At 51.1% G+C, this 115,343-nt stretch carries 109 protein-coding genes, 2 tRNA genes, 1 other RNA gene and 3 pseudogenes (1 of these 115 cut by a window edge); 49 read left to right on the forward strand and 66 right to left on the reverse strand.

The window, feature by feature from the left end; all coding sequences use genetic code 11:
- Positions 1–63 precede the first annotated feature (63 nt).
- The 14 genes and pseudogenes from cyuA to garP form a co-directional block, all read right to left on the reverse strand.
- The gene (gene cyuA / locus A1SC_RS09165; protein ID WP_000483437.1) at positions 64–1,374 is read right to left on the reverse strand and encodes a cysteine desulfidase; all 1,311 of its coding nucleotides are present in this window, start codon (positions 1,372–1,374) and stop codon (positions 64–66) included.
- A 27-nt stretch (positions 1,375–1,401) separates the two neighbouring features.
- Positions 1,402–2,733, reverse strand: a complete 1,332-nt coding sequence (locus A1SC_RS09160; RefSeq protein WP_000401606.1) for an SLC5/6 family protein — start codon at positions 2,731–2,733, stop codon at positions 1,402–1,404.
- Between the two features lie 278 nt (positions 2,734–3,011).
- On the reverse strand, positions 3,012–4,376 hold the full coding sequence (gene tdcG, locus A1SC_RS09155; protein ID WP_000622150.1) for an L-serine ammonia-lyase: 1,365 nt from the start codon (positions 4,374–4,376) through the stop codon (positions 3,012–3,014).
- A 69-nt stretch (positions 4,377–4,445) separates the two neighbouring features.
- Entirely contained in the window at positions 4,446–4,835 is a 390-nt protein-coding gene (locus A1SC_RS09150; protein ID WP_000719985.1) for an enamine/imine deaminase, read from the reverse strand.
- 13 nt (positions 4,836–4,848) lie between these two features.
- Positions 4,849–7,143 carry a 2-ketobutyrate formate-lyase/pyruvate formate-lyase gene (gene tdcE, locus A1SC_RS09145; RefSeq protein WP_001517141.1) on the reverse strand — a complete coding sequence of 765 codons (2,295 nt, stop codon included), beginning with the start codon at positions 7,141–7,143 and terminating at the stop codon, positions 4,849–4,851.
- A 33-nt stretch (positions 7,144–7,176) separates the two neighbouring features.
- Positions 7,177–8,385 carry a propionate kinase gene (gene tdcD / locus A1SC_RS09140; protein WP_010379154.1) on the reverse strand — a complete coding sequence of 403 codons (1,209 nt, stop codon included), beginning with the start codon at positions 8,383–8,385 and terminating at the stop codon, positions 7,177–7,179.
- 25 nt (positions 8,386–8,410) lie between these two features.
- Positions 8,411–9,742 (reverse strand): threonine/serine transporter TdcC, encoded by a 1,332-nt coding sequence (gene tdcC / locus A1SC_RS09135; protein ID WP_000107717.1) that lies wholly within the window; start codon positions 9,740–9,742, stop codon positions 8,411–8,413.
- Positions 9,743–9,763: 21 nt separating this feature from the next.
- Complete coding sequence (tdcB, locus tag A1SC_RS09130; protein WP_000548354.1) at positions 9,764–10,753, reverse strand: bifunctional threonine ammonia-lyase/L-serine ammonia-lyase TdcB; 990 nt, start codon at positions 10,751–10,753, stop codon at positions 9,764–9,766.
- 98 nt (positions 10,754–10,851) lie between these two features.
- Positions 10,852–11,790, reverse strand: coding sequence for a transcriptional regulator TdcA (gene tdcA, locus A1SC_RS09125; RefSeq protein WP_000104220.1), 939 nt, complete (start codon positions 11,788–11,790; stop codon positions 10,852–10,854).
- A 1,007-nt stretch (positions 11,791–12,797) separates the two neighbouring features.
- Positions 12,798–13,174: RNase P RNA component class A (gene rnpB / locus A1SC_RS22915), an RNA gene on the reverse strand.
- Positions 13,175–13,206: 32 nt separating this feature from the next.
- The gene (gene garK / locus A1SC_RS09120; RefSeq protein ID WP_016249234.1) at positions 13,207–14,352 is read right to left on the reverse strand and encodes a glycerate 2-kinase; all 1,146 of its coding nucleotides are present in this window, start codon (positions 14,350–14,352) and stop codon (positions 13,207–13,209) included.
- A gap of 92 nt (positions 14,353–14,444) precedes the next feature.
- Positions 14,445–15,338: a 2-hydroxy-3-oxopropionate reductase gene (gene garR / locus A1SC_RS09115; RefSeq protein ID WP_016262578.1), complete on the reverse strand. Its 894-nt coding sequence runs from the start codon at positions 15,336–15,338 to the stop codon at positions 14,445–14,447.
- Between the two features lie 29 nt (positions 15,339–15,367).
- Positions 15,368–16,138, reverse strand: a complete 771-nt coding sequence (gene garL, locus A1SC_RS09110) for a 2-dehydro-3-deoxyglucarate aldolase (protein ID WP_001058055.1) — start codon at positions 16,136–16,138, stop codon at positions 15,368–15,370.
- A gap of 15 nt (positions 16,139–16,153) precedes the next feature.
- Positions 16,154–17,489, reverse strand: a pseudogene (garP, locus tag A1SC_RS09105) (galactarate/glucarate/glycerate transporter GarP).
- Positions 17,490–17,861: 372 nt separating this feature from the next.
- On the opposite strand from garP, the gene garD reads away from it, so the two are divergent.
- Positions 17,862–19,433 (forward strand): galactarate dehydratase, encoded by a 1,572-nt coding sequence (garD, locus tag A1SC_RS09100; RefSeq protein ID WP_001273732.1) that lies wholly within the window; start codon positions 17,862–17,864, stop codon positions 19,431–19,433.
- 51 nt (positions 19,434–19,484) lie between these two features.
- Here the strand turns inward: garD and agaR are convergent, their stop codons facing one another.
- Positions 19,485–20,309 carry an aga operon transcriptional regulator AgaR gene (gene agaR, locus A1SC_RS09095; protein ID WP_000072182.1) on the reverse strand — a complete coding sequence of 275 codons (825 nt, stop codon included), beginning with the start codon at positions 20,307–20,309 and terminating at the stop codon, positions 19,485–19,487.
- 248 nt (positions 20,310–20,557) lie between these two features.
- On the opposite strand from agaR, the gene kbaZ reads away from it, so the two are divergent.
- The 11 genes and pseudogenes from kbaZ (at position 20,558) to A1SC_RS09045 (ending at position 30,148) form a co-directional block, all read left to right on the forward strand.
- The gene (gene kbaZ, locus A1SC_RS09090; RefSeq protein ID WP_016262581.1) at positions 20,558–21,838 is read left to right on the forward strand and encodes a tagatose-bisphosphate aldolase subunit KbaZ; all 1,281 of its coding nucleotides are present in this window, start codon (positions 20,558–20,560) and stop codon (positions 21,836–21,838) included.
- Between the two features lie 26 nt (positions 21,839–21,864).
- Entirely contained in the window at positions 21,865–22,338 is a 474-nt protein-coding gene (gene agaV, locus A1SC_RS09085; RefSeq protein ID WP_001132993.1) for a PTS N-acetylgalactosamine transporter subunit IIB, read from the forward strand.
- Positions 22,339–22,348: 10 nt separating this feature from the next.
- Entirely contained in the window at positions 22,349–23,128 is a 780-nt protein-coding gene (gene agaW, locus A1SC_RS09080; RefSeq protein WP_000406200.1) for a PTS N-acetylgalactosamine transporter subunit IIC, read from the forward strand.
- Positions 23,118–23,996 (forward strand): PTS N-acetylgalactosamine transporter subunit IID, encoded by an 879-nt coding sequence (gene agaE, locus A1SC_RS09075; protein WP_010379159.1) that lies wholly within the window; start codon positions 23,118–23,120, stop codon positions 23,994–23,996. Before agaW ends, agaE begins: the two co-directional genes overlap by 11 nt.
- Positions 23,997–24,013: 17 nt before the next feature.
- Positions 24,014–24,447 (forward strand): annotated as a pseudogene (gene agaF, locus A1SC_RS0122115) (PTS galactosamine/N-acetylgalactosamine transporter subunit IIA).
- A gap of 464 nt (positions 24,448–24,911) precedes the next feature.
- Positions 24,912–26,066 carry an AgaS family sugar isomerase gene (locus A1SC_RS09070; protein ID WP_016262584.1) on the forward strand — a complete coding sequence of 385 codons (1,155 nt, stop codon included), beginning with the start codon at positions 24,912–24,914 and terminating at the stop codon, positions 26,064–26,066.
- 12 nt (positions 26,067–26,078) lie between these two features.
- On the forward strand, positions 26,079–26,939 hold the full coding sequence (gene kbaY / locus A1SC_RS09065; RefSeq protein ID WP_001517149.1) for a tagatose-bisphosphate aldolase subunit KbaY: 861 nt from the start codon (positions 26,079–26,081) through the stop codon (positions 26,937–26,939).
- 167 nt (positions 26,940–27,106) lie between these two features.
- Positions 27,107–27,583, forward strand: coding sequence for a PTS galactosamine transporter subunit IIB (gene agaB, locus A1SC_RS09060; protein WP_000098037.1), 477 nt, complete (start codon positions 27,107–27,109; stop codon positions 27,581–27,583).
- 38 nt (positions 27,584–27,621) lie between these two features.
- Positions 27,622–28,425: a PTS galactosamine transporter subunit IIC gene (gene agaC, locus A1SC_RS09055; RefSeq protein ID WP_000544465.1), complete on the forward strand. Its 804-nt coding sequence runs from the start codon at positions 27,622–27,624 to the stop codon at positions 28,423–28,425.
- Entirely contained in the window at positions 28,415–29,206 is a 792-nt protein-coding gene (gene agaD, locus A1SC_RS09050; protein WP_016262585.1) for a PTS galactosamine transporter subunit IID, read from the forward strand. Before agaC ends, agaD begins: the two co-directional genes overlap by 11 nt.
- 228 nt (positions 29,207–29,434) lie before the next feature.
- A complete protein-coding gene (locus A1SC_RS09045; protein WP_001194135.1) occupies positions 29,435–30,148 on the forward strand; it encodes a galactosamine-6-phosphate isomerase in 714 nt (237 codons plus the stop codon).
- 65 nt (positions 30,149–30,213) lie between these two features.
- Here the strand turns inward: A1SC_RS09045 and rsmI are convergent, their stop codons facing one another.
- Positions 30,214–31,077, reverse strand: coding sequence for a 16S rRNA (cytidine(1402)-2'-O)-methyltransferase (rsmI, locus tag A1SC_RS09040; RefSeq protein WP_000809251.1), 864 nt, complete (start codon positions 31,075–31,077; stop codon positions 30,214–30,216).
- 64 nt (positions 31,078–31,141) lie between these two features.
- On the opposite strand from rsmI, the gene lpoA reads away from it, so the two are divergent.
- From lpoA to dolP, 4 genes are read left to right on the forward strand one after another with little or no spacing between them, the layout of a single operon-like run.
- Entirely contained in the window at positions 31,142–33,178 is a 2,037-nt protein-coding gene (lpoA, locus tag A1SC_RS09035) for a penicillin-binding protein activator LpoA (protein ID WP_016249240.1), read from the forward strand.
- Positions 33,136–33,531: a YraN family protein gene (locus A1SC_RS09030; RefSeq protein ID WP_000246845.1), complete on the forward strand. Its 396-nt coding sequence runs from the start codon at positions 33,136–33,138 to the stop codon at positions 33,529–33,531. The genes lpoA and A1SC_RS09030 overlap by 43 nt, the downstream gene beginning before the upstream one ends.
- 19 nt (positions 33,532–33,550) lie before the next feature.
- Complete coding sequence (diaA, locus tag A1SC_RS09025) at positions 33,551–34,141, forward strand: DnaA initiator-associating protein DiaA (RefSeq protein ID WP_000893477.1); 591 nt, start codon at positions 33,551–33,553, stop codon at positions 34,139–34,141.
- A 9-nt stretch (positions 34,142–34,150) separates the two neighbouring features.
- A complete protein-coding gene (gene dolP / locus A1SC_RS09020; protein WP_000646038.1) occupies positions 34,151–34,726 on the forward strand; it encodes a division/outer membrane stress-associated lipid-binding lipoprotein in 576 nt (191 codons plus the stop codon).
- Positions 34,727–34,838: 112 nt separating this feature from the next.
- On the opposite strand, the gene A1SC_RS09015 is transcribed toward dolP, so the two are convergent.
- The 3 genes from A1SC_RS09015 to A1SC_RS09005 all read right to left on the reverse strand — a co-directional run bounded on the left by A1SC_RS09015 (position 34,839) and on the right by A1SC_RS09005 (position 37,052).
- On the reverse strand, positions 34,839–35,879 hold the full coding sequence (locus A1SC_RS09015; protein WP_001517152.1) for a permease: 1,041 nt from the start codon (positions 35,877–35,879) through the stop codon (positions 34,839–34,841).
- A 72-nt stretch (positions 35,880–35,951) separates the two neighbouring features.
- A complete protein-coding gene (locus A1SC_RS09010) occupies positions 35,952–36,587 on the reverse strand; it encodes an NAD(P)H-binding protein (protein WP_001517153.1) in 636 nt (211 codons plus the stop codon).
- A gap of 42 nt (positions 36,588–36,629) precedes the next feature.
- A complete protein-coding gene (locus tag A1SC_RS09005; protein WP_000449448.1) occupies positions 36,630–37,052 on the reverse strand; it encodes a YhbP family protein in 423 nt (140 codons plus the stop codon).
- Between the two features lie 50 nt (positions 37,053–37,102).
- Between A1SC_RS09005 and yhbQ the strand changes: the two genes are divergently transcribed.
- Positions 37,103–37,405, forward strand: coding sequence for a DNA damage response exodeoxyribonuclease YhbQ (yhbQ, locus tag A1SC_RS09000; protein ID WP_000189335.1), 303 nt, complete (start codon positions 37,103–37,105; stop codon positions 37,403–37,405).
- Here yhbQ and A1SC_RS08995 read toward each other — a convergent pair.
- Both A1SC_RS08995 and A1SC_RS08990 read right to left on the reverse strand, forming a co-directional pair.
- The gene (locus A1SC_RS08995) at positions 37,392–37,895 is read right to left on the reverse strand and encodes a GNAT family N-acetyltransferase (protein ID WP_000908549.1); all 504 of its coding nucleotides are present in this window, start codon (positions 37,893–37,895) and stop codon (positions 37,392–37,394) included. The genes yhbQ and A1SC_RS08995 overlap by 14 nt on opposite strands.
- The gene (locus A1SC_RS08990; RefSeq protein WP_001517154.1) at positions 37,889–38,413 is read right to left on the reverse strand and encodes a ubiquinone anaerobic biosynthesis accessory factor UbiT; all 525 of its coding nucleotides are present in this window, start codon (positions 38,411–38,413) and stop codon (positions 37,889–37,891) included. Before A1SC_RS08990 ends, A1SC_RS08995 begins: the two co-directional genes overlap by 7 nt.
- 208 nt (positions 38,414–38,621) lie before the next feature.
- Between A1SC_RS08990 and A1SC_RS08985 the strand changes: the two genes are divergently transcribed.
- From A1SC_RS08985 to A1SC_RS08975, 3 genes are all read left to right on the forward strand, one after another.
- A complete protein-coding gene (locus A1SC_RS08985) occupies positions 38,622–39,617 on the forward strand; it encodes a ubiquinone anaerobic biosynthesis protein UbiU (RefSeq protein WP_001517155.1) in 996 nt (331 codons plus the stop codon).
- An 8-nt stretch (positions 39,618–39,625) separates the two neighbouring features.
- Positions 39,626–40,504, forward strand: a complete 879-nt coding sequence (locus A1SC_RS08980; protein WP_001517156.1) for a U32 family peptidase — start codon at positions 39,626–39,628, stop codon at positions 40,502–40,504.
- 80 nt (positions 40,505–40,584) lie between these two features.
- Positions 40,585–41,592 carry a luciferase-like monooxygenase gene (locus A1SC_RS08975; RefSeq protein WP_016262586.1) on the forward strand — a complete coding sequence of 336 codons (1,008 nt, stop codon included), beginning with the start codon at positions 40,585–40,587 and terminating at the stop codon, positions 41,590–41,592.
- Positions 41,593–41,721: 129 nt separating this feature from the next.
- On the opposite strand, the gene mtr is transcribed toward A1SC_RS08975, so the two are convergent.
- The 12 genes from mtr to A1SC_RS08920 all read right to left on the reverse strand — a co-directional run bounded on the left by mtr (position 41,722) and on the right by A1SC_RS08920 (position 55,433).
- Positions 41,722–42,966: a tryptophan permease gene (mtr, locus tag A1SC_RS08970; protein WP_001517158.1), complete on the reverse strand. Its 1,245-nt coding sequence runs from the start codon at positions 42,964–42,966 to the stop codon at positions 41,722–41,724.
- A gap of 154 nt (positions 42,967–43,120) precedes the next feature.
- Positions 43,121–45,004, reverse strand: coding sequence for an ATP-dependent RNA helicase DeaD (gene deaD, locus A1SC_RS08965; protein WP_010379192.1), 1,884 nt, complete (start codon positions 45,002–45,004; stop codon positions 43,121–43,123).
- Positions 44,997–45,077, reverse strand: a complete 81-nt coding sequence (gene yrbN, locus A1SC_RS24695; RefSeq protein WP_010723222.1) for a protein YrbN — start codon at positions 45,075–45,077, stop codon at positions 44,997–44,999. Before yrbN ends, deaD begins: the two co-directional genes overlap by 8 nt.
- Before the next feature lie 106 nt (positions 45,078–45,183).
- Positions 45,184–46,068, reverse strand: coding sequence for a lipoprotein NlpI (gene nlpI, locus A1SC_RS08960; protein ID WP_000802080.1), 885 nt, complete (start codon positions 46,066–46,068; stop codon positions 45,184–45,186).
- Between the two features lie 108 nt (positions 46,069–46,176).
- Positions 46,177–48,312, reverse strand: a complete 2,136-nt coding sequence (gene pnp / locus A1SC_RS08955; RefSeq protein WP_016262587.1) for a polyribonucleotide nucleotidyltransferase — start codon at positions 48,310–48,312, stop codon at positions 46,177–46,179.
- Between the two features lie 247 nt (positions 48,313–48,559).
- Entirely contained in the window at positions 48,560–48,829 is a 270-nt protein-coding gene (gene rpsO, locus A1SC_RS08950) for a 30S ribosomal protein S15 (RefSeq protein WP_000059469.1), read from the reverse strand.
- A gap of 148 nt (positions 48,830–48,977) precedes the next feature.
- Positions 48,978–49,922 carry a tRNA pseudouridine(55) synthase TruB gene (gene truB, locus A1SC_RS08945; RefSeq protein WP_000089692.1) on the reverse strand — a complete coding sequence of 315 codons (945 nt, stop codon included), beginning with the start codon at positions 49,920–49,922 and terminating at the stop codon, positions 48,978–48,980.
- The gene (rbfA, locus tag A1SC_RS08940; RefSeq protein ID WP_001040205.1) at positions 49,922–50,323 is read right to left on the reverse strand and encodes a 30S ribosome-binding factor RbfA; all 402 of its coding nucleotides are present in this window, start codon (positions 50,321–50,323) and stop codon (positions 49,922–49,924) included. Before rbfA ends, truB begins: the two co-directional genes overlap by 1 nt.
- Positions 50,324–50,485: 162 nt before the next feature.
- On the reverse strand, positions 50,486–53,158 hold the full coding sequence (gene infB / locus A1SC_RS08935; RefSeq protein WP_000133058.1) for a translation initiation factor IF-2: 2,673 nt from the start codon (positions 53,156–53,158) through the stop codon (positions 50,486–50,488).
- Positions 53,159–53,182: 24 nt separating this feature from the next.
- The gene (gene nusA, locus A1SC_RS08930) at positions 53,183–54,670 is read right to left on the reverse strand and encodes a transcription termination factor NusA (protein ID WP_001031045.1); all 1,488 of its coding nucleotides are present in this window, start codon (positions 54,668–54,670) and stop codon (positions 53,183–53,185) included.
- 27 nt (positions 54,671–54,697) lie between these two features.
- Positions 54,698–55,150 (reverse strand): ribosome maturation factor RimP, encoded by a 453-nt coding sequence (gene rimP / locus A1SC_RS08925; RefSeq protein ID WP_001300397.1) that lies wholly within the window; start codon positions 55,148–55,150, stop codon positions 54,698–54,700.
- A 206-nt stretch (positions 55,151–55,356) separates the two neighbouring features.
- Positions 55,357–55,433 (reverse strand) — tRNA-Met (locus A1SC_RS08920).
- 347 nt (positions 55,434–55,780) lie between these two features.
- On the opposite strand from A1SC_RS08920, the gene argG reads away from it, so the two are divergent.
- Positions 55,781–57,124 (forward strand): argininosuccinate synthase, encoded by a 1,344-nt coding sequence (gene argG, locus A1SC_RS08915; protein ID WP_001517161.1) that lies wholly within the window; start codon positions 55,781–55,783, stop codon positions 57,122–57,124.
- Between the two features lie 182 nt (positions 57,125–57,306).
- Positions 57,307–58,259, forward strand: a pseudogene (locus A1SC_RS0122130) (helix-turn-helix domain-containing protein).
- A gap of 65 nt (positions 58,260–58,324) precedes the next feature.
- Here A1SC_RS0122130 and A1SC_RS08910 read toward each other — a convergent pair.
- From A1SC_RS08910 to rlmE, 6 genes are all read right to left on the reverse strand, one after another.
- Positions 58,325–58,411: transfer RNA gene (locus A1SC_RS08910), tRNA-Leu, on the reverse strand.
- 13 nt (positions 58,412–58,424) lie between these two features.
- A complete protein-coding gene (gene secG / locus A1SC_RS08905; protein ID WP_001517162.1) occupies positions 58,425–58,757 on the reverse strand; it encodes a preprotein translocase subunit SecG in 333 nt (110 codons plus the stop codon).
- Between the two features lie 227 nt (positions 58,758–58,984).
- On the reverse strand, positions 58,985–60,322 hold the full coding sequence (gene glmM / locus A1SC_RS08900; RefSeq protein WP_000071146.1) for a phosphoglucosamine mutase: 1,338 nt from the start codon (positions 60,320–60,322) through the stop codon (positions 58,985–58,987).
- A complete protein-coding gene (gene folP, locus A1SC_RS08895) occupies positions 60,315–61,163 on the reverse strand; it encodes a dihydropteroate synthase (protein WP_000764718.1) in 849 nt (282 codons plus the stop codon). Before folP ends, glmM begins: the two co-directional genes overlap by 8 nt.
- Before the next feature lie 89 nt (positions 61,164–61,252).
- Entirely contained in the window at positions 61,253–63,187 is a 1,935-nt protein-coding gene (gene ftsH / locus A1SC_RS08890; protein WP_001107478.1) for an ATP-dependent zinc metalloprotease FtsH, read from the reverse strand.
- Positions 63,188–63,286: 99 nt separating this feature from the next.
- Positions 63,287–63,916 (reverse strand): 23S rRNA (uridine(2552)-2'-O)-methyltransferase RlmE, encoded by a 630-nt coding sequence (gene rlmE / locus A1SC_RS08885; protein ID WP_000145975.1) that lies wholly within the window; start codon positions 63,914–63,916, stop codon positions 63,287–63,289.
- A gap of 126 nt (positions 63,917–64,042) precedes the next feature.
- On the opposite strand from rlmE, the gene yhbY reads away from it, so the two are divergent.
- Entirely contained in the window at positions 64,043–64,336 is a 294-nt protein-coding gene (gene yhbY / locus A1SC_RS08880; RefSeq protein ID WP_001054420.1) for a ribosome assembly RNA-binding protein YhbY, read from the forward strand.
- 155 nt (positions 64,337–64,491) lie between these two features.
- Here yhbY and greA read toward each other — a convergent pair whose 3' ends face one another.
- Complete coding sequence (gene greA / locus A1SC_RS08875; protein WP_001148001.1) at positions 64,492–64,968, reverse strand: transcription elongation factor GreA; 477 nt, start codon at positions 64,966–64,968, stop codon at positions 64,492–64,494.
- 247 nt (positions 64,969–65,215) lie between these two features.
- Between greA and dacB the strand changes: the two genes are divergently transcribed.
- Entirely contained in the window at positions 65,216–66,649 is a 1,434-nt protein-coding gene (dacB, locus tag A1SC_RS08870; protein ID WP_001212669.1) for a serine-type D-Ala-D-Ala carboxypeptidase, read from the forward strand.
- 39 nt (positions 66,650–66,688) lie between these two features.
- Here the strand turns inward: dacB and cgtA are convergent, their stop codons facing one another.
- From cgtA to rplU, 4 genes are all read right to left on the reverse strand, one after another.
- Complete coding sequence (gene cgtA, locus A1SC_RS08865) at positions 66,689–67,861, reverse strand: Obg family GTPase CgtA (RefSeq protein ID WP_000673561.1); 1,173 nt, start codon at positions 67,859–67,861, stop codon at positions 66,689–66,691.
- A gap of 15 nt (positions 67,862–67,876) precedes the next feature.
- Positions 67,877–68,842, reverse strand: coding sequence for a DMT family transporter (locus tag A1SC_RS08860; RefSeq protein WP_000813015.1), 966 nt, complete (start codon positions 68,840–68,842; stop codon positions 67,877–67,879).
- A gap of 126 nt (positions 68,843–68,968) precedes the next feature.
- Entirely contained in the window at positions 68,969–69,226 is a 258-nt protein-coding gene (rpmA, locus tag A1SC_RS08855) for a 50S ribosomal protein L27 (RefSeq protein WP_000940596.1), read from the reverse strand.
- Positions 69,227–69,246: 20 nt separating this feature from the next.
- Positions 69,247–69,558, reverse strand: coding sequence for a 50S ribosomal protein L21 (rplU, locus tag A1SC_RS08850; protein ID WP_000271401.1), 312 nt, complete (start codon positions 69,556–69,558; stop codon positions 69,247–69,249).
- A gap of 258 nt (positions 69,559–69,816) precedes the next feature.
- On the opposite strand from rplU, the gene ispB reads away from it, so the two are divergent.
- Positions 69,817–70,788, forward strand: a complete 972-nt coding sequence (gene ispB / locus A1SC_RS08845; RefSeq protein ID WP_001047349.1) for an octaprenyl diphosphate synthase — start codon at positions 69,817–69,819, stop codon at positions 70,786–70,788.
- 226 nt (positions 70,789–71,014) lie between these two features.
- Entirely contained in the window at positions 71,015–71,293 is a 279-nt protein-coding gene (gene sfsB, locus A1SC_RS08840; RefSeq protein ID WP_000429729.1) for a DNA-binding transcriptional regulator SfsB, read from the forward strand.
- A 47-nt stretch (positions 71,294–71,340) separates the two neighbouring features.
- On the opposite strand, the gene murA is transcribed toward sfsB, so the two are convergent.
- From murA to mlaF, 7 genes are all read right to left on the reverse strand, one after another.
- Entirely contained in the window at positions 71,341–72,600 is a 1,260-nt protein-coding gene (gene murA, locus A1SC_RS08835) for a UDP-N-acetylglucosamine 1-carboxyvinyltransferase (RefSeq protein ID WP_000357277.1), read from the reverse strand.
- A 54-nt stretch (positions 72,601–72,654) separates the two neighbouring features.
- The gene (ibaG, locus tag A1SC_RS08830) at positions 72,655–72,909 is read right to left on the reverse strand and encodes a BolA family iron metabolism protein IbaG (RefSeq protein WP_010379217.1); all 255 of its coding nucleotides are present in this window, start codon (positions 72,907–72,909) and stop codon (positions 72,655–72,657) included.
- Positions 72,910–73,068: 159 nt separating this feature from the next.
- Positions 73,069–73,362 carry a lipid asymmetry maintenance protein MlaB gene (gene mlaB, locus A1SC_RS08825; protein ID WP_000004490.1) on the reverse strand — a complete coding sequence of 98 codons (294 nt, stop codon included), beginning with the start codon at positions 73,360–73,362 and terminating at the stop codon, positions 73,069–73,071.
- Positions 73,362–73,997, reverse strand: coding sequence for a phospholipid-binding protein MlaC (mlaC, locus tag A1SC_RS08820; protein WP_000476484.1), 636 nt, complete (start codon positions 73,995–73,997; stop codon positions 73,362–73,364). The genes mlaB and mlaC overlap by 1 nt, the downstream gene beginning before the upstream one ends.
- A gap of 18 nt (positions 73,998–74,015) precedes the next feature.
- Entirely contained in the window at positions 74,016–74,567 is a 552-nt protein-coding gene (gene mlaD, locus A1SC_RS08815; RefSeq protein ID WP_001517165.1) for an outer membrane lipid asymmetry maintenance protein MlaD, read from the reverse strand.
- Between the two features lie 4 nt (positions 74,568–74,571).
- Positions 74,572–75,354 (reverse strand): lipid asymmetry maintenance ABC transporter permease subunit MlaE, encoded by a 783-nt coding sequence (gene mlaE / locus A1SC_RS08810; protein WP_000925792.1) that lies wholly within the window; start codon positions 75,352–75,354, stop codon positions 74,572–74,574.
- Between the two features lie 7 nt (positions 75,355–75,361).
- Positions 75,362–76,171: a phospholipid ABC transporter ATP-binding protein MlaF gene (gene mlaF / locus A1SC_RS08805; protein ID WP_000438247.1), complete on the reverse strand. Its 810-nt coding sequence runs from the start codon at positions 76,169–76,171 to the stop codon at positions 75,362–75,364.
- A 209-nt stretch (positions 76,172–76,380) separates the two neighbouring features.
- Between mlaF and A1SC_RS08800 the strand changes: the two genes are divergently transcribed.
- The 12 genes from A1SC_RS08800 (at position 76,381) to yrbL (ending at position 85,194) form a co-directional block, all read left to right on the forward strand.
- Complete coding sequence (locus tag A1SC_RS08800; RefSeq protein WP_000922895.1) at positions 76,381–77,358, forward strand: calcium/sodium antiporter; 978 nt, start codon at positions 76,381–76,383, stop codon at positions 77,356–77,358.
- Positions 77,359–77,371: 13 nt separating this feature from the next.
- Positions 77,372–78,358: an arabinose-5-phosphate isomerase KdsD gene (gene kdsD / locus A1SC_RS08795; protein ID WP_001517166.1), complete on the forward strand. Its 987-nt coding sequence runs from the start codon at positions 77,372–77,374 to the stop codon at positions 78,356–78,358.
- 20 nt (positions 78,359–78,378) lie between these two features.
- Positions 78,379–78,945 (forward strand): 3-deoxy-manno-octulosonate-8-phosphatase KdsC, encoded by a 567-nt coding sequence (gene kdsC / locus A1SC_RS08790; RefSeq protein ID WP_000030047.1) that lies wholly within the window; start codon positions 78,379–78,381, stop codon positions 78,943–78,945.
- Positions 78,942–79,517: an LPS export ABC transporter periplasmic protein LptC gene (gene lptC / locus A1SC_RS08785; RefSeq protein ID WP_000030542.1), complete on the forward strand. Its 576-nt coding sequence runs from the start codon at positions 78,942–78,944 to the stop codon at positions 79,515–79,517. Before kdsC ends, lptC begins: the two co-directional genes overlap by 4 nt.
- Positions 79,486–80,043 (forward strand): lipopolysaccharide ABC transporter substrate-binding protein LptA, encoded by a 558-nt coding sequence (gene lptA, locus A1SC_RS08780; RefSeq protein WP_000669775.1) that lies wholly within the window; start codon positions 79,486–79,488, stop codon positions 80,041–80,043. Before lptC ends, lptA begins: the two co-directional genes overlap by 32 nt.
- 6 nt (positions 80,044–80,049) lie before the next feature.
- Positions 80,050–80,775 (forward strand): LPS export ABC transporter ATP-binding protein, encoded by a 726-nt coding sequence (gene lptB, locus A1SC_RS08775; protein WP_000224099.1) that lies wholly within the window; start codon positions 80,050–80,052, stop codon positions 80,773–80,775.
- Between the two features lie 47 nt (positions 80,776–80,822).
- Entirely contained in the window at positions 80,823–82,256 is a 1,434-nt protein-coding gene (gene rpoN / locus A1SC_RS08770; RefSeq protein ID WP_000809027.1) for an RNA polymerase factor sigma-54, read from the forward strand.
- Positions 82,257–82,278: 22 nt separating this feature from the next.
- Positions 82,279–82,566 (forward strand): ribosome hibernation promoting factor, encoded by a 288-nt coding sequence (hpf, locus tag A1SC_RS08765; RefSeq protein WP_001176602.1) that lies wholly within the window; start codon positions 82,279–82,281, stop codon positions 82,564–82,566.
- A gap of 117 nt (positions 82,567–82,683) precedes the next feature.
- Entirely contained in the window at positions 82,684–83,175 is a 492-nt protein-coding gene (gene ptsN / locus A1SC_RS08760) for a PTS IIA-like nitrogen regulatory protein PtsN (RefSeq protein ID WP_000609336.1), read from the forward strand.
- Positions 83,176–83,220: 45 nt separating this feature from the next.
- Complete coding sequence (rapZ, locus tag A1SC_RS08755; protein WP_000243741.1) at positions 83,221–84,075, forward strand: RNase adapter RapZ; 855 nt, start codon at positions 83,221–83,223, stop codon at positions 84,073–84,075.
- The gene (gene npr, locus A1SC_RS08750; RefSeq protein ID WP_000216792.1) at positions 84,072–84,344 is read left to right on the forward strand and encodes a PTS phosphocarrier protein NPr; all 273 of its coding nucleotides are present in this window, start codon (positions 84,072–84,074) and stop codon (positions 84,342–84,344) included. Before rapZ ends, npr begins: the two co-directional genes overlap by 4 nt.
- Before the next feature lie 217 nt (positions 84,345–84,561).
- Entirely contained in the window at positions 84,562–85,194 is a 633-nt protein-coding gene (gene yrbL / locus A1SC_RS08745; protein ID WP_000620415.1) for a PhoP regulatory network protein YrbL, read from the forward strand.
- Here yrbL and mtgA read toward each other — a convergent pair.
- From mtgA to A1SC_RS08725, 4 genes are all read right to left on the reverse strand, one after another.
- Positions 85,191–85,919: a monofunctional biosynthetic peptidoglycan transglycosylase gene (gene mtgA, locus A1SC_RS08740; protein WP_000047056.1), complete on the reverse strand. Its 729-nt coding sequence runs from the start codon at positions 85,917–85,919 to the stop codon at positions 85,191–85,193. The genes yrbL and mtgA overlap by 4 nt on opposite strands.
- On the reverse strand, positions 85,916–86,569 hold the full coding sequence (gene elbB / locus A1SC_RS08735) for an isoprenoid biosynthesis glyoxalase ElbB (protein ID WP_016262590.1): 654 nt from the start codon (positions 86,567–86,569) through the stop codon (positions 85,916–85,918). The genes mtgA and elbB overlap by 4 nt, the downstream gene beginning before the upstream one ends.
- Before the next feature lie 229 nt (positions 86,570–86,798).
- A complete protein-coding gene (arcB, locus tag A1SC_RS08730) occupies positions 86,799–89,135 on the reverse strand; it encodes an aerobic respiration two-component sensor histidine kinase ArcB (protein ID WP_000809746.1) in 2,337 nt (778 codons plus the stop codon).
- A 95-nt stretch (positions 89,136–89,230) separates the two neighbouring features.
- A complete protein-coding gene (locus A1SC_RS08725) occupies positions 89,231–90,160 on the reverse strand; it encodes a tRNA modification radical SAM protein MnmL/YtqA (protein ID WP_001517170.1) in 930 nt (309 codons plus the stop codon).
- A gap of 676 nt (positions 90,161–90,836) precedes the next feature.
- On the opposite strand from A1SC_RS08725, the gene gltB reads away from it, so the two are divergent.
- The 9 genes from gltB (at position 90,837) to A1SC_RS08680 (ending at position 103,912) form a co-directional block, all read left to right on the forward strand.
- A complete protein-coding gene (gene gltB, locus A1SC_RS08720) occupies positions 90,837–95,297 on the forward strand; it encodes a glutamate synthase large subunit (RefSeq protein ID WP_032141514.1) in 4,461 nt (1,486 codons plus the stop codon).
- 12 nt (positions 95,298–95,309) lie between these two features.
- A complete protein-coding gene (gene gltD, locus A1SC_RS08715) occupies positions 95,310–96,728 on the forward strand; it encodes a glutamate synthase subunit GltD (RefSeq protein WP_000081688.1) in 1,419 nt (472 codons plus the stop codon).
- Between the two features lie 711 nt (positions 96,729–97,439).
- On the forward strand, positions 97,440–98,003 hold the full coding sequence (locus tag A1SC_RS08710; protein WP_016262592.1) for a fimbrial protein: 564 nt from the start codon (positions 97,440–97,442) through the stop codon (positions 98,001–98,003).
- A 101-nt stretch (positions 98,004–98,104) separates the two neighbouring features.
- Positions 98,105–100,732 (forward strand): outer membrane usher protein, encoded by a 2,628-nt coding sequence (locus tag A1SC_RS08705; RefSeq protein ID WP_016262593.1) that lies wholly within the window; start codon positions 98,105–98,107, stop codon positions 100,730–100,732.
- Between the two features lie 49 nt (positions 100,733–100,781).
- The gene (locus tag A1SC_RS08700) at positions 100,782–101,525 is read left to right on the forward strand and encodes a fimbria/pilus periplasmic chaperone (protein WP_032141515.1); all 744 of its coding nucleotides are present in this window, start codon (positions 100,782–100,784) and stop codon (positions 101,523–101,525) included.
- 12 nt (positions 101,526–101,537) lie between these two features.
- A complete protein-coding gene (locus A1SC_RS08695; protein ID WP_016262595.1) occupies positions 101,538–102,044 on the forward strand; it encodes a fimbrial protein in 507 nt (168 codons plus the stop codon).
- Positions 102,041–102,514: a fimbrial protein gene (locus A1SC_RS08690; RefSeq protein WP_016262596.1), complete on the forward strand. Its 474-nt coding sequence runs from the start codon at positions 102,041–102,043 to the stop codon at positions 102,512–102,514. The genes A1SC_RS08695 and A1SC_RS08690 overlap by 4 nt, the downstream gene beginning before the upstream one ends.
- 17 nt (positions 102,515–102,531) lie before the next feature.
- On the forward strand, positions 102,532–103,047 hold the full coding sequence (locus A1SC_RS08685; RefSeq protein ID WP_016262597.1) for a fimbrial protein: 516 nt from the start codon (positions 102,532–102,534) through the stop codon (positions 103,045–103,047).
- Between the two features lies 1 nt (position 103,048).
- Positions 103,049–103,912 (forward strand): StfH/YfcO family fimbrial adhesin, encoded by an 864-nt coding sequence (locus tag A1SC_RS08680; RefSeq protein WP_016262598.1) that lies wholly within the window; start codon positions 103,049–103,051, stop codon positions 103,910–103,912.
- Between the two features lie 93 nt (positions 103,913–104,005).
- Here A1SC_RS08680 and nanQ read toward each other — a convergent pair whose 3' ends face one another.
- The 11 genes from nanQ to zapE form a co-directional block, all read right to left on the reverse strand.
- Complete coding sequence (nanQ, locus tag A1SC_RS08675) at positions 104,006–104,467, reverse strand: N-acetylneuraminate anomerase (RefSeq protein ID WP_016262599.1); 462 nt, start codon at positions 104,465–104,467, stop codon at positions 104,006–104,008.
- Positions 104,464–105,339, reverse strand: coding sequence for an N-acetylmannosamine kinase (gene nanK, locus A1SC_RS08670; protein ID WP_016262600.1), 876 nt, complete (start codon positions 105,337–105,339; stop codon positions 104,464–104,466). Before nanK ends, nanQ begins: the two co-directional genes overlap by 4 nt.
- Positions 105,336–106,025 carry an N-acetylmannosamine-6-phosphate 2-epimerase gene (locus A1SC_RS08665; RefSeq protein WP_000054233.1) on the reverse strand — a complete coding sequence of 230 codons (690 nt, stop codon included), beginning with the start codon at positions 106,023–106,025 and terminating at the stop codon, positions 105,336–105,338. The genes nanK and A1SC_RS08665 overlap by 4 nt, the downstream gene beginning before the upstream one ends.
- Positions 106,026–106,071: 46 nt before the next feature.
- Positions 106,072–107,562 carry a sialic acid transporter NanT gene (nanT, locus tag A1SC_RS08660; protein ID WP_000108263.1) on the reverse strand — a complete coding sequence of 497 codons (1,491 nt, stop codon included), beginning with the start codon at positions 107,560–107,562 and terminating at the stop codon, positions 106,072–106,074.
- Between the two features lie 108 nt (positions 107,563–107,670).
- Entirely contained in the window at positions 107,671–108,564 is an 894-nt protein-coding gene (nanA, locus tag A1SC_RS08655) for an N-acetylneuraminate lyase (RefSeq protein WP_000224706.1), read from the reverse strand.
- Positions 108,565–108,687: 123 nt separating this feature from the next.
- Entirely contained in the window at positions 108,688–109,470 is a 783-nt protein-coding gene (nanR, locus tag A1SC_RS08650; protein WP_000990909.1) for a transcriptional regulator NanR, read from the reverse strand.
- Positions 109,471–109,586: 116 nt separating this feature from the next.
- Complete coding sequence (gene sspB / locus A1SC_RS08645) at positions 109,587–110,084, reverse strand: ClpXP protease specificity-enhancing factor (protein WP_000366123.1); 498 nt, start codon at positions 110,082–110,084, stop codon at positions 109,587–109,589.
- 5 nt (positions 110,085–110,089) lie between these two features.
- A complete protein-coding gene (sspA, locus tag A1SC_RS08640) occupies positions 110,090–110,728 on the reverse strand; it encodes a stringent starvation protein SspA (protein ID WP_000257293.1) in 639 nt (212 codons plus the stop codon).
- A gap of 394 nt (positions 110,729–111,122) precedes the next feature.
- Complete coding sequence (gene rpsI, locus A1SC_RS08635) at positions 111,123–111,515, reverse strand: 30S ribosomal protein S9 (protein WP_000829818.1); 393 nt, start codon at positions 111,513–111,515, stop codon at positions 111,123–111,125.
- A gap of 15 nt (positions 111,516–111,530) precedes the next feature.
- Positions 111,531–111,959, reverse strand: a complete 429-nt coding sequence (gene rplM, locus A1SC_RS08630; protein ID WP_001517180.1) for a 50S ribosomal protein L13 — start codon at positions 111,957–111,959, stop codon at positions 111,531–111,533.
- Between the two features lie 274 nt (positions 111,960–112,233).
- On the reverse strand, positions 112,234–113,358 hold the full coding sequence (gene zapE / locus A1SC_RS08625) for a cell division protein ZapE (RefSeq protein WP_001192361.1): 1,125 nt from the start codon (positions 113,356–113,358) through the stop codon (positions 112,234–112,236).
- Between the two features lie 193 nt (positions 113,359–113,551).
- Between zapE and zapG the strand changes: the two genes are divergently transcribed.
- Positions 113,552–113,950, forward strand: a complete 399-nt coding sequence (gene zapG / locus A1SC_RS08620; RefSeq protein ID WP_010345273.1) for a Z-ring associated protein ZapG — start codon at positions 113,552–113,554, stop codon at positions 113,948–113,950.
- 154 nt (positions 113,951–114,104) lie between these two features.
- On the forward strand, positions 114,105–115,343 hold the 5' portion of the coding sequence (gene degQ, locus A1SC_RS08615) for a serine endoprotease DegQ (protein WP_016262601.1). Its footprint extends 129 nt past the window's final position; only the first 1,239 of its 1,368 coding nucleotides appear in the window; its start codon is at positions 114,105–114,107; its stop codon lies beyond the right edge, outside the window.

Genomic DNA, 115,343 nt, shown 5'->3' on the forward strand with positions numbered 1-115,343 from the left:
CAGGCCGGATAAGATGCGCCAGCATCGCATCCGGCATCAGGTATGACATCCGAAATCCGGCGCTTATCTGGCCTTGCTCGCCATAATCTCGATAATCTGCCGATCCGTTTGCTGCATCGAATGGCTTGCCAGCGCACACAGATTGGCAATCGACTGCTCAACATCATGCGCCACAATGCCTTCATTGCCGGTCACGGCAGTATCATCCAGCGCCATTAACACCGCTTTCCATGCTGCCGAAGCACTGGTCGAAACCTTCATAGCACAACTGTTCGATGCGCCATCGCAAATCATACCGCTAACATCACCGATCATACTGCTGATCGCCATTGAGATCGTTTCATAACGCCCATCCACCAGCCATGCCATCCCGGCGGCGGCCCCCATTGCTGCCGTCGTTGCAGCACACAGCGCAGACAATCGCGGCAACTGGTTATGGATGTAAATCGCGCTCAAATGCGAAAGCATCAACGCGCGCGCCAGACGCTCATCATCAGCACCGAAGTGTTCCGCTACCACTACCACAGGCATTGTCGCGGTGATCCCCTGATTACCAGAACCCGAGTTACTCATCGCCGGAAGCGTTGCGCCGCCCATACGCGCATCAGATGCCGCGCTGGTACGAATCACAATTGACGAAGAGAGATCTTTCGCCAGCAAACCGCGTGCACACTGTTTTTCCAGCGTCGCGCCAATATGCAACCCCCAGTTACCGCTTAAACCTTCCTGCGATAATGCGCAATTTAACTTCGCAGAATCGAGAATAAAGCGAATCGCCTCAAACGGCACTTCATTGACGAACTTCAGGATCTCTGCCAGCGTCGTATTAGACAGCACCGCCAGCGGCGACTCTTGCTCGCCCTCGGCCACACACGCCTGTTGAGTAAACACCACGCCATTGTGCGTCTCAATATGCACAATGTTGGTATGTCCGCCGACGATGGTGACACAAGCCCACTTCTCACCACTCCAGACTTTGGCGCGAGAGAAGAGGATTTCATCGCAAGGCTCCTGGATCTTAACCGACACTTTTCCCGCCGCCAGCAACGCTTTGGCATCGGCAATCGCCTGTGCTGTCGCATCTTTCAGCACTTCCAGCCCAGCTTTGGCATTTCCGCCTAACGCTCCCAGCGCCGCTGCAATCGGCAGCCCCACCATTCCCGTACCGGGAACGGTGACCCCCAGACCGTTCTTCATCAGATTTGGCGAAACCCAGGCTTCTACACGTTCAACCGGACCTTCCAGTTCTGCCGCAGCAACCGCCGCTGCCAGCGCCAGTGAAATAGGTTCAGTACATCCCAGCGCCGGTTTTACCTCCTCCTGTACTGCGAGGATGTAACGCTGCCATAACGGATTTAAAGTCGAATTAAACATAATAAAAACCTTAAAATTTCAGGTAAATCAAGAAAATGCCAGGAACGGTGAAACACAGAGCAACAAACCGGTGACGATAATCAGGTACAGAGAGGCACCTTTGTATTTGTGCAATGCCGGTACTTTGTAAACCAGCCACGCCGGGATCAGGCACCCCACCATGCCGAAAATCGGGCTACAGATAGAGGTGAAGCTCAACACCGGCGCGTTCAGTACGATGGCGCTCCAGGCCAGTAAAATAGCGAAAATCATGATGCCGCGCTGGACGAGATTTTCGTTAATCTTCTCGGCTGGTATCTTGCGGCGCAGGATGTTCATTACTATCCCTTGCGTGGCTTCGCGAAAGCCTAAATAGACGCCAAAGAACGCGGTCATTACGGCAAAGATATTGAGAATGACGCTGACCACTTTTACCCACGCTGCGCCATCACCGCTAATAAACTGCGCGGCAATCGCCAGGGCAGAAATATTCTGCTCATAGGCTTTTACCGCTTCGTCATGTCCCATCGCCAGGGTGAACGACACGGCATAGAAAAAGACAGTGACGAACAAAATGCCAAATGCAATGTTCATTGCCCGTAGCGCTTTATGTCGCGCCACTTCAATCGATTTTTCCCGCGAGCGATAGGAAATCACCATCGGGCTTAAAGTCTGAATAAACAGGATTGAGGTCAGAGTAAACGGCAGCGTAATAATCGCGTTTTTCACCAGCAGCCCCAGCGGCGGCAGCGAACCCACGTTATACAGATGCCACATTCCGACCATCGACACGCCTAATGCCGCGACTACCAACAGTTTGGTCAGCACCATGCCGGTTGAAATTTTGAATAACAGTTTCTCGCCGCGTGAGGAGATCGCCACCAGAATACAAATCAGTACCAGTCCATAAAACGGATTGTCTGACAGCACGCTTTCGGTCACGCCAAAAGTATGCAGATAGGAGGCACTATCGTTGGTGATGGCGGTGGAATAGACGAACATCCAGATCACCAGCATCACGAAATAAAGTGCACCTAACAGGATGCCCCAGTTTTTGCCTAAATAGCCACTGATGACGCTCGGATAATCTTTACACTCCGGCGATTCGGCCAGCGTATTAATAAACAACCGCTGAAACAGATACATTGCCGGGTAACCAATCACTGATGAGAGCAAAAATACCCACAATCCCATCAAACCGACCTGCACCGGGAGAAAAACAATCCCCGCGCCAATCGCCATCCCAATACTCATAATCACCCAACCGGTGTCGGTACTGTCGAATTTGATTGCTTCACGCCACTCACTTTCGCTCATTCCGGCACGACCCGCCGGGGTCGAAGCGTCTGCAATAACGCCTTTATTCGATGCAATTTCCATAATTTCTCGCTCAATATTTTGTAGGGCTTATTATTTTTTTCCGAGCCGCATCAAGGCGATATGCGGTCTACGTTTTTTGCAGGCGAGTTATTAGAATAAAGAAATGATACGCGTGAGGTCAGAGAAAATCTTCACAATCAAGACTTTGAAATAACGGTGATGGATAATAATTTTCTACCAAATCGATAAATAGGAAATGGTTATTCTCTATTTGCGGCAGATCACAATAAAAAAGGGTGCACATTTTGTGCATCCAAGGATGAAAGCTGACAACAATGTCAGCCGCAGACCACTTTAATAGCCAGTCCTCCGCGTGAAGTTTCGCGGTATTTATCGTTCATATCTTTGCCAGTCTCATACATCGTCTCGATCACTTTATCGAGCGAAACACGTGGTGCAGAGGTACGCTGCATCGCCATCCGCGCTGCGTTCACCGCTTTCACGGCATTAATCGCATTCCGCTCAATACACGGAATTTGCACCTGCCCGGCTACCGGATCGCAGGTCAGCCCAAGGTTATGCTCCATGGCGATTTCCGCCGCATTACACACCTGAGCCGGGCTACCGCCCAGCAGTTCGGTTAGCCCTGCCGCTGCCATCGAACAGGCCACGCCAATTTCCCCCTGACACCCCACTTCCGCACCGGAAATGGAGGCATTCATTTTATATAGCGCGCCGATAGCACCAGCCGCCAGCAGAAAACGAGCGATAGAGCGCTCATTGAGCGGACGGCGGAATTTATCGTAATAGGCCAGCACCGCCGGAATAATACCGCAAGCGCCGTTAGTGGGTGCCGTCACTACACGTCCACCAGCGGCGTTTTCTTCACTGACCGCCAGAGCAAACATATTGATCCAGTCGATCACATTCATTGGATCGTTAGAGATATTGTCACTAGAAAGCAGCAAGCGGCGCAGCGCCACCGACCGGCGTGGGACATTGAGCGGGCCAGGCAATACGCCTTCGGTGTTCATGCCGCGTTCAATACCGTCAGACATCACCTGCCAGATACGCGCAAAACCAGCGTCAATTTCCGCTTTGCTGCGCAACGCCAGTTCGTTTTGCATCATCAGACCAGAAATAGACAGCCCATTGTAATCACACATTTTCAGCAGTTCGCCTGCCGAATGGAAGTCATAAGGTACTGGCATTTCGACATCATGCGTCAGGCCGAAGTGTTCGTCTTCAACAATAAAACCGCCGCCGACAGAATAATAGGTTTTGCTTAAGAGTTCTTTCTGCCCTTTCCAGGCAGTAATCCGCATTCCGTTCTCATGACGCGGCAACATTTCCGGATGAAAAATAATGTTTTTTGCTACAGGAAAATCAACCACATGTGCGCCTGCCGCCACCGGGAGTCGACTACTGCGCGTCACAAGTTCAATAAATGCAGGGATCTCATCAATAACAACATCCTGCGGACTGTTCCCTGCCAGTCCCATGATGATAGCGATATCCGTGGCATGGCCTTTGCCCGTCAGTGACAACGACCCGTAAAGATCGACCACAATGTGGCTCGTTGCGGTTAATAAACCACTACTTACCAGCCGATCGATAAAACTTTTTCCAGCATTCATTGGCCCCACGGTATGCGAACTGGAGGGACCAATACCAATTTTGAAAATATCGAATGCACTAATCATAACCACACTCTCGGATTGCCACTCTGTGAAGAGGAGTGGGACGACTCTGCGGCCGCCCCACTCCGGGCTTTACACGCTACGTACTGCGATAGCTTCGATTTCCAGCTTCACATCTTTCGGCAAACGCGCGACCTGCACGCAGCTACGGGTCGGGTAGGTCGCCTGATGCTCATCAAAGAACTGCTTATAGACTTCATTGATGGTGGCGAAGTCGTTCAGATCGGTGATAAATACCGTCATCTTGACGATATCGCCCACGGACAAACCGGCAGCGACAACAATCTCTTTGACGTTTTGCAGGCTTAAACGTGCCTGATCTTTCACATCAGCCGGGATCTCGCCGCTCTGCGGGCAAACCGGAATTTGCCCGGAAGTGAAGACCATGCTGCCTAAATCCACACCCTGAACATAAGGGCCGATTGCACCCGGGGCACGTTGCGTTTCGATAATTTTTTTCATACATCCTCCGGCGTCAGAGCGCCTGGGTAAAGGTACGTGAAATCACATCCTGTTGCTGTTCACGGGTCAGCGCGTTGAAGCGCACAGCGTAGCCAGAGACACGGATTGTCAGGTTAGGGTATTTTTCCGGGTGCTCGATGGCATCCAACAACATTTCCCGGTTCATAACGTTGACGTTGAGATGTTGACCGCCTTCGATATCCGCTTCGTGGTGGAAATAGCCATCCAGCAGACCGACAAGGTTGGTTTTGCGTACCGGATCTTCTTTGCCCAACGCCGCAGGGACAATTGAGAAGGTGTACGAAATACCGTCTTTGGCGTAGGTGAACGGCAGTTTCGCCACAGAGGTCAGTGAAGCCACGGCCCCTTTGCGGTCACGACCGTGCATCGGGTTAGCGCCAGGGGCAAACGGAGTACCCGCACGACGACCGTCCGGCGTGTTACCTGTCTTCTGTCCGTACACGACGTTTGAGGTGATCGTCAGAATCGACTGGGTCGGCACGGCGTTACGATAGGTTGGTAGCGCTTTAATTTTCTTCATAAAGCGTTCAACCAGGTCGCAGGCAATACTGTCTACGCGCTCGTCGTTGTTGCCGTACTGCGGATATTCACCGTCAATTTCGAAGTCCACCGCCAGACCGTTTTCGTCACGAATCGGTTTCACGCGAGCATATTTAATTGCGGACAAGGAGTCCGTCGCCACCGACAAGCCAGCAATCCCGCATGCCATCGTGCGATAAACATCACGATCGTGCAGTGCCATCAGCGAGGCTTCGTAGCTGTACTTGTCATGCATGTAGTGGATGAGGTTCAGCGCGCTGATGTACTGCACCGCCAGCCAGTCCATGAAGTGGTCGAGGTTATCCATCACTTTGTCGTAGTCCAGCACGTCGTCCATCAGCGGAGCCATTTTCGGGCCCACCTGAATCTTCAGCTTCTCGTCCATCCCGCCGTTGATTGCATACAGCAATGTTTTCGCCAGGTTAGCGCGTGCGCCGAAGAACTGCATCTGCTTACCAATCACCATTGGGCTGACGCAGCAGGCAATCGCGTAATCATCGCTGTTGAAGTCAGTGCGCATCAGATCGTCGTTTTCATACTGCAAGGAAGAGGTGACGATAGACACTTGCGCCGCATATTTTTTGAAGGCAATCGGCAGCGCTTCCGACCACAGAATAGTCAGGTTAGGTTCCGGTGCTGGCCCCATAGTGTGCAGGGTATGCAGATAACGGAAGGAGTTTTTGGTCACCAGTGTGCGACCATCCAGCCCCATCCCGCCGATCACTTCCGTAGCCCAGATTGGATCGCCGGAGAACAGCGAATCAAATTCTGGTGTACGCAAGAAGCGCACCATGCGGATCTTCATAATGAAGTGGTCGATCAGTTCCTGCGCCTGCTGCTCATTGAGCACACCGGCTTTAAAGTCGCGTTCAATGTAGATATCGAGGAACGACGCGGTACGACCAAGAGACATCGCACCACCGTTTTGCGATTTCACCGCCGCCAGGTAGGCGAAATAGAGCCATTGCACCGCTTCCTGCGCATTTTGCGCCGGACGGGAAATGTCAAAGCCATATTTCGCTGCCATTTCCTGAATCTGTAACAGCGCACGACGATGTTCTGCCAGTTCTTCACGCAGACGGATAGTGGCTTCCAGATCTTCGCCTTTTTCCAGACGAGACTGAAGATCGGCAAATTGCAGTTCGCGTTCACGCACCAGATAGCTGATGCCGTACAACGCCACGCGGCGATAGTCTCCGATAATACGTCCGCGACCATAACCGTCCGGCAAACCGGTCAGTACCCCAGATTTACGGCAGCGCAGCATATCCGGTGAATAAACATCAAATACACCCTGGTTATGGGTTTTACGCAGATCGGTAAAGATGTACTCAAATTCGCTGTCCATTTCACGGCCATACGCGTGGAATGAACTTTTAATCATATTAATGCCACCGAACGGATGCAGCGCGCGTTTTAACGGCGCATCCGTTTGCAGACCCACTATTTTTTCCAGCGGCTGATCAATATATCCCGCATCATGAGCGGTAATGGTGGTGGCAATATTGGTATCGAAATCTAACGGCGCGTGAGTCGCGTTTTCGATACGAATGCCCTCCATTACTTTTTCCCACAACGCCGTGGTTGCAGGCGTTGCTTCGGCAAGGAAAGATTCATCCCCTTCATAAGGTGTATAGTTGTGTTGAATAAAATCGCGGACATTAATTTCGTTTTTCCAGTCCGTACCTTTAAAGCCAAGCCATGCGTCGGCGTACAGCTTATCGCTGGTATCGATATCTACCTTCATGAAAAATAATCTCTCTACAATACTTCAACTAAATTATGCAAATTCTGCGGGGGCGTTTACTTTGCCTAAATGAATCGCATCTAAGGCAATCATTTTTTCTTCGTTGGTCGGAATAACGGCGCAAATTACGCTCGCATTTTCACTGGAAATAATTCGTTCACCGTAAGAGTTAGATCGATTATTCATTTCTGTATCAATCTCTACTCCTAATACAGCTAAATGTTCCATAACCAAACGACGAATTAAACTTGAGTTCTCCCCTATTCCACCGGTGAATATAATTCCATCCAGGCGATGTAATGAGGCAGCGTGTCCGGCAATATGGCGGGCAATTCGGTGAACAAAGGTTTTAATTGCCAGTTGTGCACGCTCATGGCCTTCATGCCAGGCTTTTTCCAGTACGCGCAAGTCGGAAGAAAGACCGGAAATACCTAATAATCCCGACTCTTTATTTACCACGCGTTCCAGGTCGCCCAGGCTCTGGTTGGTTTGACTCGCCACCCAGGACATCGCACCGAAGTCAACATCACCACTGCGCGTGCCCATCATCAACCCTTCCAGCGGCGTCATTCCCATTGAGGTATCCACGCTCTGACCATTGCGAACTGCACAGATAGATGCACCATTGCCAAGATGCGCGACCACCAGACCGGAGTCATCTTCCGCCAGATCCAGCAGCGAATAGGCGCGCTGAGAAACGTAGCGGTGCGAGGTTCCGTGGAAGCCATAACGACGCACGCCAAGCTCTTCGTAATATTTCCACGGCAGGCCATATAAATAAGCCTCTGGAGCCATTGTCTGATGGAAGCTGGTATCAAATACCGCCACCTGAGTTACACCTGGAAATAATTGCTGTGCCGATTCAATACCACTTAAATTGGCGTAATTATGCAGCGGCGCAAGCGGGGAAACACGGCGGATATTATCAATGACCTCATCGGTAATAATGGCGGACTCGGTAAAAATACTGCCGCCGTGGGCGATACGGTGGCCAATTAAGGCCACTCTGTCATTTAAATTCCGTTTTTCCAGTTCAAATGCAATTGCCTTCAATGCACCTTCGTAGCTGTGGTGAGCCAGCGGTGCTGGCTCTCCTCCATTTACGGATAAGAATGCATTTTCCGAGTTAATACCATCGGCAATACCTGACATTAATACTTCACAGTCTGAGGTATCCAGCACAGAAAACTTAATTGAAGACGAACCACAGTTAATAACTAAAACAACCGGATATTCATTCATCTCTTTTCTCATCCTGAGTTACAGATTAAAACAGTTTGTATACGATGTTCAGGATGGTCAGCAGACCAATCACGGTGACAAACACGTTATCCAGACGACCACGGTATTTCGCCAGAGACGGCGCTTTACGAATGGCGTACATCGGCAACAGGCACAGCAGTGAGGCAATAATCGGCGCACCCATCGCTTCAATCAGGTCCAGAATGTTCGGGTTGGCGTAGGCGACAACCCAGGTAGAGCCCATGATGAAGATCATGCTGATAGTATTCAGTTTACCCAGCGACACTTTGGTTTTGTCACCTTTATAACCGAACTTCAGAATCAGACCGTTCAGACCTTCCAGCGTCCCCAAATAGTGACCGAAGAAAGATTTGAAGATAGCCACCAGTGCGATGATGGAAGCCGCATATTCCAGCGTAATAGCGAACGTCGTTTTGGTGCCGGTCATGGACGCAAAGTGGTTAGCCAGATAAGAAAGTACCGGAATATTCTGCGCTTTCGCTTCCGCCATATTCGCCGGAGAAAGTGTAAACAGGCAGCTAAAGGCGAAGAACATCACTACCGCAACCATCAACATGCTGGCGCGAGAGATAATTTGTGAACATTTACGCTCGGTGAAGTCGCGTCCAAAATCTTTCTCATACTCTTCACGTTTAGAAACCACGAAGGAAGAGACGATTGGCGAGAAGTTAAAGGAGAAGACCATAATGGAAATCCCCAACCAGACGGTGATCAGAATGCCATCATGACCCGTTAACGACAGCGCACCGAGATCAACTTGATCGATAACCGCAGAGTTCCAGTAAGGGATCAGCGACAGAGAAATCAGCACCAGGCTGGCGATAAACGGCCATACCAGGTAGCTCATTACTTTAACCATCAGATCCTTACCAAACCAGATGACGAAGGCCATCAACAGCAGCAGGAACAGCGCCACAAAGCCGCGATTCAGTGGCGCAAAGCCGAGCTGGTTTTCCCAGAAAGTCATAAAGGTGTTGGTAATGGTAACGCCATAAATCCACAGCAGTGGGCAAATCGCGAAGAAATACAGGAACGTAATGACCACGCCGCCGGTTTTACCAAAATGCTCTTCCACCGTTTCCGTAATGTTGCCGGAAGGGTTAGAGCCGGAAAGGCACAGACGCGCCAGCGCCCGGTGACAATAAAACGCGATTGGGTATGCCAATACCAACATCAGCAGAATCGGAATTAGTCCGCCAAAACCTGCGCGGATAGGGAAGAACAGCACCCCGGCGCCGATTGCCGTGCCAAACAAACCTAACGTCCATGTGGTATCTGATTTACGCCATGACGATTGTTTTGTCTGGCTGGATACAATGCTATCTGAAGTACTCATATCCTATCCTCAACGAATTAATTAAGCGCCAACGAAACCGGTGATTTGAGAGACGCGGGAAAGATCGATATTACCGCCGGAAATAATACTGACGGTTTTTCTGTTTTGAATATATTGGTCTAATTTACCGCTTAATAATGCAGCACATGCCAGAGCGCCCGCGCCTTCGGTGACGACTTTATTGCGCTGAATTAAGGCAATCATACTGTTTCTGATTTCGTCTTCGCTAACCAGCACGATATCATCGACTAATTCACGAACGATTTCGTAAGTTAAATTACCCGGGCGAGCGACATCACAACCATCCGCCAGGGTGCCGGTAGTTCGGTGCGTGGTTATTTCTCCCGAGTGGAAAGAAGCCGCCATACCGTGAACGTTTTCTGACTGCACACCAATAACACGGATAGTTGGGTTAATAGATTTAATCGCCACTGCAATACCGGCAATTAAACCACCACCGCCAATTGGTACAATTACGTTATCGACATCATAGAGATCTTCCATAATTTCCAGACCAATCGTTCCCTGACCGGCAATGACTTTCGGATCATCATAAGGGGGAATAAAGATGCGACCTTCCGTTTCGACAATTTCACTTACTTTGGCGATGGTATCGTTGAAGTTATCGCCATGCAGTACGACTTCAGCGGAGTAGTCACACGTTGCCGCAACTTTGGATTTTGGCGCGCCTTTCGGCATCACGACTTTACCATCAATCCCCAGCATCGCACAGGAAAGCGAAACCCCTTGTGCATGGTTGCCCGCCGAACAGGCCACTACCCCCTTGCGTTTCTCGGCATCGGTTAAGGAGCTTAATTTATTAAATGCACCTCGAATTTTAAATGAACCAGTACGCTGCATGTTTTCAAACTTCAGGAATATTTCACCTTTGCAACGTTCACTAAAGTAGTTAGAGCGAGGCATGCCTGTTTTATAAATTCGCCCAGCCAGACGTTGTTTTGCTTCAATAATGTCATCAATAGCAACCGGCAGATCGTATGTAATATGCATTATAAAACCTCTTCGCCTGAATTAAATTTGTAGGTAACCGTAACCAACACCTGTAAAAATACAGGTGGATTATTCATGTTTAAATAAAAAACAAATAACTAACCAACTTCTATTAATTGCCTTCGTCGACACCCATTATAAGATGAATACTCTTTAGCTAATTCCACCAAAACTGATGCTGCTTTTTTGATACGATAATTTTTTGACCATACTGCGGCATATCGTGCCACCGGCAACGTTTCCTCAACCGGAATAGTAATAAATTGATTAGAACCAAAAGGTGAAGTCATATCGCAGGGAATAACGGTTAAGAAATCAGCATTGAGAACAAGATTATAAATGGTGACGACCGAGTCGGTTTTAACGATGTTTTCAATACTGATGCCATTTCTTTGTAGCGTGGTGAGTAGCTCGCTGTAGTATCCCATATTCGTTTGTGGCAACACCCACTGTTCGTTCTTCAAAGACTCCAGCGTGGTGGTGCCGGTGCATGTTCGGGACTTACCGGCAACCAGCACGAATTCTGATTCGAACAGCGGCTCAACATGCAAATCCTGAAGCTTCATTTCTGCACTTAACGTACCTATCGCAAAATCCAGGCGCCCATCGCGGATAGCCGGTAAGAACGAAGACAGTTGCGCTTCATACATTGAGACCTGCGCTTTCGGGAACACCTCTTTGAATTTGTTGATCATCCCGGACATAAAGGTAAAGCCAATCAGCGATGGAAAACCAAATGAGACTTCCACTACAGCCTCAGTGGACATACCGCTAATCTCATTAACCATATTTTTCATTTCGCGGGTAATGGATTCGGAACGAGAGAGCAACAATTGACCAGCAGGTGTCAGCGTTACGCCGGTATTTTTCCGAACGACTAATTCAACGCCAAAATAATCTTCAATATCGTTAATGATTTTACTTACCGCTGGTTGAGTTAACCCTAATTCTTTTGCAGCCGATCCAATAGAGCCACTTCTGATGACTTCCTGAAAGACTACCAGGTGTTGCGTTTTAGGAAGAAGAATAGTGCTCATAACAACCTGCGTTAATTACCTCATTGACGGAATGAATTGTATCAAAATGGAATGAACAGGATATGTGCGACCACTCACAAATTAACTTTCAATAGTTTTCCAGGTAAATCCTTAAAGCGATATATCCATTTAGTATCAATGAGTTAGACAATAAAAATCAACACAAAGCCTGACTTTTATCAAAAAAATAAGGGGGGATAACCATATTTTATGGCGATAACAACACGCTTGATTTTTCTTATTAGAAAATGCGCTTAGACGATATTTCAATCAATTACCGTGTATTTCGCAGACGAATTTTAAGTTAAATTTAATGAGCAAGTTATCAAATTTTATTATAAATAAATCGTTTTCATAGATAAATAATGCGGCACATCACATTTTTTTGCGCCATTTGTTGAAGATGAAACATTGATCATAGCAAAGACTTAAAACCCAATAAACATATATTAAACAAATAAAACAATTGATTAACGTCACTTTTCCTCTCAATGGCAGGACGTCATTTTGTGAACGCAATCGTTTCCCATGATTTATTCTTGTTTTACGGTTACCGAATAGCATTTTGTGTTGAGGATCACAAAACTAATAATTGCTATTCGAAGTAAGTTATCAGCATAGACCACAGGATGGCTAAAAAGAGTGTTTATATTAAACCAACAGGCCGCGTTCTTTTGGGTATAGCGTCGTGGACAGTCATTCATCTTCCCGCCCTCCCAAAAAAGCAAAAACCCGCCAGCTTGCACTGACGGGCTTTGTTAAATCAGGTGAAACTGACCGATAAGCCGCGTTCTTTTGGGTATAGCGTCGTGGACAGTCATTCATCTTCCTGCCCGCCCCAAAAAGCAAAAACCCGCCAGCTTGCACTGACGGGCTTTGTTAAATCAGGTGAAACTGACCGATAAGCCGCGTTCTTTTGGGTATAGCGTCGTGGACAGTCATTCATCTTCCTGCCCGCCCCAAAAAGCAAAAACCCGCCAGCTTGCACTGACGGGCTTTGTTAAATCAGGTGAAACTGACCGATAAGCCGGGTTCTGTCGTGGACAGTCATTCATCTAGGCCAGCAATCGCTCACTGGCTCAAGCAGCCTACCCGGGTTCAGTACGGGCCGTACCTTATGAACCCCTATTTGGCCTTGCTCCGGGTGGAGTTTACCGTGCCACGGACTGTTACCAGCCGCGCGGTGCGCTCTTACCGCACCCTTTCACCCTTACCTGATCCCACTTGCGTGGGCCATCGGCGGTTTGCTCTCTGTTGCACTGGTCGTGGGTTTCCCCCCCAGGCGTTACCTGGCACCCTGCCCTATGGAGCCCGGACTTTCCTCCCCTCCGCCCGTCTCCCCCGAAGAGGACGACGACGAAGCGGCGACTGTCTGGTCAGCTTCGGCGCGAAGTATAGAGGGTTTGCACGCCCTTGTCACCCCGCACTGCGCATTCCAATCGCCAGTGTGGCGGCGATATTGCGTGAAGCGCGGTAAATATTGTCATAAGCCCCGCTGAAAGCTTCATCCAGGGTAACAATGCTGTTCAACACGCTGAATACGGCATCGATGCCGTGCTGATGCACAACGCCGACATCCTTCGTCAGACTCCCTGCAATACCAATTACCGGTTTATGATATTTCTTCGCGACATTCGCTACGCCAATCGGTACTTTGCCGTGGATACTCTGGCTATCAATGCGCCCTTCTCCGGTGATCACCAACGTACAATCGTGAATATGTTCTTCCAGATTCAACGCCGTAGTCACAATCTCAATGCCGCTCTTTAGCTCTGCACCAAGAAACGCCATTAGCGCCGCCCCCATACCGCCCGCAGCACCAGATCCGGGGACGTCTTTCACATCAACATACAGCGATTTTTTGATGACATCAGCATAGTGAGAGAGATTCTTGTCCAGCTCAACAATCGTGGCTTCATTAGCCCCTTTCTGCGGGCCAAAGATACGTGACGCGCCGCTGTCGCCCACCAGCGGATTGGTGACATCGCAGGCGACGCGAATCGTACAATCCTTTAAGCGTGGATCAAGGCCAGAGATATCAATGGTATTCAGGGTATTGAGGCTGCCGCCACCAAAGCCGATTTCATTACCACTGGCATCGCTTAACTTCGCTCCCAGCGCCTGCACCATTCCCGCGCCGCCATCATTGGTAGCACTGCCGCCAATGCCGATAATAATAGTGGTTGCGCCGCTCTCCAGCGCCTGCAAGATTAACTCACCCGTACCACGAGAAGTGGTCACCAACGGATCACGCTTTTCCGCTGGAACCAACGCCAGCCCACTGGCCGCCGCCATTTCAATAAACGCGGTTTTACCGTCGCCAGAGATCCCCCAACAGGCATTCACCTTCTCACCCAGCGGCCCCGTAACCCAGGCTTGACGTTCGGTCCCCTGAGTGGCAGCAATCATCGCTTCCACCGTTCCTTCACCGCCATCAGCAACGGGAACAGAAACATAGTGTGCATCAGGAAAAATTTCCCGAAATCCCTTTTCTATCGCCTGCGCAACCTCGCTGGCAGATAAACTTTCTTTGTAAGAGTCTGGGGCGATTACGATTTTCATATCTTTGCCTGTTACCACATGACGCCGGAGGGCGTTTCTCTTATTCGGCCTGGCTCCCAGCCCGGATTGCACCACGCCATCCGGGCACGAAGTCACTCGCGAGTGACTTCGACTTTCGCCAGTTTTTCGTAGTAGCACGCCAGAGCGCTGTGGTCTGCTGTTCCCAGCCCATCGGCACGCAGCGCCTGCATCATCTCCATGACCACTGCGGTCAGCGGCAATTGCGCACCAACGTCATGGGAGGTATCCAGCGCATTTGCCAGATCCTTAATATGCAGATCGATACGGAAGCCCGGCTTGAAATTCCTGTTCATCACCATCGGCGCTTTTGCATCGAGTACAGTACTTCCCGCCAGCCCACCACGAATCGCCTGATAAACCAGATCAGGATTAACGCCCGCTTTGGTTGCCAGCGTTAACGCTTCTGACATCGCCGCAATATTCAGCGCTACAATGACCTGGTTTGCCAGTTTGGTGACGTTGCCTGCACCGATTTCTCCGGTATATACAACGGATCCCGCCATCGCTTTCATCAAGTCATAGTATTTGTCGAAAATAGCTTTGTCGCCACCCACCATCACTGACAGGGTGCCATCGATGGCTTTCGGTTCACCGCCGCTCACCGGGGCGTCCAGCATATCAATACCTTTCGCTTTCAGTGCTTCGCTGATTTCACGGCTTGCCAGCGGAGCGATTGAACTCATATCGATTAATACCGTCCCTGGTTTTGCACCTTCAATGATGCCATTTTCCCCCAGCGCCACTTCTTTCACGTGCGGAGAGTTTGGCAGCATGGTAATGATGACATCGCACTGTTCAGCGATGGCTTTAGCCGTAGACGCGGTTTCTGCGCCTGCGGTAATCACGTCAGCGATAGCTTCTGGATTACGGTCAGAAACCACCAGCGAGTAACCTGCTTTCAGAAGGTTTTTACTCATTGGTTTACCCATAATACCCAGGCCAATAAAACCAACTTTCATAGTCATATCAATCATCTCTCTTGTTGCGGTGGTCGTTATTTTTTAAAGGCATCTGCCAGTTTCTGCGTGGCGGAGCGGAAAATACCGAGGTCGCTGCCGACAGCGACAAATGTGGCACCCCATTCCAGATAACGGCGTGCATCGGCTTCAACTGGCGCGAGGATGCCACTGGGTTTACCGTAAGCGCTGGCGCGGTTGAAAATATGTTGAATCGCTTTTTGTACCTCCGGATGTGACGCATTGCCGAGATGACCTAATGCCGCCGCCAAATCGCTGGGGCCAACGAAAATGCCATCAACGCCTTCGGTCGCAGCGATGGCATCAACGTTATCGACGCCCTGCTGGCTTTCGATTTGCGCCAGAATGGCGATGTTCTTATTCGACCGGGCGAAATAGTCCGGTACGGTGCCAAACATATTGGCGCGGTGAGAAACGGAGACGCCGCGAATACCTTCTGGTGGATAACGCGTTGATGCTACCGCCTGTACCGCGTCTTCTTCCGTTTCGACAAAGGGGATCAGGAAGTTGTAAAAACCGATATCTAACAGGCGCTTAATAATCACCGGTTCGTTGGTCGGCACCCGCACTACTGGCGCACTGGCGCTACCTTTCAACGCCATCAACTGCGGGATGAACGTGGAAATATCGTTTGGCGCATGTTCGCCATCCAGCACCAGCCAGTCAAAGCCAGCCAAACCAAGAACTTCAGTGCTGATCGGGTTAGAAAGTGCTGACCAGCAGCCAATCTGTACCTGTTTCGCAGCCAACGCGGCTTTGAACTTATTGGGGAAAATATCGTTATTCATCGCTTATACCTTTGCTTATTTCTGCAATTCCATACGTTTAATGTCACCAACCACGAAGAGGTAGCAGACCATTGCCATCAGCGCCGAACATCCCACAAATACCAGCGCCGCATTGAAGGAATGCAGTTCACTAACCAGATAACCAATCACCAGTGGAGTGACAATGGAGGCGACATTGCCAAAGACGTTAAAGACGCCGCCGCAGAGGCCAACAATCTCTTTCGGTGCGGTATCGGAAACCACCGGCCAGCCCAGTGCGCCAAATCCTTTGCCAAAGAAGGCTAACGCCATCAGCATGACCACCAGCGTGGTGTTGTTGGTGTAGTTACATAAGATGATGGTGGAAGCCAGCAACATTCCCAGCACAATTGGTAGCTTACGTGCCAGAGTCAGTGACAAACCGCGTTTGATCAGATAATCCGAGAAGACACCCCCAAGCACGCCGCCAGCAAATCCACACAATGCCGGAATCGACGCAACCAGGCCGACTTTCAGAATCGACATCCCCTTTTCCTGTACCAGATAAATCGGGAACCAGGTGAGGAAGAACCAGGTGATGGTGTTGATAAAATATTGCCCGAAAAATACCCCCAGCATCATGCGGTTAGAGAGCAATTGCTTGATGTAATGCAGCTTAGGACCGCTTGCTGTCGCACCGCCTGGCTTTTTGTGATCCATATCGACCACCGCACCATTTTCGGAGATAAACTTCAACTCTTCCGCAGACATGCGCGGATGGTCTGTCGGGTTATGAATCAACTTAATCCACAGCGCCGTTAGTACAAAACCAATCCCCCCCATAACGGTAAAGACGTGCTCCCAGCCCCAGGCGAAAGTCAGCCAGCCAAGCAGCGGCGAAAAGAGCGCCAGCGAGAAATATTGCGCCGAGTTAAAGATGGCGGAAGCTGTTCCACGCTCTTTAGTCGGGAACCAGGCGGCAACAATACGGGCGTTCGCCGGGAATGACGGCGCTTCCGAGAAGCCCAACATAAAGCGCATGAAGAACATGGAGATCCCTGCCCAGGCAATAGGGAACATATCGACAAAGCCTTGCAGGAAGGTAAACAGCGACCAGAAAAAGAGGCTGTAAGTGTAAACTTTCTTCGATCCAAACTTATCCAGCAGCCAGCCGCCAGGGATTTGCATTAGCCAGATAGGCCCAGCCAAAAGCGGAGAAAATGTACCCCATCGAAACCGTGCTTAATTGCAGTTCTTTTGCTACTTCAGTACCGGCAATCGACAGCGTTGCACGGTCGGCATAGTTAACGGCTGTCACAATAAAAATAATAAATAATATTAAATAGCGGGTATGCACGCTTTTCTTTTTTTCTTCAATGGTGTCCAGAATCATTTTTTTTACCTCGGGTACTTATGTTGATTTTTATTATTGGGAAGGTATTATTTATGAGTTCCATTCATATAGTTATGACAATGGCCTCGTGAATTAGTATAAGCAGCGGGGTAATAATAATCATTGTGCAAATGCGAACTTAAATAATGTAATTTAAATATTATTTTGAGCATATGCACATAACATTGCGCGCTAAAGCACAGATTTACGCTTTGCCTTGCTGGGTAGCGTCGCAATCCCTGAAATGATTGACATTGATCACATTTCTACCGTTAAACTCCTGACATTCTTATTTCACCTAATGAAGTTATTTATTTTTAAATGAGATCTAATGCTCATTTTAATATCCCCCTGGCTGGAGAATATTGAACAATGGCCAATATCGAAATAAGACAAGAAACGCCGACTGCGTTTTATATAAAAGTTCATGACACAGATAATGTGGCAATTATTGTTAATGATAATGGCCTGAAAGCAGGAACGCGTTTTCCGGACGGCCTGGAATTAATTGAGCATATTCCCCAGGGGCATAAAGTCGCATTGATCGACATTCCTGCTGATGGCGAAATTATTCGTTATGGCGAAGTGATTGGTTACGCCATGCGCGCCATCCCACGTGGAAGCTGGATCGATGAATCGATGGTGGTTCTGCCTGAAGCGCCCCCCTTACATACTTTGCCTCTGGCAACCAAAGTGCCGGAACCTTTACCGCCGCTGGAAGGTTATACCTTTGAAGGCTATCGCAATGCCGATGGCAGTGTGGGCACCAAGAACCTGCTCGGCATCACGACCAGCGTGCATTGTGTGGCAGGCGTCGTCGATTACGTGGTGAAAATTATTGAGCGCGACCTGCTGCCGAAATACCCGAACGTCGATGGTGTGGTGGGGCTGAATCACCTGTACGGCTGTGGCGTGGCGATTAATGCCCCAGCGGCGGTGGTGCCTATTCGAACCATTCACAACATTTCGCTGAACCCAAACTTTGGCGGCGAGGTGATGGTGATTGGCCTCGGATGCGAGAAATTGCAACCAGAGCGCCTGCTGGTCGGTACGGACGATGTGCAGGCTATTCCACTGGAAAGCGCCAGTATTGTCAGCTTGCAGGATGAAAAGCATGTCGGTTTTCAGTCAATGGTTGAGGATATTTTGCAGGTTGCCGAACGCCATCTGCACAAGCTGAATCAACGTCAGCGAGAAACCTGCCCGGCTTCAGAACTGGTTGTTGGTATGCAGTGCGGCGGCAGCGATGCGTTTTCTGGCGTGACAGCCAATCCGGCGGTTGGCTATGCGTCTGATCTGCTGGTGCGCTGCGGTGCAACGGTGATGTTCTCGGAAGTGACGGAAGTACGCGACGCCATTCATCTGCTGACGCCGCGCGCCGTTAACGAAGAGGTCGGTAAGCGTCTGCTGGAAGAGATGGAATGGTACGACAACTATCTCAATATGGGGAAAACCGACCGCAGCGCCAACCCTTCGCCGGGAAACAAAAAAGGCGGTCTGGCAAACGTCGTGGAGAAGGCTCTCGGCTCCATTGCCAAATCAGGTAAAAGCGCGATTGTAGAAGTGCTGTCGCCAGGGCAGCGTCCGACCAAACGTGGATTAATTTACGCCGCGACGCCAGCCAGCGACTTTGTCTGTGGCACCCAACAGGTGGCTTCAGGAATTACCGTTCAAGTATTTACGACCGGTCGCGGCACACCTTACGGCCTGATGGCAGTGCCGGTCATTAAAATGGCAACCCGCACTGAACTGGCGAACCGTTGGTTTGATTTGATGGATATTAATGCGGGCACCATCGCCACCGGCGAAGAGACGATTGAAGAGGTGGGCTGGAAACTGTTCCACTTTATTCTCGACGTTGCCAGCGGGAAGAAGAAAACCTTCTCAGACCAATGGGGACTGCATAACCAACTGGCGGTGTTTAACCCGGCACCGGTGACTTGATAACTCAATTTGTATTATGCCCGATGGCACACGTTTATCGGGCATAGTAAGTCATAGCGAAGACGCGTTCTCCCCGACCAGAATCACCTCAACCCCGGCCTTTCGTAGCCCTTCCAGACTATCCGCAGGAATGCCTTCATCGACAATGATCATATCGATCCGCTGGGTATCAATGATCTTATGTAAACTGGAGCGATTGAACTTACTGGAATCTGTGACCACGATGATCCGTTCCGCAACTTCGCACATCCGGCGGTTCAAACGGGCTTCATCTTCATTGTGCGTACTGACGCCGCGCTCCAGATCGATAGCATCTACACCGAGAAACAGCATGTCGAAGTGGTAATTTTGCAGCGATTGTTCAGCCTGATCGCCATAAAAAGATTGTGACTGACGGCGCAAATGCCCGCCGGTCATCAGTAGTTCAACGCCCTCAGCTTCCAGCAAAGCATTAGCCACGTTCATACCGTTGGTCATCGCAATCACGTCAGTATGCTTGCGCATCAGACGGGCAATCTCAAAGGTTGTGGTTCCGGAGTCGAGGATCACGCGATGGCCAGGCTTAATCAGCTCAACAGCAGCTTTCGCAACGCTGCGTTTCATCGCAGTGTTGAGCGCACTTTTATCTTCCACCGAAGGTTCGACTGACGGTGTCGTGCTATCGCAGATCAACGCGCCACCATAAGCACGCACGGCGATCCCCTGCTTTTCCAGAAATGCCAGATCGTTACGGATCGTCACCGTAGAAACGCCGTACAATGCCGATAGATCATTAACTTGCACACTTCCTTGCTGCCGCAGGCGCTGAATGATCTGTTCTCGTCTCTCACTGGTGCCTGTTACTCGCTTCTCGCCTGAAGCGTCGGTATTACTCATAGTAAGTCCTTTCGTAAAACTTTCGTTTCATTTCGTTTTGCTTATTAACGCCTTTCTATTAACCAAATGCAAGCCCACATTGCCCATTGACGCAAGCGCCCCTCGTTTCAGAAACTTTCATTATATTTCTTTTGTGAATCAGATCAGAAAACTATTATCTTTCGTTTTATTTTTATCTCACCATGACGCAGTATCAATTGAAACAAAACGAAAGATCAAGGTTGCAGTAATCTAAACTGGAGAGGAAAGTGAAACATCTGACAGAAATGGTGAGGCAGCACAAAGGGGGCAAAACAAATGGGATTTATGCCGTTTGTTCCGCACATCCGCTGGTGCTGGAAGCTGCCATCCGCTACGCCTTCTCAAACCAAACGCCGCTACTGATTGAAGCAACGTCCAATCAGGTGGATCAGTTCGGCGGTTATACCGGAATGACGCCTGCCGATTTTCGCGGCTTTGTTTGTCAGCTTGCCGACTCGCTGAATTTCCCACAAGACATGCTAATTCTCGGTGGCGATCATCTGGGACCTAACCGCTGGCAAAACCTGCCCGCAACCCAGGCGATGGCTAATGCCGATGATTTGATAAAAAGCTACGTCACGGCGGGATTCAAAAAAATTCACCTTGATTGCAGCATGTCCTGTCAGGGCGATCCGATCCCCTTAACCGATGACATCGTTGCTGAACGCGCCGCTCGCCTGGCGAAAGTGGCGGAAGAAACCTGCCGTGAACACTTTGGCGAGGCCGATCTGGTGTATGTCATTGGAACTGAAGTTCCGGTTCCTGGCGGCGCACATGAAACCTTAAGCGAACTGGCAGTGACTACACCGGATGCCGCCCGCACCACGCTGGAAGCCCATCGTCATGCTTTTGAAAAGCAAGGTCTGAATGCCATCTGGCCACGTATTATTGCGCTGGTGGTACAACCCGGCGTCGAATTCGATCACACCAACGTTATTGATTATCAGCCTGCAAAAGCGATCGCCTTAAGTCAGATGGTCGAAAACTACGAAACACTGATTTTCGAAGCTCATTCTACCGATTATCAAACACCGCAATCGCTGCGCCAGTTGGTCATTGACCACTTTGCCATTCTGAAAGTTGGCCCGGCGCTGACCTTCGCCCTACGTGAAGCCCTGTTTTCTCTGGCGGCTATCGAAGAAGAACTGGTGCCAGCAAAAGCCTGTTCTGGTCTGCGTCAGGTACTGGAAAACGTGATGCTCGACCGTCCGGAATACTGGCAAAGCCATTACCACGGGGACGGGAACGCGCGTCGTCTGGCACGCGGCTACAGTTACTCGGATCGCGTGCGTTATTACTGGCCAGACCGGCAGATTGATGATGCTTTCGCCCACCTGGTCCGCAACCTGGCAGATGCGCCAATTCCGCAGCCACTCATCAGCCAGTACCTGCCGCTGCAATACGTAAAAGTTCGCTCCGGTGAGCTACAGCCAACGCCACGGGCACTCATTATTAACCATATTCAGGACATCCTGGCGCAGTACCACGCTGCCTGTGAAGGCCAGTAAGCCATAACAAAAACGAGGAACACGCTATGCCAAATATTGTTTTAAGCCGGATTGATGAACGCTTGATTCACGGTCAGGTCGGCGTTCAGTGGGTTGGATTTGCGGGGGCAAATCTGGTTCTGGTAGCCAATGATGAGGTTGCCGAAGATCCGGTACAACAAAACCTGATGGAAATGGTGCTGGCAGAAGGGATCGCCGTGCGTTTCTGGACACTACAAAAAGTGATCGACAACATCCACCGCGCTGCTGATCGGCAGAAAATCTTGCTGGTTTGTAAAACACCAGCCGATTTCCTGACGCTGGTTAAAGGTGGAGTTCCGGTTAACCGCATTAACGTTGGCAATATGCACTACGCCAATGGCAAGCAGCAAATCGCCAAAACGGTTTCTGTGGATGCGGGCGATATCGCGGCATTTAACGACCTGAAATCCGCAGGGGTGGAATGCTTCGTTCAGGGCGTCCCGACAGAACCTGCTGTGGACCTCTTTAAATTACTTTGAGGGATTCATCATGGAAATCAGTCTGTTGCAGGCATTCGCGTTGGGCATTATCGCCTTTATCGCTGGCCTGGATATGTTTAACGGCTTAACCCATATACACCGCCCGGTGGTTCTCGGGCCGTTGGTCGGGCTGGTACTTGGCGATCTGCATACCGGTATTTTAACTGGCGGTACACTGGAACTGGTGTGGATGGGGCTGGCTCCGCTGGCGGGCGCACAGCCACCTAACGTGATTATCGGCACTATCGTCGGCACGGCATTTGCCATCACTACCGGCGTGAAACCGGATGTCGCGGTCGGCGTCGCTGTACCTTTCGCGGTCGCGGTACAAATGGGGATTACCTTCCTGTTCTCGGTGATGTCTGGTGTGATGTCCCGCTGCGACCGAATGGCGGAGAATGCCGATACGCGCGGTATTGAGCGCGTAAACTATCTGGCGCTACTGGCGCTCGGCACCTTCTATTTTCTCTGCGCTTTCCTGCCAATTTACTTCGGTGCGGAACATGCCAAAACCATCATTGATGTCCTGCCGCAACGGTTAATCGACGGCCTCGGCGTCGCGGGCGGCATCATGCCAGCAATCGGTTTTGCCGTACTACTGAAAATCATGATGAAAAACGTCTATATCCCTTACTTCATCCTGGGGTTCGTTGCCGCCGCCTGGCTCAAGTTACCGGTGTTGGCTATTGCCGCCGCCGCGCTGGCGATGGCGCTGATCGACCTGCTGCGTAAATCTCCTGAACCGACTCAACCTGCGGCACAGAAAGAGGAATTTGAAGATGGCATCTAATCAAACGACCCTGCCGAACGTCAGCGAAAATGAAGAAACACTGCTGAACGGCGTCAATGAAAACGTATATGAAGATCAGAGCATTGGCGCAGAGCTAACGAAAAAAGATATCAATCGCGTCGCATGGCGTTCCATGCTGTTACAGGCTTCTTTCAACTACGAACGTATGCAGGCTTCCGGTTGGCTGTACGGTCTGTTACCTGCACTGAAAAAGATCCACACCAATAAACGCGACCTGGCGCGCGCCATGAAAGGGCATATGGGTTTCTTCAATACTCACCCGTTTCTGGTGACGTTTGTTATTGGCATTATCCTCGCGATGGAGCGTTCCAAGCAGGACGTTAACAGTATTCAGAGCACCAAGATTGCTGTCGGTGCGCCGCTGGGCGGGATTGGCGATGCGATGTTCTGGCTGACGTTGCTACCAATTTGTGGCGGGATTGGTGCCAGTCTGGCGTTGCAAGGATCTATTCTCGGCGCTGTCGTATTTATTGTTCTGTTCAACGTGGTGCATCTCGGTCTGCGTTTTGGCCTTGCGCATTACGCTTATCGCATGGGCGTCGCGGCGATCCCGCTGATTAAAGCGAATACCAAAAAAGTCGGCCATGCGGCGTCTATCGTCGGGATGACGGTAATCGGCGCGCTGGTTGCAACCTATGTCCGTTTAAGCACCACTCTGGAAATCACGGCGGGCGACGCAGTGGTTAAGTTGCAGGCTGACGTTATCGACAAACTGATGCCTGCCTTCTTACCGCTGGCCTATACCCTGACCATGTTCTGGCTGGTACGTCGCGGCTGGAGTCCGTTGCGCCTGATTGCAATCACGGTGGTTCTCGGCATCGTCGGTAAATTTTGCCATTTCCTTTAAATACAATGAGGTAATAGATGTTAAGTATTATTTTGACAGGGCATGGCGGATTTGCCAGCGGCATGGAAAAAGCGATGAAACAAATTCTCGGTGAGCAATCGCAGTTTATCGCCATCGATTTTCCGGAAACCTCAAGCACCGCGCTGCTTACATCGCAGCTTGAAGAAGCCATCGCCCAACTGGATTGTGAAGACGGCATGTTTTTCTAACGGATTTGCTCGGCGGCACGCCGTTTCGCGTGGCTTCAACGCTGGCGATGCAAAAACCGGGCTGTGAAGTGATCACCGGCACCAATTTGCAACTGTTACTGGAGATGGTGCTGGAACGTGAAGGGTTAAGTAGCGAAGAGTTTCGCGTGCAGGCGTTGGAGTGCGGACACCGTGGGCTGACCAGTCTGGTGGACGAGCTGGATCGCTGCCATGAAGAATGTCCGGTCGAGGAAGGGATATAAGGTAAGCGCCCCGCCGCTGTTAGTAAAAGACAGTGGGTGACGTTTTACACTTTCGTTTCTTTTCTGGCTTTCACTTCCCCTGCAAGGTCTTTCTTTTGTTTTGACCTTTGCACCGGTGTCGGATGCGACGCTGACGCGTCTTATCCGACCTACGGAGCGTCGTTGCGGCGTAAATGTCGGATGTCTTATCCGACCTACGGCTGGTGACAGCCAGGCGGATAAGGCGTTTACGCCGCATCCGGCAATCAGTGCTGATATTTACACCATCATGCAATCCCTTTCACTTCCCTTATCTTTTCTTTCAACGATCACAAATTTCGTTTTATTTCTTTTTTTCACCATTGAACTTTCAGTTTCTTTTCTATAAATTTTAATCAACGAAAGAAATAACCAAGTGAAATTAAACGAAAGGCAAGCGAAAGCTACCCGCCTGAAGTCAAGTTCATCAGACTAAGGATTGCGTTATGCCAGAAAATTATACCCCTGCTGCTGCAACCACCGGCACATGGACTGAAGAAGAGATCCGCCATCAGCCTCGCGCATGGATCCGTTCGCTCACCAACATCGACACGTTACGTTCTGCGCTCGATAACTTCCTTGAACCGTTACTGCGCAAAGAGGATCTGCGGATCATCCTGACCGGAGCCGGAACCTCGGCATTTATCGGTGACATCATCGCGCCATGGCTCGCCAGCCAGACTGGAAAAAACTTCAGCGCCGTACCGACCACCGATCTGGTCACTAATCCAATGGATTACCTGAATCCAGCTCATCCTCTGCTGCTGATCTCCTTCGGTCGTTCCGGCAACAGCCCGGAAAGCGTCGCTGCCGTGGAACTGGCGAATCAGTTTGTGCCGGAGTGCTACCACTTGCCGATCACTTGTAACGAAGCGGGCGATCTCTATCAAAACGCGATTAACAGCGACAACGCGTTTGCCCTGCTGATGCCAGCAGAAACGCACGATCGCGGCTTTGCGATGACCAGCAGCATTACCACCATGATGGCCAGTTGCCTCGCGGTTTTCGCGCCAGAGACGATCAACAGCCAGACCTTCCGTGACGTGGCGGATCGTTGCCAGGTAATCCTGACCTCGCTGGGCGATTTCAGCGAAGGTGTGTTTGGTTACGCGCCGTGGAAACGGATCGTTTATCTCGGCAGCGGTGGCTTACAGGGCGCGGCACGCGAGTCGGCGTTGAAGGTACTGGAACTGACTGCGGGTAAGCTGGCGGCCTTTTATGATTCCCCAACCGGATTCCGTCATGGCCCGAAATCGCTGGTCAATGACGAAACGCTGGTGGTGGTGTTTGTCTCCAGCCACCCTTATACCCGTCAGTATGATCTTGATCTGCTGGCAGAATTACGCCGCGATAACCAGGCAATGCGCGTGATCGCCATCGCCTCTGAAAGCAACGACATTATCACCGCGGGTCCGCATATCATCCTGCCGCCGTCCCGTCACTTTATCGACGTTGAGCAGGCATTTTGCTTCCTGATATACACTCAGACGTTTGCACTGATGCAGTCGCTGCATATGGGCAATACGCCGGATACCCCATCAGCCAGCGGCACCGTTAACCGTGTGGTGCAAGGTGTCATTATTCATCCGTGGCAGGCATAAGAGGATCGCATTATGAGCATTATCTCCACCAAATATCTGTTACAGGATGCCCTGGCCAATGGTTACGCAGTGCCTGCCTTTAACATTCATAACGCCGAGACGATCCAGGCGATCCTCGAAGTATGTAGTGAAATGCGATCGCCGGTGATCCTCGCCGGGACGCCGGGCACCTTTAAACATATCGCCCTGGAAGAGATCTACGCCCTGTGTAGCGCCTATTCCACGACCTACAACATGCCGCTGGCGCTGCATCTCGACCACCACGAATCGCTGGATGATATTCGCCGTAAAGTCCACGCCGGCGTGCGCAGTGCGATGATCGACGGCAGTCACTTCCCGTTTGTCGAGAACGTGAAGCTGGTGAAATCGGTTGTCGACTTCTGCCACTCGCAGGATTGCAGCGTGGAAGCGGAACTGGGTCGCCTGGGCGGTGTGGAAGATGATATGAGCGTTGACGCCGAAAGCGCGTTCCTTACCGACCCACAAGAAGCTAAACGCTTTGTCGAACTAACGGGCGTCGACAGCCTGGCGGTGGCGATTGGTACGGCGCACGGGTTATACAGCAAAACGCCGAAGATTGATTTCCAGCGACTGGCGGAAATTCGTGAAGTGGTGGATATTCCACTGGTGCTGCATGGTGCCAGCGATGTCCCGGATGAATTTGTCCGTCGCACTATTGAACTTGGCGTCACAAAAGTGAACGTTGCCACGGAATTAAAAATAGCCTTCGCTGGCGCAGTAAAAGCCTGGTTTGCGGAAAATCCGCAAGGTAATGATCCTCGTTATTATATGCGCGTCGGCATGGATGCAATGAAAGAAGTTGTCAGAAACAAAATTAATGTCTGTGGTTCAGAAAATAGAATTTCCGCGTAATTATTGATTTTTTTACGATTTATTTGAGTGTGCTGCCCGGTTAATATCGGGTAGTGCCTTAATGGCAAAGGAGATTATTAAAATTTAATAAATACACCAATATAATATCGCAACAGTAATATATTTAAATAAATTATATTATTCAACTTTTATGGTGAGGATTAAAAATGAGCAGTCCAAATATTCTCTTAACCCGTATTGATAATCGTCTGGTTCATGGCCAGGTTGGCGTTACCTGGACATCCACCATCGGCGCAAATTTGCTGGTGGTCGTGGATGATGTTGTCGCTAATGATGATATTCAACAGAAATTAATGGGCATTACCGCGGAAACTTACGGTTTTGGCATTCGTTTCTTTACTGTCGAAAAAACCATTAACGTCATCGGCAAAGCTGCACCACATCAGAAGATATTCCTGATTTGCCGTACACCGCAAACAGTACGTAAATTGGTGGAAGGGGGAATAGAACTGAAAGACGTTAACGTCGGCAATATGCATTTCTCGGAAGGGAAAAAGCAAATCAGCAGTAAAGTTTATGTCGATTTTCAGGATCTCGCTGATTTACGTTTTATTAAGCAACGCGGCGTGAATGTTTTTATTCAGGACGTCCCCGGTGATCAAAAAGAACAAATACCTGACTAAATCTAAAATCGCCTTAATATTGGTTTGAGGTAATAAAAATGCATGAAATAACCCTAATTCAGGGGCTATCCCTGGCGGCATTAGTTTTCGTTCTGGGGATTGATTTTTGGCTGGAAGCCTTGTTTTTATTCCGTCCGATAATCGTTTGTACCCTTACTGGAGCAATACTCGGTGATATTCAGACCGGCTTAATTACCGGTGGTCTGACAGAACTGGCGTTCGCCGGATTAACCCCTGCTGGTGGTGTTCAACCGCCCAACCCTATCATGGCGGGTCTGATGACTACCGTCATTGCGTGGTCTACGGGGGTGGATGCCAAAACGGCAATTGGTCTTGGCCTGCCGTTTAGTTTGTTAATGCAGTACGTCATTCTGTTTTTCTATTCCGCTTTCTCATTATTTATGACCAAAGCGGATAAATGCGCGAAAGAGGCGGATACGGCCGCGTTTTCCCGACTTAACTGGATAACGATGCTGATTGTTGCCTCTTCATATGCAGTGATTGCGTTTCTTTGTACCTACCTGGCGCAAGGCGCGATGCAGGCGCTGGTAAAGGCGATGCCAGCCTGGTTGACTCATGGTTTTGAAGTGGCCGGTGGTATTTTACCTGCCGTTGGTTTTGGTCTGCTGCTGCGCGTGATGTTCAAAGCGCAATACATCCCTTACCTGATCGCCGGTTTCCTGTTTGTTTGCTACATCCAGGTCAGCAACCTGTTACCGGTCGCCGTACTGGGGGCAGGTTTTGCGGTGTATGAATTTTTCAATGCGAAATCCCGGCAGCAAGCGCAACCGCAGCCCGTTGCCAGTAAAAATGAAGAAGAGGACTACAGCAATGGGATCTGAAATCAGTAAAAAAGATATCACCCGTCTGGGCTTTCGTTCATCGCTGCTGCAAGCGAGCTTTAACTACGAAAGGATGCAGGCGGGGGGATTTACCTGGGCGATGTTGCCGCTCCTGAAAAAGATTTATAAGGACGACAAACCGGGCTTAAGCGCGGCGATGAAAGATAACCTCGAATTTATTAACACCCACCCGAATCTGGTCGGATTCCTGATGGGATTACTCATTTCGATGGAAGAGAAAGGGGAAAATCGCGACACCATTAAAGGCCTCAAAGTGGCGCTGTTTGGCCCAATCGCCGGGATTGGCGATGCGATTTTCTGGTTTACCTTATTGCCGATTATGGCGGGGATTTGCTCATCGTTTGCCAGCCAGGGAAACCTGTTGGGGCCGATTCTGTTTTTCGCCGTTTACCTGCTTATCTTTTTCCTGCGCGTTGGCTGGACTCACGTTGGTTATTCGGTCGGTGTGAAGGCGATTGATAAAGTGCGAGAGAACTCGCAGATGATCGCCCGTTCGGCAACTATCCTCGGGATCACGGTAATCGGCGGGCTGATCGCTTCGTATGTACATATTAACGTCGTGACGTCGTTTGCTATCGACAGTACTCACAGCGTCGCGCTGCAACAGGATTTCTTCGATAAAGTCTTCCCGAATATTTTGCCGATGGCTTACACCCTGTTGATGTATTACTTATTACGGGTGAAAAAAGCGCATCCGGTGCTGTTAATCGCCGTCACGTTCGTGCTTTCCATCGTTTGTTCCGCATTCGGTATTTTGTAAATGGAATGAGGCACTGCGCCTGACGGTGCCTCAGATTGTTGACAAAGTGCGCTTTGTTCATGCCGGATGCGGCGTGAACGCCTTGTCCGGCCTACAAAAGCACACAAATTCAATATATTGCAGAGATCACGTAGGCCTGATAAGCGTAGCACATCAGGCAATTTAGCGTTTGTCATCGGTCTTCGCATCGCGCCTGACGGTGCCTCTCTACACAAGGAATTTCTCCTCATGCAAACCTTACAGCACTTCGATGACTACACTGCGCTCAGTGAACACGCCAGCGAACATTTGCTGACGTTAATCCGCAACACCCCCAATGCAGTCATCTGCCTCGCGACCGGCGCAACCCCCGTGCTTACCTACAGTTATCTGGTGGAAAAAATCCACCAGCAGCACGTTGATGCCAGCCAACTGACCTTCGTGAAGCTCGACGAATGGGTAGATCTGCCATTAACCGCGCCCGGCACCTGCGAAACCTTCCTTCAGCAACATATCGTGCAGCCGCTAGGGTTACGTGAAGACCAGCTCATCAGCTTTCGTTCCGAAGGGATAAACGAGACAGAGTGCGAGCGGGTAACGGATTTAATTGCGCGCAAAGGTGGTCTCGATTTGTGCGTTCTCGGATTGGGGAAAAACGGTCATCTGGGACTGAACGAACCGGGAGAAAGCCTGCAACCGGCCTGCCATATCAGCCAACTTGATGTGAAAACCCAGCAACATGAGATGTTAAAAACCGCTGGTCACCCCGTGACCCGGGGGATCACCTTAGGCTTGAAGGATATTCTCAATGCCCGCGAAGTTTTGCTACTGGTGACTGGCGAAGGAAAGCAGGATGCGACAGAACGTTTTCTCACAGCCACAGTCTCCACCACTATCCCCGCTTCGTTTTTATGGCTACATAACCATTTCACATGTTTGATTGATGGGATGCGTCATCGTTAACATCCCCCTAAGCCAGGCAAAAGCAAGTGGCCCCTGGATTCTTCAAACGGGGCCCCGGAGATATATCACTCCCCTTGCTGCTCCAGCGCATACTTATACAGCGCGTTTTTCTTCACGCCGTGAATTTCTGCTGCCAGCGCCGCCGCTTTTTTCAGCGGCAGTTCTGCCTGCAACAGCGCCAGCGTGCGCAGCGCATCGGCGGGCAAATCATCCTCCTGTGCTTTATGCCCTTCGACAATCAGCACCATTTCACCTTTGCGGCGATTTTCATCTTCTTTTACCCACGCCAGCAGTTCGCCTACGGGCGCGCCGTGAATGTTTTCCCAGGTTTTGGTCAGTTCGCGAGCCAGCACTACGTAGCGCGATTCGCCCAGCACCGCGACAATATCTTCCAGGCTGTCTAACAGACGGTGGGTGGATTCATAAAAAATCAGCGTGCGCGGTTCCGTTTCAATGGCTTTTAGCGCATCACGGCGACCTTTTGATTTAGCAGGCAGGAAACCTTCATAACAAAAACGATCTGATGGCAAACCCGCGGCGCTTAATGCTGTAATGGCAGCACACGGCCCCGGTAGCGGCACCACGCGAATATCCGCTTCACGGCAGGTGCGCACCAGATGGTAGCCAGGGTCGTTAATCAGCGGCGTTCCGGCATCGGACACCAGCGCAATGTTTTGCCCCTCTTGCAGTTTCGCCAGCAGTGTTTCTGCTTTCTGTTGTTCGTTATGGTCGTGCAAGGCGAACAATCGGGCGTTAATCCCAAAATGTTGCAGCAGTAAACCGGTATGACGCGTATCCTCGGCGGCAATCAGATCAACGGCCTGCAATACCTCCAGCGCACGCTGGGTGATATCTGCCAGATTGCCGATTGGCGTCGGTACAATGTAGAGCTGACCTTGAGAATTATCCGCCGATTGGTGTTGTTTCATTGTGTCGTCCGTATTGCCGATTTAATATTGAGCATTGCGTAAAAAAAATATCACTGGATACATTATGGTACCCTCAACATTTTCTCGTTTGAAAGCCGCGCGTTGTCTGCCTGTTGTTCTGGCAGCCCTGATTTTCGCCGGTTGTGGCACCCATACCCCCGATCAGTCCACTGCCTATATGCAGGGCACGGCGCAGGCTGATTCTGCCTTTTATCTGCAGCAGATGCAGCAAAGCTCTGATGATACCAGGATCAACTGGCAATTACTCGCCATTCGTGCACTGGTGAAAGAAGGTAAAACCGGGCAAGCGGTAGAATTATTTAACCAACTGCCGCAGGAACTGAACGATACCCAGCGTCGCGAGAAAACTCTGCTGGCAGTAGAAATTAAACTGGCACAGAAAGATTTTACTGGCGCGCAAACCTTGCTGGTTAAAATTACTCCGGCAGATTTAGAGCCAAACCAGCAGGCACGTTACTGGCAGGCAAAAATCGATGCCAGCCAGGGGCGTCCTTCCATTGATTTATTGCGCGCTTTAATTGCTCAGGAACCGCTGCTCGGGGCGAAAGAAAAACAGCAAAATATTGACGCTACCTGGCAGGCGCTCTCCTCCATGACTCAGGAGCAGGCGAATACGCTGGTGATCAACGCCGACGAAAATATCCTGCAAGGCTGGCTGGATCTGCAACGCGTCTGGTTTGATAACCGCAACGATCCCGACATGATGAAGGCCGGCATTGCCGACTGGCAGAAACGTTACCCGAACAATCCGGGCGCGAAAATGCTGCCAACGCAGTTGGTAAACGTAAAAGCGTTTAAACCAGCGTCAACCAATAAAATCGCCCTGCTGTTGCCGTTGAATGGTCAGGCCGCGGTGTTTGGTCGCACTATTCAGCAAGGATTTGAAGCGGCGAAAAATATCGGTACTCAACCAGTAGCAGCGCAGGTAGCTGCCGCACCTGCCGCGGACGTCACAGAACAGCCCCAACCGCAAACCGTGGATGGCGTTGCCAGCCCGGCACAGGCCTCTGTTAGCGATCTGACGGGTGAAGAAACCGAGGCACAGCCGGTGCCTGTAAACACCCCAACTGCAACCACCGCAGCAGTAAGCGCACCAGCAAATCCGTCAGCAGAACTGAAAATCTACGATACTTCTTCACAACCGCTTAGCCAGATCCTCAACCAGGTACAGCAGGACGGCGCGAGTATTGTGGTCGGCCCGCTGCTGAAAAATAACGTTGAAGAGTTGCTGAAGAGCAACACCCCGCTGAACGTGCTGGCGCTTAACCAGCCGGAAAATATCGAAAACCGTGCCAACATCTGTTATTTCGCGCTGTCGCCGGAAGATGAAGCGCGCGATGCAGCACGTCATATTCGTGACCAGGGCAAACAAGCGCCGCTGGTGCTGATCCCGCGCAGTTCGCTGGGTGATCGCGTAGCAAATGCGTTTGCGCAAGAGTGGCAGAAACTGGGCGGCGGCACCGTTCTACAACAAAAATTCGGCTCTACCAGCGAATTACGCGCGGGTGTCAACGGCGGTTCAGGTATCGCTTTAACGGGGAGTCCGATTACCCCCAGAACGACAACCGATTCCGGCATGACCACAAACAACCCAACGCTGCAAACCACGCCAACCGATGACCAGTTCACCAATAATGGCGGTCGTGTCGATGCGGTATACATTGTGGCAACGCCAGGCGAAATCGCCTTCATCAAGCCGATGATTACCATGCGTAACGGCAGCCAGAGCGGCGCAACGCTGTACGCCAGCTCCCGCAGCGCACAAGGCTCCGCGGGTCCTGATTTCCGCCTGGAGATGGAAGGTTTACAGTACAGTGAAATCCCAATGCTGGCAGGGAGTAACCTGTCATTAATGCAGCAGGCACTCAGTGCTGTGAACAACGATTATTCGCTGGCGCGAATGTATGCAATGGGTGTCGATGCCTGGTCACTGGCGAATCATTTCTCGCAAATGCGCCAGGTTCAGGGGTTTGAAATCAACGGTAATACCGGAGGTCTGACGGCTAACCCGGATTGCGTGATTAACAGGAAGTTATCATGGCTACAGTACCAACAAGGTCAGGTAGTCCCCGCCAGTTAACCACTAAACAGACCGGCGATGCGTGGGAAAAACAAGCGCGTCGCTGGCTGGAAGGCAAAGGACTGCAGTTTGTCGCCGCCAACGTGAACGAGCGTGGCGGCGAGATCGATTTGATAATGCGTGAAGGCCAGACCACCGTTTTTGTCGAGGTGCGTTACCGCCGCTCTGCACTCTACGGCGGCGCAGCAGCCAGTGTGACCCGTAGCAAACAACACAAATTATTACAGACTGCCCGCTTGTGGCTCGCGCGCCATAATGGGAGTTTTGATACTGTGGATTGCCGGTTCGATGTGGTAGCCTTCACCGGGAATGATGTTGAGTGGATTAAGGATGCCTTTAATGACCACTCATAATTAAGGTTTAAGGATTAGCGTGCTAGAAAGAATAAAAGCTTGCTTCACTGAAAGCATTCAAACTCAAATTGCGGCGGCAGAGGCGCTTCCGGATGCCATCTCCCGTGCAGCCATGACGCTGGTTCAGTCTCTGCTTAATGGCAACAAAATCCTCTGTTGTGGTAATGGGACTTCCGCTGCCAACGCACAGCATTTTGCTGCCAGCATGATCAACCGTTTCGAAACGGAGCGGCCCAGCTTACCTGCCATTGCACTAAATACTGATAATGTTGTCTTAACGGCGATTGCCAATGATCGCTTGCATGATGAAGTATATGCAAAACAGGTACGGGCGCTGGGACATGCGGGAGATGTGCTGTTAGCCATTTCTACTCGCGGTAACAGCCGCGATATCGTTAAAGCTGTTGAAGCCGCCGTTACGCGTGATATGACTATTGTGGCATTAACCGGCTATGACGGCGGTGAACTTGCAGGGTTGTTAGGGCCGCAAGACGTGGAGATCCGTATTCCTTCGCATCGTAGTGCTCGCATTCAAGAAATGCACATGCTGACGGTAAATTGCCTGTGCGATCTGATCGATAACACGCTTTTCCCTCACCAGGATGATTAAGGAGAATACATGAAGGCATTATCGCCAATCGCAGTCCTTATTTCCGCACTGCTGTTGCAAGGTTGTGTTGCTGCTGCCGTAGTGGGTACAGCCGCTGTGGGAACTAAAGCAGCGACCGATCCGCGCAGTGTCGGCACCCAGGTGGACGATGGCACCCTGGAAGTGCGCGTTAACAGCGCATTGTCGAAAGATGAACAAATTAAGAAAGAAGCGCGCATTAATGTAACGGCCTATCAGGGCAAAGTGCTGCTGGTTGGGCAGTCACCAAACACCGAACTTTCGGCTCGTGCAAAACAGATTGCGATGGGCGTAGACGGTGCCAACGAAGTGTATAACGAGATTCGTCAGGGCCAACCAATTGGTCTGGGCGAAGCGTCGAATGATACGTGGATCACCACTAAAGTTCGCTCGCAGTTGCTGGCAAGCGACCTGGTGAAATCGTCTAACGTGAAAGTAACCACCGAAAACGGCGAAGTGTTCCTGATGGGGCTGGTGACTGAGCGTGAGGCGAAAGCGGCGGCAGATATTGCCAGCCGGGTGAGTGGTGTGAAACGTGTGACCACGGCATTTACGTTTATTAAATAACAGCTCTTTGTAAAGCCTGATGCGACGCTGCCGCGTCTTATCAGGCCTACAATGGCACAAACCACAGGTCGGATAAGGCGCTTGCGCCGCATCCGACATGTTTTCCCTCGAATCAGAACAACAGCGCCAGACTGCCGACAATAACACCCGATACCGCCACCATCGCTCCCGTCAGCCATAATGCCTTCGCCGGAAACGCTTTGCGCAGCATAACTAACGACGGCAAACTCACCGCCGGAAGGGTCATCAATAATGCCAGCGCCGGAGCGGTTCCCATCCCTGCCAGCATCATCGTCTGCACAATCGGAATTTCTGCCGCCGTGGGAATGACAAACAAGCATCCCGCTACCGCCATCGCTATCACCCACATCAGGCTATTATCGACAGCGCCATCGGCATGGGGGAACAGCCAGACGCGAGCAGCCCCCAACGCCAGCACTGCCAGGATATAAACCGGGATCGTACTCCAGAAAAGCGTCCACAGCGCCCTGCCCCAGCGGCTAAAAAATCTGCCCTGCACTTCTGGCATGTCGATTTCGACCGGTGCCTGCGTTTGCGGTGTCTCACGCACCCATTTTTGTACCAGTGTTGCAATCAGCAACACCATCACCAGACCCGCCACCAGGCGAATCGCCGCAAAACCCCAGCCGAGAACAAAGCCCATAAACACCAGCGTTGCTGGGTTTAACAACGGATTCCCCATCCAGAATGCCAGCGCCCCTCCCATCGACACTTGTTGGCGGCGCATCCCCGCCGCGACCGGTGCCGCACAGCAGGTACACATCATTCCAGGCAGTGAAAACAGCGTTCCCAGTAACGTCCCGCGAAAGCGCGATTGTCCAAGCGTGCGCAACAACCAGTCACGAGGGATCAATACCTGAATCAACGATCCGAGGAGCACACCCAGCACCGCCGCTTTCCATACTGCAAGAAAGTAGATCATCGCGTAATCCAACGCTGCCTGCCACGGATTGGCATCCGCCTGTGCGAGGATTGATTTACCGATGCTGTGGGTTTCGGCGGCGGTAAAGGCCTTACCGTAGTAGGGTTGCCACTTCACATACCAGAGTCCGGCAATGACAACGAGAAAGAAAAGCGCGGGTTTCCACCACTGAATGGGCGTTGCCGCCTGAGATGAAGACTGACCAGCCATAGCATTCCCCAGGAAAAAGTTATGATAATTGAGCGCGAGAATATTACGCTCACCATCAATTATTGGGAATAATTATTCAGCTCTTTTGCGTAATTCTGAAGAGCTTAAAATGGTCACGCCTTCATGCTCTGGCCGCATCGCTTCTGCCAGCATTACCCGCGCCACGTCTCGCGCATCAATGGATTTCCAGTTCCCTGGTAGCAAACGGAACAGTGGCGCAAAAAGGGTTTCGTTCATCCGCTGTTTGTTACGATCGCCCAGCAACATCGACGGGCGAGCGATGGTCAGTTTCGGCCAGTTCTGAGCAATTAACGCCTCTTCCATCTCCCCTTTGACGCGGTTATAAAAAAATGGTGAATGCGCGTTTGCCCCCATCGCACTGACCACCAGCATATGCTGCGCGCCCAGCCGCCGTCCGGTTAATGCCGTATCCACCACCAGCGTGTAATCAGCGTGAATAAATGCCTCTTTACTGCCCGCCTCCCGCCGCGTGGTGCCAAGGCAACAAAAAACAATGTCTATCGGATCGGTGACCTGCGCCAGCGCGTCGGTCAATTGTGGATCGTGTGGGTTATAGACTCCCGGCATATCTGCTAATGGGCGTCGCGTCGGCGCGGCAATAGCCTGTACTTTCGGTTCATTAATCAACATCCGCAGTAGATGCCCACCCACCAGCCCCGTTGCGCCTGTAATTAAAACCTGACTCATATTGCCTCCGGCCCTGTATATGTACTCATGTTTAACTATAGGTTACCGTTGCCAGACCAGTTTTTTCCCAAAGCCCAGCGTGTTGTCGGTGAATTTTATCTCATCGAGGCGGATTTCCCACACCGGTGCCGACAGCGTCCGGGCAACCGGGAAGCGGCGATTATAGGCCTGACGTGCGAGGTCACTTTCCTCACCTTCCAGTCTGCGGATCTCACCTTTAAACTGCACGCCACGAATTAATGCCACCGTTTTCGGCTGACCATTTACCGTTCCGGCAACCGGAGCCTGCGGCCCGCTCATCTGCGCATGGCGCGTTTTTTCTTCCGTCAAAATGTAAAATGCAACTTTCTGCGCATCAAAAAGATAAAAGGCATTGGCGCACCACAGCTCCCCGTCCTGCTGCACGCACCAGGTGACAACATGTTGTTTTGCCAGCCAACGGCTAATTGCGGTGAGTGTTTCCATTTCTGTTCTCTTTTATACTGTTGGCCAGACCTTAACATGTGACACAGACGATGACACCCTGGTTCCTTTACTTGATTCGTACCGCCGACAATAAGCTTTATACCGGGATCACCACGGACGTCGAACGCCGCTATCAGCAGCATCAAAGCGGTAAAGGGGCGAAAGCACTGCGCGGGAAAGGCAAACTGACATTGGCATTTTCCGCACCGGTTGGCGACCGTTCGCTGGCATTACGGGCGGAATATCGCGTCAAGCAACTGACCAAACGACAGAAAGAATGCCTGGTTGCGGAAGGCGCTGGGTTTGCAGAGTTATTAAGTAGCCTGCAAACCCCGGAGGTTAAAAGCGATTGAAGTGATCGTGGTACTCAACCAGCCCGGTTACACCATTCAGCGCGTCATCCGCTAAACGATGTACCAGGAAGGCACTTTCTGTGCCCGGCCAGCGGCAACGCAGATCGTGATGCGCCGCCAGTTCAAAGCCAAAACGGCTGTACAGCGCCGGATCGCCCAGCGTTACCACTGCGGCATAGCCGAACTCATTAAGCGAATCCAGTCCTTCATAGACCAGTTGGCGTGCCAGCCCTTGCCCGCGATATTTTTCATCTACCGCCAGCGGAGCCATGCCAACCCATTGCAGGTCTTCGCCCTGCACATCTACCGGACTGAATGCCACATAGCCAATGACCTGGCCTTCGTCATCTGTCGCCACCAGTCCCAGCGTCAGAAAGCCATCTTCACGCAGATCGTGAACCAGCTTCGCTTCCGCATCGCTTTCGAATGAACGACGCAGCAGGGCATCAATACCCGGCGCATCAATGGGAATTTCTACTCGAATTAGCATGGTTCACCTACCGATGTCTGTTTGGTTTCAGGCGTGGTTTTCATCCCCGCCTCAACAAAATCCGCCAGTTGCAGCAGCATCATGCGTAAGGCTTTTGGCATTTGCTCCAGTTCAATGGCGTCCATCAGGTTTTTCACATACAGCCCCAGCTCCGTATCACCTTCAATCACTAGCCGACGCTGGAAGAAAAGTGTATCCGGATCCTGTTTACGCGCTGCGATCATCAGCAGATCGCTGGCGTCGGCACTAAAACTCACGTCTGCTTGCGCGTTCTGGCTAACGACCAGTTTGCCATTCACCACCGAGGTAAACCATTGCAGGTCAATATCACGCACATGAATACTTAACCAGCGGCCTTCAAGGAACTCCAGCTCGCCATCGTCCAGCGCCTGGCGGAATTGCCAGCTTAAGACTTGCTCAAGAACCTGGCGTTTTAGCGCAAATGGCGTCAGTTTTACCGGTACACTCAACAGAGATGGCCCCAAATGCACAATACGGGAACGCAGTTTATCCAACACGAGTTTTACTCCCTGTTTCAACAATCATCCTATTTTGCCATATCAGGAAAATAACATAGCGGTATAAATCAACAATTCCATATGAAATTGCTGCTACCACCAATACAACTTTAACTGCCTTAAATCAAAAATTGTCGCAGCAAGGTTAACTAAAATCCCAGTTCGTTAACATTTTTGCGTTTTGATAGCGCAACCTTCAGGAAAAATTATGGAGCTGCTCTGCCCTGCCGGAAATCTCCCGGCGCTTAAGGCGGCCATCGAAAACGGCGCAGATGCTGTTTATATCGGGCTAAAAGATGATACCAATGCCCGTCACTTCGCCGGCCTTAACTTTACCGAGAAAAAATTGCAGGAAGCGGTGAGTTTTGTCCATCAACATCGCCGCAAACTTCACATCGCGATTAATACTTTTGCGCACCCGGACGGCTACGCCCGCTGGCAACGTGCCGTGGATATGGCGGCACAACTGGGTGCCGACGCGCTGATCCTTGCCGATCTTGCCATGCTGGAGTACGCCGCCGAGCGTTACCCACATATTGAGCGTCACGTGTCGGTGCAGGCTTCAGCGACCAATGAAGAGGCAATTAACTTTTATCATCGCCATTTTGATGTCGCCCGCGTGGTGCTACCACGCGTACTGTCGATTCACCAGGTGAAACAACTGGCACGGGTCACGCCAGTTCCGCTGGAGGTCTTTGCTTTCGGCAGCCTGTGCATTATGTCGGAAGGACGTTGCTATCTGTCGTCGTATCTGACCGGTGAGTCGCCCAACACCGTGGGTGCGTGTTCTCCTGCCCGCTTCGTGCGCTGGCAACAAACGCCGCAGGGGCTGGAATCCCGCCTTAACGAGGTGCTGATCGACCGTTATCAGGACGGCGAAAACGCAGGTTACCCGACGCTGTGTAAAGGGCGTTATCTGGTGGACGGCGAGCGCTATCACGCACTGGAAGAACCAACCAGTCTCAATACCCTGGAACTGCTGCCTGAGCTAATGGCGGCGAATATTGCTTCGGTGAAAATCGAAGGCCGCCAGCGTAGCCCGGCGTATGTCAGCCAGGTGGCGAAAGTCTGGCGTCAGGCTATCGACCGTTGTAAGGCCGATCCGCAAAACTTCGTGCCACAAAACGCGTGGATGGAGACGCTCGGGTCGATGTCCGAAGGCACGCAAACCACCCTTGGCGCATATCACCGTAAATGGCAGTGAGAAAAGCAATGAAATATTCCTTAGGGCCAGTGCTGTGGTACTGGCCAAAAGAGACGCTGGAAGAATTTTATCAGCAGGCCGCCACCAGCAGCGCCGACGTGATTTATCTTGGTGAAGCGGTATGCAGCAAGCGTCGGGCAACGAAAGTTGGCGACTGGCTGGAGATGGCAAAATCGCTCGCCGGAAGTGGCAAGCAGATTGTGCTCTCCACGCTGGCGCTGGTACAGGCCTCTTCCGAGCTGGGCGAACTGAAACGCTATGTTGAGAACGGCGAGTTTCTGATTGAAGCCAGCGATCTCGGCGTGGTGAATATGTGCGCCGAACGCAAACTCCCGTTCGTCGCCGGGCATGCGCTGAACTGCTACAACGCAGTGACGCTGAAAATATTGCTCAAACAGGGCATGATGCGCTGGTGTATGCCGGTAGAACTTTCCCGCGACTGGCTGGTGAATCTGCTCAATCAGTGTGATGAACTGGGTATTCGCAACCAGTTTGAAGTGGAAGTCTTGAGCTACGGCCATCTGCCGCTGGCGTACTCAGCCCGCTGCTTCACCGCACGCTCGGAGGATCGCCCGAAAGATGAGTGCGAAACCTGCTGCATTAAATATCCGAACGGGCGCAACGTGCTGTCACAGGAAGATCAGCAGGTGTTTGTGCTCAACGGCATTCAGACCATGAGCGGCTATGTTTACAACCTCGGTAACGAGCTGGCGTCAATGCAGGGGCTGGTCGATGTGGTTCGCCTGTCACCGCAGGGCACAGACACTTTTGCTATGCTCGACGCCTTCCGCGCCAATGAAAATGGCGCTGCGCCGCTGCCGTTAACGGCTAATAGCGACTGCAACGGTTACTGGAAACGGCTGGCAGGGCTGGAACTGCAAGCGTAAGTAAATAGCTCACTTTGTTAACAACTTTAACTACTCTTTAATGCAGTATTAAAGATTAATCGGTAACAAAGTGAGCTGTTATGACTGATAAAACCATTCCGTTTTCGCTACTCGATCTGGCCCCCATCCCCGAAGGTTCAACGGCGCGAGAAGCGTTCTCCCACTCTCTGGACCTGGCTCGTCTGGCTGAAAAGCGCGGCTATCATCGCTACTGGCTGGCGGAACATCACAATATGACCGGCATTGCCAGTGCGGCGACATCGGTGTTGATTGGCTATCTGGCAGCGAATACCACCACGCTGCATCTGGGTTCCGGCGGCGTGATGTTACCTAACCATTCACCGTTGGTAATTGCAGAACAGTTCGGCACACTCAATACGCTCTATCCGGGTCGAATCGATTTGGGGCTGGGTCGTGCTCCAGGTAGCGATCAGCGGACAATGATGGCGCTGCGTCGCCATATGAGTGGTGATATTGATAATTTCCCCCGCGATGTTGCTGAGCTGGTGGACTGGTTTGACGCTCGTGATCCCAATCCACATGTACGCCCGGTGCCAGGCTATGGCGAGAAAATCCCGGTGTGGTTATTAGGCTCCAGCCTTTACAGCGCACAACTGGCGGCGCAGCTCGGCCTGCCGTTTGCCTTTGCCTCACACTTCGCGCCGGATATGCTGTTCCAGGCACTACAACTTTATCGCAGCAACTTCAAACCCTCCGCACGACTGGAGAAACCGTACGTAATGGTGTGTATCAATATCATCGCCGCTGATAGCAACCGCGACGCTGAATTCCTGTTTACCTCGATGCAGCAAGCCTTTGTGAAGCTACGCCGCGGTGAAACCGGGCAACTGCCACCACCGATTCAGAATATGGATCAGTTCTGGTCGCCGTCCGAGCAGTATGGCGTGCAGCAGGCGCTGAGTATGTCGCTGGTGGGCGATAAAGCGAAAGTGCGTCACGGTTTACAGTCGATCCTGCGCGAAACCGACGCTGATGAGATTATGGTTAACGGGCAGATTTTCGACCACCAGGCGAGGCTGCATTCGTTTGAACTGGCGATGGATGTGAAGGAAGATTTACTGGGATAGTGTGTTTTATTTTGTCGGATACGGCGGGAAGCCTTATCCGACCTGGCAACGCCGCCCTACGTAGACCTGATAACCGAAGCGCATCAGACATTGTGCAGGCAGCAGAAATGTCGGATAAGGCACAGATGATTACTGATACACCGGCAGCAAATTAAAGCTCGATAAAATATGGATCAATGCATTGCCAATACCAAATAGCAGAATCAGAACGATCATCGGTTTGCCGCCCCAGACGCGGAATTTCGGGCTGCCAAAGCGTTTACGCGATGCGCGGGCCAGCAGAGCCGGAACAATTGCCGCCCAGATGGTAGCAGCTAAACCAGCATAACCAATGGCGTAGAGAAATCCGTTAGGGAACAGCAGGCCACCAACGACAGGTGGCGCAAAGGTCAACAGTGCCGTTTTAAAGCGCCCCAATGCCGAATCATCAAAGCCAAACAGATCCGCCAGATAATCGAACAGGCCCAGCGTTACGCCGAGGAACGAACTCGCTACCGCAAAGTTTGAGAACACTACCAGCAGCAGATCCAGACTACGACTGTTCAGCACACCGCTTAATGCCTGCACCAGCACATCAATATTTCCGCCCTTCTCTGCAATGCCAATAAACTCCGGACGCGGAATGTTGCCCATCGTCGCCAGCAACCAGATGGTATACAGCGCCAGCGCCATCAACGTACCGTACACCAGACATTTCACAATGGTTTTCGGGTCTTTGCCGTAATACTTCATCAGGCTTGGTACGTTGCCGTGATAACCAAACGACGCCAGACAGAACGGTAGTGTCATCAGCAGATACGGTGCATAAGACGCATTGCTTTCCGCAACGTTGAACAATGTCGCAGGCTGCACATGCCCCAGCAAGCTACCGAAGGTGAGGAAGAATGTAATAACTTTCGCTCCCAACACAATCGCCGTCATACGGCTGACTGCTTTGGTGCTCAACCACACCACAAACGCCACCAACAGTGCAAAACCAAAACCTGCCGCTCTGGCCGGAACATTCAGCGACATCTCCGCGAAGGTGTGATGCAAAATAGAACCGCTGGCAGAAATATAGGCGTAGGTCAGAATGTAGAGCACAAAGGCAATAGAGATACCGTTGACGACATTCCAGCCTTTGCCCAGCAAATCTTTGGTGATGGTATCAAAGCTCGAACCGATTCGATAATTCAGGTTAGCTTCCAAAATCATCAATCCGGAATGCAGCATACAAAACCAGGTGAAGATTAGCGCCGCCATTGACCAGAAAAACCACGCCCCGGACATGACCACGGGCAAGGAGAACATCCCTGCGCCAATAATGGTGCCGCCGATAATCACCACGCCGCCAAGCAGCGACGGTGACGTTTGGGTGGTGGTTAGTGTTGCCATAAGGGCTTCTCTCCAGTGAAAAATAGTGCGACTGCGTTGTTATGTGTTGCAATGTACCAGTACGCGAGTACAAAAGAAATAAAAAAAAGCCCCAATCGATATGATTAGGGCTGTATATATTATTTTACAGAATGTATTCGCTGATCAGCGCGAATTACGCATCGCCACCGAAACGACGACGACCGGTAGACTCTTCACGACGCGGTGCACGGCCTTCGCGACGTTCGCCACTGAAGCGACGACCATCACCACGACCACCTTCACGGCGTTCACCGCTGAAGTTGCGACCGCCTTCACGACGCTCGCCACCGACACCACGACCACCACCACGACGTTCAGTTTGCGGCTGTGCATCGCCCAGCAGTTGCATGTTCATCGGCTTGTTGAGGATGCGGGTACGCGTAAAGTGTTGCAGCACTTCACCCGGCATACCTTTCGGCAATTCGATGGTGGAGTGAGAAGCAAACAGCTTGATGTTACCGATGTAACGGCTGCTGATGTCACCTTCGTTAGCAATTGCGCCAACGATATGACGAACTTCAACGCCATCATCACGCCCCACCTCAATGCGGTACAACTGCATATCGCCAACATCGCGACGTTCACGACGCGGACGATCTTCACGGTCACCACGCGGGCCACGGTCGTTACGATCGCGCGGACCACGATCATCACGGTCACGGAACTCACGTTTCGGACGCATCGGCGCATCTGGCGGCACGATCAGAGTACGTTCGCCCTGTGCCATTTTCAGCAGTGCGGCAGCCAGAGTTTCGAGATCCAGCTCTTCACCTTCTGCAGTCGGCTGAATTTTGCTCAGCAGTGCACGGTATTGATCCAGATCGCTGCTTTCCAGTTGCTGCTGTACTTTAGCAGCAAATTTTTCCAGACGGCGTTTGCCCAGCAGTTCTGCGTTCGGCAGTTCTACTTCTGGAATGGTCAGTTTCATAGTACGTTCAATGTTGCGCAGCAGACGACGCTCGCGGTTCTCAACGAACAGCAGCGCACGACCCGCACGACCCGCACGACCGGTACGACCGATACGGTGAACGTAAGACTCGGAATCCATCGGGATATCGTAGTTAACCACCAGGCTGATACGCTCAACGTCCAGGCCACGGGCCGCAACGTCGGTCGCGATCAGGATATCCAGACGACCATCTTTCAGACGTTCCAGAGTCTGCTCACGCAGTGCCTGGTTCATGTCACCGTTCAGGGCAGCACTATTGTAACCGCTGCGCTCAAGGGCTTCAGCCACTTCCAGAGTCGCGTTTTTGGTACGAACGAAGATAATCGCCGCATCAAAATCTTCCGCTTCCAGGAAACGTACCAGCGCTTCGTTTTTGCGCATACCCCAGACAGTCCAGTAGCTCTGGCTGATGTCAGGGCGGGTAGTCACGCTGGACTGAATGCGCACTTCCTGCGGCTCTTTCATAAAGCGGCGGGTAATGCGACGAATCGCTTCCGGCATGGTTGCAGAGAACAGAGCGGTCTGATGACCTTCCGGGATCTGCGCCATAATGGTTTCAACGTCTTCGATGAAGCCCATGCGCAGCATTTCGTCAGCTTCATCCAGAACCAGACCGCTCAGTTTAGAGAGATCCAGAGTGCCACGTTTCAGGTGGTCCAGCAGACGGCCCGGAGTACCGACAACGATCTGCGGCCCCTGACGCAGGGCACGTAATTGCACGTCATAACGCTGGCCGCCGTAAAGGGCAACCACGTTTACGCCGCGCATGTGTTTAGAGAAATCCGTCATTGCTTCAGCAACCTGTACCGCCAGTTCGCGGGTCGGTGCCAACACCAGAATCTGTGGTGCTTTCAGCTCAGGATCAAGATTTTGCAGCAGAGGTAAAGAGAATGCTGCAGTTTTTCCGCTCCCCGTCTGGGCCATACCCAGAACGTCGCGGCCATTCAGCAGATGTGGGATACACTCTGCCTGAATTGGAGATGGTTTTTCGTAACCCAGATCGTTAAGGGCTTCAAGGATAGGAGCCTTCAGGCCCAGATCTGCAAAAGTGGTTTCGAATTCAGCCATGTAGTACGTGTGCCTCAAAATTAATGGCGGCCAGTCTACATAACTCATCATGAAATTGATCAGCAATTTTCATTGAAAAGTGTGAACCGGCTCAAAGTAGGTGTATTAACGAACAACAACGCCCTCACCCGTTAAGGTGATGGCAATCAAATAAGATTACGGGCTGATGTGTACGTCAGCTATTGCTGGTCCGATTCTGCCAGGTCATCTTGGTCCTGGCCCAGGAGCGATAATTCCAACAATGCGTATCGGTGCTCAACAAAGTTATGAACGTTGTTGGCAACCGCCAGTTTGAACAGTGCCGTGGCGCTGTCCAAATCCCCCAGACTTAGGTAGTACTTACCTAAATAGAAGTTGGTTTCACTGAGATGCTCAGCGAGCGAGGTGTTATCCGTTGCGTCCGCCTTGAGCCTTTCCATTAACGTTTGTTCGCTAATGTTGCCCAGGTAGAACTCGACAATGTTCCATCCCCACTGTTCCTTGTCCGATTTTTCGAAGTGCTGTTTCAACACTTCTTTAGCCTGCTTCTCATCGAGCTTCTGCTCAGCGAGATAAAGCCACAGACTACGGAAAGGATCATTGGGATCGTCTTGATAAAACGCCAGCAGATCATCTTGCGCTAACTTGTCACGACCGCCGTAATATAATGCGATCCCGCGATTCAAGTGCGCGTAGTTGTAAGTTGGATCAAGCTCAAGTACAGAATCAAACGCTTCATAGGCAGCATCAAAATTGCCTGCCTGCGTTAAATATATGCCTAAGTAATTGAATACTTCAGGCATATCCGGTCGGATTGCCAGCGCTTGCGAAAAATCGTTACGCGCTAATGCCCTCAGACCGAGACTATCATACAACACTCCGCGCTCATATAAAAGCTGCGCGCGTTCGTCATCGGTTAAAGCCCGACTGGCAAGGATCTGTTCCATACGTGCCAGAATCACTTCCTGCTGTAAAGTCGGTTGCAATGGTACTGCGAGGACTTCACTTTTACGCCAGGAAGTATTACTGCATCCTGCAAGCGTAAGTGCTGTCGCAACGAAACACCAGCGCAAAAAAGGCTTCATTTCCCACTCCCGAAGACCACGGTTGAATGAACGTCCTGTTCCCGGTTGCTAACAAGGCGTCCTGCCCGGTTAAAAGCCCCCCGTCAACGCGGAGGGCAAATGGCAACCTTACTCGCCCTGTTCAGCAGCCGGAGCTTCCGGTGCTACAGCAGGTTGAGACTGCTCAGTCGCTTCTTTAATGCTCAGACGGATACGGCCCTGGCGATCAACTTCCAGAACTTTTACCGGAACTTCCTGACCCATCTGCAGGTAATCAGTCACTTTCTCAACACGCTTGTCAGCGATTTGAGAGATGTGTACCAGACCTTCTTTACCGCCGCCGATGGCAACAAATGCGCCAAAGTCAACGATACGGGTTACTTTACCATTGTAGACGCGACCCACTTCGATTTCTGCAGTGATCTCTTCGATACGACGAATAGCGTGTTTTGCTTTCTCGCCGTCGGTCGCGGCGATCTTCACAGTACCGTCATCTTCGATTTCGATAGTGGTGCCGGTTTCTTCAGTCAGAGCACGGATTACAGAACCGCCTTTACCGATAACGTCTTTAATCTTGTCCGGGTTAATCTTAATGGTATGGATACGCGGAGCGAACTCAGAGATATCGCCACGCGGCGCGTTGATCGCCTGTTCCATTACGCCCAGGATGTGCAGACGCGCACCTTTAGCCTGGTTCAGCGCAACCTGCATGATCTCTTTGGTAATACCTTCAATTTTGATATCCATCTGCAGTGCAGAGATACCGCCACGGGAACCCGCAACTTTGAAGTCCATATCGCCCAGGTGGTCTTCGTCACCCAGAATGTCAGACAGTACAACGTAGTTGTCGCCTTCTTTCACCAGCCCCATTGCGATACCCGCAACAGCGGCTTTGATTGGCACACCTGCGTCCATCAGCGCCAGAGACGCACCGCACACAGAAGCCATAGAAGAAGAACCGTTGGATTCGGTGATTTCAGACACAACACGTACGGTGTACGGGAATTTGTCCATATCCGGCATTACTGCCAGCACGCCGCGCTTCGCCAGACGACCGTGACCAATTTCACGACGCTTCGGAGAACCGACCATGCCGGTTTCGCCTACGGAGTACGGAGGGAAGTTGTAGTGGAACAGGAAGGTGTCAGTACGTTCGCCCATCAGTTCATCAAGAACCTGTGCGTCACGTGCAGTACCCAGTGTTGCGGTAACCAGCGCCTGAGTTTCACCACGGGTAAACAGCGCAGAACCGTGAGTACGCGGCAGCACGCCTGTGCGCACATCCAGACCACGGATCATATCTTTTTCACGACCGTCGATACGCGGTTCGCCTGCCAGTACGCGGCTACGAACAACGTTTTTCTCGATAGCGTGCAGAATTTCACCCAGTTCGTTTTCGTCCAGGGTTTCGTCTTCAGCAAGCAGCGTAGCGATGGTTTCAGATTTGATGACATCAACCTGTGCATAACGCTCTTGTTTGTCGGTGATGCGGTAAGCATCGCTCAGACGAGCTTCAGCCAGTGCAGCAACGCGCGCGTTCAGCGCTTCGTTTACCGGCTCCGGCTGCCAGTCCCAACGCGGTTTACCGGCTTCTTTCACCAGTTCATTGATGTTCTGAATAACAACCTGCTGCTGTTCATGACCGAACACCACTGCGCCCAACATGACGTCTTCGCTCAGCAGTTCTGCTTCAGATTCAACCATCAGCACAGCGGCTTCAGTACCGGCAACAACCAGATCCAGTTTGCTCTCTTTCAGCTCATCCTGAGTTGGGTTCAGTACATACTGGTCATTGATGTAACCCACGCGAGCAGCACCAATCGGACCATTGAACGGGATACCAGACAGAGACAGTGCTGCGGAAGCACCAATCATCGCAACGATATCCGGGTTAACCTGCGGGTTAACAGAAACCACGGTGGCGATAACCTGAACTTCGTTGACGAAGCCTTCCGGGAACAGCGGGCGAATCGGGCGGTCAATCAGACGCGCGATCAGGGTTTCGCCTTCGCTTGGACGGCCTTCACGACGGAAGAAGCTACCCGGGATACGACCAGCAGCGTAGGTACGCTCCTGATAGTTAACGGTCAGAGGGAAGAAGTCCTGACCTGGTTTGGCTTTTTTCTGGCCAACAACGGTAACGAATACCGCGGTGTCATCCATGCTAACCATAACTGCGGCAGTGGCTTGACGCGCCATCATGCCAGTTTCCAGTGTAACGGTATGTTGGCCGTACTGGAATTTACGAACGATCGGATTAAGCAATGTAATATCCTTTCTCTTTCTTAGACAGCACCTTAACGGCACTGGTGTTAATACCCGATCTTCTGCGCATCCTCGCGACTAATGACAACCCTAACCCAGCCTGATGTGGGTAAAGCCTCTCATTAGCCGCGCGAACCTCTGCAACGGAAGATCATTCATAGCAACAATACATTAGTTTCCAGTGAATTGCTGCCATCAGCTTGAAAAAAGGGGCCACTCAGGCCCCCTTTTCTGAAACTCGCAAGAATTAGCGACGCAGACCCAGGCGCTCGATGAGCTGGGTGTAACGTGCTACGTCTTTACGTTTCAGGTAGTCGAGCAGTTTACGACGCTGAGAAACCATGCGCAGCAGACCACGACGGCTGTGGTGATCTTTTTTGTGCTCTGCAAAGTGGCCCTGCAGGTGGTTAATCTGTGCAGTCAGCAGTGCTACCTGAACTTCGGTAGAACCGGTGTCGTTTGCACCACGACCAAACTCAGAAACGATTTTAGCTGTTGCTTCAGTACTTAGAGACATTTTAAAACTCCAAAGTATATAGAATGAAAGGACGCCGATCTCTAATTCAGCGATCCCAGTGTACGTTACGTAAAGTGTTAAACAATTTACGCGACGTTAAGCGGCAGTATTCTACTCGTAGCGACCTGTTATCGCAAGATGGATAGCATTACGCCGGGTATTCAACCACCAGGCGACGAGGCGCAACGCGGCCTTCATCGTCAATTTCGCCCATACCGATAAACTTACCGTTTTCACCTTCTGTAACACGAACCAGTCCTTCCAGTGGCGCACCGGATGTACGAACCGGGTTACCATTTTTGAAGTAAACAGAAGACGTTAGCGGAAGATTCACCACCGGGTAGTCCGAAGCTGGACTGTCCATTGGCATCAGTAATGGATCAAGTAATTGTGCCGCCGAAATACCCTGCTGTTCGGCTTGCTCGACAAGTTCACGCAGATGTTCCAGAGTCACCATTCGTTCAACCGGATATTTGCTTACAGCCAGACGGCGCAGATAAATCACATGTGCGCCACAGCCAAGTTTTTCACCCAGGTCATCAATGATGGTGCGGATATAGGTGCCTTTTGAGCAATGAATTTCCAGCTCCAGTTCATTGCCTTCGTGACGAATAAACAGCAACTCATAAACGGTAATCGGTCGTGCTTCACGAGGCACTTCAATGCCCTGACGCGCGTACTCGTACAGTTTTTTACCCTGATATTTCAGCGCAGAATACATCGAAGGGATTTGTTCAATATCGCCACGGAATGAATCGAGTGCCGCCGCCAGTTGCTCTGCACTAAAGGTTACCGGGCGCTCCTCAACGATTTGTCCGTCTGCGTCAGAAGTATCAGTACGCTGTCCAAGACGCGCAATCACCCGATAACGTTTATCAGAGTCCAGCAGGTACTGGGAAAACTTCGTCGCTTCCCCGAGACAAATCGGCAACATGCCGGTCGCCAGCGGGTCCAGCGCGCCGGTATGTCCAGCACGATTGGCGTTATAAATGCGTTTCACTTTTTGCAGCGCATCGTTGCTGGACATACCCTGCGGTTTATCCAGCAACAAAACGCCGTTAATGTCGCGGCCGCGACGACGAGGACGACTCATTAGTCCTCCTTGCTGTCGTCCGGATTAACACGACGTTCTTCGTCATGCTTAACCACACTGGTCACCAGGTTTGACATACGCATCCCTTCAACCAGTGAGTTGTCGTAGAAGAAGGTCAGTTCCGGCACGATACGCAGGCGCATCGCTTTACCAAGCAGGCTGCGGATAAAGCCGGAGGCTTCCTGCAACGCTTTGATGCCCGCTTTTACCGCATCTTCATCTTTGTCGTTGAGGAAAGTTACATACACTTTGGCATAGGCCAGGTCACGAGACATCTCGACACCGGAAACGGTGGTCATCATGCCCAGACGAGGATCTTTAATTTCGCGTTGCAGGATGAGAGCGATCTCTTTTTGCATTTCCTGCGCTACGCGCTGCGGGCGACCAAATTCTTTCGCCATAATAAATTCTCCTGACAAAAAAGGGGCCATAAGCCCCTTTTTAAAATTAATTTCAGGTGGAAGGGCTGTTCACGTAGGCCTGATAAGACGCACGAGCGTCGCGTCAGGCAACGGCTGCCGGATGCGGCGCAAACGCCTTATCCGGCCTACACCCAATCAACCTTAGGCAATCGTACGCTGAATCTCGATGATTTCGAACACTTCGATCACATCGCCAGTGCGCACGTCGTTGTAGTTCTTAACGCCGATACCACACTCCATACCGTTACGGACTTCGTTAACGTCATCTTTGAAGCGGCGCAGGGACTCCAGCTCGCCTTCGTAGATAACCACGTTGTCGCGCAGAACGCGGATCGGGTTGTGACGTTTAACCACACCTTCGGTAACCATACAACCTGCGATGGCACCAAATTTCGGTGATTTGAACACATCGCGAACTTCCGCCAGACCGATGATCTGTTGTTTCAGTTCCGGAGAGAGCATACCGCTCATCGCCGCTTTCACTTCATCGATCAGGTTATAGATGACGGAGTAGTAACGCAGATCCAGGCTTTCAGCCTCAATCACTTTACGCGCAGAGGCATCAGCACGGACGTTGAAGCCAACCAGAATCGCGTTGGATGCAGCCGCCAGGGTCGCGTCGGTTTCGGTGATACCACCTACACCAGAACCGATGATCTTCACTTTTACTTCGTCAGTAGACAGTTTCAGCAAGGAGTCGGAAATCGCTTCTACAGAACCCTGTACGTCAGCCTTCAGAACGATGTTCACTTCATGAACTTCGCCTTCAGTCATGTTGGCGAACATGTTCTCCAGTTTAGATTTCTGCTGACGCGCCAGTTTAACTTCACGGAATTTACCCTGACGATACAGTGCAACTTCACGTGCTTTCTTCTCGTCACGTACAACGGTAACTTCATCACCCGCTGCCGGAACACCGGACAAGCCGAGGATTTCCACCGGAATGGACGGACCTGCTTCCAGTACTTCCTGACCCAGTTCGTTACGCATTGCACGAACACGACCGTATTCGAAGCCACACAGAACGATGTCACCCTTGTGCAGAGTACCTTCACGTACCAGTACAGTTGCAACCGGACCACGACCTTTATCGAGGAAAGATTCGATGACCGCACCGCTCGCCATCCCGTTACGTACGGCTTTCAGTTCCAGGACTTCGGCCTGCAGCAGGATCGCATCCAGCAGTTCGTCGATACCCGTACCCGCTTTTGCAGATACGTGTACGAACTGGCTTTCACCGCCCCACTCTTCCGGCAGGATGCCGTACTGAGACAGTTCGTTTTTAACGCGATCCGGATCGGCTTCTGGCTTATCGATTTTGTTCACTGCAACCACCACAGGCACACCTGCCGCTTTCGCGTGCTGGATTGCTTCGATGGTCTGCGGCATTACGCCGTCATCTGCAGCAACAACCAGAACTACGATGTCAGTTGCCTGCGCACCACGTGCACGCATTGAAGTAAACGCGGCGTGCCCCGGGGTGTCCAGGAAGGTGATCATGCCGTTTTCAGTTTCAACGTGGTATGCACCGATGTGCTGGGTAATGCCACCCGCTTCACCAGAAGCCACTTTCGTTGAACGAATATAGTCCAGCAGAGAAGTTTTACCGTGGTCAACGTGTCCCATGATGGTCACAACCGGTGCACGCGGTTCAGCCGCAGCACCTGTATCACGGTCACTCATTACCGCTTCTTCCAGTTCGTTTTCACGACGCAGGATAACTTTGTGGCCCATCTCTTCGGCAACTAACTGTGCGGTTTCCTGGTCAATGACCTGGTTGATGGTTGCCATTGCACCCAGCTTCATCATCGCTTTGATGACCTGAGAGCCTTTAACCGCCATCTTGTTAGCCAGTTCGCCAACAGTGATGGTTTCACCAATCACGACGTCACGGTTAACAGCCTGAGCTGGTTTCTGGAAGCTCTGCTGCAGCGAAGAACCTTTACGTTTTCCGCCTTTACCACCACGTACTGCTGCGCGCGCTTCTTCGCGATCAGCTTTAGATTCAGAATGTTTATTGCCTTTCTTCGGACGTGCTGCTTTCGCGTTACGGCCACGGCCACGACCGCCTTCGACTTCACGATCGCTTTCGTCTTCTGCCTGGCGAGCATGTTGAGAGGTGGTAACGTGATAATCACTGGAATCTTCAGTCGGTTCCGCGTTATCAGTCCATTTGTTTTCTTCCGCCATACGACGTGCTTCTTCAGCAACGCGACGTGCTTCTTCTTCGAGTTTACGACGTGCTTCTTCTTCAGCTTTGCGCTTAAGCTCTGCAGCTTCCTGCTCACGGCGGGCTTTTTCAGCCTGGGCGGTTTTAGTCATATCGTCTTGTTGATTGCTCACTTTGTCTTTTTCCGCAGCTTCACGTTTTGCTTGTTCAGCGGTTTCACGTTTCGCTTGTTCTGCGGCCTCACGTTCAGCTTTTTGTTGCGCCTCGCGTTTGGCCGATTCTTCTGCCTCACGACGGGCTTGCTCTTCCGCTTCACGCTGCGCTTGCTCTTCCGCTGCAAGGCGTTCAGCCTCTTGCGGATCGCGTTTCACAAAGGTGCGTTTCTTGCGGACTTCGATTTGTACCGATTTACTTTTTCCACCGGTACCAGGAATGTTAAGGGTGCTACGTGTTTTACGTTGCAGCGTTAATTTGTCCGGCCCTGAATTTTTCTGATTCAGGTGGTCAATTAAAGCCTGTTTCTCTTGTGCGGTCACAGAGTCGTCAGCAGACTTCCGGATACCTGCATCAGCAAATTGCTGTACCAGGCGTTCCACGGAGGTCTGTCGCTCTGCGGCCAGCGTTTTAATCGTCACATCTGTCATGCTGTTCCTTCCTGCTACAGTTTATTACGCTTCGTCACCGAACCAGCAAATATTACGGGCAGCCATAATCAGTGCTCCGGCTTTTTCGTCGGTCAACCCTTCGATATCAGCCAGATCATCAATGCCCTGTTCGGCGAGATCTTCCAGCGTACAAACGCCACGGGCGGCCAGTTTGAATGCTAAATCACGATCCATCCCTTCAAGATTCAGCAGATCGTCAGCCGGTTTGTTATCACCGAGGCTTTCTTCCTGGGCCTGTGCAATGGTGGCCAGTGCATTTTTAGCACGCTCGCGCAGTGCTTCAACAGTCGGCTCATCAAGGCCTTCAATTTCCAGCAGCTCTTTCATCGGCACGTAGGCCAGTTCTTCCAGAGTCGAGAAGCCTTCTTCTACCAGGACAGTGGCGAAGTCTTCGTCAATGTCGAGATAACGGGTGAAGGTGTCGATCGCTGCGTGCGCTTCCGCCTGATGTTTAGCTTGCAGGTCGTCAACGGTCATTACGTTAAGTTCCCAACCACTCAACTGCGAAGCCAGACGCACGTTCTGACCATTACGCCCAATCGCCTGCGCCAGGTTACCGGCTTCAACAGCGATATCCATGGTGTGTTTATCTTCATCCACCACGATAGAAGCAACGTCTGCCGGTGCCATCGCGTTAATAACGAATTGCGCCGGATTATCATCCCACAGGACGATATCGATACGCTCGCCGCCAAGCTCAGTGGAAACAGCCTGAACACGTGCACCACGCATACCCACGCAAGCACCTACCGGATCGATACGTTTATCGTTGGTTTTCACCGCGATTTTCGCACGAGATCCCGGATCGCGAGCCGCTGCTTTAATTTCAATAACTTCTTCGCCAATTTCCGGCACTTCAATGCGGAACAGTTCGATCAGCATTTCTGGCTTGGAACGGGTAACGAAAAGTTGCGCACCACGCGCTTCCGGGCGAACAGAATAGAGCACGCCACGAACGCGGTCACCTGGGCGGAAGTTCTCACGCGGCAGCATATCTTCACGCAGGATCACAGCTTCAGCATTGTTGCCCAGATCCAGAGAGATATTATCGCGGTTTACTTTTTTCACCACGCCGGTGATGATTTCACCTTCGTGTTCACGGAACTGATCAACAACCATCGCACGTTCGGCTTCACGAACTTTCTGCACGATAACCTGCTTTGCCGTCTGGGTCGTAATACGGTCAAAGGTGACAGACTCAATCTGATCTTCAACGTAATCGCCCAGGTTCAGGCTTTCATCTTCATAACGCGCGGCTTCAAGGGTGATTTCTTTAGTTGGCTGAGTGACTTCATCAACAATCAGCCAACGACGGAAGGTGTCAAAATCACCGCTTTTGCGATCGATCTGTACGCGGACGTCGATCTCTTGTTCATATTTTTTCTTGGTTGCTGTAGCCAGCGCGCTTTCCAACGCTTCGAAAATTTTCTCGCGAGGCAGCGCCTTTTCATTGGAGACGGCTTCAACTACAGCCAAAATTTCTTTGTTCATCGCGGGGTTTTCACCTCATCCAGACTATTAAAAGTGGGGAACCAGGTTCGCCTTCTGGATATTACTCAGCGCGAACACTTCATCTTTACCTTCGACGGTAACTGTGATCATTTCACCGTCTACCGCTTTGATAACGCCCTGCCATTTACGACGGTTTTGTACCGCCATACGGAGTACCAGAGTGACCTCTTCTCCGACAAAACGGGCGTAGTGTTCAGCCGTGAACAGTGGGCGATCGAGACCCGGTGAGGAGACTTCCAGGTTATAAGCAACGGTGATGGGATCTTCAACATCCAACACAGCACTTACCTGGTGGCTCACATCAGCACAATCATCAACATTGATGCCATCTTCACTATCAATATAGATGCGCAGTGTGGATGTGCGACCGCGAATAAACTCGATGCCAACCAGTTCAAAACCCAGGGCCTCAACTGGCGCAGTAATCATCTCTGTTAATTTTTGCTCTAATGTGGACAAGCCCACCCCCAAGACATAAAAAAAGGGCCTAAAGCCCAGTTATTCTGTAGTCAGATAACAAAAAACCCCGATAAATCGGGGCTTTATATAACTGAACCCTATAACCGCAAATGCGGTCTGGAGCACTTTCCAGAAGGATTTTTTCAAATCCCACTACGAAGGCCGAAGTCTTCACAGTATATTTGAAAAAGAACTCTAAGGGAAAGTGGTTGCGGGGGCCGGATTTGAACCGACGACCTTCGGGTTATGAGCCCGACGAGCTACCAGGCTGCTCCACCCCGCGCCTGAAACGTGGCAAATTCTACTTGTTTTGAGTAAAAAATGCAAATACTGCTGGGATTTGGTGTACCGAGACGGGACGTAAAATCTGCGGCCATTATAGTGATCCACGCCACATTTTGTCAACATTTATTGCTAATCATGTGAATGGATATCCAGTTCACTTTCATTTGTTGAATACTTTCATCCTCTCCTTACCTCTCTTAAGCGCATTATTTTACAAAAAACACACTAAACTCTTCCTGTCTCAGATAAAAGATGATTAAATGAAAACTCATTTATTTTGCATAAAAATTCAGTTAGAGCAGAAATACAGGCTCATCATTAGTTAATCAAGCAGGGTGTTATTTTATGACGACGATTCTCAAGCATCTCCCGGTAGGTCAACGTATTGGTATCGCTTTTTCTGGCGGTCTGGACACCAGTGCCGCACTGCTGTGGATGCGACAAAAGGGAGCTGTCCCTTATGCATATACTGCAAATTTGGGCCAGCCAGACGAAGAGGATTATGATGCGATCCCTCGTCGAGCCATGGAATACGGCGCGGAGAACGCTCGTCTGATCGACTGCCGCAAACAACTGGTGGCTGAAGGTATTGCCGCTATTCAGTGTGGTGCTTTCCATAACACCACCGGCGGTCTGACCTATTTTAACACCACGCCACTGGGCCGCGCCGTAACCGGCACCATGCTGGTTGCTGCGATGAAAGAAGATGGCGTTAACATCTGGGGTGATGGCAGCACCTATAAAGGAAACGATATCGAACGTTTCTATCGTTACGGCCTGCTTACCAACGCCGAATTGCAGATTTACAAACCGTGGCTTGATACTGACTTTATTGATGAGTTAGGCGGTCGTCATGAAATGTCTGAATTTATGATTGCCTGCGGTTTCGACTACAAAATGTCGGTTGAAAAAGCCTACTCCACAGACTCCAACATGCTCGGCGCGACGCACGAAGCGAAAGATCTGGAATACCTCAACTCCAGCGTCAAAATCGTCAACCCGATTATGGGTGTGAAATTCTGGGACGAGAGCGTGAAGATCCCGGCAGAAGAAGTCACGGTACGTTTTGAGCTGGGGCATCCGGTAGCGCTAAACGGTAAAACCTTTAGCGACGATGTAGAAATGATGCTTGAAGCCAACCGCATTGGTGGCCGTCACGGCCTGGGCATGAGCGACCAGATCGAAAACCGTATCATCGAAGCGAAAAGCCGTGGTATCTACGAAGCTCCGGGGATGGCTCTGCTGCATATCGCTTATGAACGTCTGCTGACCGGTATTCACAACGAAGACACCATTGAGCAATATCACGCGCATGGTCGCCAGTTGGGACGTCTGCTGTATCAGGGGCGTTGGTTCGACTCCCAGGCGCTGATGCTACGAGACTCCCTGCAACGCTGGGTTGCCAGCCAGATTACAGGTGAAGTTACCCTGGAACTGCGTCGCGGTAACGACTACTCCATCCTCAATACTGTCTCTGACAACCTGACTTATAAGCCAGAGCGTCTGACAATGGAAAAAGGTGACTCAGTGTTCTCACCAGACGATCGTATTGGTCAACTGACCATGCGTAACCTGGATATCACTGACACCCGCGAGAAACTTTTCGGTTATGCCAAAACTGGCCTGCTCTCCTCTTCTGCCGCTTCGGGCGTGCCGCAGGTTGAGAATCTGGAAAACAAAGGTCAGTAATTTCAGAGAGTTCGTGCTAAAGGCCGCCATTGCGGCCTTTTTTTACGGCTAAGAGAATGTGGCCACGCTTGGGATTCACATGTCCGGTTTCGGAGTTAAAGTAAAATTCAAATTAAATAAAGTAAATATCAGTCCATTCTATTTTTACTTTATTCTTTCATGCTCAGTAAAAGGAATGACCAATGAATGGTGAATATTTTGTACGCCTCGCAGTACATACTCTGAAATGTACCCAAAAAGATTTAGCAAACCAGTTAGGTGTTTCCTCAACACAAATTAGCAAGTGGAAAAAAGGGGAACATATGTCTACTGACATGGAAAAAAATTCAGAGATATTACACAAATAGGGCATTACTCTCCTCAACTAGTTGAATGGGCGGGCTCAGTCGAGAATGCTGAGAAATGGGATCGACTTATCCATTTTCTTGCTCAACAAGCTATGGAAGACTCTGAAACGGGTTATATAACACGACCTCTTACTGACGAAGATGGCTTTTTGGTTGAAGAAACAATAGATGTGTTGAACCGCATAGGTTTTCCTTCACCTCTTTCCTTTCCCAAAGAACTTAATATTGACGGCAAAAATGCTGATCATAAAGAGGCTTTTTGGGAGGTCATAGAGAGCAACGCTCATTGTTCCGTAATCAATGATATTTACCATGCTCTGAATGACGTTTATGGATTCTACATAGCATATGTTGATGAGTTAGTTCAGGATGATGATTTAGATGTCTATTCCAACGAAGCCATCAATATTCAGAGTTCATTGATATCACTTGCCGCATGCAAAATTGAAATTGATACTCCTATTGCGTCAAACATTAAACAGTTTCGTTATAAAGTTCAAAAAGACTACGAAAATTGGTTGAATCAACTCAAGATGATGGCATTCAGGGCGGGAATCCCGTTAAGAGCCGAACTTCTGGATATGGTTTATAACACTGCTGACCAACTTAGCGTTGCAGCAGAAGCCGAAAGTTTCGATTTCAATAAATCTCGCATTCATCCTGATATATACATGAACGAGATCCTTACTGGTATGAGAATAATTCACCAGGTGCTTCCGTTAATAATGCAAAAGTTAGAAATTACAGATTTCAAACTGGATGAAACAGACTTACGGGTGGGGAAATAACTATCAGAATGTTTAACTTATAAAAACGAAAAAAGACGCTTTTCAGCGTCTTTCTTTCGGAATATTGGTACTGAGGATGGGACTCGAACCCACAAGCCCGTTAGGGCACTACCACCTCAAGGTAGCGTGTCTACCAATTCCACCACCTCAGCACAGATACTACTCTTAGTTCGGAATATCGCTGGTCGGCTTAGCCGGAGCAGCAGGCTGAGTCTGTTCGGTTTTCGCCGGAGCACTCAGATTTTCCCATTCGCTACCTTTATTGGTTTTATTACTGTTGATGTTACCCAACACCAGACTGATGATGAAGAACAACGTTGCCAGCACAGCCGTCATACGGGTCATGAAGTTACCAGAACCACTTGAACCAAACAGCGTAGCGGAAGCGCCTGCTCCGAAGGAGGCTCCCATATCAGCGCCTTTACCTTGCTGCAGCATGATCAGACCAACAAGGCCAATTGCTACAATAAGGAAAACTACTAAAAGAGCTTCGTACATAATCAACCTGTTCCTTGCGGAGTTGCCGCGTACCAATGCTTCAACCAATAAAGCGGGATAATTTAATCTTTCCCACTGAAGCGGGTGTGAATACTAACCAAAGCGAATGACCTTCGCAAGGGCAATTTTATTGCATTGTATCAACTGCGGAAAAAAACAGCAAAACCGATGTACATAAGTAGAACAAAGGCGACAATCGCCGCCTTTTTAGCCAGTTAGCAATCGCATTAAACCGCTTTTACCGCATCAGCGATACGGTGGGCAAATTCAGTCACCTGTGCTTCGTCTTCACCTTCGACCATCACGCGAATCAACGGCTCGGTGCCAGATTTACGCAGCAGCACGCGTCCACGGCTACCCAGCGCCGCTTCAACTTCCGCTGTCACGGCTTTAACTGATTCATGCTCAAGCGGATCGCCGCTGCCTGCGGTATAACGCACGTTAACCAGAATCTGCGGGAACATTTTCATGCCACTGCAAAGGTCGTGCAGACTCATGTGGTTGCGCGCCATCGCCGCCAGTACCTGCAAACCGGCAACGATTCCGTCACCGGTGGTGGTTTTATCCAGCAGAATCACATGACCGGAGTTCTCCGCGCCGATGCGCCAGCCTTTCTCCTGCATTTTTTCCAGTACATAGCGGTCGCCCACTTTTGCGCGAGCAAATGGAATACCTAGCTGTTTCAGCGCCAATTCCAGCCCCATATTGCTCATTAATGTGCCCACTACGCCACCACGCAACTGCCCCTGACGAAGACCTTCACGCGCGATGATATACATGATCTGATCGCCATCGACTTTATTGCCTTCATGGTCAACCATGATGACGCGGTCGCCGTCGCCGTCAAAGGCAATGCCGAGATCCGCTTTTTCAGCCAGTACACGCGCCTGTAATGCACGAACATCAGTTGCCCCCACTTCGGCATTGATGTTTACACCATTCGGCTCACAACCGATGGCGATTACGTTCGCTCCCAGCTCGCGCAGTACATTTGGAGCGATGTGATAGGTTGCACCATTTGCGCAATCCACCACAATCTTCAGTTCACTGAGGCTAAGTTCGTTCGGGAACGTGGCTTTGCAAAATTCGATATAGCGACCCGCAGCATCAACAATACGGCTGGCTTTACCCAGTTCTGCCGAATCAACGCAGCTAATCTCTTTTTCCATTTCAGCTTCGATGGCTTCTTCGACTGCATCTGGCAGTTTAGTGCCGTCGATGGAAAAGAATTTAATACCATTATCGTAGAACGGGTTATGCGATGCAGAAATCACAATCCCGGCCTCTGCACGAAAGGTGCGTGTCAGATAAGCCACCGCCGGTGTTGGCATCGGGCCGGTGAAGAGCGCGGAAAGGCCCGCTGCCGCCAGGCCGGCTTCCAGCGCCGACTCCAACATATAGCCAGAAATACGGGTATCTTTGCCGATAATGATCTTACGGGAGCCGTGCCGCGCCAGTACTTTACCCGCAGCCCAGCCCAGTTTAAGCACAAAATCAGGTGTGATCGGCGCATCCCCAACACGACCACGAATCCCATCGGTCCCGAAATATTTACGATTACTCATAGCGTTTATTTTCCTTTGCAGACAGAGTGGCTTCCACCACCCGCATCGCTTCTACGGTTTCTTTGACGTCATGAACACGAATAATGTGCGCGCCCTGCATTGCGGCAATTACCGCACAAGCCAGACTGCCGCTCAGACGCTCAGACGGCCCAACATTCAGTAGCTGTCCAATCATCGATTTTCGTGACATACCCACCAACAGCGGCAGATTGAAATGATGAAATTCAGCCAGACGCGCCAGTAATGAATAGTTATGGGAGAGATTTTTACCGAAACCGAATCCGGGGTCGAGCAACAATTTCTCTTTTGCGATACCCGCCTGTTCACAACGTGCTATTTGCTCAATAAAGTAGCGATTCACTTCAGCAAAGACATCATCATATTTCGGTGCTTCCTGCATGGTCTTTGGATTTCCCTGCATATGCATCAGACATACGGGTAAACCGGTTTCCGCAGCCGCTTCCAGAGCACCTGGCTCGGAAAGGGATCGGATATCGTTAATGATGTGAGCGCCCACTCTTGCCGATTCCCGGATGACTTCCGGTTTAGAAGTATCGACCGAGATCCAAACTTCGAATCGTTGCGCAATTGCCTCAACCACCGGAATAACACGCTGCAACTCTTCTTCAACACTCACTTCCGCTGCCCCTGGACGCGTGGACTCTCCACCAACGTCAATGATCGTCGCGCCAGCGTTGATCATCAGGTTCGCATGTTTCACTGCATCAGTCAGTGAGTTATGCGTACCGCCATCAGAGAAAGAATCTGGCGTAACGTTGAGGATCCCCATTACGTGAGGATGGCTAAGATCCAGTGAAGAGCCCTGGGCAAAGAGTTTCATGGTGTTATCCCTGGTATAAATTGATAAGAAAAAACCCCGGAGCACGCCCCGGGGTTTTCGGTACAAATACAGTCATCTGATGCGGGAACTTACTTGTCGCCTAACTGCTCTGACATGGTATTACCCGGATTTGGCGTGCGTGGTTCATCAACCGGACGCGGTGCCTTTGGAGTGCCATTATTGTCAGAATTGTTAGATGCTCCCGACTCTTCCCAACCTGCAGGCGGACGTACATCGCGACGCGCCATCAGGTCATCAATCTGCGGTGCGTCGATGGTCTCATATTTCATGAGTGCATCTTTCATCGCATGCAGGATATCCAGGTTGTCGTTCAACAACTGACGCGCACGATTGTAGTTACGTTCAATCAGTGACTTCACTTCCTGGTCGATGATACGCGCAGTTTCATCGGACATATGTTTAGCTTTGGCCACGCTACGACCGAGGAAAACTTCACCTTCTTCTTCCGCATACAGTAGCGGACCGAGTTTCTCAGAGAAGCCCCACTGGGTCACCATGTTACGCGCCAGGTTGGTCGCAACTTTAATGTCGTTGGACGCCCCGGTAGAAACATGTTCCGGTCCGTAGATGATCTCTTCTGCCAGACGACCGCCGTACAGGGTACTGATCTGGCTTTCCAGTTTCTGACGGCTGGCACTGATAGCATCGCCTTCAGGCAGGAAGAAGGTCACACCCAACGCACGACCGCGCGGGATAATCGTTACTTTGTGTACCGGATCGTGTTCCGGCACCAGGCGACCGATAATCGCATGGCCTGCTTCGTGATACGCGGTGGACTCTTTCTGCGCTTCCGTCATCACCATGGAGCGACGTTCCGCGCCCATCATGATTTTGTCTTTCGCTTTCTCGAACTCAACCATCGAAACAACACGTTTATTGCCACGTGCAGCGAACAGTGCTGCTTCGTTCACCAGGTTAGCCAGATCTGCGCCAGAGAAGCCCGGTGTACCACGGGCGATAATTGCCGCATCAACATCTGGTGCCAGCGGTACGCGACGCATGTGAACTTTCAGGATCTGCTCACGACCACGAACATCTGGCAAACCAACCACAACCTGACGGTCGAAACGACCAGGACGCAGCAGCGCCGGGTCGAGAACGTCCGGGCGGTTAGTCGCAGCGATCACGATGATACCTTCGTTACCTTCGAAGCCGTCCATCTCAACCAGCATCTGGTTAAGTGTCTGTTCACGTTCATCGTGACCACCACCCAGACCCGCGCCACGCTGGCGGCCTACGGCATCGATTTCATCAATAAAGATGATACACGGAGCCGCTTTCTTCGCCTGTTCGAACATGTCACGTACACGAGATGCACCAACACCAACGAACATTTCAACGAAGTCAGAACCAGAAATGGTAAAGAACGGAACTTTCGCTTCGCCTGCAATGGCTTTCGCCAGCAACGTTTTACCAGTACCCGGAGGACCAACCATCAAAACCCCTTTCGGGATCTTACCGCCCAGTTTCTGGAAGCGGCTCGGCTCACGCAGATACTCAACCAGCTCAGCAACTTCTTCTTTTGCTTCGTCGCAACCAGCAACGTCAGCAAAGGTCGTTTTGATCTGATCTTCCGTCAACATACGTGCTTTGCTCTTACCGAACGACATAGCACCTTTGCCACCGCCGCCCTGCATTTGACGCATGAAGAAGATCCAGACACCAATCAGCAACAGCATCGGGAACCAGGAGATGAAGATAGAAGCCAGCAGGCTTGGCTCTTCAGGCGGTTCACCGACAACCTTGACGTTCTTGGTCAACAGGTTATCCAGTAGTTTTGGATCCTGAACCGGAATGTAAGTGGTATAACGGTTACTATCTTTCTTGGTAACGTTGATTTCACGTCCGTTGATACGCGCTTCACGAACCTGGTCGTTATTGACCTCTTGTAGGAAGGTAGAGTAATCCACCTTACGGCCATTAGACTCGCTGGGCCCAAAGCTCTGGAATACTGACATCAGCACAACGGCAATGACCAGCCAGAGTATTAGGTTTTTCGCCATGTCACTCAAGGGATTAACCTCTTATTACAACTGTGTTAAAAACAGCGTCAGGATACTCTATATCCAGCATCTTTCAAACTTTCGTCTGAAATCTCCCGGTTAGGGTTTACGCCCGGTCGCTACAATATACACTTCCCGCGAACGTGCACGAGAAGAGTCCGGCTTACGAACTTTAACCTTCGTAAACAGGGAGCGAATTTCCCTTAGATACTCATCGAAACCTTCGCCCTGGAACACCTTCACTACAAAACTGCCACCCGGCGCTAACACATCACGACACATTTCTAGCGCCAGTTCCACCAGATACATGGCACGGGGGATATCCACCGCCGGTGTTCCGCTCATGTTTGGTGCCATATCTGACATGACAACCTGGACTTTGCTGTCGCCTACACGCTCCAGCAGAGCCTTCATGACCAGTTCATCACGAAAATCGCCCTGAAGAAAGTCCACACCAACGATAGGATCCATAGGTAAAAGATCGCAAGCGATGATACGGCCTTTGCCGCCAATTTGGGTGACTACATATTGTGACCAACCACCCGGCGCGGCGCCAAGGTCGACTACCGTCATTCCCGGTTTAAAGAGTTTGTCACTTTGCTGTATTTCATCAAGTTTAAACCAGGCACGGGAACGTAACCCCTTTTTCTGTGCCTGTTGAACATATTTATCGCTAAAGTGTTCCTGAAGCCAGCGGCTGGAACTGGCAGAACGCTTCTTACCTGTCATTTAACTTTCCCATTGGGATAACTCATCGTAACCAATTGCGTAAATTTTTACGCGCCTATTTGGTGATATATGGGAGATGGCGGTAGAATGACCCGTTTTCAATCCCAACGTAAGCAAAAAAATACGATGAATCTGAGTACTAAACAAAAACAGCACCTGAAAGGTCTGGCACATCCGCTCAAGCCAGTTGTTCTGCTTGGCAGTAATGGTTTGACCGAAGGGGTGCTGGCCGAGATTGAACAAGCGCTAGAGCACCATGAACTCATCAAGGTGAAAATCGCAACAGAAGATCGCGAAACTAAAACCTTGATCGTGGAAGCTATCGTGCGCGAAACCGGCGCCTGTAATGTACAGGTCATCGGTAAAACGCTGGTGCTTTATCGCCCAACTAAAGAACGTAAAATCTCGCTGCCACGCTAAGATTATCCTAAAGTTACACACATTTTCTGTGTAAAACGAGGGATTTTCCGCAGGCAGGAGAGCAAAATGCCACGCTCTGTTCGTTGATAAAAGGCCGCATAGCGGCCTTTTTCCTTTCTTTACAATACATCAACATTTTGAGTATTGGGTAATTCTTACAGGTATTCCACCTTAATTACTTCAAATTCTACTTCGCCGCCCGGCGTTTTGATGACCACAACATCATCTTCTTCTTTGCCGATCAAGCCACGAGCGATAGGCGAGTTTACAGAAATCAGGTTTTGTTTAAAGTCAGCTTCGTCATCACCTACGATGCGATAAGTCTGCTCTTCATCAGAATCCAGATTCAACACCGTTACGGTAGCACCAAAAATAACGCGACCATTGTTCGGCATTTTGGTGACATCGATTACCTGAGCGTTCGACAGCTTGGCTTCGATATCTTTAATACGGCCTTCGCAGAAGCCCTGCTGCTCACGAGCTGCGTGGTATTCGGCGTTCTCTTTCAGATCGCCATGTTCACGCGCTTCAGCAATAGCAGCAATGATTTCAGGACGGCGCACAGATTTCAGAAAATCCAGCTCTTCGCGTAATTTTTCAGCGCCGCGTAAGGTCATCGGAATAGCTTGCATTTGTTATACCTCTTGAATATTCCTGATGGGGCGAGTCTCCACCCACCCCGGCTGTTCGGTCAGCCCGGCATAACTCCTCACCAGGGCCAGAAGCAAAAAAATACCGACCCGGAAACAGGTCCCAGGTCAGCTACAATTCACATTTTGATGGTCATTTTACCCTGAAGTTCCCGAAGGGTCATCGTTTACTTTATAGGGTGTTGCGCCGTAGTATGACGGCTCGATTCCAGGTTGTTAGCGCGAGATTATGCGATTTTCCAGATTTATCATCGGATTGACCAGCGGTATAGCGTTCAGTGTTCAGGCCGCGAATGTTGATGAGTACATTACTCAACTCCCCGCAGGTGCCAACCTTGCCCTGATGGTGCAAAAAGTCGGCGCGTCTGCCCCCACTATTGATTACCACAGTCAGCAGATGGCGCTACCCGCCAGTACGCAAAAAGTCATCACTGCGCTGGCGGCATTGATTCAACTCGGCCCCGACTTTCGTTTTACCACCACGTTGGAAACCAAAGGTAATGTGGAAAACGGTGTGCTTAAAGGTGACTTAGTGGCGCGATTTGGTGCCGATCCGACGCTAAAACGTCAGGATATTCGCAATATGGTAACAACCCTGAAAAAATCTGGCATCACGCAAATCAATGGCAACGTGCTTATAGATACCTCCATTTTTGCCAGTCACGATAAGGCTCCCGGCTGGCCTTGGAACGACATGACACAATGCTTTAGCGCTCCGCCAGCCGCCGCTATCGTTGACCGCAATTGCTTCTCTGTCTCGCTCTACAGCGCACAAAAGCCCGGTGATATGGCTTTTATTCGCGTGGCATCTTATTACCCCGTTACGATGTTCAGTCAGGTACGCACCCTCCCCCGTGGTTCTGCCGAAGCGCAATATTGCGAGCTGGATGTCGTGCCTGGTGACCTTAACCGCTTTACGCTAACTGGATGCCTGCCACAACGTTCTGAGCCTCTTCCATTGGCCTTTGCCGTACAGGATGGTGCCAGCTATGCTGGGGCGATTCTGAAAGATGAGCTTAAACAGGCAGGCATCACCTATACCGGCACACTGCTGCGCCAGACACAGGTTAATGAGCCGGGAACGGTGGTCGCCAGCAAACAGTCGGCCCCTTTGCATGATCTGCTTAAGATTATGCTGAAAAAATCGGACAACATGATCGCAGATACCGTCTTTCGAATGATTGGTCATGCGCGCTTTAATGTGCCTGGTACATGGCGAGCCGGCTCCGATGCCGTGCGCCAGATCCTGCGTCAGCAAGCCGGTGTCGATATTGGCAACACCATTATTGCCGATGGTTCAGGGCTTTCACGACATAACCTGATTGCGCCAGCCACCATGATGCAAGTGCTACAATACATTGCCCAGCATGATAACGAGCTTAACTTTATCTCCATGCTGCCGCTGGCAGGCTATGACGGCTCGTTACAGTACCGTGCCGGTCTGCATCAGGCGGGGGTAGATGGCAAAGTTTCGGCAAAAACAGGATCGTTACAAGGCGTGTATAACCTGGCGGGATTCATTACCACGGCAAGTGGGCAACGGATGGCATTTGTACAATATCTTTCTGGCTATGCGGTAGAACCGGCGGATCAACGTAATCGCCGCATTCCGTTGGTGCGCTTTGAAAGCCGCTTGTACAAAGATATTTATCAGAACAATTAGTTAAAAAGAAACCCCGGCGCAGTGCCGGGGTTTTGCTGATTAACGCTTGTAAATGAACTCAACGCCCTCTTCGTCGTCTTCGTCCCAGTCGTCATCCCAGTCTTCATCATCCTCTTCAGCAATCTCTTCAAGCTGCTGACGGTGATAATCATCCCACATGAATTCGACTTTCTCTGGCTGTTTCGCTTCTTCGGCCTGCACCACTGGGTTTTCGATGATAAAGGTCATCACATCCCAGCAGAGGTCTTTCACGCCCAGCCCGCTCGCTGCAGAGATCAGATAATATTTATCTTCCCAACCCAGCGCCTCAGCGATGGCTTTCGCTTTCTCTTCGGCTTCCGCTTTATCCAGCAGGTCAATCTTGTTGAAGACTAACCAGCGTGGTTTCGCCGCCAGATCCTGGCTGTATTTTTCCAGCTCGCTAATAATAATGCGCGCGTTCTCAACCGGATCGGTGCCGTCAATCGGATCGATATCGATAAGGTGCAGCAATACGCGGCAACGTTCCAGATGCTTCAGGAAGCGGATCCCCAGACCTGCACCTTCAGCAGCACCTTCAATCAGCCCCGGAATATCAGCAACAACGAAGCTCTTCTCATTGTCCATACGAACCACGCCAAGGCTTGGCACCAGAGTGGTAAACGGATAGTCCGCCACTTTCGGTTTAGCCGCAGATACTGCGCGGATAAAGGTCGATTTACCAGCGTTTGGCATCCCCAGCATCCCGACATCAGCCAGCAGCATCAGCTCCAGCAGCAGCTCACGCTTATCACCTGGCGTACCGTTGGTTTTCTGCCGGGGAGTACGGTTAACCGATGATTTGAAGCGGGTGTTGCCCAGGCCGTGCCAGCCGCCCTTAGCAACCAGCAGGCGCTGACCGTGTTTGGTCATATCGCCCATGGTTTCACCAGTGCCCTGATCGATAACACGCGTACCTACTGGCACTTTAATCGTCACGTCTTTACCACGCTTACCGGTACAGTCGCGGCTTGCACCGTTCTGGCCACGCTCTGCACGGAAAGATTTTTCAAAACGGTAATCGATAAGCGTGTTCAGGTTCTCGTCGGCTTCCATCCATACGTCGCCGCCGTCACCACCATCGCCGCCATCCGGGCCGCCTTTCGGAATATATTTTTCGCGGCGGAAGCTCACACAACCATTGCCGCCATCACCTGCAACGACCAGAATCGATGCTTCATCAACAAACTTCATTTTATTCTCCGTAAATCATTCGCCTGCGCGGGGTTGCGATACCACCGTTGTATGCTTACGTAATCCGCCCCAAATACGATGACCAATGGCGGAATACATCGCGCCCGCAACCACGACAAACGCACCGAGATAACCTAAAAGGTTTAACATCGGTCTGGCGAAGAAATCGGGCCAGGCCAGTGATAAAAGATCTGAAAAAAACAGCGTAAACAGTGGAGTAAGCGTGATGATCGCGCTCACCTGCGCTGCCTGCCAGCGTGCCATCGCTTCCGCCAGGGCGCCATATCCTACCAACGTATTCAGCCCGCAAAAAATTAAACATGCGAGTTGCCAGTTGCTAAGCTGCGCTATTACCCCTGGTTTCGCCAGTGGGAAGAGCGCCATTGTACATAAAGTGTACAGCAAAAACAGGATCTGCGGTGATGCCAACCGACGCAATAAAACCTTTTGCGCCACGCCATAACTCACCCAGACCGTTGCAGCACCGACACCAAAGATAACACCCCAGGTGTAATCGGTGAGCTTTGTAAAAATCTCAACCAGACTGGTGTTAAAGAACATCACCAGCCCACTCAGAAGCATCAATGCTCCCACTACCTGAGTGCTACGCATTTTCTCTTTCAGGATAAATACGCTGGCAACCATCATGCCAACCGGCGAGAGTTGCCCTATCACCTGCGAGGCGGTAGGACTCAAGTATTGCAAGGATGAGCTGAACAGGATGAAATTCCCAAACAGTCCGGCAGTCGCCACCGCCAGTAATATCAACCAACGTGGCTTACGAAACACGCGTAATGGCGGCAGCTTTTTCTTCACTGCAAGAATGGCCCCAAGGCCAATACTCGCCATCAAGAAACGGTAAAACACGATTGTCGGAGGTTCCATCACCTCCAGCACCTGCTTCATTGCGATTGGCAACGCCCCCCAGCAAATTGCTGTGGTGAGCGCCAAAAGAATGCCAATGCCTGCCTGCTGCTTCATACCGTATTCCCTGCAAAACGCATTTGCGGATTAACGCCGCACGATGCGCATTTTTACCGGTTGTCGAATGTAAAAAGCCCCGCAACACGTTGCGGGGCTTTCATCCGTTACCGGGACGCGAAAAACTTATTCAGCTTCGATGCTGATAAACTTACGGTTTTTCGGGCCTTTAACTTCGAATTTCACTTTACCGTCTGCTTTAGCAAACAGAGTGTGGTCACGACCGCAACCTACGTTGGTGCCCGCGTGGAATTTAGTACCACGTTGACGAACGATGATGCTACCCGCCAGAACGGATTCGCCACCGAAACGCTTAACGCCCAGGCGTTTAGCTTCTGAATCGCGACCGTTACGTGTGGAGCCGCCAGCCTTTTTATGTGCCATTTGAAATCTCTCCTCAGGTCTTAGGCGCTGATGCCAGTAATTTTCACATCAGTGAACCACTGACGATGGCCCTGCTGCTTACGATAGTGTTTACGACGGCGAAACTTAACGATTTTAACTTTCTCGCCACGACCGTGAGCAACAACTTCAGCTTTGATTACGCCGCCATCAACGAAAGGAACGCCGATTTTGACTTCTTCACCGTTTGCGATCATCAGAACTTCTGCGAACTCAACAGTTTCGCCAGTTGCGATGTCCAGCTTTTCCAGGCGAACGGTCTGACCTTCGCTTACTCGGTGTTGTTTACCACCACTTTGGAAAACCGCGTACATATAAAACTCCGCTTCCGCGCACACCTTTTCAATGATTCAGAGCGCGCTATAAATATTCACAATAGGGCGCGAATATTACGCAAAACGCACGCCTTTGACAAGTGCTACAGTCAATACACGAAGAAAAAAAACACAACTTGTACGGTAACGTTTATCTGTGCCATTTTTTCAGTACAATCACCCTATATTCCTAACCATAAACCCTAAGTTGCCTTTGTTCACAGTAAGGTAATCGGGGCGAAAAGCCCGGCTTTTGCGATGAATTTAGAAAAAATCAATGAGTTAACCGCGCAAGATATGGCGGGTGTTAATGCGGCAATTCTCGAGCAGCTTAATTCCGAAGTCCAACTGATCAATCAGTTAGGCTATTACATCGTCAGCGGCGGGGGTAAACGCATTCGCCCGATGATTGCTGTACTGGCTGCACGAGCTGTTGGCTATGAGGGGAATGCGCATGTCACTATCGCCGCCCTGATCGAGTTTATCCACACGGCGACCCTGCTACACGACGACGTTGTGGATGAATCAGATATGCGCAGGGGTAAAGCTACCGCCAACGCCGCGTTTGGCAATGCTGCCAGCGTGTTGGTTGGTGATTTTATTTATACCCGCGCTTTCCAGATGATGACCAGCCTCGGCTCGCTCAAAGTGCTGGAAGTGATGTCCGAAGCGGTAAACGTCATCGCAGAAGGTGAAGTGCTGCAACTGATGAACGTTAACGACCCGGACATCACCGAAGAAAACTACATGCGCGTTATTTACAGCAAAACCGCGCGCCTGTTTGAGGCTGCTGCTCAGTGTTCCGGAATTCTGGCAGGTTGTACGCCAGAAGAAGAAAAAGGTCTGCAGGATTATGGTCGCTACCTCGGCACCGCTTTCCAGCTAATCGACGATTTGCTCGATTACAATGCCGACGGTGAACAGTTGGGTAAAAACGTCGGGGACGATCTGAACGAAGGTAAACCAACGTTACCGCTGCTGCATGCAATGCATCATGGCACACCGGAACAAGCGCAGATGATCCGTACCGCCATTGAGCAAGGCAACGGGCGTCATCTTCTGGAACCTGTTCTGGAAGCAATGAACGCTTGTGGTTCTCTCGAATGGACGCGTCAGCGTGCCGAGGAAGAAGCAGATAAAGCTATTGAAGCATTACAGGTACTCCCGGACACTCCGTGGCGAGAGGCATTAATCGGCCTCGCGCACATCGCTGTTCAACGCGATCGCTAATCCCTTCCCTGTATCCCGCGCATTGCGCGGGATAATTCCAGTAAGCTCCATAAAAATACTTATTCAGCGCAATACTCTCTGAATAATCAGGTCATTTTCTTTATATATTCTGAATCTTCACGCTATTTACATGAACTTTTTAGAGCAACTCGCCATCAGGAGTATAGTGATGCTCGACAGAACGCATGTTCTGAATGAAAGCGACTAACTTAAGGAGTGAGGAAAGATGGAGAATAATTTCATTGACTGGCATCCTGCCGACATCATTGCTGGTTTGCGGAAAAAAGGAACATCAATGGCTGCGGAGTCTCGCAGAAATGGTTTAAGTTCTTCGACGCTGGCAAATGCATTATCACGTCCCTGGCCGAAGGGAGAGATGATTATTGCGAAAGCATTAGGAACGGAACCCTGGGTAATCTGGCCATCACGCTATCACGATCCGCAGACACATGCGTTTATCGACAGAACACAGTTAATGCGCAGCTACACCAAACCGAAAAAATGAGTTGTCTGGCGGTAGCCCCGCGAACGGGGCTGCCAGCTTTCAGACGATTACTCGCCTTTCACACGCTCGATGTTCGCACCTAAGGCACGCAGTTTGTCTTCAATGCGTTCGTAGCCGCGATCGATGTGATAAATACGATCAACAACCGTAGTTCCTTCTGCAATACAACCAGCCAGCACCAGACTTGCTGAAGCACGCAGATCGGTCGCCATAACCTGTGCGCCGGAAAGTTTTTCGACACCGTGACAAATAACGGTATTGCTTTCAATCTCGGCATGCGCGCCCATACGGCTCAGTTCTGGCACGTGCATAAAGCGGTTTTCAAACACAGTTTCAGTGATGAATCCAGTCCCTTCTGCCACCAGGTTCAGCAACGTGAACTGGGCCTGCATATCGGTCGGAAACGCCGGATGCGGCGCGGTACGCACATTAACAGCCTTCGGACGTTTGCCATGCATATCCAGGCTAATCCAGTCCTCGCCCACTTCAATGTCCGCCCCGGCGTCACGCAACTTCGCCAGCACAGCATCGAGGGTATCTGGCTGGGCGTTACGGCAGATAATTTTACCGCGAGAGATCGCCGCAGCGACCAGGAACGTGCCGGTCTCAATACGATCCGGTAGCACGCGGTAGACGCCACCGCCTAAACGTTCCACACCTTCGATGACTATTCGATCAGTACCCTGACCGCTAATTTTCGCGCCCAGCGTAATGAGGAAGTTGGCGGTATCGACGATTTCCGGTTCACGCGCCGCGTTTTCGATAACGGTAGTGCCTTCTGCCAGAGTTGCGGCACACATGATGGTGACTGTTGCTCCAACGCTGACTTTATCCATCACGATATGCGCGCCTTTCAGACGGCCATCGACGGAAGCCTTAACGTAACCTTCTTCCAGTTTGATGGTCGCGCCTAATTGCTCAAGGCCGGAAATATGTAAATCAACCGGGCGCGCACCAATTGTACAACCGCCAGGCAGCGAAACCTGTCCCTGACCGAAACGCGCTACCAGCGGCCCCAGCGCCCAAATAGAAGCGCGCATGGTTTTCACCAGCTCGTAAGGCGCGCAGAACACATTTACATCGCGGGCATCAATATGCACAGAGCCATTACGTTCCACTTTAGCACCAAGCTGACTCAGCAATTTCATTGACGTATCGACGTCTTTCAGTTTCGGAACGTTCTGGATCTCTACTGGCTCTTCCGCCAGTAGCGCGGCAAAAAGGATAGGCAGAGCAGCATTTTTAGCGCCGGAAATTGTGACTTCGCCCTGGAGCTTTGTTGGCCCCTGAACACGAAATTTATCCATTTAGTTTGTTCTCAGTTAACAATTCATATCTGCTACCGGCAAATCGCCCATAGCTCAAAAGCCGTTCAGTTTGCGATCGCGCGCCCACTCCGCAGGGGTATAAGCTTTGATCGACACAGCATGAATGCGGTTATCCGCAATATATTCCATCAGCGGACCATAAACCGTCTGCTGTTTTTTAACCCGGCTCATGCCGTCAAACATCTCACCCACGGCAATAACCTGAAAGTGGCTGCCATCGCCGGAAACGTGGACTTCCTGGAGGGAGAGAGCGTTCATCAGCACGCTCTGAATTTCATTATTTTCCATGGGATCTTCATTCATCAGTTAATAAGCCAGCGAAACATCTTAGAGCAAAGTTGCGCAGTCATAAATAAGCAAAAAGCCTTGCTGATGTATCAAACAAGGCTCAACTTGCAGGCAGATTTGCTGGACAGACGGTTAACGCCTTATCCAGCCTGAAAAAATTTAACGAGGCAGGACATCAGACGGCAAATTATACAACTTTGCCAGGGTATAGACTTTATCGTTTACCCCCTGAAGCGTCACGCTGTGACCCTGCTTTTTCGCCAGATTGATAAGGTGGAGCAGCAACGCCAACCCACCTGTATCAACGCGGGACACGCGACTGAGATCGATGCAGGTAATTCCCTTCATCGCTTCTTCACGCACTTCCCAAAGCGGTAGCAGTACGTCTTGATCCAACTCTCCAGCTAATGCCAGAGTGTCACCCGTCTGCACCCAGCTCAGTGACTCACTCATTATTTTTTCTCTTCCAGAGTGATTTTCTGTTGAGAAATCGATTTCAGTTGCGCAGTCAGGCCGTCGATACCTTTGGTACGCAGCAGCGTTCCCCACTCGTTTTGTTTGGTGGTGATCATGCTGACGCCTTCGGCAATCATGTCGTAAGCCTGCCAGTTGCCAGTTTGGGAATTTTTGCGCCACTGGAAATCCAGACGTACCGGCGGGCGGCCATTCGGGTCAATAATGGTGACGCGAATAGGCACAATGGTTTTGTCGCCCAGCGGCTGTTCTGGCGCAATCTGGTAAGTCTGACCGTGATACATCGCCAGTGCCTGACCGTAAGCCTGCTTCAGGTACTCACGGAAAGCGGCAAAGTACGCGTCACGTTGGGCCGGGGTAGCACTCTTGTAATACTGACCCAGCACCAGTGCACCAGCGTATTTCACCTGCACATACGGCAGTAGCTCCTGATCAACAATAGTACGCAGATAATCCGGGTTAGCCCGAATTTGCGGTTGCTCATTCTTCAGGCGATCGAACGTTTTCTGCGCCGCCTCGTCCATCAGCTTATACGGATTGGTCTGGTCTGCCGCGGTTGCCGCACTCAACGGTGCAATCACCAGCAAAGCGACCATCATTAAACGTTTAAACATGCGTCGGTTCTCCTGAAATTATTTCGTTGTACCCACAGGTTCAGTGGTTTCATTATTACCTGGCGCAGTAGCTGGCGCATCGCCACTATTCTTATTGTCATCACCTTTACTACCGTAAAGGAACTGACCAATGAGATCTTCCAGCACCATCGCAGACTTGGTGTCCTGAATTGTATCGCCATCCTTCAGGATAGCAGTACCCAGTTCGGGATCTTCAAAACCGACGTTTAACGCCAGATATTGCTCCCCAAGCAGACCGGAAGTACGAATGCTCAGCGAACTGGTGTCAGGAATGTGGTTATAACGTTGTTCAATTTCCAGCGTCACGCGTGGCAAATAGGTTTTTGGATCCAGCGTAATATCTGCCACCCGACCGACTACAACGCCACCAATACTAACCGGAGAGCGCGCTTTCAGACCGCCGATGTTATCGAACGTCGCATAGAGCGTGTAGGTTGGTTCAGTACGTATTGACGTCACGTTTGCCGCCTTCAGGCAAACAAACAGCGCCGCCAGCAGTGCTGCTAATAAAAAGATTCCCACCCAAATTTCATTTTTTTTCGTTTGCATGAACTCAATTCCCAAACATCAATGCGGTCAGCACAAAATCCAGCCCCAGAACAGCCAGAGACGAGTGGACAACGGTGCGAGTGGTTGCCCGGCTAATCCCGGCAGAAGTCGGGATAGCGTCGTAACCGTTAAACAACGAAATCCACGTCACCGTAATGGCGAACACCACGCTCTTAATCAGACAGTTGACCAAATCCATACGCCAGTCGACGGCGTTTTGCATTGCCGACCAGAAGAATCCGCTATCAATACCTTTCCAGCTAACGCCGACCAATGATCCGCCCCAGATCCCCACGGCGACGAAAATAATCGTCAGCAGCGGCAATGAAATAACCCCAGCCCAGAAACGTGGAGAAATAACCCGACGCAGCGGATCGACCGCCATCATCTCCATACTGGAGAGTTGTTCTGTGGCGCGCATCAAACCAATTTCAGCAGTTAACGCCGAACCGGCGCGTCCGGCAAACAGCAACGCGGCAACCACCGGCCCCAGTTCACGCAGCAGCGATAACGCCACCAGCATCCCCAGACTGGTTTCCGCACTATAGGTGGTCAGAACCAGATAACCTTGTAGACCCAGCACCATTCCGATGAATACGCCAGAAACCACAATAATCAGCATCGACAGGACGCCGACATTATAGAGCTGACGCACCAGCAGCGGCGCGTGTTTACGAAATTCCGGTTTGCCGACCAGCGCATTGAATAACATTAACCCGGCCCGCCCGAACGTTCTCAGGGTTTTAATCCCTTTATGTCCAAGCGACGCCAGCGCATTTAACAGCATGAGTGGCTTAACTCCCTGGTAAAAGATCAGCGTGATAATCGCCGGCAGGATAGCGGAACGGAACAGGCCCGTCAGCTATCCCGTCCAGAAACTGACGAACACGCGGATCGGGATTCTCCTGCAACGCCTGAGCGCTACCGTGAGCAACAATCTTTTTGTCCGCCAGAATCCAGGCGTGATCCGCAATACTTAAGACTTCCGGCACATCGTGAGAAACCACCACACAGGTGACGCCCAGCGCGCTGTTCAGCTCAGAAATCAGCTTCACCAGTACGCCCATAGTGATGGGATCTTGCCCAACAAACGGTTCATCAAACATGATGAGATCTGGCTCCAGGGCAATTGCGCGCGCCAGTGCGGCGCGACGAGCCATCCCGCCGGAAAGTTCAGAAGGCATAAGTTTAGCCGCTCCACGCAGCCCCACCGCTTCCAGCTTCATCATTACCGTACTATGCAACAATGGTGCGGGGAGCTGGGTGTGTTCGCGCAGTGGATAGGCAACGTTGTCAAATACGTTCATATCGGTGAACAACGCCCCGGACTGAAACAACATGCTCATGCGTTTACGCACCGTGTACAGGCGCGAACGAGACATCGCCGGAATATTCTCACCATCAAAAAGGATCTCACCGTGATCAGGTGCGATTTGCCCACCAATCAGTCGGAGTAGCGTCGTTTTACCGATGCCCGATGGCCCCATGATTGCCGTGATCTTCCCTCGCGGCACGGTCAGGGAAATATTATCGAAGATGCAGCGATTGCCACGCGTAAAACTGACATCGCGCATATCGACTAAATTCGCCACAGACTGCTCCATAATTCACCCTTCGTCTTGCGTTGATTTTTTAAGCATGACGCTCAATTTAACCTTGAACCCAACATATTTACAGAATATTACCCGCCGTGGTTAGCGAAAGCTGGCATTTGTTTTACTTTTTAGCCGCATAAAGTCAAAATTAAGAATCCATTACGGCTTTCTGAAAATCTTCAGCGGACCGGCGAGTATACCTGAAGAAAGGACGTTAGATGCTTTTAGCTACGGCACTGTTAATTGTTGGTTTACTTTTGGTCGTATACAGTGCCGACCGACTGGTATTTGCCGCTTCCATTCTTTGTCGTACTTTTGGCATTCCACCGCTGATCATTGGTATGACCGTAGTCAGTATTGGTACGTCACTTCCAGAGATTATTGTTTCACTTGCCGCGTCGCTGCACGAACAACGAGATTTAGCTGTCGGTACGGCGCTTGGCTCAAACATTATCAATATCTTGCTGATCCTCGGTCTGACCGCGCTGGTACGCCCTTTTACCGTCCATTCTGATGTTCTGCGCCGTGAATTACCCTTAATGTTATTGGTCAGCGTTGTAGCCGGTTCCGTACTCTATGACGGACAACTTAGCCGCAGCGATGGTATCTTTCTCCTCTTTCTGGCTGTGCTATGGCTGCTGTTCATTGTTAAACTTGCACATCAGGCTGAACGTCAGGGAACTGACAGCCTGACCAGGGAGCAACTTGCAGAACTGCCGCGTGAAGGTGGTTTACCCGTTGCTTTTTTATGGCTCGGCATTGCACTGATCATCATGCCAGTAGCAACGCGGATGGTGATTGATAACGCTACCGTGCTGGCAAATTACTTTGCCATCAGCGAGTTGACTATTGGTCTGACGGCAATCGCTATCGGCACGAGTCTGCCAGAACTGGCAACCGCGATAGCCGGTGTACGCAAAGGTGAGAACGACATCGCCGTCGGTAATATCATCGGCGCGAATATTTTTAATATCGTCATCGTGCTGGGTCTACCGGCGCTGATTACCCCAGGGGAGATTAACCCACTGGCGTATAGCCGTGACTACAGCGTGATGTTGTTGGTAAGCATTATTTTTGCGTTGCTGTGCTGGCGGCGCTCCCCTCAACCTGGCCGTGGCGTAGGGGTATTATTAACAGGCGGATTTATCGTATGGCTGGCGATGTTGTACTGGTTATCGCCAATACTCGTTGAATAACTGGAAACGCATTATGTCGCACGTAGAGTTGCAACCGGGTTTTGACTTTCAGCAAGCAGGTAAAGAAGTCCTGGCGATTGAACGTGAATGCCTGGCGGAGCTTGATCAATACATCAATCAGAATTTCACACTCGCTTGTGAAAAGATGTTTTGGTGTAAAGGTAAAGTCGTAGTTATGGGGATGGGCAAATCGGGACACATCGGGCGCAAAATGGCAGCTACCTTTGCCAGCACCGGTACTCCGTCATTTTTCGTCCATCCTGGCGAAGCCGCGCATGGCGATTTAGGCATGGTTACGCCACAAGACGTGGTGATTGCTATCTCTAATTCGGGTGAATCCAGTGAAATCGCAGCATTGATTCCGGTACTTAAGCGTCTTCACGTGCCGTTAATCTGCATTACCGGTCGTCCGGAGAGTAGCATGGCGCGTGCCGCTGACGTGCATCTGTGTGTTAAAGTAGCGAAAGAAGCCTGTCCGTTGGGGCTGGCACCGACCAGCAGCACCACCGCCACGCTGGTGATGGGCGATGCTCTCGCCGTCGCCCTGTTAAAAGCGCGCGGCTTTACCGCCGAAGATTTTGCGCTCTCACATCCCGGCGGCGCACTGGGTCGTAAACTTCTGCTGCGCGTAAGCGATATTATGCATACGGGTGATGAGATCCCGCATGTCAAAAAAACCGCCAGCCTGCGCGATGCATTACTGGAAATTACCCGCAAAAATCTTGGTATGACTGTCATTTGCGATGACAATATGATGATTGAAGGCATCTTTACCGACGGTGATTTACGCCGTGTCTTCGATATGGGTGTGGATGTCCGTCAATTAAGCATTGCCGATGTGATGACGCCGGGGGGAATCCGCGTGCGCCCTGGCATTCTGGCCGTTGAGGCACTGAACTTAATGCAGTCCCGCCATATCACCTCCGTAATGGTTGCCGATGGCGACCATTTACTCGGTGTGTTACATATGCATGATTTACTGCGTGCAGGCGTAGTGTAAAGATTCAAGGATAAACAACAATGAGCAAAGCAGGTACGTCGCTTGAGACCTGTTACGGCCCTGTCAGCGCCGACGTTATGGCAAAAGCGGAGAACATTCGTCTGCTAATTCTCGACGTCGATGGCGTGCTGTCAGATGGCCTGATTTATATGGGCAACAACGGCGAAGAACTTAAAGCGTTCAATGTTCGGGACGGTTATGGCATTCGTTGTGCGCTCACCTCTGATATTGAAGTCGCCATCATTACCGGGCGAAAGGCTAAACTGGTAGAAGATCGTTGTGCCACATTGGGAATTACCCATTTGTATCAGGGGCAGTCGAACAAACTTATCGCCTTTAGCGATCTGCTGGAAAAACTGGCGATCGCCCCGGAAAACGTGGCTTACGTTGGGGATGATCTCATCGACTGGCCAGTAATGGAAAAAGTAGGCTTAAGCGTGGCTGTGGCCGATGCACATCCGCTGTTGATTCCGCGCGCTGATTACGTGACGCGCATTGCTGGTGGTCGTGGCGCAGTTCGTGAAGTTTGCGACTTATTACTCCTGGCGCAGGGCAAACTGGATGAAGCCAAAGGGCAATCGATATGAGTAAAGCCAGACGTTGGGTTATCATTGTGTTATCACTGGCGGTTCTGGTGATGATCGGCATTAACATGACCGAGAAAGACGATACCGCCCAGGTGGTCGTCAACAACAATGATCCCACCTATAAAAGCGAGCATACGGACACGCTCGTCTATAACCCAGAAGGGGCGCTAAGCTATCGATTGATTGCTCAACACGTTGAATATTATTCCGATCAGGCCGTTTCGTGGTTTACGCAACCGGTACTTACCACGTTTGATAAGGATAAAATCCCGACATGGTCGGTAAAAGCGGATAAAGCCAAGCTGACTAATGATCGGATGCTCTATTTATATGGACACGTTGAAGTCAACGCACTCGTGCCGGACTCTCAACTTCGCAGAATCACGACGGATAACGCGCAGATCAATCTGGTGACGCAGGATGTTACCTCTGAAGACCTCGTCACGTTATACGGAACAACATTTAACTCCAGCGGTCTGAAAATGCGCGGCAACTTACGCAGCAAGAACGCCGAGCTGATTGAAAAGGTTAGAACATCCTATGAAATTCAAAACAAACAAACTCAGCCTTAATCTTGTGCTTGCCAGCTCACTTCTGGCCGCCAGTATTCCGGCATTTGCCGTTACCGGAGACACTGACCAGCCGATTCACATTGAGTCGGATCAGCAATCTCTTGATATGCAAGGCAACGTGGTCACCTTTACCGGTAATGTCATCGTTACCCAGGGCACCATCAAAATTAATGCCGATAAAGTGGTCGTTACTCGTCCGGGCGGCGAACAAGGTAAAGAAGTGATTGACGGCTACGGTAAACCGGCAACGTTCTATCAGATGCAGGACAACGGTAAACCAGTCGAAGGTCACGCTTCCCAGATGCATTACGAACTGGCGAAAGATTTTGTCATCCTGACCGGTAATGCTTATCTGCAGCAGGTCGATAGCAATATAACGGGCGATAAAATTACTTATCTGGTGAAAGAGCAGAAAATGCAGGCTTTCAGCGATAAAGGCAAGCGCGTAACCACCGTTCTGGTGCCGTCGCAGTTGCAGGACAAAAACAACAAAGGCCAGACCCCGGCGCAGAAGAAGGGTAATTAATTCGTTATGGCAACATTAACAGCAAAGAACCTTGCAAAAGCCTACAAGGGTCGCCGCGTGGTGGAAGACGTCAGCCTGACCGTTAACTCCGGGGAAATTGTCGGGCTGCTGGGGCCAAACGGTGCCGGTAAAACCACCACTTTCTATATGGTCGTCGGTATTGTGCCGCGCGATGCGGGCAACATCATTATTGATGATGACGATATCAGCCTGCTGCCACTGCATGCGCGCGCACGTCGCGGTATCGGCTATCTGCCGCAGGAAGCTTCAATTTTCCGCCGTCTTAGCGTTTACGATAACCTGATGGCAGTACTGCAAATTCGTGACGATTTATCCGCTGAACAACGTGAAGATCGTGCGAACGAATTGATGGAAGAGTTTCACATTGAGCATCTTCGCGACAGCATGGGTCAATCGCTCTCCGGTGGTGAACGCCGTCGTGTAGAAATTGCCCGCGCGCTGGCTGCAAATCCGAAATTTATCCTGCTCGATGAACCGTTTGCCGGGGTTGACCCGATCTCAGTCATCGACATTAAACGCATCATTGAGCATTTACGCGACAGCGGCCTGGGTGTACTTATCACCGACCACAACGTGCGTGAAACGCTGGCTGTTTGTGAACGTGCTTATATCGTCAGTCAGGGACATTTAATCGCCCACGGCACGCCGACAGAAATCTTACAAGACGAACATGTTAAGCGTGTATACCTTGGGGAAGACTTCAGACTCTGATAGGGTAGAAGCTCGCGACGTTTTAGCAGGAGAGTACGATTCTGAACATGAAGCAAGGTTTGCAACTCAGGCTTAGCCAGCAACTGGCGATGACGCCTCAGCTACAACAGGCAATTCGTCTGTTGCAGTTGTCCACGCTGGAACTTCAACAGGAGCTGCAGCAGGCGCTGGAAAGTAATCCACTGCTTGAGCAAATCGACACTCATGATGAAATCGACACTCACGAAACGCCAGACAGCGAAACGTTAGACACTGCTGACGCGCTCGAACAAAAAGAGATGCCGGAAGAACTGCCGCTTGATGCCAGTTGGGATACCATCTACACCGCCGGTACGCCATCCGGCACCAGCGGTGACTACATCGACGACGAGCTACCGGTCTATCAGGGCGAAACGACGCAGACCTTGCAGGATTATCTGATGTGGCAGGTTGAGCTGACGCCATTTTCTGACACTGACCGCGCCATCGCCACCTCGATTGTCGATGCCGTTGATGACACGGGATATCTCACCGTTCCACTGGAAGATATTCTCGAAAGTATGGGCGATGAAGAGATCGACATCGATGAAGTTGAAGCTGTCCTCAAACGAATCCAACGCTTTGATCCGGTTGGCGTGGCAGCGAAAGATCTGCGTGACTGTCTGCTGATCCAACTCTCCCAATTCGACAAAACTACGCCGTGGCTGGAAGAGGCCAGACTCATCATTAGCGATCACCTCGATCTGCTGGCAAATCACGACTTCCGCACACTGATGCGCGTAACACGCCTGAAAGAAGATGTGCTGAAAGAAGCCGTCAACTTGATCCAGTCGCTCGATCCACGCCCTGGTCAATCGATCCAGACCGGCGAACCGGAATATGTCATTCCAGATGTGTTGGTACGCAAGCATAACGGTCAATGGACGGTTGAACTCAACAGCGACAGCATTCCACGGCTACAAATTAACCAGCACTACGCCTCAATGTGTAATAACACACGCAATGATGGCGATAGCCAGTTTATCCGCAGCAATCTGCAGGATGCCAAATGGTTGATTAAGAGTCTGGAAAGCCGTAACGATACGCTACTGCGCGTGAGTCGCTGTATCGTTGAACAGCAGCAAGCCTTCTTTGAGCAAGGCGAAGAATATATGAAACCGATGGTACTGGCAGATATCGCTCAGGCTGTCGAAATGCATGAATCGACGATCTCTCGCGTGACCACGCAAAAGTACCTGCATAGTCCACGAGGCATTTTTGAACTGAAGTATTTTTTCTCCAGTCACGTCAATACCGAGGGCGGCGGCGAAGCCTCGTCCACGGCGATTCGCGCGCTGGTGAAAAAATTAATCGCGGCGGAAAACCCAGCGAAACCGTTGAGCGACAGCAAGTTAACTTCTTTGCTGTCGGAACAAGGTATCATGGTGGCACGCCGTACTGTTGCGAAGTACCGAGAGTCTTTATCCATTCCGCCGTCAAACCAGCGTAAACAGCTCGTTTGACCCAACCGATAAGGAAGACACTATGCAGCTCAACATTACCGGAAATAACGTCGAGATCACCGAGGCCCTGCGAGAATTTGTTACCTCAAAATTTGCCAAACTTGAGCAATATTTTGACCGAATCAACCAGGTCTATGTTGTTCTGAAAGTGGAGAAAGTCACCCATACCTCAGATGCAACACTGCATGTAAACGGTGGCGAAATTCATGCCAGCGCGGAAGGTCAGGACATGTACGCTGCCATTGATGGCTTAATCGATAAGTTGGCACGCCAACTGACCAAACATAAAGATAAATTGAAACAACACTAATTGTCCGGGCGATTAGCAAGTGCATGGTGGCCTGTTGTGTGGCACAACGGGCCATTTGTACGGTTAATGCTCCGAGCCTGTTCCACTGTTTGAGTGGACAGGCTCTTAGGTGAAATTATGATAAATAATGATACAACTCTACAGCTTAGCAGTGTTCTTAACAGGGAATGTACGCGAAGCCGCGTCCACTGCCAGAGCAAAAAACGCGCACTGGAAATCATCAGCGAACTGGCGGCGAAACAACTTAGCCTGCCGCCTCAGGTGGTTTTTGAAGCTATCCTGACGCGGGAAAAAATGGGCAGTACCGGTATTGGTAATGGTATTGCAATTCCGCATGGCAAACTGGAAGAAGATACTCTGCGTGCTGTTGGCGTTTTCGTTCAGCTCGAAACGCCTATCGCTTTTGATGCCATCGATAACCAACCGGTTGACTTGCTTTTTGCCCTGCTAGTACCGGCTGACCAAACCAAAACGCATCTGCATACTCTTTCGCTGGTGGCGAAACGTCTGGCGGACAAAACCATCTGCCGCCGTTTACGCGCAGCCCAAAGCGATGAAGAGCTGTATCAAATCATTACGGATACCGAAGGTACTCCGGATGAAGCGTAGTTATTCTGTAATGTCTCTTTTAGACGTTGTGAGGAGAAACAGTACATGGTACTGATGATCGTCAGTGGACGTTCGGGTTCAGGTAAATCTGTCGCCCTGCGTGCGCTGGAAGATATGGGTTTTTACTGCGTGGATAACCTTCCCGTGGTGTTGTTACCCGATCTGGCCCGTACCCTGGCCGATCGCGAGATTTCTGCCGCCGTCAGCATTGATGTTCGTAATATGCCGGAGTCGCCAGAAATATTCGAACAGGCGATGAGCAATCTGCCTGATGCTTTCTCACCGCAACTGCTGTTCCTGGATGCCGACCGTAACACGTTAATACGCCGTTACAGCGATACGCGCCGCCTGCACCCACTTTCCAGCAAAAATCTGTCGCTGGAGAGCGCTATCGACAAAGAAAGCGATCTGCTGGAGCCACTGCGTTCGCGGGCGGATTTGATTGTCGATACGTCAGAAATGTCCGTTCACGAGCTGGCGGAAATGCTGCGTACCCGTCTGCTGGGTAAACGCGAGCGTGAACTGACGATGGTCTTTGAGTCCTTCGGCTTCAAGCACGGCATTCCTATTGATGCGGATTATGTCTTTGACGTGCGTTTCCTGCCGAACCCGCACTGGGACCCGAAACTGCGTCCGATGACCGGCCTTGATAAACCTGTCGCTGCGTTCCTCGATCGTCACACAGAAGTACACAATTTCATCTACCAGACGCGCAGCTATCTTGAGCTATGGTTACCTATGCTGGAAACCAACAACCGTAGCTACCTGACGGTCGCCATTGGTTGTACTGGCGGGAAGCACCGTTCGGTGTATATTGCAGAACAACTGGCAGACTACTTCCGCTCACGCGGTAAAAACGTCCAGTCACGCCATCGCACGCTGGAAAAACGCAAACCATGACCGTCAAGCAAACTGTCGAAATCACTAACAAGCTGGGCATGCATGCCCGGCCTGCTATGAAACTCTTTGAATTAATGCAAGGTTTTGACGCTGAAGTGCTGTTACGTAATGACGAAGGCACCGAGGCTGAAGCCAACAGCGTTATTGCGCTCTTGATGCTGGACTCTGCCAAAGGACGACAGATTGAAGTCGAAGCGACAGGCCCACAGGAAGTCGAAGCGCTGGCTGCGGTTATTGCTCTCTTTAATTCCGGTTTCGATGAAGATTAATCTTCATCCCTCTGACATTTAAATTCCCCCTCCTCAGCCCTTCAGGGCAATAAGAAAAGCGCGTACTGAAATCGTCATCAATGAACGTCATTTGTACATTTCGTGCGCTTTTCCATACACACAAAACCTTAAGAAAACCTTAAAAAGCCTTGTTTAGGTTTCGTTTAAGTTAAGCCCCCATACTGGAGACTGTCAGAAAATATTTCCAGGAGATGGCATGATTCGCTTATCTGAACAAAGTCCCCTGGGCACCGGAAGACATCGGAAATGTTACGCGCATCCGGAAGATGCCCAACGCTGTATCAAGATTGTCTACCACCGTGGCGACGGTGGCGATAAAGAGATCCGCCGCGAGTTAAAGTACTATGCGCACCTTGGTCGTCGTTTGAAAGACTGGAGCGGTATTCCACGCTATCACGGTACAGTTGAGACTGATTGCGGAACCGGTTATGTCTACGATGTCATTGCCGATTTTGATGGCAAGCCGTCTATTACATTGACCGAATTTGCTAAACAATGCCGTTACGAAGAAGATATCGCGCAACTGCGCCAGTTACTGAAACACCTGAAGCGTTATTTGCAGGATAATCGCATCGTGACGATGTCGCTGAAGCCGCAGAATATCCTCTGCCACCGTATCAGCGAGTCAGAAATTATTCCCGTCGTCTGTGACAACATTGGTGAAAGCACGTGGATTCCGCTGGCGACCTGGTCGAAGTGGTGTTGTCTACGTAAGCAAAAGCGATTGTGGCAACGTTTTATCGCGCAACCCGCGCTAGCTGTTGCGCTGCAGAAAGAGACGCTATCTTGTGAGAACAAGAAACTCTCACTCACTTCGCACGAAGCTTAATATAGTTGGTGTTGTCGCATAAACGACTCACCGCCTAATTGATGCATTTGCCGCAAAATCCACGCCTGACGGCTACGCACGTAGCCTGATGGTGCAGAGACTTTGAAACGGAGTGGGTTGGGTAATACTGCAGCCAGTAACGCCGCTTCCGACTGGGTGAGTTTGCTGGCAGGTTTATGGAAATAACGTTGCGCTGCGGCTTCAACACCAAATACCCCTTCACCAAATTCGGCTACATTCAGGTAAACCGTCAGGATACGCTTTTTGCTCCAGACCGTTTCTATCCCCAATGTTAACCCGGCTTCCAGCCCTTTTCGTACCCAACTACGCCCATCCCATAAAAAGAGATTTTTGGCTGTCTGCTGTGAAATTGTTGATGCGCCGCGAACGCGGTTTTCATTGCGTTCATTGTGCGCCAGCGCTTTCTCAATAGAAGCCACATCAAAGCCCCAATGGTCGGGGAATTTCTGATCTTCTGCGGCAATCACCGCCAGCCCCATCCACGGCGAGATTTGATCCAGACTAACCCAATCAGAATGCGCCACGTAACGAAAGTTACCATGCAACCAGGCACTCACCTGACGCTCAGCCATTACCGCCGAGAACGGAACTGGCGCTATGCTAAACAACGCGATACCCCCACCCCAGAACACGGCAAGGGCAACCACTAACCGCAGAAGAAAACGGCGGACGAAACCGAACGCCGTTAAGCGGCTTTTACTCATGCAGCCAGAACCAGCACGCGGGAAACCAGCTTATCAATGCCGCTCGCCGCTTCCGCAATGTTCTGCGCCAGCATATACGCTGGTGTAGTGACAATCTTATTGTCTTCATCAACAACGATATCATCGACCGGGCACGGCACATGCTCTGCGCCCATCTCTTCCAGTACTTCTGCGGTATCGATATCTGTGCCAATGGTCAAACGCAGCGGGAAATCGAAAATTTTAGGCAGCATCGCCGGGGCAATGCACATAAAGCCAAGCGGTTTACCTGCCTGATGCATCGCTTGCGCCAGCGCCTTTAATTCACGGTCAACGGTGCATTCACTGCCAAGGCTGGCAAAATTGCTTAAATTTTTCGCCGCACCAAAACCACCTGGCACAATCAACGCATCCAGTTCGGCGGCATCGGCCTGAGCCAGAGGACGGATCTCACCACGCGTTATACGTGCTGCTTCAATCAACACATTGCGCGTTTCCGCCATCGGCTCGCCAGTTAAATGGTTGATAACATCAACCTGCTGCTTATCCGGCGCAAAGCAGACCGCCTGCGCACCGTTGCGTGAAATTGCTAATAACGTCAAAACCGCTTCATGGATTTCAGAACCGTCATAGACACCGCACCCGCTCAGAACTACGCCAATTTTCTTCATTGTGATCATCCTTTCGCAACTGACTGAAACACATTAATCTTTTTAATAAGAATGCTACGCATCACACATTTAACTGATTCATGTAACAAATCATTTAAGATTTGCTATCTTAACTGCGTGCGGCCTGAAAAACAGTGCTGCGCCCTTGTAACTCATCATAATAATTTACGGCGCAGCCAAGATTTCCCTGGTGTTGGCGCAGTATTCGCGCACCCCGGTCTAGCCGGGGTCATTTTTTAGCAGCTTTCGCAACCCACGCTTTCAGTACTTCTACGTCGTGACGCCACTCTTCTTTCATCTCTTCAATCCATTCACCAACATTATCTTCCCACGCAGGAAGATCGGGAGACTGGATCTGCTGACCAAGCTGCTGCAGATGGCGTAACCCCACTGACCCCGCCGCACCTTTAATTTTGTGACCTTCCTCGACGATGCCTTTTTTATCTTGCGCCGTCAGATTCGATTCCAACACGCTCACATAGCCCGGCATCATTTTCTCAAACACCGCTAACCCGTCAGTGATCAGCTTCGGCCCTACAAGTTCGAGATACTGTTCCAGCATAGGAATATCAAGCAATGCTTCCGATTTACCGCTCTCTTCTGTCGTCATCGTGCTTTCCTCATCATCCTGGGTATCCCAGAATTTCTTGATCATCGCAGTTAGCGCCGGCACAGAAAGCGGCTTACTCAGCACATCATCCATTCCGGCATTGAGGTACTCTTGTTTATCTTTCAGCACATTGGCAGTTAAAGCCACCAGCGGCGGTAAATCTTCGCGCGGATAACGCTTCGTCAGTTCACGAGAGATATCCAGCCCGGTCATATCCGGTAACTGAATATCCAGCAACACCAGGTCGTATTCGCCAGGTTTAAACATCTCCAGCGCCGCCTTACCGGTCATCGCTACGTCGACAGTATTGCCGAGCTTTTCCAGCACCGAGCGTGCAACAATAACGTTCAGTTCAATATCTTCTACCAGCAGCACATTCAGCGCCGGTAAAGGCATATCATCTTCGTCAAACGCATCATCCACTTCTTCCGCCACCGACGGTGCATGGATCGTCAAAGTAAAGGTTGAACCTTTCCCTTGTTCGCTGGTGACGGTGATATCCCCCCCCATATTTTTCGCCAGCCGACGAGAAACCGCCAGACCAATACCGGTGCCGGTGGCAGGTTTACCGCCGTGGCTGTCTTTCACCTGGTAATACATAGCAAAAATTTTATCCAGTTCATCCTGCGGAATACCGATGCCAGAATCTTCCACTTCAAAATGCAACATGCCCCCTTCGTCATAACGCACACGAACGGTCACTTGCCCCTTCTGAGTGAATTTGACGGCGTTACTGATTAAGTTCCACAGGATCTGGCGTAAACGTGTGCCGTCGGTAATGATCTGATGCGGCAACGGCAGCGTCGGTTCCAGAATAAAACGCAGCCCTTTTTGCTGTGCCTGTAATGCGGAGAGGTTTTCCAGATCGGCAAGAAAGCTGGTGAAATCAACCGGCTGGTTATCAAGTTGAACTTTACGCCGCTCCATCTTATCCATGTCGATAATATCGTTGAAGATATTCCCCAATGTGACGGCGGAAACATGGATAGTTTTGAGATATTTTTCCTGCTCAGCGGTGAGTTCCGTATCCAGCAAGATACGACTTAATCCAACGATACCGTTCAGCGGTGTACGCAACTCATGGCTGATTGTCGAGATAAAAGTAGTTTTGTCGCGGCTGGCGCGTTCGAGCGCATCCTGATAACGCTTACGCTCGGTAATGTCGCGACCAAAGCCCATCAAACCGTGGCGTTTACCTACACGGTCGTAGTACGGCACTTTACGGATTTCAAAGCAGGCTTTGCGCCCGTCCGGATAATCCAGCCACTGTTCATAGGTCAGCGACACATTATGACGGAACACTTTCTCATCGGTTTCAATGACTTTTGCTGCGGCTTCCGGCGAGTAAACATCAGCAGGCTTCAGATGCACCAGTTGTTTTTCACTTTTCCCGGTCAGCAGCTCCATCGCGCGATTACAGCCGGAAAACTCTTTATCTTCGTTACGATAAAAAACCAGGTCGGGTGAAGCATCAAGGAAGGAACGTAAGAATGAGGATTGCTGTTCGAGCTGAATCTGCGTCTCTTCGCGCTCTTTGATTTCAATTTTCAACTGACCGAAGGTTTCCTGCAATTCAGCTTCTGCTTTTTCACGAACGGCAATTTCCTGATTAAGCTGGGTAATATTATCTTTCAGTTGTACGTTGAGGCTCAGATCGCGCTCGCGCATCTCCTCCAGCTTTTGCACCAGCCGGGACAGACGTTGCCGTGATTCTTCCAGTTGCTCCACCACTACCGAAAGAAAGTAAACCGCCCACGGTGTAATCAACAAACCAAAGAAGATGGAACGGATAACATCAATACTTTCAACTTCACCATGCAGCACCATGGTCACCGCCATTTGAACCACAATGGCGAGCACCACCAGCGCCAGCGCCAGTAGCATTGAGAAGCGCACCAGACCTAACTTCATCATCAGGTCAACATAGTACTGCGCCAACAAACGAATTTGCTTCATTTAAGGAATTCCTTCACGACAACCTGCCACAATAATACCCAATTCTGACAGTTACGCTGAAAATTGTGTGAGAAATGCGGAATTCCCCAGATTAACTACGAGGAAGGTGGCATCCACGGGCGTCCCAACGCCGATCCCTGCACGCCGTGTTCAGTAAGATAGCGATCCAGCTCGACCATTCCCGTCCAGCGATTTTCACACCACAGTGGGGCAAGTAGCGTCGGGCGACGGGCGCTGGCGGAAATACGATGATAGATAACTTCCGGTGGTGTATGGCGGATCATTTCTCCCGCTGTCAGCGTGTAATCGTCCAGTTCAATACCGTTCAAACGCCCCGCTTCCCATGCTTTCGCCATAATGCTGCCTTTCACGATATGCAGCGGATGCAGTTTTATGCCGTCAACACCGGTTTCCACCACCTGCTCCAGCGTTTGCAGACATTCAGTGCGTCCTTCACCCGGCAGGCCGACAATTAAGTGCGAGCACACTTTCAGCCCGCGTTCACGTGCCCGTTGCGTCGTGCGTTGATAACAGGCGAAATCATGGCCACGGTTAATACGGTGTAGCGTTTTGTCATGAGCGGTTTGCAGTCCCAGTTCCAGCCACACTTCATAACCCTGATCTTTATATTCGCAAAGCAGATCCAGCACAGCATCCGGTACGCAGTCCGGGCGGGTGCCAACACACAAACCGACAATATTGGCCTGACTCACCGCCTGCTGATACATAGAGCGCAGTACCTGAACTTCCGCAAAGGTGCTGGTATAAGCCTGAAAGTAAGCCAGATAGCGTTTCGCGCGATTAACTAAATTTGCCTGATGCGCCAGTTGTTCGGCAATAGAACGATGTTGCTGTTCTTCGTCGGCAAACGAGGCAACATTACAGAATGTGCAGCCACCGCGTCCGATGGTGCCATCACGATTCGGGCAGCTAAAACCACCGTGCAGCGTCAGTTTATGCACCTTTTGCCCGTAACGACGGGTAAGATCTCCACCAAACATATTGACTAATTTCTGTAACTGCATAATCTGATAGACCGCGCCTTGAAAAGAGGCCAAAGCCTGCCATTTTTAGCTCAATTCCGCGATGACCTGGATCAATCGCCCTGGCCTGCCTTTACCAACTGCATATTCAATCACAATTACTGAGATTTAATGCAATATCGTATTAATTACTTTTCCTTATCTTGCGTCGGATTTTTTTATCCGCTAATGGATTTTAAACAAAAACAGTAGTATGAAACGCCTTTATCTCTCAATGCAGTATAAAATGCTGGTTTAAGCGTCAGTTCAAGGCAGGATAAGGGTTAACACGCCTCTATAGTAGTCAGGAACTCAACGTTTTCCTTTTTCACCCCACTTTAATTCAAAATAAGATATTTCATTTAATTTCAATAAATTAATGAATATTTTTGCGCTAAAGCACATTTCTATACCAATAAGCTTGCCATTTGACCTGTGTCGCCTTTACCGATAAGTTGGAAATCCGCTGGAAGCTTTCTGGATGAGCAGCCTGCTCATCATATTTATGCAGTAATTGAGATCCCCTCTTCACCGTATTAACCGATGCGAAAAGGACAAAAAAAGGGGGCGAATGCGAGGTAAGCGTATGAAACGCAAACCCCGTCGCCACGCTCTTTCTGTGCCCGTGCGTTACGGTTCGGAAGTGGGGTTCCCGCAGAGCCTGGGGGAGGTTCACGATATGTTGTACGATAAATCCCTTGAGAGGGACAACTGTGGTTTCGGCCTGATCGCCCACATAGAAGGCGAACCTAGCCACAAGGTAGTGCGTACGGCAATACACGCACTGGCCCGCATGCAGCACCGTGGCGCGATTCTCGCTGATGGTAAAACCGGCGACGGTTGCGGCTTGCTGTTACAAAAACCGGATCGCTTTTTTCGCATCGTTGCGCAAGAACGCGGCTGGCGTTTAGCGAAAAACTACGCCGTCGGGATGATCTTTCTGAATAAAGATCCCGAACTCGCCGCTGCCGCACGCCGCATCGTTGAAGAAGAGCTGCAACGCGAAACATTGTCGATTGTGGGCTGGCGTGATGTCCCCACCAACGAAGGCGTACTGGGTGAAATTGCCCTCTCCTCTCTGCCACGCATTGAGCAAATTTTCGTTAACGCTCCGGCTGGCTGGCGTCCGCGCGATATGGAACGCCGTCTGTTTATCGCCCGTCGCCGCATTGAGAAACGTCTCGAATCCGATAAAGACTTCTACATCTGTAGCCTGTCGAATCTGGTCAACATCTATAAAGGTCTGTGTATGCCGGCGGATTTGCCGCGCTTTTACCTGGATCTTGCGGATCTGCGTCTGGAATCAGCTATCTGCCTGTTCCATCAACGCTTCTCCACCAACACCGTGCCGCGCTGGCCACTGGCGCAGCCATTCCGTTACCTCGCACATAACGGTGAAATCAACACCATCACCGGTAACCGTCAGTGGGCACGTGCCCGTACTTATAAATTCCAGACGCCGCTAATCCCCGATTTACACGACGCAGCACCGTTTGTGAACGAAACCGGCTCCGACTCCAGCTCGATGGATAACATGCTGGAACTGCTGCTGGCGGGCGGGATGGATATCATCCGCGCCATGCGCCTGTTAGTGCCACCTGCCTGGCAGAACAACCCGGATATGGACCCGGAACTGCGCGCGTTCTTCGACTTTAACTCCATGCATATGGAGCCGTGGGATGGCCCGGCGGGCATCGTGATGTCCGACGGTCGTTTCGCCGCCTGTAACCTCGACCGTAACGGTCTGCGTCCGGCACGCTACGTCATCACCAAAGATAAGTTGATCACCTGCGCCTCTGAAGTCGGCATCTGGGATTATCAGCCTGATGAAGTGGTGGAAAAAGGCCGCGTCGGGCCAGGTGAGCTGATGGTGATCGACACTCGCAGTGGGCGTATTCTGCACTCGGCGGAAACCGATGATGACCTGAAAAGCCGCCATCCGTACAAAGAGTGGATGGCGAAAAACGTCCGCCGTCTGGTGCCGTTTGAAGACTTGCCTGATGAAGAAGTGGGGAGTCGCGAACTTGACGACGACACGCTTGCCAGCTACCAGAAACAGTTTAACTACAGCGCGGAAGAGTTGGATTCCGTGATCCGCGTACTGGGCGAAAACGGCCAGGAAGCCGTCGGTTCGATGGGCGACGACACCCCATTCGCCGTGCTCTCCAGCCAGCCGCGTATTATTTACGACTACTTCCGTCAGCAATTTGCCCAGGTGACTAACCCGCCAATCGACCCCCTGCGTGAAGCGCATGTCATGTCGCTCGCCACCAGCATCGGTCGTGAAATGAACGTCTTCTGCGAAGCAGAAGGCCAGGCGCACCGCTTAAGCTTTAAATCGCCAATTCTGCTCTACTCCGATTTCAAACAGCTCACGACCATGAAAGAGGAGCACTATCGCGCAGATACGCTGGATATCACCTTTGACGTTAGCAAAACCACGCTTGAAGCGACGGTTAAAGAGCTGTGCGATAAAGCCGAAAAAATGGTACGTAGCGGCACCGTGCTACTGGTACTTTCAGACCGAAATATCGGTAAAGATCGCCTGCCGGTTCCGGCTCCGATGGCGGTTGGCGCGATCCAGACCCGTCTGGTCGATCAAAGCCTGCGTTGCGATGCCAACATCATCGTCGAAACCGCCAGCGCCCGCGATCCGCACCACTTCGCTGTGCTGCTGGGCTTCGGTGCAACCGCCATTTATCCGTACCTTGCCTATGAAACGCTGGGACGCTTAATCGACACCCATGCGATTGCCAAAGACTATCGTACCGTGATGCTGAACTACCGTAACGGCATCAACAAAGGCTTGTACAAAATCATGTCCAAAATGGGCATCTCCACCATCGCCTCTTACCGCTGCTCGAAACTGTTCGAAGCAGTCGGTCTGCACGATGACGTGATGAGCCTGTGCTTCCAGGGCGCAGTCAGCCGCATTGGCGGCGCGAGCTTTGAAGATTTCCAGCAGGATCTGCTGAATCTTTCAAAACGTGCCTGGCTGGCGCGTAAACCCATCAGCCAGGGCGGCTTGTTAAAATACGTGCATGGCGGCGAATACCACGCCTACAACCCGGACGTCGTGCGCACACTGCAACAGGCAGTTCAGAGTGGCGAGTACAGCGACTATCAGGAATACGCGAAGCTGGTTAACGAGCGTCCGGCAACGACACTGCGCGATCTGCTGGCGATTACTCCGGGTGATGATGCGGTCAACATTGCTGATGTTGAACCAGCCAGTGAACTGTTTAAACGCTTCGATACCGCAGCGATGTCTATCGGCGCATTAAGCCCGGAAGCCCACGAAGCGCTGGCGGAAGCGATGAACAGCATCGGCGGTAACTCTAACTCCGGGGAAGGCGGTGAAGATCCGGCGCGTTACGGCACCAATAAAGTCTCACGTATCAAACAAGTCGCTTCTGGCCGCTTCGGCGTAACCCCGGCGTATCTGGTTAACGCCGACGTGATTCAGATTAAAGTCGCTCAGGGCGCGAAACCGGGCGAAGGTGGTCAGTTACCTGGCGATAAAGTCACGCCGTATATCGCCAAACTGCGCTACTCCGTGCCGGGCGTAACGCTGATCTCCCCGCCGCCGCACCACGATATCTACTCTATCGAGGATTTAGCACAGCTTATTTTCGACCTGAAACAGGTTAACCCGAAAGCGATGATCTCCGTCAAACTGGTTTCTGAACCAGGCGTCGGAACTATCGCAACTGGCGTTGCGAAAGCGTATGCCGATTTAATCACCATCGCGGGCTATGACGGCGGCACCGGCGCAAGCCCGCTCTCCTCGGTGAAATACGCAGGCTGCCCGTGGGAGCTGGGTCTGGTGGAAACTCAGCAGGCACTGGTGGCTAACGGCCTGCGCCATAAAATTCGTTTGCAGGTTGATGGCGGCCTGAAAACAGGCGTTGATATCATCAAAGCGGCAATTCTCGGCGCGGAAAGCTTTGGCTTTGGCACCGGTCCGATGGTGGCGCTGGGTTGTAAATACCTGCGTATTTGCCACCTGAACAACTGCGCCACCGGCGTAGCAACTCAGGACGAAAAACTGCGTAAGAATCACTATCACGGCTTACCGTTCAAAGTGACTAACTACTTTGAGTTTATCGCCCGTGAAACCCGCGAGCTGATGGCGCAACTGGGTGTAACACGTCTGGTCGATCTGATTGGTCGTACCGACCTGCTCAAAGAGCTGGATGGTTTCACAGCAAAACAACAGAAACTGGAGCTGTCTCGCCTGCTGGAGACCGCCGAGCCACATCCGGGTAAAGCGCTCTATTGCACTGAGAAAAACCCACCGTTTGATAACGGCATACTCAACGCGCAGTTGCTGCAACAGGCGAAACCGTTTGTCGATGAGCGCCAGAGCAAAACCTTCTGGTTCGATATTCGCAACACCGACCGTTCCGTGGGCGCATCACTCTCTGGCTACATCGCGCAAACACACGGCGATCAGGGGCTGGCAGCCGATCCTATCAAAGCGTACTTCAACGGCACCGCGGGTCAGAGCTTCGGCGTGTGGAACGCAGGCGGCGTGGAGCTGTATCTGACTGGCGATGCTAACGACTATGTTGGTAAAGGCATGGCAGGCGGCTTAATCGCCATTCGTCCACCCGTGGGTTCGGCCTTCCGCAGCCATGAGGCGAGCATTATCGGCAACACCTGCCTGTATGGCGCGACCGGTGGTCGTCTGTATGCCGCAGGCCGTGCAGGAGAACGTTTCGGTGTGCGTAACTCTGGTGCTATCACTGTGGTAGAAGGCATTGGCGACAACGGTTGTGAATATATGACCGGCGGTATCGTCTGTATTCTGGGTAAAACCGGCGTTAACTTTGGCGCAGGCATGACCGGGGGCTTCGCTTACGTTCTCGACGAAAGTGGTGATTTCCGCAAACGCGTTAACCCGGAACTGGTGGAAGTGTTAAGCGTTGACTCCCTGGCGATCCATGAAGAGCATCTGCGTGGTCTTATCACCGAGCATGTGCAACACACCGGTTCCCAGCGTGGTGAAGAGATCCTGGCTAACTGGTCAACCTTCGCCAGCAAATTCGCGCTGGTTAAACCGAAGTCCAGTGATGTAAAAGCACTGCTGGGTCACCGTAGTCGTAGTGCAGCAGAGTTGCGCGTGCAGGCGCAGTAAGGGGTAGCAACAATGAGTCAGAATGTTTATCAATTTATCGACCTGCAGCGCGTTGATCCGCCAAAGAAACCGCTGAAGATCCGCAAAATTGAGTTCGTCGAAATTTACGAGCCGTTTTCCGAAGGCCAGGCCAAAGCGCAGGCTGACCGCTGCCTGTCGTGTGGCAACCCATACTGCGAATGGAAATGCCCGGTACACAACTACATCCCGAACTGGCTGAAGCTCGCCAACGAGGGGCGGATTTTTGAAGCGGCAGAACTGTCGCATCAAACTAATACCCTGCCGGAAGTGTGTGGACGCGTCTGCCCACAGGATCGCCTGTGCGAAGGCTCCTGCACCCTGAATGATGAATTTGGCGCGGTGACCATCGGTAACATTGAACGCTATATCAATGATAAAGCGTTCGAAATGGGCTGGCGTCCGGATATGTCTGGCGTAAAACAGACCGGTAAAAAAGTGGCGATTATCGGCGCAGGTCCGGCGGGGCTGGCGTGTGCGGATGTGTTAACGCGCAACGGTGTGAAAGCTGTCGTCTTCGACCGTCATCCGGAAATCGGCGGTCTGCTGACCTTTGGCATTCCGGCCTTCAAGCTGGAAAAAGAGGTGATGACGCGCCGCCGTGAAATCTTCACCGGCATGGGCATTGAGTTCCAACTCAATACCGAAGTGGGTCGTGACGTACAACTGGACGATCTACTGAACGATTACGATGCAGTGTTCCTCGGTGTCGGGACCTATCAGTCAATGCGCGGTGGACTGGAAAACGAAGACGCCGACGGCGTGTACGCGGCGCTACCGTTCCTCATCGCCAACACCAAACAGTTAATGGGTTTTGGCGAAACCAACGAAGAACCGTTCGTCAGCATGGAAGGCAAACGCGTAGTGGTACTTGGCGGCGGCGACACCGCGATGGACTGCGTGCGCACTTCCGTGCGCCAGGGAGCGAAGCACGTCACCTGTGCCTATCGTCGTGATGAAGAGAACATGCCGGGTTCCCGTCGCGAAGTGAAAAACGCGCGGGAAGAAGGTGTGGAGTTCAAATTCAACGTCCAGCCGCTGGGTATTGAAGTGAATGGCAACGGCAAAGTCAGCGGCGTGAAAATGGTGCGTACCGAAATGGGCGAACCCGATGCTAAAGGCCGTCGCCGCGCGGAGATTGTCGCAGGCTCTGAACATATCATTCCGGCAGATGCGGTGATCATGGCGTTTGGTTTCCGTCCACACAGCATGGAATGGCTGGCACAACACAGCGTCGAACTGGATCCCCAGGGCCGCATTATCGCTCCAGAGCGAAGCGACAACGCCTTCCAGACCAGCAACCCGAAAATCTTCGCCGGTGGTGACATTGTGCGAGGTTCAGACCTGGTGGTAACGGCAATTGCCGAAGGCCGCAAAGCTGCTGACGGGATCATGAACTGGCTGGAAGTATAACAAAAACCTCTCACGGCTCTATCATCATCCGTTTTATCTGGCCGGTGATAGGGCTGAAGCCCTCCCCCGAAACATCTCTCTCCTGAAAATTACACTCTGTGTCTGAAAGTATTCCCCCCCCTGACAATAAATTTGAATATCTCACTTAATAAATGGAGTCGTAATAAATACAGTTGTAAAAAATCATTAATTAAACCTAATTAAAAAACATTATTATTGATAAAACAATTCACAGCGTGAATGTTATTCTCATTAATTTTTAATAAAATATTAATGCCAACATATTCAAAGTAGAAATAAATAGTATAGATTACATTAAAATGCAAAATAGCCGTTCGGTTTTTAAGCGAAAAAAGCATCTATCTCCCAACAATTAAGAATACCCTTACGACAAATTAAATTCACAACATGAATAACATATATTAAATCATTAATCAGGTACTAATCTGATAATCAACCACAAAAAAAGATTTACCATAATATTAAATAACGCCGTAGACTTTCCGCATTAATATTTACCTCGGGTAAATTATTTATGCGTGGGTTATTCAACAAAAAAGTCAGCAAACAATATTTTATTTAGACCCAAATACAAGAATAAATAATATATTTATTAATAGCCCCTATAAAAATTTAAAGCGCAAGCACGGCTCTCACGTTAACTGTTAACGGAAAACAGTGCTTATTCACATTTAAATTTAAGGACAAATAATGAAAAAGTTAGTAAAAGCTGCACTGGCAACGGCGATGGTTATGGGATTTTCATCTTATGCAAATGCGGTGGGCAGCAATACCGGCACAGTCAATTTTATCGGTACGATTGAAGACTCTCCGTGCTCCATTGTGGTGGGTGACGAACATCAGACCGTTAACCTCGGCCATATCGGTACAGGTTCTCTGACTGGTGGCAAATCCTCCACGGCTGTGCCGTTCAAAATCCGTCTGGAACACTGCGTATTCACCACTGAAACCAAAATGTCCACGGTGTTCAGCGCAGCAGGTAACGAATCAACGGCCAACCCGGGCAACCTGGCACTGATGGGGGCCAGCGGTGAAATGAATGGGGCCAGTATTGTTATCGGAACCAGCAAAGGTGCAGCACTCAAACTGGGTACTGCGTCAGAAACCAAACTGCAGATGGATGGAAACACTCCGGCCAAAGGCCTGCCTAACCAGGAAGTCGATTTCAGCGCATGGGTGAAAGGCGACGCAACTGGCACAATTGATATTGGTGAATTCAATAGCCAGGTTAATTTCCAGATTAGCTACCTGTAATTTACCCGCTGTAATAAGTGCAATGCCCTGAACAAGGAATGTCAGGGCATTAATAAAAATTAAAAACACTCATTATTGTTATTATCAGGACGGTTTATCTGATGCAACACCATGCCCCTTTCCGCTTACGAATATTAAGTCTGGCAATCATGATGACGCTGACCGGTCTCTCCGGGAAAAGCAATGCAGAAGAGGCTGTTGAATTTAATACCCAATTTCTTGACGTAAAAGGTGGGACAAAAATTGATTTAGGAAAATTCTCCCGAAAAGGTTATGTCCTTCCGGGAAATTACAACTTGCAGGTTGTCGTAAATAAATATCCTCTGGCAGAGGAGAATGACATTCATTGGTATCCTAAAGAGGATGACCCGAGTAACAGCTTCCCTTGTCTTTCTCCCGATGTCATATCAAAGCTGGGACTAAAACCAGAATTAGTCGAAACATTACAATGGATTAAAGACGGCCAATGCCTGCAACCGGGCCAGATTGAAGGCATGGTAATACAGGCAAATTTAAGTCAGTCCCAGCTTGAGGTGACGATCCCCCAGGCCTGGCTGGAATATACCGACGCAGAATGGGATCCGCCCTCGCGCTGGGATGAAGGTATTCCCGGGTTGATATTCGATTACAACATGAATGCTCAGGTTCGCCATCAGCAGAATGATGGCGTCGATGAACATGACATCACGGCGAACGGTACTGTTGGCGGTAACCTGGGCGCATGGCGCTTACGTGCTGACTGGCAGGCCAGTTATCTGAATACCAGCGACAGTGAAGGGCAAGATCTGCGTGACTGGGAATGGAGCCGCTATTACGCATGGCGTGCATTACCCGGCCTTGGGGCAAAACTGACGCTCGGTGAAGACGCTCTTGCCTCGAATATCTTCGACACCTTTAACTACCTCGGTGCCAGCGTACAAACCGATGATCAAATGCTTCCGCCAAACCTGCGTGGCTATGCACCGGACATCTCTGGCGTCGCGCGTACCAATGCGAAAGTCACCGTAACGCAGCAAGGTCGCGTTATTTATGAGTCACAGGTTCCTGCTGGCCCATTCCATATTCAGGATATCAACGAAGCGGTATCCGGCGATTTACATGTCCGCATTGAAGAGCAAAGCGGCCAGGTTCAGGAATATGACGTCAGTACCGCCTCCATTCCCTTTTTAACCCGCCAGGGCATGGTGCGTTACAAAGGCACGGTGGGGCGTCCACAGGACTGGAACCATCACGCTGAAGGTAACGCGTTTGCCGCTGGTGAAGCATCATGGGGCTTTGCCAATAGCTGGTCGCTGTACGGCGGTGCTGTGGGTGAAGAACATTATCAGGCCGTCGCCATTGGTATCGGCCGCGATATGGCGGTACTGGGAGCACTCGCCCTTGACGTCACCCATTCACGAACTCAACTCCCGGAAGCGGGCGAATATGGACACGGTACTCTCCAGGGGAACTCCTATCGCATCAGCTACGCCAAAGATTTTGATCAGTTAAACAGCCGCTTTACCTTTGCCGGTTATCGGTTTTCCGAAGAAAACTACATGACGATGAGCGAATATCTCGATGCGCTGCATGATGACAACGTCCGTGCAGGCCACGATAAAGAGATGTACACCGTCAGCTATAGCCAGAATTTTAGCGACCCCGCGCTCAACGTTTACCTGACCTGGAACCGCCGGACATATTGGGACAGAGGAGACCAGAACAACTACAACCTCATGGTCTCTCATTATTTTGACGTCGGTTCAATGAAGAATATGAGCCTCTCTCTGACCGCTTATCGCAGTGAATATGACAATGAATCCGACGATGGTGTCTATGTTTCACTGATGATCCCCTGGGGCAACGATAAGTCCATCAGCTACAACGGCATGTTTAGCGACGACGACAATTCCAGCCAGGTCAGTTATTACCAGCGCCTGAACGATCGCAGCAACTATCAATTAAGTCTGGGCCAGTCCGGCAATAACACCCGGGCTGAAGGGTTCTACAGCCATGAAGGGAGTTATGCGGACGTGGACGTCAGCGCAAACTATCAGGAAGGCGATTACACCTCTGCGGGTCTGACGATGCGTGGCGGCGCAACGTTAACCGCAAAAGGTGGGGCATTACACCGCACGAATCTCTCTGGCGGCAGCCGTATTCTGGTCGATACCGGCGGCGTCGCTGATGTCCCCATCGGCGGTTACAACTCTCCGGTCTATTCCAATAGGTTCGGTAAGGCCGTTCTGACGGACGTCAATGACTATTACCGCAACCAAATTCGCATTGATATCAATCAATTGCCTGAAGATGCCGAGGCAACGCAATCTACTGTGCAGGCCACGCTTACCGAAGGTGCGATTGGCTATCGCGAATTTGGCGTGATCAGCGGTGAAAAAGCGATGGCCGTTCTGCGCATGGAAAATGGCGACTATCCCCCCTTTGGCGCGGAAGTTAAAAACAGCCACCAGCAGCAAATCGGGTTGGTTGATGACGACGGGCATGTCTATCTCGCTGGCGTAAAAGCGGGTGAAAACTTACAGGTTTACTGGTCAGGCGAAAAACAGTGTGACGTCTCATTGCCCGACCCGTTACCGAAAAACCTATTTAGTGGTTTGTTATTGCCGTGTCAGTTAGCCAACCCGGATAAACCGCGCCCAGCCATGGAGATAAAACCGATTATCCAGGAGCAGACACAGCGCATTACGCCATCGGCTAAACCAGAAGCATTATCAGACAACGCCTATTAATTATTCAGGAACAGGGAACATGGTAAATAACAACATTTACGCACCAGGGATGTGGAAGACGAATATTTCTTGTCTGAGCGCAATTCTCTTTTTTACCTCCTGCGCGCAGGCCGCCATTGCGCCAGACCGCACGCGTCTGGTCTATAAAGGCGGCGAGAAATCGATCAGCGTGACGCTCAAAAATGACAGCCAAACCCTGCCCTATTTAGCGCAGACGTGGGTTGAAAACGAAAAAGGCGAGAAAATCACCTCGCCACTGGCTGTTCTGCCGCCCGTGCAACGTATAGAGGCGAAAACGGAAGGTCAGGTCAAAGTGCAGGGAATGCCTGACATTAGCACCTTAGCGCAGGATAAAGAGACGCTGTTTTACTTTAATGTGCGAGAAATTCCGCCGAAAAGCGATAAACCCAATTCGCTGCAAATTGCGCTGCAAACGCGTATCAAACTGTTCTATCGCCCCGCCGCGCTGGCCAAAAAGGTCGATCCTGAGCATCCCTGGCAACATCAGGTCACTCTGAGTCGCCAGGGAGATCATTACCTGGTCAAAAACCCAACCAGTTATTACGTCATTATCAGCTCCGCCAGCACACAGAAAGGCGGTCAGCCCATCACAGGCTTTGAACCGCTGGTGATGCCTCCTGCAACCAGCCAGGAGATGAAAGGCCGTGCGTCCGATCTGGGAAGCGCGCCGGTACTGACGTATGTCAACGACTACGGTGGACGACAGCCTCTCTATTTCCAGTGCAGCGGCGCAGAGTGCCATGTCGATGACGCCAGAAGCAGTAAAGGATAATTCGGAGGCTTAATGAGAAGGCGAAGCAGAGCCCCACTTTCACTGTCATTGAGCGCTCTGATGTTACTGAGTGCATCGGTATATGCAGGGAATAAAAGCGTAAAAATGACGTTACGTATCGCCGTCGACGCGCCGCCACCTTGCACCGTCACCGGCGGAACGGTGAACTTTAACGATGTGCTCACGACCAAAATCGACGGCACAAACTATACCCAAACGGTGGGTTACAGCCTGAATTGCGATAAGCGAATTGCGAATGCACTGAAAATGCAGTTGCAGGGTACGGTTGTCACCATCAACGGCGAGTCCGTACTGAAAACGAATGTGGATGGGCTGGGAATACGGGTCCGTACGGTGAATGAACATACCCTCCTCGAGCCAGGGAGCACATCCTGGTTCCATTTTAATTTTTCAGGCAGCGGCCCGGCGCTGGAAGCAACGCCAGTAAAAAATTCAGCGACAACGCTCAGTTCAGGCGACTTTACCGCAGGGGCGACACTGGTGGTGGATTATCAATGAAAACAATCGGATGCGCGATACTTTTAGCCGCATGCAGCCTGTGTCATGCCGATAATCTGACCTTTATTGGCCACCTGGTGACGCCGCCTGTTTGCACCATCAGCAACAACGCCAGAATAGACGTCAATTTCCGTGATGTGATCATCACGCGAATCGATGGCAACAATTACAGGCAGCCGCTGGAGTACAAAATTACCTGCGACTCAAGCGTCCGCGATAATTCGATGGCAATGACCCTGACGCTAACAGGAGATGTCGTGGACTTTGACGACGCCGCCATCAAAACCAATGCCGACGGATTAGGGATCAAAATCTGGGAAAACAGTAAGCCCTTTAAGCCAGGCAGCACCATTACTGTCGATGAGGCAAATTTGCCCGTTCTGGAAGCTGTCCCCGTAAAAAGCGTCAGCGCGAACCTCAGCGAACAGAATTTCGAGGCCTGGGCGACGCTACGCGTGGATTACCAATAACAGCAGGGAGCGAAATGATGAAACGAATAGTATCGGTGCTGTCGCTGTGTGGGATGTTAGCGGCGTCGGCTCATGCGGCGAACAACGTCCACTTCACGGGTAACCTGCTGGCGGGTTCCTGTTCGCCGGTCATTGTCGGAACTGCGATGGAAGAAATCATCTTTCCGCCCGCAGATGCAGCAGATTTACAGGCCAGCGGGCAGTCGGCGCGCGTGCCGGTGACGCTGAAACTGGCGAACTGTGAAAGTTCTCTGCAAAACGTCAAGGTGACATTTTCCGGCACTGAAGACCCGTTATTGGCGGCGGGTTTCCTCGCGCTCGCCTCGGGCTCACGCGCCAGCGGGGTTGGTATTGGAATTGAAACAAGTAACGGAACCGCCGTACCGGTTAATAGCACAGCGGGAGTGACATTCCCGCTTACCGCCCCGAATACCACGCTCAATTTCAATGCCTGGCTTCAGGTTGAACCCGGCGTCACGATTGTACCAGGCGAGTTCTCCGCCAGTATGACCGCCACTTTTGAGTATTTCTGATATGAAAAAAATATCTTCGTTTTTACTCTTTTTGTTATTAGCGATTGGATTCGCGAATAGCTGTTTTGCTAAACCTAACCTCAAAGTCCAATTCAACACCCAAAGGTTATATTACGTCGTAGATGACATCGGCCGTACCCTCCTGAAGCTTCATGTAAATATCCTGACGCCAAATGGCCTGTTTACAGGTACGTTAACCAGTTACCTGGCTCGAGGTGTCCCCTATCACATGGACACCTGGAGCCTCGCCAATGGCCCTGGGCCTCTTCCACCGAATCCTACGATTACCGTGACTGATTATGATAATACCAACGTCGATAATGCTCTTTGTGGCCCGTTGCCGGATGGTTGGAACTGTGCCTGGTTTGAAATTAAAGTGGATACGCAGACAGACTCCTACGGCTGCCCGTGGGTAGCCGATATCTGGGCGACATCAACGGGTGCGCATGGTATCTATGACGGCCCTGTCGCCCATGGTTCCATCTGCCCCACCGTTCCTGTGGCATCATTTGATATTTCCTGGAGTAAAGATCGCGTCCAGAATGACATGTTACTCAACATCACCTCAACGGGGGGCGTCGTTCATGCCAACCTGCCGACCTATCTGATGGAAAGCGGCAAATTGTGTGATGGCAGTCTGAATGATACGCGTGGCAGCTACTGTCGTTATGTCAGTGAGATGACCAAATTAACGAGCCAGGGATGCACAAATGTCGAGGGTGGCAACAGTAACGTCACGGCGGTCGTCGCTGACAGTTCGCCTTACGACCAAACGCTGAGTAACATTGCGGTTGAAGTCAATACGGCGGGCACGGGGCAATTTACGACCGAGTGTTATTTCCAGTATCTGATGGAAGAGTTGTAGGCCGGAAATGTCGGTGAATGTCGGGGTGTGATCGCGCTCCGCCCAAACCTGAGAAAGTAATAAGCCCGGTTCAGCCGGGCTAAAAGTATAGCGCTAAAGAATGTGGCGATTCACCTTCACCACCACCTTCTTAATCTCAGCAACAGACTCAACAACACACCCAGGCTTATGCGGTTCTCCCGGCATAAACACGGCGAACATCCCCGGTTTCATGATAATGGTTTGTTCATTCTCAATGGCGTTACAAAGCTGATAATCCTCTTCCACATGCAGCTCTTCGCACGCACGGGCGGAATCCGCGACACCGAAGTTAATCCGTTCTTCGCCACTCAGTAAAAGCTGAATATCAACATATTGCGTATGTAGTTCCGCTTTTTTACTCTCTGCGGGCTGAGTAGAAAATGTCATCACATTCATAAAGATATCATCGCCGCGCAGTTCATAACGACCTGGCGATTTCTCTTGTGGGCAGGCGCTTAACGCCAGCGTTAACGCATCCATCAATACCGGATGCAAACCGGCAGATGGTAATGACTGTACTTCACCCATCATCATAATTTTTCTCCCTGGGCCAACAACGCAGCCCCAAGTAAGCCTGCATCGTGGCGGTAGTGCGCCGCCAGTAACTCAACATGAAATGCCGCTGGCTCCTGCGCCAGATACGTTTCCACCAGCGCCAGATACCCTTCTGCCAACCCGACGCTGCCACCGACCACCACGCACTGGCAATCGGTCGTAGCTTTAACATCGGCAATCAGTCTTGCCAGCGCATGTGCGGAGCGGTGAATCAGTTGCTGTGCATGTTCGTCGCCCTGACCGGCGCGCGTAAAAATGGTTTTCGCATTCGCCCCCGCCAGCTCACCCTGCGCCGCAGCCGCAATGCCACGACCGGAAGCAATCGCTTCCACACAGCCGACACGTCCACAACCGCAGACTGGACCATGAGGATCAGCCAGCGTATGTCCAATATGCCCCGCCAGGCCGCCTGGGCCAGTAAGCAGTTTGCCGTCGCTGACTACCCCACCGCCAACACCAGTGGAAACAGTGATAAACACCATGTCGGTAATATCCCTCTCCAGCGCCTGATACTCTGCCCACGCTGCGGCCTGTGCGTCGTTAATGGCAATCGTCGGCAAGTCGGTAAGCTGTTCCAGCGTTTTGACTAGCGGAAAGTGCAGCAATCCGCCGAGATTATGTGGATTTAGCGCCAGCAGGCTGCCGTTGCGGATTATCCCGGTTGAAGCGATGGCCACCTGCTGCGCATGAGCTTGCAACGGTGCGACTAATGTGGCTAAGGCTTCACGCAATGCTTCCGGTGTCTGGCTGGCAGGCGTGGGGAGTTCACGGCGATCGCGGATCTGCCTGTCAGCACCAATCAGCGCGGCAGCAAGTTTAGTACCGCCGATATCAATCGCCAGTATGGTCATAGCACCGCCTTTTTCATCGCTGTGTTGTACCACTGGCAAATGTGCTCAAGACGCGTAATGGCTGAACCGACTGTCACCGCCCATGCGCCATGACGCATGGCATCTGCCGCCTGCGCTGGCGTGTTGTATCGCCCTTCGGCAATCACCCGACATCCGGCATCGCTCAACGTTTTCACCAGCGCCAGATCAGGCTCTTCCGGGGTTTCAGGCGTGGTATAGCCAGAAAGCGTCGTGCCAATAATCTCAGCACCCAGTTTTTGGCAAGCCAGGCCGTCTTCCGGCGTTGAGCAGTCGGTCATCGCCAGCAATCCGTGATGGTGAATACGTGCCAACAGTGTTTCAACAGGCACCGGACGCGGGCGATCGGTGCCATCAATCGCGATAATGTCCGCGCCCGCCTGTGCCAGCGCATCAACATCTTCAATGTAGGCGGTAATACGTACCGGCGAATCCTCCAGATCGCGTTTCACAATCCCGATAATCGGCACGCTCACTACCGCACGAGTGGCTTTCAGGTTTGCCACTCCTTCTATACGAATAGCAACCGCACCGGCCTGCTCTGCCGCTAATGCCATAGCTGCGACGATTTCGGGTTTATCGAGCGGGCTGTCAGGAACCGGCTGGCAGGAGACAATCAGGCCACCATTAGCGGCGATTTTTTGATCCAGTTGTGCAAGTAACGACATACTTCTTCCCTTCGCGAAAGGCCCGGTTCAGAACCGGGCTACAGGATTAACTTTTGGTTTTGACTAAATCATCTTTGGTGTTGCCAAACGGCACCGCACCGCTGAATGGTTTGCCGTCGATGGAGTCATGAGTACGCAATGCTTCCGGGCGCAACCAGCGCTGAACCCGGGAGGGCATATCCAGACCAATCAGCAGGATCACCACAAACGTCAGGCTGAACGAGAGCGATCCCAGAGCCGTCCCCAGGTCCAGGCGTTGAGCAATCAGCGCACCAATGATCGGTGCCAGTGCACCACCCAATGCACCAACGTTGTAGGTAAAGCCCAGTCCCGCCGCTCGCTGGTCGGTATCAAAATAACCGCCGATCAGTTTCGGCAAGATCCCGGAGATCCCCTGACCAAGCATTTGCTGGAAGAACAGTAACAGACCGAGTACCCAGACGTTTGCACCGCCAATCGCAAATACCGGAATAATCAGCAATTGCGAGGCCAGCAGGCTACAAACGTAGGCTTTGCGCGTTCCCAGCCAGTCACCGAGGAAGCCACCAACGCAGCAGCCAACTGCCGCACCAAAGCCACTAAAGAACAGGACATTGGCGACCGTATGTGGGTCATACGCCAAATCGGTTTTCAGATACGTCGGCAGCAGCGCCTGAATCGGCCATGAGTAAAGGAAAGCAAACAACACAACCACCATCAGCGTCACGCCCGTTGGCCAGCGCTTGCCCGTACTCTGAACCATAAAGCTAATAAAGATCGCAGCACATAACAGCCCGAGAACAGCGACGATTGCGGCATTTTGCAGGTTACCGGCAAAGCAGAACCACAGCGCAGTAGCCGCTGCCAGCGTCATCACAATATTGGCGATGCGATGTTCACCGCGATAAAGAATATCCACCATCGTGCGTACCGGCGCTTTACCTGCGTGCTTCTCTTTCCAGTCTTCCGCTTCCGGGATGTTTTTACGCAGCCAGAGAGCGAAGATGATGGGTAAAATGCCGATAAAGAACAGCGCACGCCAGCCCCAGACCGGAACCACCAGACTGTAAACCTGAGCGGCAACTACAGCCCCCACGGAGAAGCCTGAAATCAGAAAACCACTGGCTTTGTTGCGCAAGTGTTTTGGCCAGCTTTCAATCACATAAGTAGCGCTGGAGCCGTATTCACCCGCCATCCCCATACCGATCACCAGACGCGCGATAAACATAGTGATGTAGCCAGGCGCAAAGCCGCAAGCCAGTGTACCGGCAGAAAAGAGAACAATACTGGTGACCATTGCCAGTCGACGTCCGTAGCGGTCGCCCATAGCGCCAAGCATCAGGCCGCCGAACCAGCGAGAGATGAAGGCTGCGGAGATCAGGCTTGCTGCCTGTACCGTCGTCAGCCCAAACTCACCCTGTACTTCAGTAAGTACCAGGGCAATTAAAACGAAATCAAAACCATCAAGCAGGTATCCCAACCAGGCAGCGGAAAATGCCCGCCATTGTGCGCGGTTGAGATGGCGATACCACGGGATATTCTGGATCGTTGTACTCATTGTGAGTCTCCCGCGGTGGGCGATGCCCACACGCTTTGGTATGAAAGTTGTAGGGTACAGATGCGGTTATTTCCCCTCACCCGGTAGGGGCGGGTGAGGGAAAAGAACTCACCCGCGCTCTTGCATCAACTGCTGGGCCAGCGCCTTCAGTTCTGGCAGATATTTTTCATCCACCGGACCAAACGGTTTGCGACACAGCGGCACAGACACCACATCCATATAGTGCAGAACGGTTTTCAGACCGCGGAATACGCCCGTTTTAATCAGTAAATCAATGACTTTATTACATTCGGTTTGCAGTTTCTGCGCGGTCTGGATATCCCCTTCTTTCAGCGCCTTCACGATACCCTGATAACGCCATCCCATAATGTTGTAAGTACTGCCAATACCACCGTCTGCGCCCGCCAGCAGGCCGGAGGCGAAGATTTCGTCGTAACCGTTATAGAGCACCAGATCCGGATGTTCGCGACGGATCTGTTCCATCTGATAGAGATCGCCAGAGGTCTGTTTCAACGCCCCTACGCCTGGCAGCGTAACCAGGGTGTTGATCTGATCCAGACTCAGTTTTACACCGCTCAGTGCCGGAATGTTGTACACCACCATCGGCAAACCATCCGCCGAATCAATGATTGCCCGGTAGTGATCGCAGTGTTCTTCAAAGCTGAAAGGATAGTAGAACGGCGTGACCGCAGAGACAGCATCAAAGCCATAACGTTTAGCAGATGCCGCAAGTTGCTGGCTTTCCGCAGTGCTGACGCAACCTACGTGAGCGATGAGTTTAATCTTGCCTTTTGCTTCTTCAGCGACAATCTCCAGTACCTGTTCACGCTCGGAAAGGCTCTGCACAAAGGCTTCACCGGTTGAACCACCTACGTACAGGCCGTCGATGCCCTGCTGAATATTGAACTGAACCAGGCGGCGCAGACTCGCTTTATCCAGTGCTTGTTGTTGGTCAAAAGGAGTCAGGAGTGCGGCCATTACGCCACGTAAATTCGTTGCCATAAATACCTCTGAAGTGATGCTTGCCTGTTAAAAACGATATACCTTTATACCTGTTATACCAGATCAAATAAGCAACACATCATACAGAACGCTTATAATGCGATCTGCTTCACTAAAGTGGCATTATTTCTTTTTGTTTGCGGTCTGCCCGAAGGCGTGCCAGGTGGCAGAGACGCTGTTGAGATGCGATTGCAATGCGCGATCGGCTTCGTCGGGATCGTGACGCCGGATCGCGTCAACGATCGCAATATGCTGCTGATAACTAACGTTGTTATGTTCGTGTAGCGCCTGGTCAGCTACTGTCGGACGAGCTGCGATCAGCCAGTCAAGCAGAGCAACGTGGATCGCCATAAAGATCGGGTTGCCAGGGATCTCCGCCAGTACGCGGTGGAAATCAACGTCTGAACGAATGAACGCAGCGTTGTTATCCAGAGATTGACTGTTGATTTCCAGTGCTTTTGCCAACAAATCGATTTGTTCATCGGTGGCATGTTCAGCCGCATAACGCACCAGGCTGGACTCAAAGAATAGACGTAGTTGTTCGAAATGGGCTATCCCACCAGGATGGGAAAGGAAATCTTTCGCCATACCGGATAGCTCACCAATGATGGTATCCGCGGAAGGACGCGAGACGCGAGCGCGTTCGCCGTTATTAATTTGTACCAAACCTTTGCGCTTTAACGCCGCCAGCGCTTCACGCACCGAAGGACGCCCAACGTTAAAGAACGCCATAAGTTCGCGTTCAGACGGCAGTTGCTCACCTTCGCCAAATTCGCGACGGCGGATCATCTGCTCCAGCTCTTCTTCCACCATTTCGGAGAGTTTTTTACGCGCCAGCGGACGACGACGCAAGTTACGACCGATAGTAGCCGGAGAATCTTCTGCTTGCGGATCAAATGCGTTCATAGGGCTCTTCTGGGAAAATATGTTGACGGATAATAGCGAAGTTATCGTAACACAGTATTAAAATCAGGCGAAAAGAAGGTAGATAGCAAAACAGGCCACATGGGCCTGTTTATCATTTATTTCACAACCCGCAATGCCGGGCGACCACCGCGGGGGGGCTGCGGAGGTTCATCGTCAGGATGATGGTCATCATCGTGATCTGGCTTATCGCCGTCAATGACCGACATAACGGTTTCATTATCTGCCGATGCTTCATCATCATTCATAATGCTGGCATCTTCGTCGTAGGCAGCTTCAGGCTCGAACATCGTTCCTGCGCCATTTTCGCGGGCGTAGATAGCCAGCACGGCAGCCAGCGGTACTGAAACCTGGCGCGGAATGCCACCAAAGCGCGCGTTAAAGCGCACTTCATCATTCGCCAGTTCCAGATTACCAACTGCACGCGGCGCAATATTGAGTACGATTTGCCCGTCACGCGCATATTCCATAGGAACCTGCACGCCAGGGAGCGTCACATCCACCACCAGGTGCGGCGTGAGCTGGTTATCCAGCAACCACTCATAGAATGCACGCAGCAGATAGGGACGACGTGGTGTTAGCTGTGACAAATCCATACAGATTAACTCCGGCCCAGACGCATTTCACGTTCTGCTTCAGTTAAAGAAGCAAGGAAAGAGTCACGCTCAAAGACACGAGTCATATAGCCTTTCAGCTCTTTCGCACCCGGGCCGCTGAACTCGATGCCCAGTTGCGGCAGACGCCACAGCAGCGGAGCAAGGTAGCAATCGACCAGGCTGAACTCATCGCTCAGGAAGTACGGTTTCTGACCGAAGACCGGCGCGATGGCCAGCAGTTCTTCGCGCAGTTGCTTACGTGCGGCATCCGCTTCAGAGGCTGAACCGTTGATGATGGTGTTCATCAGCGTGTACCAGTCTTTTTCGATGCGGTGCATGTACAGACGGCTTTCACCGCGAGCTACCGGGTAAACAGGCATCAGTGGCGGATGCGGGAAACGCTCATCCAGGTATTCCATAATGATGCGAGATTCCCACAGGGTCAGCTCACGATCCACCAGGGTCGGAACGCTCTGATTCGGGTTGAGGTCAATCAGATCCTGAGGCGGATTGTCCTTTTCCACGTGTTCGATCTCGAAACTTACACCTTTCTCAGCCAGCACAATGCGGACCTGATGGCTATAGATGTCAGTAGGACCGGAAAACAGCGTCATTACCGAACGTTTGTTGGCAGCGACAGCCATGAAAACCTCCAGGTATAGTCAGAATTTTTACTGCTACCAGCCACCAGGTGGCCGGTCAGAAGTTATGTTACCCAATGAGGAATTGCCTTCACTGTTCGAAAATCAAACAAAAAATGAGCAATACTCGACATTTGGGCAGAAAATTGGATGATAGTTTACCAGATTTTGCGACCTTTGTGGTAAGTCGATGCCGGAAATGGGGAAAAAGAGATGTTCCTTAGCCTGAAATGGTTGACTTAATCCCTTATCAGCGATGTTGTTTTTGCCTTTACCACCTGTTGGGTGGCAGTAAAAAGCACGTTTTCTGTTTTTACACAGATTCAGACTTAAGCTATAAAAAAACCCGCCGGAGCGGGTTTTTTCGCAAATTGTATTCTGCCGAAGCAGAAAGCAATTAACGTTTGGAGAACTGCGGACGACGACGTGCTTTACGCAGACCGACTTTCTTACGTTCAACCTGACGAGCGTCACGAGTAACGAAGCCAGCTTTACGCAGTTCAGAACGCAGGGACTCGTCGTACTCCATCAGAGCGCGGGTGATACCGTGACGGATCGCACCAGCCTGACCAGAGATACCACCACCTTTAACGGTGATGTACAGATCCAGTTTCTCAACCATGTCGACCAGTTCCAGCGGCTGACGAACTACCATGCGGGCAGTTTCACGACCGAAGTACTGTTCCAGAGAACGTTGGTTGATAACGATTTTGCCGTTGCCCGGTTTGATGAAAACGCGAGCTGCGGAACTTTTGCGGCGACCAGTGCCGTAGTATTGATTTTCAGCCATTGCCTATAATCCCGATTAGATGTCAAGAACTTGCGGTTGCTGTGCCGCGTGGTTGTGCTCGTTACCCGCGTAAACTTTCAGTTTACGGAACATAGCACGACCCAGCGGGCCTTTTGGCAACATGCCTTTAACCGCGATTTCAATCACACGCTCAGGACGGCGAGCAATCATCTCTTCAAAGGTCGCTTGTTTGATACCACCGATGTGACCGGTGTGGTGATAGTACACTTTGTCAGTACGCTTGTTGCCGGTTACAGCAACTTTGTCAGCGTTCAGAACGATGATGTAATCACCAGTATCTACGTGCGGAGTGTATTCCGCTTTATGCTTACCGCGCAGGCGCAGAGCCAGTTCGGAAGCCAGACGGCCCAGAGTTTTACCGGTCGCGTCAACAACATACCAGTCGCGTTTTACGGTTTCTGGTTTAGCTGTAAAAGTTTTCATTAAAAGCTTACCCAATAAATAGTTACACGTTGGTGAACACCCAAACGTCTTCAATTGTTGAGGTTCACACGACAAAGTCCGGCAAACCTACCCCTTCGAATAGCCTATGCCAGCACACAAAAAGTTTTGGGAAAAAAACTTTCTTGTAACGTGGGGTCGCAGGATTATAGAGAAGTCGGGGTCAAAGATCGACCCCTTTTTGTGATTTGTGGCAGGTTTTATCAGCAATGACGCGGTTGTTTGTACGCTGTCAGGATAAGACGTATGGCATAAATTACGCCAAATGCTCACGCGTCAAATACTCTTCGCTTTGCATTTCCTGCAAACGTGACAGACAGCGCTGAAACTCAAACTTTAGTCGCTCGCCCTGATAAATTTCGTACAAAGGGACTTCCGCGCTCACCACCAGCTTGACGTGGCGCTCGTAAAACTCATCCACCAGCGCAATAAAACGCCGCGCTTCGCTCTCCATCAACCGCGTCATGACAGGCACATCAAACAACATCACCGTGTGAAACAGACGTGAGAGCGCAATATAGTCATGCTGGCTACGGGCATCGACGCACAGCGTGATAAATGACACTGCCAGTGTCTGGTTTTCTACGCCCATTGTCGCCAGCGGTCGATGATTGATTTCCAGTGTGGGGGATTGTTCTCGTTTTGCACCTGCCAGTGCCAGCCACAGCTTATCCATCTGTTCACGCGTTTCATCATTGAGCGGCGACAGCCACAGATGCGCCTGAGTGAGCGTGCGCAGCCGATAATCAACGCCAGCATCGACGTTCATCACATCACAATGCTGTTTAATGGCGTCGATAGCCGGAAGAAAACGCGCACGTTGTAAACCATTTCGATAAAGTTCATCCGGCGGAATATTTGACGTCGCCACCAGCGTTATACCGCGAGCAAACAACGCTTTCATCAGGCCGCCCAGCAGCATAGCATCGGTAATATCCGAGACAAAAAATTCGTCAAAACAGAGCACATCGGTTTCAGCTTTGAAACGATCAGCAATAATTTCAAGCGGATCGCTCTGCCCCTGCAATGTGGTTAATTCTTCATGCACACGCAGCATAAAACGGTGAAAGTGCAGGCGCTGTTTTCGCTCTCCCGGCAAACTTTGATAGAACAGATCCATCAACCAGGTTTTTCCACGCCCTACACCGCCCCACATATATAAGCCACGCACCGGCGCGTTGCTTGTATCTTCACGTTTACCCCACAGCTTACCGACCCGCGCCATTATCCCGCTCACCCTGGCGGCTGGTGGCGTGCTACTGATGAGTTCCTGATAAATAATTTCCAGGCGACTGACAGCCTCTTTTTGTACGTCGTCGGGTTGATGGCTGCCTTCATTGAGCGCCTTCAGGTATTGCGATGTCGGGGTAACGCTTTGCATGATGTTATTGTTATTCCTTGAATAATCGGTGTACCGTTGTTCACGGTTGACGAAAAAAAGGCCGTTCTACACTACGCGATATGCAGTCGGGATTCCACTTCTGTGGAATTAACGGTTATAGTGGCATAATCAGCCGCAGGCATGGAGCCTGAAGCCAACACCCTACGGAAACAAAAGACAACGGGAGATGTTCATGACCTGGGAATATGCGCTAATTGGGTTAGTCGTCGGCATCATTATTGGTGCTGTGGCCATGCGTTTTGGTAATCGCAAGTTACGCCAGCAACAGGCGTTACAGTACGAACTGGAAAAAAATAAAGCTGAACTGGACGAGTATCGCGAAGAGCTGGTTAACCACTTTGCCCGCAGTGCGGAATTGCTGGATACCATGGCGCACGACTATCGCCAGCTATATCAACACATGGCGAAAAGCTCCAGCAGCCTGCTACCGGAACTGTCCGCAGAAGCCAACCCGTTCCGCAATCGTCTGGCCGAGTCTGAAGCCAGCAACGATCAGGCTCCAGTGCAGATGCCGCGTGACTATTCTGAAGGCGCATCCGGTCTGCTGCGTACTGGCGCGAAGCGCGACTAATTTATTTTTCGGGCGCAGCCATTGCGCCCTCCTCTTCTCCCGCCTCCGACTATCATTTAATTTGATGTCTCATTGTTAGCCATCTGAAAATTCAATAACATCAAACTGTTTTGAATCTCTTTTTCTTATCATTCAGGTACGAGAGCAGGAATAAATGAAAAAACAAACCCAGCTGTTGAGTGCATTAGCGTTAAGTGTCGGGTTAACTCTCTCGGCGCCGTTTCAGGCCATCGCATCGATTCCCGCTCAGGTTGCCGGTCAAGCGCCACTGCCCAGTCTGGCCCCGATACTGGAAAAAGTGCTTCCCGCGGTAGTAAGCGTTCGAGTCGAAGGAACCGCCAGCCAGGAGCAGAAAATTCCGGAAGAATTCAAAAAGTTTTTTGGTGATGATTTACCGGATCAACCAGCGCAACCCTTCGAAGGTTTAGGCTCCGGCGTCATTATCAATGCCAGTAAAGGTTATGTGCTGACCAACAACCATGTCATTAATCAGGCGCAGAAAATCAGTATTCAGCTCAATGACGGGCGTGAGTTTGATGCGAAGCTGATTGGCGGCGATGACCAGAGCGACATTGCCCTGCTGCAAATCCAGAATCCTGGCAAGTTAACGCAGATCGCCATTGCCGACTCCGATAAACTGCGCGTCGGTGATTTTGCCGTCGCGGTCGGTAACCCGTTTGGACTCGGGCAAACCGCTACCTCCGGGATTGTTTCCGCATTAGGTCGCAGCGGGTTGAATCTTGAAGGTCTGGAAAACTTTATCCAGACCGATGCCTCCATTAACCGTGGTAACTCCGGCGGTGCGCTGTTAAACCTTAACGGTGAATTAATTGGTATCAACACAGCAATCCTTGCTCCTGGCGGTGGTAGCGTCGGGATTGGTTTTGCCATTCCGAGTAATATGGCCCGCACCCTGGCACAGCAACTTATCGACTTCGGTGAAATCAAACGCGGCCTGTTAGGTATCAAAGGTACAGAGATGAGTGCCGATATCGCTAAAGCCTTCAACCTTGACGTACAACGCGGAGCATTTGTCAGCGAAGTGCTACCAGGTTCTGGCTCAGCAAAAGCGGGCGTGAAAGCGGGTGATATTATTACCAGCCTCAATGGCAAACCACTTAATAGCTTTGCCGAGTTGCGTTCGCGCATCGCGACCACCGAGCCGGGCACGAAAGTGAAGCTCGGTCTGCTGCGTAACGGCAAGCCGCTGGAAGTGGAAGTGACCCTCGATACCAGCACCTCATCATCCGCCAGTGCTGAGATGATCACACCAGCGCTGGAAGGCGCAACGTTGAGCGATGGTCAGCTAAAAGATGGCAGCAAAGGCATTAAGATCGATGAAGTGGTTAAAGGTAGCCCTGCCGCCCAGGCTGGTTTGCAAAAAGACGATGTG

Source organism: Escherichia sp. KTE52, from assembly GCF_000408325.1.
In the GTDB taxonomy this organism is placed as follows: Bacteria; Pseudomonadota; Gammaproteobacteria; order Enterobacterales; family Enterobacteriaceae; genus Escherichia; species Escherichia marmotae.

Bases quoted from the DNA above. Each gene is read 5' to 3' on its own strand.
- cyuA (WP_000483437.1), bottom strand. From the start codon at position 1,374: ATGTTTAATTCGACTTTAAATCCGTTATGGCAGCGTTACATCCTCGCA.
- A1SC_RS09160 (WP_000401606.1), bottom strand. From the start codon at position 2,733: ATGGAAATTGCATCGAATAAAGGCGTTATTGCAGACGCTTCGACCCCG.
- tdcG (WP_000622150.1), bottom strand. From the start codon at position 4,376: ATGATTAGTGCATTCGATATTTTCAAAATTGGTATTGGTCCCTCCAGT.
- A1SC_RS09150 (WP_000719985.1), bottom strand. From the start codon at position 4,835: ATGAAAAAAATTATCGAAACGCAACGTGCCCCGGGTGCAATCGGCCCT.
- tdcE (WP_001517141.1), bottom strand. From the start codon at position 7,143: ATGAAGGTAGATATCGATACCAGCGATAAGCTGTACGCCGACGCATGG.
- tdcD (WP_010379154.1), bottom strand. From the start codon at position 8,385: ATGAATGAATATCCGGTTGTTTTAGTTATTAACTGTGGTTCGTCTTCA.
- tdcC (WP_000107717.1), bottom strand. From the start codon at position 9,742: ATGAGTACTTCAGATAGCATTGTATCCAGCCAGACAAAACAATCGTCA.
- tdcB (WP_000548354.1), bottom strand. From the start codon at position 10,753: ATGCATATTACATACGATCTGCCGGTTGCTATTGATGACATTATTGAA.
- tdcA (WP_000104220.1), bottom strand. From the start codon at position 11,790: ATGAGCACTATTCTTCTTCCTAAAACGCAACACCTGGTAGTCTTTCAG.
- garK (WP_016249234.1), bottom strand. From the start codon at position 14,352: ATGAAAATCGTAATCGCCCCAGACTCTTACAAAGAAAGTTTATCTGCC.
- garR (WP_016262578.1), bottom strand. From the start codon at position 15,338: ATGACTATGAAAGTTGGTTTTATTGGCCTGGGTATTATGGGTAAACCA.
- garL (WP_001058055.1), bottom strand. From the start codon at position 16,138: ATGAATAACGATATTTTCCCCAATAAGTTCAAAGCCGCGTTGGCTGCG.
- garD (WP_001273732.1), top strand. From the start codon at position 17,862: ATGGCCAATATCGAAATAAGACAAGAAACGCCGACTGCGTTTTATATA.
- agaR (WP_000072182.1), bottom strand. From the start codon at position 20,309: ATGAGTAATACCGACGCTTCAGGCGAGAAGCGAGTAACAGGCACCAGT.
- agaV (WP_001132993.1), top strand. From the start codon at position 21,865: ATGCCAAATATTGTTTTAAGCCGGATTGATGAACGCTTGATTCACGGT.
- agaW (WP_000406200.1), top strand. From the start codon at position 22,349: ATGGAAATCAGTCTGTTGCAGGCATTCGCGTTGGGCATTATCGCCTTT.
- agaE (WP_010379159.1), top strand. From the start codon at position 23,118: ATGGCATCTAATCAAACGACCCTGCCGAACGTCAGCGAAAATGAAGAA.
- A1SC_RS09070 (WP_016262584.1), top strand. From the start codon at position 24,912: ATGCCAGAAAATTATACCCCTGCTGCTGCAACCACCGGCACATGGACT.
- kbaY (WP_001517149.1), top strand. From the start codon at position 26,079: ATGAGCATTATCTCCACCAAATATCTGTTACAGGATGCCCTGGCCAAT.
- agaB (WP_000098037.1), top strand. From the start codon at position 27,107: ATGAGCAGTCCAAATATTCTCTTAACCCGTATTGATAATCGTCTGGTT.
- agaC (WP_000544465.1), top strand. From the start codon at position 27,622: ATGCATGAAATAACCCTAATTCAGGGGCTATCCCTGGCGGCATTAGTT.
- agaD (WP_016262585.1), top strand. From the start codon at position 28,415: ATGGGATCTGAAATCAGTAAAAAAGATATCACCCGTCTGGGCTTTCGT.
- A1SC_RS09045 (WP_001194135.1), top strand. From the start codon at position 29,435: ATGCAAACCTTACAGCACTTCGATGACTACACTGCGCTCAGTGAACAC.
- rsmI (WP_000809251.1), bottom strand. From the start codon at position 31,077: ATGAAACAACACCAATCGGCGGATAATTCTCAAGGTCAGCTCTACATT.
- lpoA (WP_016249240.1), top strand. From the start codon at position 31,142: ATGGTACCCTCAACATTTTCTCGTTTGAAAGCCGCGCGTTGTCTGCCT.
- A1SC_RS09030 (WP_000246845.1), top strand. From the start codon at position 33,136: ATGGCTACAGTACCAACAAGGTCAGGTAGTCCCCGCCAGTTAACCACT.
- dolP (WP_000646038.1), top strand. From the start codon at position 34,151: ATGAAGGCATTATCGCCAATCGCAGTCCTTATTTCCGCACTGCTGTTG.
- A1SC_RS09015 (WP_001517152.1), bottom strand. From the start codon at position 35,879: ATGGCTGGTCAGTCTTCATCTCAGGCGGCAACGCCCATTCAGTGGTGG.
- A1SC_RS09010 (WP_001517153.1), bottom strand. From the start codon at position 36,587: ATGAGTCAGGTTTTAATTACAGGCGCAACGGGGCTGGTGGGTGGGCAT.
- A1SC_RS09005 (WP_000449448.1), bottom strand. From the start codon at position 37,052: ATGGAAACACTCACCGCAATTAGCCGTTGGCTGGCAAAACAACATGTT.
- yhbQ (WP_000189335.1), top strand. From the start codon at position 37,103: ATGACACCCTGGTTCCTTTACTTGATTCGTACCGCCGACAATAAGCTT.
- A1SC_RS08995 (WP_000908549.1), bottom strand. From the start codon at position 37,895: ATGCTAATTCGAGTAGAAATTCCCATTGATGCGCCGGGTATTGATGCC.
- A1SC_RS08985 (WP_001517155.1), top strand. From the start codon at position 38,622: ATGGAGCTGCTCTGCCCTGCCGGAAATCTCCCGGCGCTTAAGGCGGCC.
- A1SC_RS08980 (WP_001517156.1), top strand. From the start codon at position 39,626: ATGAAATATTCCTTAGGGCCAGTGCTGTGGTACTGGCCAAAAGAGACG.
- A1SC_RS08975 (WP_016262586.1), top strand. From the start codon at position 40,585: ATGACTGATAAAACCATTCCGTTTTCGCTACTCGATCTGGCCCCCATC.
- mtr (WP_001517158.1), bottom strand. From the start codon at position 42,966: ATGGCAACACTAACCACCACCCAAACGTCACCGTCGCTGCTTGGCGGC.
- deaD (WP_010379192.1), bottom strand. From the start codon at position 45,004: ATGGCTGAATTCGAAACCACTTTTGCAGATCTGGGCCTGAAGGCTCCT.
- yrbN (WP_010723222.1), bottom strand. From the start codon at position 45,077: ATGAAAATTGCTGATCAATTTCATGATGAGTTATGTAGACTGGCCGCC.
- nlpI (WP_000802080.1), bottom strand. From the start codon at position 46,068: ATGAAGCCTTTTTTGCGCTGGTGTTTCGTTGCGACAGCACTTACGCTT.
- rpsO (WP_000059469.1), bottom strand. From the start codon at position 48,829: ATGTCTCTAAGTACTGAAGCAACAGCTAAAATCGTTTCTGAGTTTGGT.
- truB (WP_000089692.1), bottom strand. From the start codon at position 49,922: ATGAGTCGTCCTCGTCGTCGCGGCCGCGACATTAACGGCGTTTTGTTG.
- rbfA (WP_001040205.1), bottom strand. From the start codon at position 50,323: ATGGCGAAAGAATTTGGTCGCCCGCAGCGCGTAGCGCAGGAAATGCAA.
- infB (WP_000133058.1), bottom strand. From the start codon at position 53,158: ATGACAGATGTGACGATTAAAACGCTGGCCGCAGAGCGACAGACCTCC.
- nusA (WP_001031045.1), bottom strand. From the start codon at position 54,670: ATGAACAAAGAAATTTTGGCTGTAGTTGAAGCCGTCTCCAATGAAAAG.
- argG (WP_001517161.1), top strand. From the start codon at position 55,781: ATGACGACGATTCTCAAGCATCTCCCGGTAGGTCAACGTATTGGTATC.
- secG (WP_001517162.1), bottom strand. From the start codon at position 58,757: ATGTACGAAGCTCTTTTAGTAGTTTTCCTTATTGTAGCAATTGGCCTT.
- glmM (WP_000071146.1), bottom strand. From the start codon at position 60,322: ATGAGTAATCGTAAATATTTCGGGACCGATGGGATTCGTGGTCGTGTT.
- folP (WP_000764718.1), bottom strand. From the start codon at position 61,163: ATGAAACTCTTTGCCCAGGGCTCTTCACTGGATCTTAGCCATCCTCAC.
- ftsH (WP_001107478.1), bottom strand. From the start codon at position 63,187: ATGGCGAAAAACCTAATACTCTGGCTGGTCATTGCCGTTGTGCTGATG.
- rlmE (WP_000145975.1), bottom strand. From the start codon at position 63,916: ATGACAGGTAAGAAGCGTTCTGCCAGTTCCAGCCGCTGGCTTCAGGAA.
- yhbY (WP_001054420.1), top strand. From the start codon at position 64,043: ATGAATCTGAGTACTAAACAAAAACAGCACCTGAAAGGTCTGGCACAT.
- greA (WP_001148001.1), bottom strand. From the start codon at position 64,968: ATGCAAGCTATTCCGATGACCTTACGCGGCGCTGAAAAATTACGCGAA.
- dacB (WP_001212669.1), top strand. From the start codon at position 65,216: ATGCGATTTTCCAGATTTATCATCGGATTGACCAGCGGTATAGCGTTC.
- cgtA (WP_000673561.1), bottom strand. From the start codon at position 67,861: ATGAAGTTTGTTGATGAAGCATCGATTCTGGTCGTTGCAGGTGATGGC.
- A1SC_RS08860 (WP_000813015.1), bottom strand. From the start codon at position 68,842: ATGAAGCAGCAGGCAGGCATTGGCATTCTTTTGGCGCTCACCACAGCA.
- rpmA (WP_000940596.1), bottom strand. From the start codon at position 69,226: ATGGCACATAAAAAGGCTGGCGGCTCCACACGTAACGGTCGCGATTCA.
- rplU (WP_000271401.1), bottom strand. From the start codon at position 69,558: ATGTACGCGGTTTTCCAAAGTGGTGGTAAACAACACCGAGTAAGCGAA.
- ispB (WP_001047349.1), top strand. From the start codon at position 69,817: ATGAATTTAGAAAAAATCAATGAGTTAACCGCGCAAGATATGGCGGGT.
- sfsB (WP_000429729.1), top strand. From the start codon at position 71,015: ATGGAGAATAATTTCATTGACTGGCATCCTGCCGACATCATTGCTGGT.
- murA (WP_000357277.1), bottom strand. From the start codon at position 72,600: ATGGATAAATTTCGTGTTCAGGGGCCAACAAAGCTCCAGGGCGAAGTC.
- ibaG (WP_010379217.1), bottom strand. From the start codon at position 72,909: ATGGAAAATAATGAAATTCAGAGCGTGCTGATGAACGCTCTCTCCCTC.
- mlaB (WP_000004490.1), bottom strand. From the start codon at position 73,362: ATGAGTGAGTCACTGAGCTGGGTGCAGACGGGTGACACTCTGGCATTA.
- mlaC (WP_000476484.1), bottom strand. From the start codon at position 73,997: ATGTTTAAACGTTTAATGATGGTCGCTTTGCTGGTGATTGCACCGTTG.
- mlaD (WP_001517165.1), bottom strand. From the start codon at position 74,567: ATGCAAACGAAAAAAAATGAAATTTGGGTGGGAATCTTTTTATTAGCA.
- mlaE (WP_000925792.1), bottom strand. From the start codon at position 75,354: ATGCTGTTAAATGCGCTGGCGTCGCTTGGACATAAAGGGATTAAAACC.
- mlaF (WP_000438247.1), bottom strand. From the start codon at position 76,171: ATGGAGCAGTCTGTGGCGAATTTAGTCGATATGCGCGATGTCAGTTTT.
- A1SC_RS08800 (WP_000922895.1), top strand. From the start codon at position 76,381: ATGCTTTTAGCTACGGCACTGTTAATTGTTGGTTTACTTTTGGTCGTA.
- kdsD (WP_001517166.1), top strand. From the start codon at position 77,372: ATGTCGCACGTAGAGTTGCAACCGGGTTTTGACTTTCAGCAAGCAGGT.
- kdsC (WP_000030047.1), top strand. From the start codon at position 78,379: ATGAGCAAAGCAGGTACGTCGCTTGAGACCTGTTACGGCCCTGTCAGC.
- lptC (WP_000030542.1), top strand. From the start codon at position 78,942: ATGAGTAAAGCCAGACGTTGGGTTATCATTGTGTTATCACTGGCGGTT.
- lptA (WP_000669775.1), top strand. From the start codon at position 79,486: ATGAAATTCAAAACAAACAAACTCAGCCTTAATCTTGTGCTTGCCAGC.
- lptB (WP_000224099.1), top strand. From the start codon at position 80,050: ATGGCAACATTAACAGCAAAGAACCTTGCAAAAGCCTACAAGGGTCGC.
- rpoN (WP_000809027.1), top strand. From the start codon at position 80,823: ATGAAGCAAGGTTTGCAACTCAGGCTTAGCCAGCAACTGGCGATGACG.
- hpf (WP_001176602.1), top strand. From the start codon at position 82,279: ATGCAGCTCAACATTACCGGAAATAACGTCGAGATCACCGAGGCCCTG.
- ptsN (WP_000609336.1), top strand. From the start codon at position 82,684: ATGATAAATAATGATACAACTCTACAGCTTAGCAGTGTTCTTAACAGG.
- rapZ (WP_000243741.1), top strand. From the start codon at position 83,221: ATGGTACTGATGATCGTCAGTGGACGTTCGGGTTCAGGTAAATCTGTC.
- npr (WP_000216792.1), top strand. From the start codon at position 84,072: ATGACCGTCAAGCAAACTGTCGAAATCACTAACAAGCTGGGCATGCAT.
- yrbL (WP_000620415.1), top strand. From the start codon at position 84,562: ATGATTCGCTTATCTGAACAAAGTCCCCTGGGCACCGGAAGACATCGG.
- mtgA (WP_000047056.1), bottom strand. From the start codon at position 85,919: ATGAGTAAAAGCCGCTTAACGGCGTTCGGTTTCGTCCGCCGTTTTCTT.
- elbB (WP_016262590.1), bottom strand. From the start codon at position 86,569: ATGAAGAAAATTGGCGTAGTTCTGAGCGGGTGCGGTGTCTATGACGGT.
- arcB (WP_000809746.1), bottom strand. From the start codon at position 89,135: ATGAAGCAAATTCGTTTGTTGGCGCAGTACTATGTTGACCTGATGATG.
- A1SC_RS08725 (WP_001517170.1), bottom strand. From the start codon at position 90,160: ATGCAGTTACAGAAATTAGTCAATATGTTTGGTGGAGATCTTACCCGT.
- gltB (WP_032141514.1), top strand. From the start codon at position 90,837: ATGTTGTACGATAAATCCCTTGAGAGGGACAACTGTGGTTTCGGCCTG.
- gltD (WP_000081688.1), top strand. From the start codon at position 95,310: ATGAGTCAGAATGTTTATCAATTTATCGACCTGCAGCGCGTTGATCCG.
- A1SC_RS08710 (WP_016262592.1), top strand. From the start codon at position 97,440: ATGAAAAAGTTAGTAAAAGCTGCACTGGCAACGGCGATGGTTATGGGA.
- A1SC_RS08705 (WP_016262593.1), top strand. From the start codon at position 98,105: ATGCAACACCATGCCCCTTTCCGCTTACGAATATTAAGTCTGGCAATC.
- A1SC_RS08700 (WP_032141515.1), top strand. From the start codon at position 100,782: ATGTGGAAGACGAATATTTCTTGTCTGAGCGCAATTCTCTTTTTTACC.
- A1SC_RS08695 (WP_016262595.1), top strand. From the start codon at position 101,538: ATGAGAAGGCGAAGCAGAGCCCCACTTTCACTGTCATTGAGCGCTCTG.
- A1SC_RS08690 (WP_016262596.1), top strand. From the start codon at position 102,041: ATGAAAACAATCGGATGCGCGATACTTTTAGCCGCATGCAGCCTGTGT.
- A1SC_RS08685 (WP_016262597.1), top strand. From the start codon at position 102,532: ATGAAACGAATAGTATCGGTGCTGTCGCTGTGTGGGATGTTAGCGGCG.
- A1SC_RS08680 (WP_016262598.1), top strand. From the start codon at position 103,049: ATGAAAAAAATATCTTCGTTTTTACTCTTTTTGTTATTAGCGATTGGA.
- nanQ (WP_016262599.1), bottom strand. From the start codon at position 104,467: ATGATGATGGGTGAAGTACAGTCATTACCATCTGCCGGTTTGCATCCG.
- nanK (WP_016262600.1), bottom strand. From the start codon at position 105,339: ATGACCATACTGGCGATTGATATCGGCGGTACTAAACTTGCTGCCGCG.
- A1SC_RS08665 (WP_000054233.1), bottom strand. From the start codon at position 106,025: ATGTCGTTACTTGCACAACTGGATCAAAAAATCGCCGCTAATGGTGGC.
- nanT (WP_000108263.1), bottom strand. From the start codon at position 107,562: ATGAGTACAACGATCCAGAATATCCCGTGGTATCGCCATCTCAACCGC.
- nanA (WP_000224706.1), bottom strand. From the start codon at position 108,564: ATGGCAACGAATTTACGTGGCGTAATGGCCGCACTCCTGACTCCTTTT.
- nanR (WP_000990909.1), bottom strand. From the start codon at position 109,470: ATGAACGCATTTGATCCGCAAGCAGAAGATTCTCCGGCTACTATCGGT.
- sspB (WP_000366123.1), bottom strand. From the start codon at position 110,084: ATGGATTTGTCACAGCTAACACCACGTCGTCCCTATCTGCTGCGTGCA.
- sspA (WP_000257293.1), bottom strand. From the start codon at position 110,728: ATGGCTGTCGCTGCCAACAAACGTTCGGTAATGACGCTGTTTTCCGGT.
- rpsI (WP_000829818.1), bottom strand. From the start codon at position 111,515: ATGGCTGAAAATCAATACTACGGCACTGGTCGCCGCAAAAGTTCCGCA.
- rplM (WP_001517180.1), bottom strand. From the start codon at position 111,959: ATGAAAACTTTTACAGCTAAACCAGAAACCGTAAAACGCGACTGGTAT.
- zapE (WP_001192361.1), bottom strand. From the start codon at position 113,358: ATGCAAAGCGTTACCCCGACATCGCAATACCTGAAGGCGCTCAATGAA.
- zapG (WP_010345273.1), top strand. From the start codon at position 113,552: ATGACCTGGGAATATGCGCTAATTGGGTTAGTCGTCGGCATCATTATT.